Here is a 115343-nt window from a genome sequence, read left to right as displayed (position 1 = left end):
AAGGCGGCGAGGTCGGCGAAGACGTCGTCCACGGCGCCGCGGCTCGCGGCCACTTCCAGGGAGCGGATGCCGGGGATGTCGAGGAGGACTCCGCCGGAGGCGAGGAGGTGCAGGCGGCGGGTCGTGGTGGTGTGGCGGCCGCCGGCGCGGCCGACGGCGGTGACCGCCTCGTCGGTGCCTTCGAGGGCGTTGAGGAGTGAGGTCTTGCCGGCGCCGGAGGGGCCGAGCATCACGGTGGTGGTGCCGGGGCCGAGCCAGGTGCGCAGGGTGTCCAGGCCCTGGCCGGTCAGGACGCTGACGGGGAGGACGGGGACGCCGGGGCTGAGGAGTTCGGCGGCGGCGGTGTCGTCTGCGCCTTCGTCGTGGGTGCGGTCGGCTTTGGAGAGGACGAGGACGGGCTGGGCGCCGCTCTCCCAGCCCATGACGGAGAGCCGTTCGACCATTCTGGCGTTGAGGCCGGAGTCGAGCGGGACGACCATCAGGACGGTGTCGATGTTGGCGGCCATCACCTGGGGTCCGCTGCCGGCGGCGCCGGCCCGGGTGAGAACGGCGCGGCGGGGGGCGACGGCGTGGACGCGGCCGTCGGCGCCGAGTTCGACCCAGTCGCCGGCGACGGGGGTGGCGGGCAGGTGGGGCGCGGTGGTCGCGGAGTGGTGGACGAGGCGGCCGTCGGCGCCGGCGAGCATGACCTCGCAGATCGAGCCATGGTTGACGATCACGCGGGCGGGGGCGCCGTGCCCGTTCCGGTCGGCTTCGTCCGTGGGAGCTCCAACCGAGGCGTTCGAGGCCGGCCTGGGGGGTGAGCGTGTCAGTCATGGGTGTTTCCCTCGGTGATGAAGCCGGTCCAGGTGCGGCGCGGCCGGTCGCCCGCGGCGGGGTCGACGCGTTGGACGGAGTGCATGGTGCGGGCGCGGAAGACGACGAGGCGGTTGGGGCGGGGCAGGATCAGCGTGGGGTGGACCGGGGTGTGGAGGAGGGCGGCGCCGTGGGCGGCCTCGTCGCGGGACTCCTCGTCGATGAGGGCGAGGCCGCCGCCCCAGCTCGCGTCCCAGGTCTGGTGGGCGAAGTAGACGTAGGCGCCGATGCGGCCGGCGCCGGCGTCGTTGTGCCAGTTCAGCCGGGAGCCGGCGGGGTAGGTCCAGGCGCTGAGGGTGAGGGGCGAGGCCGTCGTCGCCGGTTCGGGCGCCGAGGACGTCCAGGTGCGCGGTGATCTGTTCCTTGACGGCGCGCTGGCAGCGCGGGGCGTCGGGGGCGGCGGTGAGGGGTTGTTTGTCCTCGCCGCCGCGGTAGGCGAAGCCGTCGTGGACGGGGTCGATGGTGGAGAGGACCGGCTTGGGGCGCAGGGCGGCGAAGGCGGCGGTGGTCTCCTCGAAGTCCGCCGGGGGCAGCAGGTCGTCGATGACGACGAATCGGTCGCCGCGGGAGTGGACGTGGGCGCGGGGGCCGCTGGCGGGCGCGTCGAGGACGGTGTCGAGGTTCATGCGGTCGCCTTCCTGCCGCGGCCGGCGAGGCGGGCGGCGGGGATGCCGAGGAGCACGAGGAGGAGGGAGAGCCCGAGGAAGACCACGTCGTAGTGGGCGGTGAAGAGGGCTCCGAGCAGCATGCCGATGGGGACGCCGATGGCGTTGACGAAGTTGTCGATGGAGCCGAGGCGCGAGAGGTAGCGCTCGGGGATCTCGCTCTGGTAGGCGGTGTCCCAGACGATGCCGCAAGCGGCGGTGGTCAGCGCGGACACCGCGAACGAGATCCCGATGACGGCCGTCGACAGGTGGTCGCGCATGGTCAGGGCGGTGAACTGCAGGACGGCGCCGAGGGCGACGACGACCGCGGCGGCCTTCCAGGGGTGCTGTTTCGCCGCCGAGATCACGGTGACGGATCCGAGCAGGGAGCCGACGGCGAGGCAGGTCGCGAGGACGGACCAGGCGCCGGGGCCGCCGAGGGATTCGACGGCGATGACGGGGCCGGCGACGGCGGTCAGCCCGATGCCGAGGGAGACGACGAACCACAGGGCCATGCCGACGCCGAACCAGGGGTACTGGGCCATGATCGCGAAGCCGGCGCGGAAGCGGGTGTCCCGGGACCTGGCGTCCTCGTCCCCGGCGTCCTCCGGGTCCTGGGGGGCGGCGGCCCGGGTCGGCGAGGCCGGGGGGGTGTGGATGCGGGCGGAGCGCAGCAACAGGGCGAGGTTGACGGCGAAGGAGGCGACGTCGATCCACAGGACCCAGCTGAAGCCGACGGTGCTCATCAGTACGCCGGCCAGGACGGGCCCGAGGAGGAAGGCGACGTCGGCGACGAGGGACAGGAGGCCGTTGGCGTCCTGCAGCCGCTCCTCGGGGACGAGTTCGGGTGTCAGGCCGATCTGGGCCGGGTTGTACAGGGCGGTGCCGACGCCGTAGAGGGCCGCGGACAGGCACAGGTGCCAGCTCTGTACGGGCAGCAGTCCGGCGAACAGCAGGGCCAGGGCGCCCTGGGCGACGATGCGCAGGACGTCCGCGCCGATCATGACCTTGATGCGGTCGTACCGGTCGGCGACGCGGCCGCCGGAGGCGACCATGAGGAACCGGGCGCCCCACAGGGAGAGCAGGACCCAGGTGATGCCCGAGGCGGAGCCGGACACCTGGTAGGCGGCCAGGGGCGAAGGCGACGGGGACCGCCGCGTCGCCGATCTTGGAGACCACGTTGCCCGCGAAGAACGTCGCGAAGCGCCGTTCCCGCAGGATCTCGGTCTTGTCCTTGAGCCGCATGGTGCTGGTCACGGTCACCCTTCGCAGATGAGGAAGTCGTTGCGCGCGCCGAAGCGGACCGGGGCGTGCAGGTCCGGGGCGGGCAGGTCGCTCTGGGCGACGAGGTCGGGCCAGCTGAGGGCGCCGCCGCCCGGGAGGAGGGAGACGGTGGCGGCCGGGCGCCCGTCGAGGCGGAAGCGGCGGCCCATGGTGATGACGACGAGGTGGTCGTCCGCGGTACGGACCTTCGGCGGGAAGCGGCTCGCCCAGCGGATCCGGGTGGAGTCGCCGACCTCGCCGGTCAGGGCGCTGCGCAGGGAGGCGCCGGCGCGGCGGTCGGGCCGCATGGCCAGTCGGGTGGCGAGCCACTCGCGGTCGGGGGCGGGGGCGCTGGTGCCGAGGAGTTCCTGGGCGGCGAGGGCCTCTTCGCGCAGGTCGGCGAAGGGCTCGTAGCCGATGGTGAGGTGGACCGTGAGCTCAGCCGGTGCCGGACACGCGGTGGGCGGTGTCGCGGGGTACGGAGAGGCAGGTGCCGGGCTCCAGGACGTGGTCCAGGCTGCCGGGGGCCGGGTCGCGGGAGCGGGCGCCGACGCGGGAATCGACCTGCCAGTGCTTGCGGCCCAGCAGTTGCAGGATCAGCGCGTCGTGGTCGTCCGAGTGGACGTCGAAGGCGGAGGTGTCGCCCGCGGTGATGTAGCAGTTGACCCAGGCGCGGGCGTGCAGCTGGTACTCGATGGCCTCGCACAGGAGCATCACGTGCTCGTCGAGGGCTTCGAGGTGGCTGATGACGAGGGTGGCGCCGCGCTCGATGGCGCTGTGCAGGTACGCGGGGACGAGCGCGGTGTGCAGGACCTCGCCGTCGCCGACGCGCGAGCGCATCCAGCGGCTGCGGTCGACCTGGCGGCCCGACTCGACGAGGCGGAAGTTGGTGGCGAGGGCCCCGGGGCGGGCGAGCGCGGACCAGACTCCGGCCAGCAGGGTCTCGGCGGGGGCGTCCGCCTGGCCGGCCGGTGAGTTCGCCGGCCCTGCGGGCGCCTCGTACAGGCGCACCCCGGAGGCCGGGGGGAGGGTGCCTGGCTCGCCGAGGGCGGTCAGCAGGCGCTGCGCGTAGGCGTAGGCGTCGAAGCCGGTCATGGCGCCGTCACCGCCCCCAGGGCGTGGAGCTTGCGGGCGAGCGTGGTGCGGGAGGCGTCGTCGAGGCCGTCCGGGAGCGCTTCGCCGAGTTCGGCGAGGGTGAACGGCCTCTCGGAGTGGGTGGCCCGCTCGACGGCGGTGAAGTCGAGGCCCTCGGGGACGGGCAGGGAGCGGCCGCGTACGAGGAGGGCCGGGCCGGAGCCGGTGCGGGTCGCGGCGACGACGCCGGGGTGGGCCCAGCGCAGCGGGGCTCCGTCGGCGGGGTCGTCGCCGGGCAGGGCCGCTGAGTGCGGGCGGCTCAGGTAGCCGGTGGTGCGCAGCCTGAGCTGGCCGAGGGTGAGTTCGTCGCGGACGCGGTCGGCGAGCGGGGCGTCGCAGCCGGCCGGCTGCTCGAAGAGGGCGTGGGCGCGGTCGGCGATCTCCTGGCCGGTGGGGTAGGCGGCGGGGGCGGGTCCGTTGCCCGCGGGGGCCGAGCGCCACAGTGCCTCGGTGATGAGGGGGCGGCTCTTCACCGGGTAGAGGGTGAGGCCGAGGAAAGCGGAGGGGCCGAGGTTGCGGAACACGTGGTACGTGTCCTTCGGTATGCACAGGAAATCGCCCGGCTGGAGCAGGTGGTGCTCGGCTGACGCGAGGTGCGGCTCGATGTCGAAGGTGATGTGCCCGAAGGACGGGCTCGGGGTGATCCCGGAGGCGTCGAAGGGGTTCTCCTGCCAGACCCATACTTCCTTGGGCGCGGGGCCGAGGTGGAAGATGAGCGAGGGTTCCGAGTCCTTGTGGATTCCGAACGGTGTCCAGCCGGAGTCGGCGACGAACGTGTACACATCGGTGCCGGAGGGGAGTTCGTGGATTCCCTCGGAGACGATTTCCCGTACGAGGGCGGCGACCCATTCGGCGAGCGGCAGGCTCCAGGAGGAGATGTCGTTGACGGCCAGGCACGCCTCGCGGCTGTCGGCGGTGCGGGCGCGCCAGGCGACGGCGCTCTCGTCCGGGGCGAGGGGTGAGTCGATGAACCGCTTGGTGAGCATGTAGTCGAAGGCGCCGGGCCGGAAAGCGCGCAGCCGCAGGTCGCCGGGGGCGCTGTGGGTGGCGGTGCGCAGGCTGTCGTCGATCAGCCGGCTGACGTGGCCGGGGTCGGTGACGAGCGCGGACAGGAAGGACGTGCCGGTGAAGTCCGGGGCCTGCGCGGCCGCGAACGCCTTCCACTTCTGTATGTCGATGGTCGTCGTCCGACTGGTCTGACTGCTCATCAAGGTCACCGATCCGGGAAATTCAGGGTAAATAGGCCTACGCGGCCGGTGTCTTTTCGGACGACCGGCCGCGTGACGAAGCTGGCCTCACGGGTGGCCGACGTCCTGGCGCGGGCCGAACTCGGCCTCGAAGTCGAAGTTGTCGAGTCTTCGAGGACGGTCTCCATGACCAGGTTCTTCTCGTTCTCCATGATGACCATTCCTTTGCGTGAGAGGTGCGCTGAGAGAAATTCAGCGGTGTTACCGAAGGGGGGCTTCAGCAAGACCTTCGAGCAGCTTTCGCTGCTTTCCGGTTCGTTCTGAAATCGATCTTGGCATGCCTGTCAGCCGGTTGTCATGCCTTTCTGCTGGCATGGAATTCCCCTGGCATTTTCGTGTCACGCGGGGCGGTCACAGCAGACCGCGCTGGGCGGCCTGGAGTCCGAGCTGGAAGCGGCTGTGCGCGCCGAAGCGCTCCGACAGGCCGGAGATCGTGCGGCGTTCGGCTGCGCGGGGAGATGCCGAGCTTGCGGGCGACCGCCTCGTCGGTGAGGCCGTCGGCCAGGAAGCGCAGCAGGGCGCGCTCCTGGGCCGAGTAGTCCGCGGCTTCCCCGGCCTCGTTCGCCGCCGCGGCGGGCGACGTGCCCTCGTCCCAGAGGTCGGAGAACGGGGCGTGCAGGCCGACCAGGGCACTGGGCTCCCGGATGAGGACCGCGCCCTGCCGGGTGGTGTGCGCGGACGTCGACAGGAGGGCGCTCTCCCCGTCGGCGATGCTCATGTGCAGGGGCAGCGAGGGCACGGTGCGGATCTCGGCTCCCGCCTGCGCCAGCCTGCGCATCGCGCGGCGGCGTTCGGGGGAGCCGGCCGTGCTGTCGAGGTGGAGCACCCGGACGCGGACGCCTTGGGCGATCCGGTCCTCGTACAGGGGGACGTCGAGCTCCCACGCGGCGTTCTCGCCGGTGCCGGTCGGGGCGAAGACGCGTAGGTCGGCGGCGGCGTGCAGGGTGAGGTGCTCCAGGCAGCGGCGGACCGCGTCGGGTCCGGTGAAGCGTTCCACCGCGCCGGTGGCGCTCTCCCTGCCCTGCGCGGTGTAGTCGGCGAGCAGGTCGGCGACCGCCGCGCGGGTGGCGTCCACTTCGAGCTGGGTGCGGCGCAGTTCCTCCTCGCGCCGGGCGAGGAGCGCCGCGAGGCCGGTCTGGGGCGGGACCGGGCGCAAGGTGGTGGGGCCGCGGGTGCCGTCGGAGCCGGCGTCGTCGTCGTCGGAGCCGGCGTCGGGCTCGGTGTCTGCCGCCGCGCGCAGCAGTGCGAGGTCCGCGAGCCGGTCCAGGGCGGTCAGGACGTCCGCTCTGGCCGCGCCCAGCGCCTCGGCGAGGGCGTCCACGCCCCAGGAGGGGTGTTCCAGCATGAGCCGGTAGACGGACTCCGTCCCGGCGTCCAGTCCCAGTACGCGCAGCATCAGTGTTCCCCCGAAGTGTCGTGCGAAGTGGTCGTGCTCCGGAAAGCCGCCGGGGTCACATCCGTGCCGTGGCACGGATGTGACGGCGCCGCGCCCTGGGGTCCGGCGGCCCGGCTACGGCATAGTCGGTGTGTGCACCTCGTCTCCTTCACCCTCACCAAGCCGCGCGGCGCTCCGGACGTGCCCGCGGACGCGTTGCTGCGTGCGCTGTGGGAGGCCTGCGGGAGCGACGACGGCGTGGAGCACCTGCGGGTGCACCCCGCGCGCTCCGGAGCGCGGGGGGTGGCCTTCCTGATCGCCCCGGACGCGGCGAGCGCGGTGGCCCGCTGCCGCGCCGTGTGCCGGCGGGCGCTGGCCCGCTCCGCCGAATTGCCCGGGTGGGAACTGGCGGGCCCCGGAGCGCCCTGAGCACCCTCGGAGATGCCTGCGACGCTTCGGTCAGCTGCCGAAGTCTCGCCGTCGGGCGAGGTGTCTCTTGCCACGCCCCCATTCTTGGAATAGTGGGCGGCCCGGCGCTTCTTCTCGAATGCGGAACTCGCCTCCGACCGAGCGCATTCGACAGCGCAATCTGGAAGTTGGCCGGTCCGTGCGGGCGTGTGGACGATGTGCGCAACCGTCAGCCCCGTCGACAGCCAAGGACGTCCACGTGCCGCGAGATCGAGATCAACAACGACCTTCCCGGTATCAGCGGCCTGATGGCCCAGCGCCCGGACACGGGGGCGGTGCTCTCTCAGCTGGCGGAGACCCTGCTGCGCAGCGGTGAGTCGCCGCTGACCCGCGGTGAGCGGGAGCTGATCGCCGCGTACGTCTCGGAGCTCAACTGCACCCGGTTCTGCTCCGCTTCGCACAGCGCCTTCGCGGCGGCCCAGCTGGACGGCGGCAAGGACCTGGTCGCGGCGGTCCTCGCCGACCCGGCGTCCGCGCCGGTCAGCCCGCTGCTGAAGACGCTGCTGGCGGTGGCTGCCGAGGTGCAGGCCGCGGCGCGCCCGGTCTCCGACGAGGCGATCGCGGCGGCCCGCGCCGCCGGGGCCGGTGACGCCGAGATCCACGACACGGTGCTGATCGCGGCCGCGTTCGCGATGTTCAACCGCTATGTGAACGGCCTGGCCACCGAGGTGCCCTCGGACCCGGCGTTCTACGACTTCGCCGCCGACCTGATCGTCAACCACGGGTACGGCGCCGCCGCCTGACGCCCGTCGTCCGTCCGACCAAGGAGGGTGTGACGTGGTGTGGTCCACGGCAGATGTACCCGATCAACGCGGCAGGACCGTGCTGATCACCGGCGCTTCCGGCGGTCTCGGCCTGGAAACGGCCCGGGTGCTCGCGGCCCGCGGAGCGCGGGTCGTCCTCGCCTGCCGCGACATCGAGCGCGGGATCGCGGCCGCGGCCCGCATCGGCGGCCTCGCGGAAGTGGTCCGGCTCGATCTGGCATCGCTGGCCTCCGTACGGGAGACGGCCGCGCAGGTACACAGCCGCGTTGACCGGCTGGACCTACTCGTGAACAACGCAGGCGTGATGTTCCCTCCGTACGCGCATACGCGGGACGGCTTCGAAGCGCATCTCGGCGTCAACCACCTCGGGCACTTTGCCCTGACCGGCCTGCTGTTGGGTCTCATGCGCGAGGTCCCCGGCTCGCGTGTGGTGACCGTGTCGAGCCTGGCGCACCGGCTGGCGCTGCGCGGGGCGCGACCGGAGGAGTCACACGCGACGGCGGGACATCGATCGGTCGTGGCGTACGGCCGCTCCAAGCTCGCGAATCTGATGTTCGCCCAGGAGTTGCAGCGTCGGCTGGCCGATTCCGGGGCAGAGACCGTCTCGGTGGCCGCGCACCCCGGCCTGTCCCCCACCGGTCTGTGGCACCGCGGCGCGCCGCCCTGGCTGAGGCCAGTGAGCTTGGCCGCCCTGCGGTGGCTGGCGCAGGACCCGGCCGGAGCGGCGCTTCCCTCACTGCGGGCCGCCACGGATCCGCTCGTCGACGGTGGCTCCTACCTCGGCCCGGTGGGGCTGGCGGAATGTAGTGGCGGGGCAGTGCCCGCGCGCTCCAGTCGGTCCGCGCGCGACGAGGTCGAGCAGATCCGGCTGTGGCAGCTTTCACAGGAGCTGACCGGGGTGCGTTTCGCATGGGGTGCCTCGCGGCGGCCTGCAGTGAAGGCGGTCCGGTGAGCTCGGTGACGGATGGATCGGGCATCGCGGCTGGGGTGGGGGTGGCGACCGACACCGACGGCGGGCGCTTTCGCACCGCCGCCGCGTGGGCATGGCTCTGGCGGAGCTTCGACATGTCGCTGCCGGACGTGGGCGGTGCCGCGTGGCAGACCGACGTCGCGACAGACTCGTCACCCGGTCCGCAGGCGAGGGACGCGGACGTGGCCAGGGCCGAGTCCGAGGGGTACACGCGTTACCTCGCGTACGGACCCTGGTAGGAATCCGGCCTCGCCGGTACGAGTGATCGGCGCGGCCACGACGGCACGGGAGACAACTTGTACATCGACGGCACGACTTCATCTTCGGGGCTTGCCCGGCTGATCGCGGGCCGGCTGGCCATGCCGCATGCCGACCTCGCCGAACCGGTTCCGGGGCTGTGTGCCCTGCTGGCAGCCAGGCCGTCGTCCGGGCTGGGCCTGAGCGAGCTCACCGAGCGACTGCTGCGGGGCGACTCCGCGCTCGGTGAGGACGAGCGGGAGCTGATAGCCGCCTACGTGGCGTACCTCGGCCAGGCTCCGCTCCGTGCGGGCGGGCGTCCCGGCACCGGCGTCGGCGCGCGCGTTGGTGACCGGATGCGCGCACTGTTGCCGATCGCGCGCAAGGTCCATGCCGACCCCCTGACCGTGACGACGCAGGACGTCGCCGACGCCCGGGCCGCGGGTGTGGACGACACTGCGATCCACGACACGGTGCTGATCAGCAGCGGTCATGTGCATGTTCCGCCGTTATGGGGAGGCACTCGGCGCCCTGCCGCCGCACGGAGCCACACCAGTACGTGCCGACGGGCAGGTTCCTCGCGACACAGGGTTGTCTGCTCCCGGCGGGCGGTTGACCACCTCAAGTCCGCACGAACGAAGAAACCGTGCAGGAGTGTTCGATGTCAAGATCGGCATTTGGAGATCTCCTCGGCCGGGGCCGGCTGCAGGATCGGTGACGGCCCTCATTCCCTTCCCCTTCCTGAACACGCGTTCCCCGGGCGACGGACGATCCTGGGCCACCGGCTCATGCCGACGGAGGGGAACACATGCTGAACAGACGACGCCTGCTGGCAGTGGGCGGTATTGCGACCGGTAGTGCGCTGCTGTGGCAGACGCGGGCTCTGACACGGGCCGAGGCGAGTGACGCGGTCCCGCCGTCCGGACAGGGACACTCCGCCCATCACGGCCATGCGGCGGGTGCGCTACCAGAGCCGACCGCGGGTACCGGTCCGCCGCCGGCCGTCACGCCGTTCTCCATGCGGCTCCCCATACCCCCAGTACTCAGGCCGGTGTCCACGCGCGGCGACGCCGATGTCTACGAGCTCCCGATGAAGCCCGCGAAGACCGAGATCTTCCCCGGGCACCCTGCCTCCGTACTGACGTTCGGCGGCCAATTCATCGGCCCCACCATCCGCGCCAAGGCCGGCCGTACGGTCAAGGTCAAATACATCAACCAGCTCGACCGAGCAGCAACGGTGCACCTGCACGGAGGGCATGTTCCGCCGGGCAGCGACGGCTACCCGATGGACCTGATCGATCCCGGCAAGTCCCGTCTCTTCGAGTACCCGAACCGGCAGCTGGGTTCGACGCTCTGGTACCACGACCACACCTGTTCCAAGGAAGCCGAGCACGTGTACCGCGGTCTGGCCGGGTTCTACCTGATCGAGGGGCCGGACGAGAGGGAGCTCGGTCTCCCCAATGGCGCGTACGACGTACCGATCATGATCCGTGACGGCCGCTTCGACGAGAACGGCGCCATGATCTTCGAGCCCAGTCCCATGCCCACCATGCTGCACGCCAACGGCCGGATCCAGCCCTACTTCCAGGTCGACGCGCGCAAGTACCGCTTCCGAATCCTGAACGCAACGCTGCACCGGATCATCGAGCTGGACCTGGGCGGGCAGGAGATGGTGCAGATCGCCTCGGACGTAGGACTGCTACCCGCGCCACTGTCCCGTACCAAAGTCATGGTCGTGCCCGGCGAGCGAGTCGAGATCACGTGTTGGACTTCTCACAGCAGAGCGTGGGGAGCAAGCTGGTCCTCACCGACGTCTACTCGGGCGCCAGCGAGCCGATCCTGCGCTTCGACGTGACGCGCCAGAGCAAGGACGCCAGCACCGTGCCGGCCCAGTTGCGCGCCCTCCCGGCGCTCCCGGAGGCGACGAACGTCCGAGACATGAAGCTCTCGTTCTCGCCCTCGGGCGAGGAGTTCGCGATCAACGACAAGACGTTCGACCCGAACCGCATCGACACCCAGATCAAGGAGGGCACCACCGAGATCTGGCGTATCACAAACGCGGATCCGGCGGAGACCCCCTTCGGCCCCGTCAACCACACCTTCCACATGCATCTCGTGCCCTTCCGGGTGCTGGACCGCGACGGCAAGCCGCCGCTGCCAGGTGAGAACGGCCTCAAAGACACGGTGCTGGTGCGGCCCGGCGAGACCGTCCGGGTCCAGGCCACCTTCAGCGGCTACCGCGGGCGCTACATGTACCACTGCCACCTCCAAGAGCACAGTGACATCGGCATGATGGCGCAGATGGAGATCGTCTAGTCGGCTCTCCGGTGACGGGCCGGGCGAATGCCCGGCCCGTCACCCACCCGTGCCTCTTCTTCTGGTGTGCTGAGTACGGTGCGAGCCGGTGTGGCCGCGCCGGAACCGCCCTAGCGTGGATCACCACAGCACTCCTCGGTGAAAGGCCTCCCGAATGACGCAGGTTGACCAGAGACCGGCCCAGGCGCCCAGCACGGTCGGCCCAGTCCGCGATCTCGGACTCATACCCGCGCGCCGCGCGTCGTTCTTCTTCAACGGCCACGCGCCGCGCCACCGGGCGCTGGTGCTTCTGGTCGGCGCCCTGTTCGGGTTCGCGCTGACCGTCGTGTGGTCGGCGCAGTTCGTCGACAAGACCATCGGCGACAACATCGCGGACACGCTGCTGGGGCACACGGCCAAGGGCGCTCCCATCGGTGGGGCCCTCGCCGGGGTCGCCTTCGCGCTCGCCACGGGTATCGCGGGCACCTTCACCGCGTGCAACATCGCCGTCTTCAGCGCGCTCGCACCGCTGGCCGGCGCGTCGGCCACCCGGCGCGGCCGGATGGCCGCCGCGCTGCGGCCGCTCGGCTTCCTGGCGGCCGGGGCCATCACGGTCTCGGCGCTGTACGGCGTCCTCGTCGCCCCGGTGGGCACCGGTATGCCGCAGTTCCAGGCGACCAGCGGTCCGGGCTTCGCGCCGCGCCGGTCGTGCAGGCGATGGTGGTGTACGGGGTGCTCGGCGTCGTCATGCTGTACCTCGGCCTGGCCTCGCTCGGCGCGGGGTCCGTGACCCGCTGGCCCGGCTGAGCGCGCGGTACCCGAACGCCCCGATGGTGCTGATGGGCGCGATGATCGGCGCGTTCCTGATCGGCCGCCCGTTCGCGCTGTTCCGCCAGCTGTTCATCGACGCGGCGAAGAGCCACAAGGTGCTGTACGGCGCGGCAGTGTTCAGCCTGCAGACCCTCGGCAACCTCGTCATCGTGGCGGTCCTGTTCCTGCTGGTCACTGCGGCCTTGCTGGGCGACCGGCTGCACCGCTGGATGACCGCGAAGCCGAGCCGGGCGTCGGCCGTGATGGCCGCCGCGTTCATCGCCGCGGGCGTGTTCATGATCCTTTACTGGGACGTGCGGATGCTCGCCCGCCGCGACCTGATCTGGTACCCGCTGGCGCCCTGGAGCGGCCAGGTGACCCCCGCAGGGGGGACAAGCGAAGGGGCCCGGACCCGCGCGAGCCGCGGTGCCGGGCCCTTGTCGTGGGCGATCAGGCAGGGGGGCCGGCGATGGCAGCGACGAGTTCGCCCGCCGCGTCCACCACGTCGAGGGCGGTCAGTTCGGGCTCGTCCAGCACCGGAACCAGGTCACCGAGGACGTGGGCGAACCGGCCGCCGTTGTCCTCGATCATCGTCAGGGAGCCCTCCCACAGGGCGGCCCGGATGCGGCCCGCAGTGAGCATTCCGTCCGCCGCGGTGGCGGTGATCAGCATGTCGGCGACGCGTCGCTCCAGAGGGGTGGGGAACCAGACCCCGGCGCGGAGGTCGGCCACGAGCTCCTGGACGCGGTGGCGAGCCCGGTCGGTCGCGACGGGCTCCAGGAAGAGGGTGGGTGCGGGCTGGACTGCGGTGATGGACAAAGGGGTTCCTCGGGTGGTGTGGGAGGGACGGGGGGGCCGGGGTGGCTTCCTGGCGCCGGGCCGAGCCGGCCCGGCGGCCCCTAGGAAAGGCCGGCGGCCGTGCGCAGGGCGGCGGCGCGGTCGGTGCGCTCCCAGGTGAAGTCGGCGAGTTCGCGGCCGAAGTGGCCGTAGGCGGCGGTCTGGGCGTAGATCGGGCGCAGCAGGTCCAGGTCGCGGATGATCGCGGCCGGGCGGAGGTCGAAGACCTGGCCGATGGCGTCCTCGATCTTCTGGACCTCGACCTTGGCGGTGCCGAAGGTCTCGACGAACAGGCCCACCGGCTCGGCCTTGCCGATCGCGTAGGCGACCTGGACCTCGCAGCGCGAGGCGAGACCGGCGGCGACCACGTTCTTGGCGACCCAGCGCATCGCGTAGGCGGCCGAGCGGTCCACCTTGGACGGGTCCTTGCCGGAGAAAGCGCCGCCACCGTGACGGGCCATGCCGCCGTAGGTGTCGATGATGATCTTGCGGCCGGTCAGACCCGCGTCGCCCATCGGGCCGCCGATCTCGAAACGCCCGGTCGGGTTGACGAGGAGGCGGTAGCCCTCGGTCTCCAGCTTGATGCCGTCCTCGACCAGCTGCGCCAGGACGTGCTCCACGACGAACTCACGGATGTCCGGAGCCAGCAGCGAGTCCAGATCGATGTCCGCCGCGTGCTGCGAGGACACGACGACCGTGTCGAGACGGACGGCCTTGTCACCGTCGTACTCGATGGTGACCTGCGTCTTGCCGTCGGGCCGCAGGTACGGGATCGTCCCGTTCTTGCGGACCTCGGACAGCCGGCGCGCGAGCCGGTGCGCGATGTGGATGGGCAGCGGCATCAGCTCGGGGGTCTCGTCGCACGCGTACCCGAACATCAGGCCCTGGTCGCCCGCGCCCTGCTTGTCGAGCTCGTCCTCATCGCCCTCGACCCGGGTCTCGTAGGCGGTGTCGACACCCTGCGCGATGTCCGGGGACTGCGCGCCGATGGACACCGACACGCCGCACGAGGCGCCGTCGAAGCCCTTCTTCGAGGAGTCGTAACCGATCTCCAGGATCTTGTCACGGACGAGCTGCGCGATCGGCGCGTACGCCGTCGTCGTCACCTCCCCCGAGATGTGCACGAGACCGGTCGTGATGAGGGTCTCCACGGCCACGCGAGAGGTCGGGTCCTCGGTGAGGAGCGCGTCGAGGATCGTGTCGCTGATCTGGTCAGCGATCTTGTCGGGGTGACCCTCGGTCACAGACTCGGAGGTGAAGAGTCGTTTCGTCATGTGGCGCATGTGATCTGCGGCTCCCCGTGGCTCGCAAGCTGACTTGGCCGAGTCGCCGTGATGCCCCCTGGCCGGTCCGCTCTTGGGCAGGTCAGGAGGCACCGCTCAGCAGCCCCTCGGCCTCGAAGCGACCAGCCTGGAGCTCCCGTGCCCGTAGCAGGGAGCGGTACAGCAGGATCGCGGCGAGGCCGGCGGTCCCGTACAGCAGGCTCATGCCGAGGGCGGGGACGAAGGCGCCGACGGTCACGCACAGGGCCGCGATGAGCAGTCCGGCGCGGGCGTTGAGGGCGTAGGCGGCCATGTACTTCGTACGGGCCTGGGCGGGCACCAGGTCGGCCAGCAGGGTCTGGCGGACGGGGATGCTGGCGATCTCACCGAGGGTCAGCAGCACGGCGGCGCCGATCAGCACCCAGGCGTCGTTGCTGACGGCCCAGACCATGTAGCCGGCGGTGAACGCGGCGATCCCGGCGTAGAGCCGGGTCCGCTCGGACGCCCGGCCGAGGAGGCTCTTCGCTGCCAGGACCAGGGGCCACCACGAGGGCGGCGTTGACGGCGCGCAGGATGCCGAGGATCGCGACGCCGTCGACCGCCGGCGCCCAGGAGCCGATGGTGGCGAGGGTCTGGCGCGGGAACTCGTCGGCGAGACGCACCGCGATGTAGTAGCCGATCTGCATCTCGACGGCGGCGATCAGGGCGGCCGCGGTCAGCTGCCGCAGGAAGAGCCGGTCGCGGCCGACCGCGAGGTAGCCGCGCAGCATCGCACGGGGGCCGGTCGCGACGTCCTTGCCGGTGGCGGGCGCGGTCTCGCTGATCCAGCGCCAGATCACGAGGGTGGTCAGCGCGCAGGCCGCGGCCGCGCCGGTGAGCAACTGCGTGAGAGTGCCCGTCGTAGAGAAGAAGCCGCCGATCAGGGCGCCGACGGTGAAGGCGACGTTGATCGACCAGTAGTTGATCGTGTAGACGAGAGGGCGGCTCTCGGGGAATGGAGAACGTCGACCATCATCGCGTCGGCGGCGGGGGTGGCCAGCTGCGCGGCGCAGGTGTTGGCGAGGAAGAGCAGGAACGTCGCCACGCCGGAGGACCACCAGGGGCGAGTTGGCGAGCGCGAGCAGCGCGAAGCAGACGGTCGCATCCGAGCTCACCGGCCACGAGCAGGGGCCGTCGCCCGTACACGTCGGCGAGGTGGCCGCCGATGAAGTTGCTCGCGATGCCTGCGGCGGCCACGGCGAGGGTCAGGGCGCCGGCCGTCGCCGCTCCGTAGAGCGCCGCCAGGTGGATGATCAGCAGGGGCATCAGCATGACGGAGAGCAGGCGCTGGACGAATCCGACGCAGATCCGCAGCCGGATGTTGGGGTGCAGGTCTCGGAAGTTCACTGCGAGCTCCGGGGGCCGGCCGGGCCGCGGTCGTCGGCGAGCCGGCCGCCCTTGCCCCAGTGGCCGAGCTCGACGTCCCGGACGATCACCGTGACGGACTCCCGCGGACAGCCGGACACGCGCGTGACGACGTCGGTGATGCCTGCCACCAGATCGCCGCGCGCGGCGCGGTCGTTGCCCTTCCACCAGTTGACGGTGATCACCGGCATATCGGCTTTCCTTTTCTCGGCGGGGCAGATTCCGGAGAATTTCCGGGAGGGCGGCAGAGTGATTCCAGGTATACCGAGGGGAACATGCCGGAGCTCTTTGGCCAAGAATCTCCGGTGTCGCGGGACCACTTGGCCAAGTTGCTCAAGTCGCGGCGCCTCGCGATGGCCTGTTGCCCCGTCAACCACCCCGTGGTTTGCTCGGTGCCGTCCTGTCCGGCCGGTCCCGTCCGTCCTGCTGGATCGTTTCTCCCGTGGCCGGGATTCGCGCTTTCAGCTCGTGGGGGGCACTGTGCGCCGGCCCGGGAGACACAAGCACTCCTGGCGATCTCGGAAGGAAACCGGTGTCCACGTTCGACATACGAAAGATCGGCGGCCGAATCGGCGCGGAGGTGACGGGCGTCGACCTTTCCGCCGGACTTTCGGATTCTGTTTTCGGGCAGATCAACGAGGCATTCCTTGAGCACAAGGTGCTCTTCTTCCGGAATCAGGACATCACCGACGAGCAGCAGCTCGCATTCGCCGGGCGGTTCGGTCCGCTCACGCGGAAACACCCGATGATGCGTGCCGTCGACACGGCTGCGCCGCACGTGCTCGCCGTGGACGGCGAGGACCAGCGCGCTCGATCACTAGCACACCGACATCAGCTTCACCACCGCCCCTTCGCTCGGTACGACGCTGCGCTCCGTGGTGCTCCCGCCGTACGGCGGCTGACACCCTAGTGGCCAACGCCGCCGCGGGGTACCGGGACCTGCCGGCCGAGCTGCGGAAGATCGCCGACCGGCTGTGGGCGGTGCACACCAACCACGCCGAGCAGCCGCGGCTGGGCACCGAGCGCGGTGACAAGGTCCGCGAGGCCTTCCTGTCCCGCCGGTTCGAGACCGCCCACCCCGTGGTGCGGGTGCACCCCGAGTCGGGGGAGCCGAGCCTGTTCCTGGGCGGCTTCGCCCAGTGGCTGGTGGGCATGGAGGTCCGCGAGTCCCGCCCGATCATCGACGTCCTGCAGTCGTACGTGCGCCGGCCGGAGAACACCGCGCGCTGGACCTGGCGCCCGGGAGACGTGCTGGTCTTCGACAACCGCAGCACGCAGCACTACGCCGTCAACGACTACGGCACCCACAAGCGGGTGCTGCACCGCGTCTCCGTCAACGGCGAGGTGCCCGTCGGCCTCGACGGGCGGCCGAGCTACGCCCTCAAGGAGGGCGAGTGAGCGCCCCCGGCCCGGCCGGCTTCGCCCGGCGGCTGCGCGGGCGCGAGCGGCTCGTCGGCTACTGGATCGCCTGTGACAACCCGGCCGGCACCGAACGCGTCGCCGGCCTCGGCTACGACTACATCGGCGTGGACGGGCAGCACGGCGTGATGCACCAGCCCGGCTGGCAGGCGGCCATGCTCGCGATCGACTCCCGGCGGCGGTCCGCCGGGATCATCCGCGTGCCGTCGGCCGACCCGGTCGCCATCGGGGTCGCGCTCGACACCGGGGCGCGCGGGGTCATCGTCCCGATGGTCGACACCGCCGAGCAGGCCCGCACGGCCGTACGGGCCTGCCGCCACCATCCGGCCGGGACCCGCAGCCTCGCCGGGCCGGTCCGCGCCGAGCTGCGGCTGGGCTCGGTGCCGGCCGACATCGACGACGAGATCGCCTGCGTCGTGATGATCGAGACGGCCGCCGCCCTGGAGAACCTCGACGCCATCTGTGCCACACCCGGTCTCGACGCCGTCTACGTCGGCCCGGCGGACCTGTCCGCCGCGCTCGGCGCCCGCTACTTCGGGGACCCCGCCGCGGCGGACGCCCTCGAAGCGGCACTGCGGCGCGTCACGGACACGGCGCGCGCGGCCACGATCGCCTGCGGCATCCACTGCCTGGACGGGGAGAGCGCCGCCAAGCGGCTGACGGAGGGCTTCACCTTCGCCACCGTCTCCAGTGACATCACCCACCTTCAGCAGGTCGCGGCGGCACACCTGGCCGCTGCCGCCGCCTGACCGGCCATGACACTTCTTGGGGGAGCAGTGACGACGCAGACCGAGCCGTGGTCCGCCACGGCGGCCGGCAGAGCGCGCCCGCCCGGTCGCTGGACGACCTGGTGGGCAACACCCCGCTGCTGGAGGTCGGCCTGCCGGGGCTGGCGGCCTCGGTGCGGCTGCTGGCCAAGCTGGAGATGTTCAACCCGCTGTTCAGCGTCAAGGACCGGGCCGCGCTCGCGATGCTGCGCGACGCCGAGGAGCGGGGGCTGCTGCCCCTGTCCGGCGGCACCGTCATCGAGTGCTCCTCCGGCAGCACCGGGATCTCGCTCGCGGCGCTGTGCGTCCGGCGCGGCCACCGCTGCGTCATCGTCATGCCCGACAACGCCACCGAGGAGCGCCGCCTCATCCTGGCGGCGCTGGGGGCCGAGGTGGTCCTCGTACCGCACCGGGACGGGCTGATGGCCGCCTGGGCGCACGCGGAGGAACTCCAGCGGGCCACATCCGGCTCGTGGGTGCCGCACCAGGACCGCAATCCGGCCAACGCGCGCGCCCACTACGACGGCACCGGCCCGGAGATCTGGGCCGCCACCGCGGGCGCGGTCGACGTGCTCGTGTGCGGGGTCGGCACCGGCGGCACCCTCAGCGGTACCGCCCGCTACCTCAAGGAACGCCGGGACGTGCACGTCGTCGCCGTCGAACCGGCGCGCTCCGCCGTCCTGTCCGGCGGCGAGGCGGGCCCGCACGGCATCCCGGGCATCGGGGCCGGCTACGTCTCGGACATCACCGACCTCACCCTCGTCGACGAGGTCGTCGCCGTGCCGGACGAGGCCGCGGCCACCACCGCCCGCGAGATCACCCGGGCCACCGGTCTGCCGGTCGGCGTCTCCTCGGGGGCCGCCGCCTGGGCCGCCCGCAGCGTCACGGCGGATCCACGCTGGGCGGGTGCGACGGTGGTCACGGTCTTCCCCGACAGCGGGGAGCGCTACCTGTCCATGGCACGCGGCTGACCCGTCGTCTCCTCACGGAAAGACAGGCAGCAGACATGTGCCGGATCTACGGCTACTTCAACGCGGTCGCCTCACCGCACGAGATGCGCACCGTGGCGGCCCTCCAGCACCACGGCGGCCCCGACGCAACCGGCATCCACCAGGCGGACGGCTGGGGGCTGGGCAACAACCGGCTCGCCGTCGTCGACCTTGACGGCGGCCGGCAGCCCTACGGCGAGGGCGGCCTGCTCCGGGTCGTCTTCAACGGCGAGATCTACAACCACGGGGCGCTGCGCCACCGCCTCGAAGCCCTCGGGCACACCTTCGACGACCACTGCGACGGCAACGTCATCCCGGCCCTGTACCTGGAGTACGGGGACGACTTCACCGAGCACCTCGACGGGATGTACTCGATCGCGCTGGTCGACCTGCGCGGGGAGCGGCCGCGGCTGCTGCTGGCCACCGACGGGATCGGCATGAAGCCGCTCTACTACCGGTGGGACGCGGCGGCCCGCTCGCTGCACTTCTCCTCCGAGATCCCGGCCCTGTTCGGCTTCGGCGGTGCCGTGGCGCGGGTGCGGGAGACGGCGCTCGACGCCTACCTGGCCACGCGGACGCCGTTCGGCGGGCAGACGATGTTCGAGGACGTCGAGGTGATGGCGCCGGCGACGACCCTGGTGTGCGTCCTGGGCGGTGTCCCGCGCAGCCGCCGCCGGCCCGTGGCGGACGTGCAGCGGCCGGGCCCCGGTGACGGGGCGGCGACCGCGGTGCGGGTCCGGCGCGCGCTGCGCGAGGAGGTCGGGCGGCTGCTGGTCGCCGACGTGCCCGTCGCGCTGATCACCTCCGGCGGGCTCGATTCCAGTCTGGTGACCGCGCTGGCGGCCGAGCACGGCCCGGTGCACTCCTTCAACATCGCCTACAAGGGCGACTGGCCCTTCGACGAACGGCATTTCGCCCGGCAGGCCGCCGAGCGCGCGCGGGCCGCGTACCACCAGGTGGAGATCGACCCGGCGGACTTCCCGGCGCTGCTGGAGCGGACCGTGTGGCATCTGGGCCAGCCCAACGCCGATCCCATCGCGCTCAGTACGTACGCCCTGTTCCAGGCGGTCCGCGCGGCCGGGTTCACCGTCGCGCTGACCGGTGACGCCGCCGACGAGGTGTTCGGCGGGTACGAGCGGATGCGGCACGCGGCGGAGACGGCCGCGGCCGGCGGCGACTGGGCGGCCGGCTACCTCGACGCGCTGTCGGCCGTCCCGGCCGCCGTGCGCCGGTCCCTGTACACCGACGACTTCCGCGACGCGCTGCGCGGGATCCCGGCGCTGCCGGCCGATGCGGAGCACGATCTGCGCCGCGGGCCGGGCACGGTGCTGGAGCGCGTCACCCGTTTCGAGCTGGGGTACCGGCTGCCCGCCTACCACCTGCGCCGGGTCGACCACTTGAGCATGGCCGGGTCGATCGAGGTGCGGCTGCCGTTCTGCCAGAGCTCCGTGGTGGACCTCGGCCGGTCGCTGCCCGACCGGCTGCGGCTGTATGACGGGCAGGTCAAGCGGACCCTGTACGCGGCGGCCGCGGGCCTGCTGCCCGACAGCGTGCTCACCCGTCCCAAGCAGCCGTTCACCCTTCCGATCACCGCGATGCTGCGCCCCGGGGCGCCGATGTGGTCCTACGCGCGGGACCTGCTCACCCCCGCCCGGCTCGACGCGGACGGCCGGCTCGACGCCGCCGCCGTCCAGGCGCTGTTCGCGGCCCAGGCCGAACGGCCCGGCGACGCCACGGCGCTGGCCCTGTGGTCGCTGCTCACGCACGAGGTGTGGCGCGAGCAGTTCCGGCCGGGCCTCGCCGGCGCGACGCCGTCGGCGGCCGCGCCGGCACCGGTGGCGGTGGCGGTGTGATCGGGCACCTGGCCTACGCCGCGGGCAGTCCCTGCCCGACGTTCGTCCTCGACGCGGGCCGACTGCCGCGCGAGGAGACGGCCCTGCTCGACCACCTGACCGAGGCCCGCCGCTATCTGGCGTCGGCCGGTGGCGCGCACGTCCTGAAGATCGCGCTGGTGGAGCCGTCGGCGCACCCGATGTTCGATCTCGACTACCGGTTCGTGCAGGCGCTGCCGGGTGCGCCCGACCGGTTCGACCTGCGGGGCTCCTGCGGCCACTCGATCCTGTCGGCGGTCGTCGCCGCGGCCCGGTCCGGGATGCTGGAGCGGCTCGTGCCGGGCGTACGGATCCGCGTGCACGTCCTGAACAACGGCGACGGCGTGGTCTGCGAGGTCGACCGGGTCGAGCGCGGCGAGGTCCGCTTCACGGTCACCTTCGTCCAGCCCCGGCCGGTGCCGTTCGCGCGGCTGCTGCCCACGGGTGCGCCGCGTACCGTGCTCGACGTGGCCGGGGAGCGCCACGAGGTGTCGATGGTGGCGAGCGCCAACACGTACGCCTTCCTCGACGCGCGGACCCTCGGTGTCCCGGACACCGCCGCCCTGTTCGGCGCCGGGAAGGATCTGCTGGCCCGTCTGGAGCTGATCCGCGGCGCCGCCGCCGGGCTGCTGGGGTGGCGTCCCGACGGGGCCTTCCCCAAGATCGCCGCGATCCTTCCGGGAGCGGACGGCGCCATCTCCGCGCGTGCGGTGACCGTGCCGGGCTGGCATCCGACGATCGCGCTGACCGGGGCCGTGTGCCTGGGTACGGCCGTGCGCGTGCCGGGGACGGTGCCCTGGCGCATCGCCCGTGAACTGGGCGCCGGGGATGGCCTGGTGGACATCGAGACCAGTGGCGCCCGCACGGCGGTCGCCGCCGTCACCGCGGTGCCCGGCGGGAGCGGGGAGGACGGCGAGCTGCTGTGGGCGAGCGTCGCGCACAAGCGCGTCACCTTCCTGGGCTCCTTCGTCCTGACACCCCTGAGTCATCTGCAATTCGAGGAGGTCGCCCAATGCCTGGCGCTGTCGGGAGCCGCATGAGGCCCCAGCTGGGACCCGAGCTGCGCGAGCGGCTGCACGCGTCCGCTCAGCGGGCCGCGACGGCCGGTGAGCCGGACCGTGAGGTGCTGTCGGCGCTGCGCGCCAGCGGGCTGCTGGCCACCGCCGTGCCCCGTGACCACGGGGGCGCGGGCGGCGACGCCGCCGACGTCAACCGGGTCGTCGCCGAGATCGCGGCCGCCAATCCGTCGGTGGCGATCATCGCGTTCCAGCACTTCGCGGTGAGCGCCCGGATCGCCGAGTGGGGTAGCGCGGAGCAGAAGGCGCGGCTGCTGCCGGGCCTGGCGGACGGCAGTGTGCTGGCCGCCTCGTCGTGGAGCGAGAACGGCGCCGGCGCGGCGAAGCAGAACCTGTCCAGTACGGGCGTGCGCCGCCCGGAGGGCGGCTGGGTGCTGAGCGGCGCCAAGACGTTCACGACGGGCGCCGCGGTCGCCGACCTGTACCTGGTGCTGGTGCGGACCGGTGCGGACGGGAGCGGCGGGGAGGCCGCGTACGGGGCCGCCGGGCAGACGTTCTTCCTGGTCGGGGCCGACAATCCCGGTCTCGTCCCGGACCTGGGCCTGGACCTGGCCGGGATGCGGGGCTCGGCGACGGGGCTGGTCACGCTCGACGGCTGTGTGGTGGCCGACGCGGACCGGCTCGGCCCCGAGGGGTATGCGGCCTCGATCATCGCGGGCGTCCGCGAGAGCGGGGCCTCGCTCGGCGCGGTCTCGGTCGGCATCGCCGAGGCGGCCTTCGACCTCGCCGTCTCGCACGCGCGCGGCCGCGGGCTGCTGGCCCTGCCGACGGTGCGCCACCGGCTCGTCGGTCTGGCGACCCGGCTGGAGGCGGCGCGCGCGACGGTGGAGCGGGCCGGCGCCCGCACCGCTCCCGATCCGGGGCTGGCCACCCTGCACAGCAAACTGCACGCCACCGCCGCCGCCGAGGAGATCTGCCTCGATGTCGCGCGGATGCTCGGCTCGACCGGGTACGGGGCGGGCGGCGGCGCGGACCGGCTGCTGGCGGACGCCCGCGGGGTGGGCCTGATGGGGCCGACCAACGACCTCTGCCGGGAGCTGGTGGCGCTGTCATGGACCGACTGAGCCCCGCCGCCGGATCGCCGGCCGCCGAACTCGTCGTCAGCGGCCGTCGGCTGGTGACGCCGGGGGGCGTGCGCCCCGGGCACCTGCTGATCCGGGGCGGCCGGATCACGGCGGTCGCGGACACCGACACGGCGCCCGCCGGAGCCGAGCGGATCGACGCGGGCGACCACTACGTCCTGCCCGGTCTCATCGACTCCCACGTGCACTTCCGCACCCCGGGCCTGACGTACAAGGAGGACTGGGAGCACGGCAGCCGCGCCGCCGTCCGTGGCGGGGTCACCACGGTGATGGACATGCCGAACACGGTGCCGCCGACGCTGACCGCCGAGGCGGTGCTGGCCAAGCGCGCCCTGGTGGCGGGCCATTCGCTCGTGGACCACGGCTTCCACATCGGCCTGGACCCGGACCGCCCCGAGCTCCTGGCGGACCTGGACCCGGCCGTCGCCACCAGCGCCAAGATCTTCATGGCGGGCCACCACACCGCGCCCACCGTGGTGCGCGAGCCCGCCCAGCTGGAGAAGGCCTTCGCCGCCGCCGCCGAGGGCGGTGTCCAGCTGGTCCTGCACGCCGAGGACGACGGGCTGTTCGCGCTGCTCGACGCCTGGTGGGGGGAGCCCGGCAGCTATCTGGAGTACGAGGCGCGCCGCCCGCGCACCGGGGGCATCGTGGCCGTCGCGAAGGTCATCGAGCTGGTGCGGCGGTACGGCACCCGGGCGCACATCCTGCACCTGTCCAGCGCGGAGGAGGCCGACCTGGTGTGCGCGGCCGGGGCCGCGGGGCTCCCGGTCACCTTCGAAGTCACCGGTCACCACCTGTCGTTCACCGACGAGGACACCCGGCGCCTGGGCGCCCGGACCCGGCTGTCGCCCTCGATCCGCGCCCGCGGCGACCAGGACCGGCTGTGGCAGGCGGTGTGGGCGGGCCAGGCCACCACGGTGGGCAGCGACCACGCCCCGCACACCGTCGCGGAGAAGACCCGGACACCCGCCCAGTCGCCGCCCGGGCTGCCCGGCGTCCAGGAGCTGGCCGTGGCCGTGTGGACCGGCATGCGCCGGCGCCGGCCGCAGGAGGACCCGGACACGGCGATCGCCCGCCTGGCGCACCACCTGGCCGCGGCGCCGGCGGCGCTGTTCCGGCTGCCCGGCAAGGGGCGTCTGGAGGCGGGCGCCGACGCCGATCTCGTCCTCTTCGCGCCCGACGAGCCCTGGATGTTCTCCGCGCACGACGTGGAGAGCAAGTGCGGCTGGTCCGCGTACGAGGGCTGGACGTTCACCGGCCGCGTCGAGCGCACGCTGCGCGCCGGCCGCACGGTGTGGAACCGGGCCGACGGGTCCTTCGGCAGGTACGACGGGCGCCCGCTGGGGGCCGCTGAAACGAACTACACGGCCGGTCCGGCCGGACAGGAGGTCTGATCCATGGTGAAACGACAGTCCGTGATGGTGGCGGGCGGCGGGATCGGCGGCCTGGCGACGGCCGCGGCCCTGGCGGGCCGCGGGTTCGACGTGACCGTAGTCGAACGGGCGAGCCGAATCGACTCCGGCGGCTCCGGCCTGGTGCTCTACCCAAACGGGGTGCGCGCCGCCGACGCGCTCGGAGGCAACATCGGCGCCCGCGTCCGTGCCGCAGGGCACGTCACCACCGCCGACGAGGTGCGGGTGCTGATGGACGCTTACGGCGCGGTCCTCGCCGAGGAAGCGATCGGTGCCGTCGGCCGGGAACAGGGCGCCCCGCAGATCCCCGTACTGCGCCGGCACCTGCACCGGGCGTTGCTCGACGAGGCGGTCACCGCCGGGGCGGCCGTACGCCTGGCCACCACCGTCGAGGACTACACCGCCCACGAGAACCACGTGGCCGTCCACCTCTCCGACGGCACCACGGCTGTCTGCGACGCCCTGGTCGGCGCCGACGGCATCAACTCGGCGGTGCGCCGACGCATGCTCGGGGACGGGCCGCCGCAGTACCGCGGCTACACCTCCGTGCGCGGCCGGACGTCCGGATCCGTCCTGGGGCAGCGCAGCCACGTGGTCAGCGGGCGCGGCATCCAGCTGTTCATCGCACCGGTCGGCGGAGACACGCTGTACTGGACCGCGAAGATCACTTCGCCGCCCGGGGTGTGGCCCGCCATGAGCCCCGCGGCCGCCCAACGCGCCCTGACCGAGTCTCTGGAGGGCTGGTACCCGCCGGTCGTCGCCCTCATCCGGGACGCCGACTCCGCCGACATCGTCGTCACTGACATCCACGACCGCGATCCGGTCGCCCGCTGGATCGACGGCCGGGTCGTCCTGCTCGGCGACGCCGCGCACCCGATGGTCCCGGCGCTCGGCCAGGGAGCCAACATGGCGCTGGAGGACGCGGCCGTGCTCGCGGAGGCCATGTCCGTCGAGGAGGACATCCCGGCCGCGTTCTCCGCGTACGTCCGCGAACGCATGGAACGCACGGCCGCGATCGTGCTCCAGTCGCGTCTCCAGGGATCCCTCGATCAGGGGGCGGGCAAAGCGGCCGAATCGGAACGCAACGCCCGGATGAAGGCCGCCGGACGCAAGGACGCGGGGGCCGGTGAGCTGGCCGCCCTGATCGGATGGCGGCCGCGGCACGAACGTCACCCGCTGCCCGGGACCGGAACAGCACATCACACTAAGGAGGCTGGCAGAGCCATGCAGGGCCCACACATCGTCCTGGTCAGTGGGTCGCTCCGCAACGGGTCGACATCCGACCAGGTTGCCGACTGGTGCGCGCGCGAGTGCACCGAACAGGGTGCGACCGTGCGCGTCTTCACCGGCGCGGAGATCGACTTCCCTGCGTACCGGCCGGGCCTGAGGGCGACGCACGAAGGCGTCGCGAACTTCCTGGACGAACTGCGCCGGGCCGACGGTGTCGTCCTGGTGTCCCCGACCTACCACGCCACCGTCTCGGGGCTGTTGAAGAACGCCTTGGATTTCGTCAACGACATCGAAGGGCCCGTCCCCTACCTGGAAGGCCGCGCCATCGGAACCGTCGCCGTCGGCGCGGCTGCCCAGGGCGCGGTTTCCACCCTGACCACGCTGCGCACCATCAGCCATGCGCTGCGCGGCTGGCCGACGCCGGTGGGGGCGGCGGTGGCCCAGGTTCCGGCGTCGCCGGCCGCAGGGGAACCGCTGTCGGCCGACGGCGAGCGGCTCGTGGAGGTCGTATCGCAGGTGATGTGGCTGGCCGGTGCACGAGCCGCCACCGGACGGCCGGCTCTCATGGGCGCGGCAGCCTGAACACCGTCCGCGAGCCCAGACGAACCACCGGAGCCTCGGTGAGCAACGCACCAGGAAAGAGAGAACACACATGTCGCAGTCCCACGAAGCCTTCCACGGGGAGCCCGGCCTTCTCGGTCCCGTGTGGCGTGACGCCAACGTCCGCTCCGGGCCGTCCCTGGACAGCCCTGTGGTGCGACTGCTTCTACCGGACACCACCGTCGCGTACGAGGCCGAGGGGTGGTCGCTGGGCGACGAGGTCGTCGAGGGAGAGCACACGGATGGTGTGATCACCAGCTCCGTGTGGTTCCGCTTGGCCATCGGAGGTTGGTCCAGTGCCGTCAACTTCGAGCCCCCGGCCGTAGCCGAGGTACTGGCGCGCTCCCGCGCAGACGTCTAAAGCCCGGGACACGGCGACGGTCCGGCCCCGACCCCCGCGAGGAGGGCCCGGGCCGGACCGTCGTCACACCGTCCGGGCGGTGTGCCGTGCTGGTGGTGTCCCGCTCCTGATGGTGTGCCCAGGTCAGCGGGAAACCGCTTAGCTGAAGGTGATCTGACGGCCGCCGCCCACACCGGCGTCGTCGCCCATGCCGACCTGGCAGGCGGAGACCTTGCAGTCGACCGTGCCGGCGGGGGTGCCCTGGGCGCCCTCGACGGCCGCGAAGGAGGAGTGGACCGTGATCTGTGTGGTCAGCTTGCCCTGTGCGTCCGCGGCGATGTTCACGACGCTGGTCGGGTCACAGCCGTACGTCCCCGACGTCACGAGCTCACACTGAGCCACGTGGTAAACGGCCCCCGGGGTCAGCCCGGTGCCGGTCACCGTCACGGTGGCGCCGTCGGACAGGCCCGTGGCGGGCGTCACCGTGACGACCGGCGAGGCGGCCATGGCCGCGGGCTGGAAGGCCACGGCCATGCCGGTGGCGATCGCCGCCGTGGCGCCGACGCGAGCGATGAGACCGAGCTTGTTCTTGACAGTCATGCAGATGCTCCAGATACCCAATGGGAACAGGCTGTTCCTGTTCCGTATTGCCGAAATCAAAGTTAGCGATCATGGAAGCGTTTCGGCATCTCCCAAGTTGCTCCACGCAACTGACTCATATCAGCCGTCCCGCTGACCGATTCCAGGCCAGGTAAGAGCAGTTCAGAAGATGCGCGGGGGTCCGCCCCTTGAAACGATCCGTGCAGGCGGAGGTACGTACGGACCCCCGCGAACCTGAGCGGGCATCGCCCGCCCGACGAGAAAGGAGTGCTGGAATGGCTACCGCACTCAGCACGGAGATCCAGCAGCGCATCGTCGCGGAGACCGGCTCCGCCGCTCCGAGCACCGACGACGCCGTGGCGTTCGAGGCCTGGCTGGACGGCGTCCAGGAGTCCCACTCGGACCTCTTCGCCGGTGTCGCCACCGAGATCGAGTCGCTCATGGGCAACAAGATGGCGTGAGTCTGTCGACTCACGTGTGATCCGGTCGGCCGACGCGCGGGGGTGCTTTCCCGCGGGTCGGCCGACGGTCGTCAGGGGAAACCCCGTCATGTGCGGGGGACACGCGGGGGCCGCGCCCCCGCGGCAGGACGCGTACGAGGGGAAGGAACCGGCCGTTGCGCTGGACCACGCTGCTGTTCGACGAGGCGGACCTGGACGAACTCTCGCGCTTGGACGCGGACGCCCTGCTCGGCGCCGCCGGCGACACGCTGGAGCGGCGCTTCGACCCCCGTGACCTCTACCGGCGCTGGGAGCGCCAGCACTGGCTGGCCTCCGACATCGGCCTCGAACGCGACCGCAAGCACTGGGACACCCTGCTGAGCCCGGGTGCCCGGGACAACCTCGCGTACTTCATCAAGAGCTTCCTGGTCGGGGAGTACACCGGACTCGACCTGATGAGCCCGATCCTGGCCGCCTGCCCCGACGAGGAGTACCTCGTCTACCTGGGGACGCAGGCCGCCGACGAGTCCCGGCACACGGTGTTCGTCAGCCAGGTCGCCGAGCAGGTCCTCGGGATGGACGCGTCGCTGCGCCGGCAGGTCATCGAGTCCTGGTCCGTCCTCACCCCCGCCCACCGGGCCGTGCACTCCCTGGAGAACGCGCTGCTGCGCGATCTCGCCGAATCCCCGCACGACTACGCGCAGTGGCTGCGCGCCGTCACGTTCTTCCACCTCGTCACCGAGGGCGTCCTCGCCCTTCACGGGCAGCGGGGCCTGGTCCGCGGCCTGCAGCGCGTCCCCCTGCTGCCCGGTCTGCGCGCGGGCTTCACCGCCATGACGCGCGACGAGTCGCGGCACGTCAGCTTCGGCCTGCACGCGCTGCGCCGCGGTGCCCGCGAAGGCTTCTCCGAGGCCGTCCACGACATGATCGAGACCGGGATGCCGCTCGCCGCCGTCGTCGGCGTCGCCCCCGTCGGTCCCGGCGCCGCGCCCGGGCGGGCCGCTGCCTCGGCCCGGTCCGCGAACGACCTGCTGGCCACGATCGCGGTGCGATTGCGCCAGCTCGATCTCCCACGCGACTTCGCCGAGCACGTACTCGGCAGGTGCAGGACGGCCCAGGAGGCCGTCCTGCACGTATCCACAGCGGCCACCGCCCAGGACAGGTAGGGGACATGGCGAACGAGACGGACAACAGCACGGCCACGCGCGGGGCCGGCGGGAAGTTCGCGGGTCTCCTGCGCAAACCCGCGGCCCTGCGCCTGGTCGGCTCGCTCTTCATCCTGGAGCTGGGTTCCGCGATGACGACGGTCGGCCTGCCGCTGCTGGTGATGCAGCGGTACGGACTCGGCCTGGAGGTCGGATTCACCCTGGCCGCCCGGTTCCTGCCGAACATCCTGCTGGGCGCCCTCGCCGGGCAGATCGTCGACCGTTACGACCCGCGCCGCGTGGCGATGTTCGCCGCGCTCGGCAGCGGCCTGGTCGTGGCGCTCTTCCCGCTGACCACCGCGATGTGGCAGATCCAGCTGCTGGCCCTCGCCATCGGCGTCGGCTACATGTTCAGTTTCCCCGCCACGATGGCGCTGCGCCCCCAGGTGATCCCCGAGGGCAGCGAACTGGAGGGCAACGGGCTGATCGTGACGGCCGAGCGCGTCCCGAAGCTCATCGGCCCGGCCCTCGCCGGGCCGATCGCGGCGGGCCTCGGCATCGGATGGCTCTTCTGCGCGGAGGCGGCCACCGCCGTCGCCGCGGCCGCCCTCCTGCTGCGCCTCCCACTGCTCGAACGGCCCGCCGCCGAGGCGCCGTCCGCGCCCGCCGCGCCCGCGGCCGGCGCCGGCCGCTCCGGCCCGGCCGGGCTGCGCTGGGTCGCCGCCTGGGCCCGCGCGCTGGCGGGGGGCGCCCGGGAGCTGGTGCACATGGTCAAGGACGACGGGCGGCTGTCCTCGCTGACCATCACCGCGTTCACGTACATGGTCGCGCTGGGCCTGGGCCGTACCTTCCTCGCGGCGTACTCGCTGGAGGAGTTCGAGGGCGTCCCGGCCATGCTGGGCTACCTGCTCGCCGCGATGGGACTCGGCGGCGCCTGCGGGGCGCTGCTCACGGCCCGCCTGCGCGGCTGGAACCAGGGCTGGGTGTACATCCTCGGCAACGCCCTCGAAGGCGTCTGCTGGATCGCCCTGATCTGGACCGGCAGCTGGGTCGTCGCGCTCGCCCTGCTCTTCGTCGCCGGCGTGTTCGAGTCGATCGCCTCGGTCGTGTACTTCGCGGAGGTGCAAAAGCGCCTCCCGACGCAGCTCACCGGCAAGTACTACGCCACGCTCGTCCCGCTCTCCGACGTCTTCCTCGTCGGGGGCACGGTGGCCGGCGGCCTGCTCGTCGGCGTGGCCGGGATCGGCTGGTCCGCCGCCCTCGTCGGCCTGGCGATGGCCGTGCCCGTGCTGCTGCTGGTCTCCCGGCTGGTCCCCGAGAAGCGGCTGCCCGCCGCTTCGGCCGCCCCCGCGGTCGCCGGCGGGGTGCTCTCGTGACACTCGCCCCCGCGACCCCGTTCCCCTACCTCGGCAAGGAGCTCGACGCCGTCGAGGACGTCAAGCACCCGCGCCTGTCCTGCTGGGTGCACTGCCTGCGCGACGCCCTGTACGCCACGGGTTTCCGCGACACGGCGCGGGCGCTGGCCCAGCCGGTGAACTTCGTCGTCGAACGCACCCCGGAGGGTGAGCTGCTCACCCTTTACGGGGGTCTGGACACCGATTACCACGCCCCGCGCTTCCAGCGGGGCGTCACCGCCCGCTGGGAGACCTCGCCGGACGATCCGGACCGGCCCGGCGCGGCGCTGGACCTCGTACGCCGCGAACTCGCCCGCGGCCATGCGGTGCCCGTCTCACCGCGGCTGGAGGGGATGCGCCACTCCGAGTTCTACCGCGTCCCCTTCTTCGGCTACCCGCACACCTTCCTCGTGCACCGGCTGGAGCCCGGCGTCGCGTACGTCGCCGACCGCAACACCCGCAAGTCCGCCGCCTTCGAGGACAACCGGGGCACCGTCCCGGCCGAGGAACTGCGCGCCGGCATGGCCGGGGCCCCGGTGCTGGTCTGGGACGCGCACGAGCCGCGCGCCGACTGGGAGAGCGAGCTCGGGCTGCTTCTGGACCGTTCCGTACGCCAGATGACCGAGCCCGGCGCGCCGCAGGCGGGACTCGCGGGGCTGCGGGCCCTGCCCGGGGTGCTCGATGAGCTCTCCGGTCTCCCGGGGCGTCGCAGGCTGCTCCAGATGCGGGTGTCGGGCCCGCTGCAGCGGCAGGTCTCGGGTGACCGGCACGTGCTCGCCCGGGTGCTGGCCGGGGACCGGCTGCTGCGCTCCGGCGGCCCGCGCACGGCGGCGCTGGCGGCGGAGACGGCCGTGCTGCTCCAGGCCTCCTCCGACGCGGTGCTCGACCTCGCCCGCGCCGTGTTCCTGCTCGGGGCCTCGTGGAGCGCCGAGACGCTGGAACTGTGCCGGCGGCGCGTCCGCGAGCTGTACGACGCGGACGCGCGCGCGGTGGAGGGCCTGGCGGGTCTGCGCCGGGGCGGGTCCGCGTTCTAGGCGAGGGCCGCCGCGTTGGAGAAGCCGCCCATGTAGTAGTCGACCGTGGCCCGCCCGGTGCACACGGACGGGACGCCCAGTTCCAGCAGCCGCTGGCAGAAGGCCATGTCCTCGGTGGTCTCCAGCACCCGCTGCCACAGCGTGAACTCGGTGGGGAACGGGATCCGGGCGTGCGTCTCGCGGCGCACCATCAGCTCGTTGGTGTCGACCCGGCTCAGCAGTTTCCCGTCGACGACGCGCATCACGTCGCGCACCACGTCCGACCCGGGCACGAACACGCCCTGGGCGCGCAGCGCCTCGTACGAGGGCGCCCGCCGCGCCGGAATCGGGTGCCAGGGGTCCTCGCCGTCGGGCACGAACGGGCCGCCGTCGGGGTTGCGCAGCCGGCGCCAGCTGTACGCGACGCCCGCCTCCGGTGCGGCCTCCAGGGCGTCCACCAGGCTGCGCAGGTGGTCGGGGTGATAGGCGTTGTCGTCGTCGAGGTGGGCGATGTACGCGCCGCGGGCCCGGGAGATCCCGAGGTTGCGCAGGTAGGACAGGCGGGCGGGCAGGTAGGGGGCGGGGATGGCGGGGTGGTCCTCGGGCGCCACGTGCGCGAACTCGGCGTGCGGGAACCGTTCGGCGAGCTCGCGCCGGTTGGTCTCCTCGGCCAGGAACGGGCAGTCGTCGCCGACGACGACGTGTTGGACGCGCACGCCCTCGGAGCGGGCCACCGAGGTCAGGGCCCGCTCGACCAGGGCCCGGGGGCGGCCCTTGGTCAGGGTGACGACGGTGACCAGGGGATCGGACATGGGGACTCCTTGTGGGCTGCTCAGCGGCCGGCGGCCGACAGGACGAGGGAGGCGTTGTTGCCGCTGAAGCCGAAGCTGTTGACCAGCACGTGCTCCGCGCGGACCGCCGCGGTGGACTCCCGTACGGTCACGACGCCGTCGGGGACCTCCAGGGGGGCGCGCAGACCGGGTGTGCCGGGCAGCCGCGCCTCGCGCAGGAAGCCGACGGCCGCCACCAGGGCGGGGAAGGCGGAGGCGTGCAGCAGGTGTCCGACGGCGCCCTTGTGGGAGCTGACGGGCACCGGGTGCGGGCCGAGTTCGCGGGCCAGCTCCCCGACGGCCTCGACCTCGGCGGCGTCGCCCTGGGCGGTGCCGGTGGCGTGGGCGTGGACGTAGTCGACGCGCCCGACGCCGGCGTCCTCCAGCGCGCCGCGCATGGCCGCCCGGATCGCGGCCGGCTCGGAGGCGACCGCCTGGGTGCTGTCGACCAGGCAGGCGGCTCCGGACAGCCAGGCCTTGGGGCGGTGGCCGCGGCGGTTCGCCCGGGCCGCGGTCTCCAGGACGAAGGCGCCGCCGCCCTCGCCGACGGTGATGCCGTCGCGGGTGGTGTCGAAGGGCCGGGCCCCGCCGGGGCTCAGGGTCCTGACGACGTCCATGCTGGCGTACTCGTACGGGTTGAGGGCGCTGGCGCCGACCACCAGCGCGGTGTCGCCGAGTCCGGACAGCAGCCAGTCCCGGGCGAAGGACGCGGCGAAGGCGGCGGAGGCGCAGGCGTGCGAGAGGTGGACGACGGCCGCCTGGTCGGGTGAGCTTCCCAGCGCGGCGAGGAGGGCGGCCGGGTCGGGCCCGGTGAACTCGCGGGCGGTGCCGTCGGCGGTGCCGGGGGCCTGGGAGACGAGGACGACGAGGGCGCCGGCCGGCAGTCCGGGCAGGGCGGCCGCGCGCAGCGCCTGGGCGGCGGCCGCCAGGGCCATCGCGTGCTTGCGCCGGCCCGGGGTGGTGCGGTCCGGGGCGGCGGGGAACGCCGAGGGGGGTACCGCGGCCACCGTGCGGCTGCGGAAATCGCCCTCGAAGGCGGTGAGTTCGCCGAAGGCCCGCTCGCCGCGGAGCAGGCCGCCCCAGAAGGCGTGCGGCCCGCTGCCCAGCGCGGTGATCAGGCCGGTGCCGGCCAGTGCCACGGCGTTCATGCGGCCTGCTCCCCCGCCGCCCAGGCCCGCAGCCGGACCCGGTCGTGCTTGCCGCTGCCGGTGCGCGGCAGCTCGGTGACGACGCGGACCGCGCGGGGCCGTACGTGCGGGGGCAGGCTGCGGCGGCACGCGGCGGCGACCCGGCCGGCCACCGCCGCCCGGTCGCCGTCCTCGCTCTCCACGAACGCCCATACGGTGTCGCCGCGATCGCCCCGGCGGATCCCGATGACCGCGGCGTCGACGACGCCGGCCGCGGCCCGTACGGCGTCCTCGACGACGGTGGGCGCCACCGTTTCCCCGTGCACGACGAGGACCTCCTTGATCCGGCCGGTGATACCGAGCACCCCGTCGGGCGAGACGGATCCGGTGTCGCCGGTGCGCAGCCAGCCGTCCTCGGTGAAGGCGGCCCGGGACAGGGCGCCGGAGGCCGGGTCGAGGTAGCCGAGCATCAGGGCGGGGCTGTCGATCTGGATCTCCCCGGCGGCGCCGGCCCGGCGGGCGCGGACGCCGTCCAGGAGCCGGCCGACCGTGCCCGGGTGCAGGTCGCCGGGGGCGTTCAGGGCGACGTTGGGGCCGGCTTCGCTCAGCCCGTAGCCGTCGTGCAGCGGCGCGCCGACGGCGGCGCGGAAGTCCTCGTACAGGGCGGGTGTCAGCACGTCGCCGCCGCAGCCGCGGATGCGCAGTTCGCGCAGCAGGCGGGCGGCCTCCGGGTCCTTGGCGGCCTCGGAGGCGAGCATCCGGTACATGGTGGGCACGCCGTCCAGCGAGGTGATCCGCTCGCGGGCCAGGAGCGTGAGGACGCGCCGCTGGTGGAAGCCGGATTCGGCGAACAGGTGTGCGCCGGTGGCGCGCCAGACCTGGAGGACGCTGAACCCGTAGGCGTGGCGCAGCGGCAGCGGGAGCAGCAGTCCGTCGGCGGCCGTGACCGCCATCCGGTCGGCGGTGGCCGTGCCCTGGTGGGCGAGGGCGGCGTGGGGGGCGGCGACGGCCTTGGGGTCGCCGGAGCTGCCGGAGGTCCAGAAGACGGCCGCGGTCCGGTCGGGGAGTTCCAGGGCGCCCTGCAGCGGGCCGGGCCCGACCACGGGCTCGCCGTCGCCTGCGGCGCGCACGACGGCGGCGGGTGCGATCCGGCGGACCGGCGCGGAGCCGTCGAGGAGCAGCGGGGCGCCGGTCTCGGCGGCGGCGAGCGCGGTGACGACCGCGGTCAGCGGGTGGTCGCAGGCCAGGGAGACGCCGCGGCCGGGGCGCGCCCCGGCCGTGTCGAGCGCGCGGGCGGTACGGGCGACCAGGCGGGCCAGCCGCGCGGGGTCGATGTGCTCGCCGTCGACGGTCAGCCGGGGCAGGGCGTGCGGTGCGGGCCCGCTCATGCCGCCGCCCCCTGGATGTCGCCGTGGGCGGTGGGGCTGCCGCCGAACAGGCCGCGCACGCCGACCGGGACGTCGTCGTCGCGGACGGGGACGGTGATCACGGCGGTGCGGCCCTCGGCGGTGACCTTGGCCGCCGTCTCCAGGGCGGCGGCGAGTTCGCCCTCGGTGGCGCAGCGGGCGGTCCAGCCGCCGCCGGCGCGGACGGCGGCCTCCGAGTGGGAGGGGGCGGTGAAGCGGGTCAGCGTGTCGGGTGCCCCCTCGTCGCCGCGGACGAAGCGCGGCCAGCCGTAACCGCCGTTGTCCAGGACCAGGGCGGTGATGCCGGCCCCGTGTTCGGCGGCCGTGGGCAGGGCGGCCAGGCTCATCTCGAAGGCGCCGTCGCCGCAGACGAGGACGGTGCGGCGGGTGGGGTCGGCCAGCGCGGCGCCGAGTGCGGCGGGCAGGCCGAAGCCGACCATGGTCTGCTCGCCGGGGGTGATGACGCGGGCCCGGTCGCTGACGGAGACGACCGGGTAGTGGTAGCCCCACATGTCGTGCAGGCCGTTCTCCTGGACGAGGGTGGCCTCGCGCGTGACGGACTCCTGGAGCAGGCGCAGCGCGGCCGGGGCGGTGAGCGGGGTGCCGGGGCCGCCGGGGCCGGGGCGGCTGCCGCCGGGTGCTTCGGAGCCGGCCGTCGTGCCGTACCGGGCGTGCAGGGCGGCCCGTACGGCGGCCACTTCGGCGCGGCGCCGGGCGCCTTCCTCCGTGGCGGCCGGCGGGGCCGCGGCCAGCGCGTCGGCGAGCTGGTCCGCCACGACGGCGGCGTCGCCGAGCAGCGCGACCTCGGGCTCCACAGCGGTCAGGAAGACGTCGGGGTCGATGTCGACGTGGATGAGCCGCTTGTCCTGGAGGCTGTCCCAGCCCATCCGGGCGGTCTCCTCCAGCCGGGAGCCCACCACCAGCACCACGTCCGCCTCGGCGAGGAGGGTGTCGGCGGGCGGTGTGGCGTAGAGGCCCACCAGCCCGCAGGCCAGGGGGTGTTCCTCGTCGAGGGTGCCGCGTCCGGCAGCGGTGGTGAACACCGGGGCGGCGAGCGTCTCGGCGAGCCGGCGTACGGCGGCGCCGGCGCCCGCCGGCTTGCAGCCGCCGCCCGCGACGACGAGCGGCAGCCGCGCGGTGGTGAGCAGCGCGACCGCGCGGTCCACGTCCTCGGCGGCCGCGCCGCCGCGGGTGCGGCGCACCGGGAGGGCGGGCGCCGTCTCGGGCGCCGGGGCGCGCAGCACCTCGTCGGCGATCTCCACCAGCACCACGCCGGGGCTGCCGTTGACGGCGAGGTGGACCGCCCGGCGCAGCGCCCAGGTCAGCTGGAGCGGGCTCTCCACCAGGAAGGTCCACTTGGCGAGCGGGCCGATGACGGCGGCTTGGTCGGTGTACTGGAAGCCGCCGCGGCCGATCCCGGCGACCGGCACCCGGGTGGTGACGACGACGACCGGGGCGCCAAGCGAGGAGGCCTCCAGCAGTCCGGTCAGGGTGTTGGTGAAACTGGGGCCGGAGTTGACGGCGAGCACCGCGGGGCGGCCGGTGACCGCCGCGTGGCCGATCGCGGCGCAGGCGCCGACGCGCTGGTCACGGACGCCGACGACCCGCAGTCCCGGGTGACCCCCGGCCGCGTCCATCAATCCGGGCTCGTCGGAGGGCAGGCCGAAGACGCTGTCGCACCCCGCGTCGGCGAGGGTGGCGGCGACGAGGTTCCAGGGGTGGTTCTCGGTGGTCACGGCTGCTCCAAGGCGGGTTCGTCGGAGGAAAGGGGTCAGGCGGCGCGGCCGGTGCGCGCGGGGAGGCGGTCCGCCCGGGCCCGCAGGTACTCCCGCACGATCGCGCTGCGCTCCCAGGTGGCGTCGTCCAGCCACGCGGGCCGGTCCATCACGGCGCGGGACGGCTCCGCCCCGGCCGGCCGCAGCCGGGTGGCCACGGCCGTGAAGGCGCCGGTGTCCGCGCGGCGCAGCACCTCGCAGACGTAGACGGTGCCCGCCCGTCCCGACGCGACGAGGCCGGTGGCGAGCCGCAGGGCGGCGCCGCCGTCCCCGGCCGGGTCGCCGAGCGCGTAGCCAGGGCCCCGCCAGCCGGTGGCGGCGATGAACCGCTGGAGGAGCCCGGAGGGTTCGAGGGCGACGGAGTCGGAGGGCCGCAGCCGCCGGTCCGGGTCGGCGCAGCGGGCGGCGAACTGGTCGGCGGCGTACACGCAGTAGTCGGTGGCGACGAGGATCACCGGCGCGTCGGGCACGTCGGCGGTGTAGTGGTCGGACAGCGCACCGCACACCGCGTCGACGGCCTCGGGGTCGGCGACCAGGCGGCGGGCTCCGGTGGCGGGGCGGGCCGGGGGGTCGCCGGCGGCCCGGCCCCGGATCGCCGGGGGGTCGAGCGCGACGCGCCCGCGGACGGCGGGAGGGTCAAGTACGAGGGTCACGAGCGGGCCCGGCGGCCGGCTTCGGCGGAGAGCAGCAGCGGCCGGGCGGTGACGGCGCCGCCGCGGCGGACGTGCCCGGCCCGGAGGCCGTAGCCGCCGAACGGCCGGTTGCCGTCCTCCACGTCGAAGGTGACGCGACCGTCGCAGACCACGCTGGTGCCGATGCGCGGGCCGCGCAGTCCGGGCTCGCCGAACACCTGGACGTACATGCCGCGCTCGGTCTCCTCGGGGGACCGCAGCCACTGCTCGATCCGGCGCGGGTCGTCGTACTCCATCGTCAGCACGACCGGGGAGAAGAACTCCGGCGGGTGGAAGCCGGGGCGCCACGGCAGGGTGAGCAGGGAGGGTTCCACGATGTTGCGGGCGAGGTCGGCGCGGCCGCCGCGGACGACGAACTCCTGGTGGCCGGCGAGGAACTCGGCCGCGCCCTCCACCGCGTCGGGGTAGACCAGCGGGGCGACGAGCGTGTCGGCCTCGCGCCGGTCGCCGACGCGGACGGCGGACAGGGCGTCGGCCAGGCGGGTGGTGAGCTCGCGGGCGACCGAGCGGTGTACGAAGACGATGTCGGTGCACAGGCAGTCCTGGCCCGAGTTGTAGAGGCGGGCGGCGAGCACGCTGCGGCAGGCCGTGTCGAGGTCCGCCTCGGGGCCCACGACCAGCGGGTTGGGGCCGGAGCCGAAGCCGAGGAACAGGGCGTCGTGCGGGATCCGCGCGGCCACCGTCCCGGCGTTGTCGGGCTGGCCGGTGAAGACGACGGCGTCGGAGTGCGCGCACGCGTCGAGGAACTCCCGCTGCGAGACGGGCGCCATCTCGAAGCGGCCGCCCACCGCCGCGCGCACGCGCGGCCCGATGATGTCGTGTACGGCCATGGCGGCGGGAGCCACGCGGGCCGAGGGGCGCAGCCGCACCTCGTCGGTGTAGAGCGAGGGGATGACGCCGAAGAGTACGTAGGAGTAGAGCAGGTTGTTCGACGGCAGGAAGGTGGCCAGCCGGCCGAGCTTTCCGGGGGAATTGCGCAGCAGTTCCCAGGGGGCGCCGGACAGGGCGCGCAGCGAACGGAAGAATTCGTCGACGGCGGCCTGCCGGGTGGCGACCCGGGTGAGCACGGAAAGCAATTCCTCCCGGTTCTCCAGAAGGGTTTCCACGAGGGCGGGGACGATGCGCTCCACCTCGGCGGGAACCAATCCCTCCGGGTGCGCCGGCGCCGTCGCGCCACCCTCGGCGAATACGGTCTCCGGCTCCACATCGATGACGGCGCTGTGCATGCGTGTACCCCCTTGCCCGTGCCCGTGACCTCGGGCCCAGGCAGGAGCCTGCCCTGGTGGCGGGCACCGGCGCATCTCACGGCGTGCTCTCTTCGCACGCCTTCGGGCGCCTTCGAGCCGATTCAGCATTCTCGGAGAATCTCCGCGGCGCGGCGACCCGTAGCATCCGGGACTACGTCTGCGGCACATCAGACCGATGCGCCGCCCGCCAAGGAGATGAGGAGATGCCGTGACGCCGGATGAATTCCGTTTCAGCGCATTCCTCTCCACGGTCGATCTGGAATCCGGAATCCTGCTCGCCAATGGCCCGCGCATGCAGCGCCTGGTGCTGGATTCCGCGTGGGCGCGGCCCGTGCGCGCGCTCCTGGGAACCTCTTTCACGGCCGCCGGGTTCGGCGCCCTGGCCCCGGACCCGGACGCCGCCGCGGACGTGCTGCGCGCGCTGCGCGACCGCGACCTGGTGGTGCGCGAGGGGACCGACGAGGAGGGCGGCCTGCGGGCGCTGCTCGCGGACCGGCCCGAGGCGGCGGGGCACGGAGCGGCCGGAACGGCGCGGGGCTCCTGGCCCACGACCCGGTACGGGCTGCCGCAGCACCTGTCCACCGCGCGGCCGCGGCCCGGCTCGTCCGGCGCCGCCGAGCCGCTGACGTACCTCCTGCTGGGCGGGTGCGTCACCCAGTTCACCGAGGAGCCGCTGGTCTCGCTGGGCCGGGAGCAGGGGCTCGACGTGCGGACCGAGCACCTCTGGCCGGGCTCCACCCGGGACATGTCCCGCGCGGTCGCGCGGGTGCGGCCCGACGTGACGGTCTACCAGGCCGGCGTCCAGCCCTTCCTGTCGGCCCTGTGGGACGGCGCGCACACCCAGGACTCCGAGGAGCGCGGGCGCACCCTGTCGCTGATGAAGAGCGCCCTGTCGATCAACATCACGGCCCTTGCCGACGCCCTCGACGGCAGGCTGGGCCTGGTCCACAACTTCGGGCCGCCGGCCCTGTCCCCGTTCGGACGCTTCGACTTCGCCGAGGAGTACGGCTTCCGGCGCGTCGTGGCGGAGCTCAACGCCCACGTGGACCACTGTGTACGGCGCCACCCGAACCTGATGGTGGTCGACGAGGAGCGGCTGGTGGCCCGGTACGGCGCCGCGACCCTCTTCGACGACCTCGTCTTCCCGTTCGGCCACCACGGCGGCTCACTGGACCCGGCCGACGAGCGTCCGCACCAGCTGCCCGCCCTCGGGGAGGCCCTGGCCGGCGAGTACCTGGCCTGCCACCGCGCGCACCGCGCCGCCGGCCAGATCAAGCTGGTCGTCACCGACCTCGACGGGACCCTGTGGCCCGGCATCGCCGCCGACGACGGCTTCGACTGGCTCGACGGAGACGCCACCAGCCGCTGGGTCCACGCGGGGCTGCACCAGGCGCTCTCCGTACTCGCCTCGCGCGGCGTGCTGCTCGCGACCTCCAGCAAGGGCGACGCCGAGGCGACGCTCGGCGCCTGGAAGGGCCACGGTGGCAGCGGCCGGCCGCTGCTGGGCCCCGACGACTTCGTGCTGCACAGCATCAACTGGCGTCCCAAATCGGCCGGCATCGCCGAGCTGTGCACCCGGCTGGGTTTCGCGCCCGAGCAGGTCCTGTTCCTCGACGACAACCCGGTGGAGCGGGCCGAGGTCGCCTCGGCGCTGCCCGGGCTGCGCATCGCCGAGGGGCCGGTGCACACCTTCCGCGAGCAGCTGCTTTCCAGCCCGGCCCTGGAATCGGGCCGGCGCACCCGGGAGGCGGCGCAGCGCACCCACACCACCCGGGCCATGCTGCGGCGCCAGGAGCTGGGCGCCACCATGGACCGCGAGGAGTTCCTGCGCTCCCTCGGGATCGGCCTGCGCGTGGCGCGGGCCGGCGAGGAGCACCTGGCCCGCGCGAGCGAACTGTTCAACCGGACCAACCAGTTCACCACGACGGCCTGGCGCACCACGCCCGAGGAGTTGCGGCGGCTGCTCGCGGCGCCGGACACCCGGTTGCACCTGGCCTTCGTCTCCGACCGGTTCGCCGACTACGGCCTGACCGGTGCCTGCCTGGTCCAGGGACGCACCGTGACGGCCTTCGTCCTCAGCTGCCGTGTGATCGGCCTCGACATCGCCGTGCCGTTCCTGGCCGCGGCGCTGCGCGACGGGGCGCTCCAGGACGGCCCGGACGGCCCCGGTCTCGCCGGGGTGCGCGGCCGTTTCGTACCCACCGACCGCAACACCCCGGCCCGGGAGCTGTTCCCGGACGCCGGTTTCGATCCGGGCGCGGACGGCGCGCCGGGCGAGTACGTCCTGACCGCCGGGAGCCGGCTCCCGGACCTGGCGGGCCTGCCCGTCGCGGTCACCTCGGGGCCCTAGTACAGGGCGCCCGGGAGCCGGGACCCGAGACAGCAGAACCGGATCGAACGATCCACACAAGAGGGGGAATCAACGTGCGAGCAGTGGTCACAGGCGGCGCCGGTTTCGTGGGATCGCACCTGTGCGAGCGGCTCCTGGCCGAGGGACAGGAGGTCGTCTGCGTGGACAACCTCTCCACCGGGCGGGCCGAGAACATCACCCACCTGCTGGACCACCCTGGATTCCGTTTCCTGCTCCTGGACGTCACCGAGGGCCTCGACGTGCCCGGCCGGGTCGACGCGGTCTACCACCTGGCGTCGCCCGCCTCTCCCGCCGACTACCTCCGGCTCCCGCTCGAAACCCTGCTCGTCGGCTCGTACGGCACCCGCAACGCGCTCGAACTCGCCCGGCGCCACGACGCGGGCTTCCTGCTGACCTCGACCTCCGAGGTGTACGGCAGCCCGGAAGTGCACCCCCAGCCCGAGAGCTACTGGGGCAACGTCAACCCGATCGGGCCGCGGTCCGTGTACGACGAGGCCAAGCGCTTCGGCGAGGCCATCACCATGGCCTACCGCCGCACCCACGGGGTGCGCACGACCATCGTGCGCCTCTTCAACACGTACGGTCCGCGGCTGCGGAGCGACGACGGCCGGGCGGTGCCCGCGTTCATCACCCAGGCCCTCGCGGGCCGGGCCCTGACGGTCACGGGCGACGGAAGCCAGACCCGTTCGCTGTGCTACGTCGACGACACGGTCGACGGCATCGTGCGGGCGCTGGCCTCGGGCCACTCCGGGCCGCTGAACCTCGGCAACCCCGTCGAGGTGACGATGCGCGAGCTCGCCCTGACCGTGCGCGGCCTGTGCGGGTCGAGCAGCGAACTCACCCTGATCCCGAGGCCGCAGGACGACCCGCAGCTGCGCCGGCCGGACATCACGGCCGCGGTGCGGGAGCTGGGCTGGGAGCCGCGCACCGCCTTGGACGAGGGCCTGCGGCGCACGATCGCCCACTTCCGGGAGGGCGCCTGCACCGGCCTGCCCGTACACCACGAGGAGGCCGCGCCGGCCCTGGCCTGACCGTCCGCGGGCCGCGCCCGACCGCGCACCGCCCGCACCGCCTCACAGCTCAACCCGGCTCACAGCTCAACCCGGCTCAGCTCACGCAGAGACCGACGGACCGGCGCCGCCGACCCGGCGCCGGCCCAGGACCCGACGCACCTGAAAGGGGGCACGAACAACGATGAACCTGCCCGACCACCTCACGCTGAAGAACCCCGCCGACGTCCCGCTGGACAGCCTGATCCGGTTCGTCCGCACCTACGAGGAGAACATCACCGGCGCGTCCACCTACAGCCGCGAGGACATCCTGCAGGAGACCGGGATACCCGGCTACCGGGACAACAGCTGGTGCCTGACGGACGCCGCCGACGAGGTGGTGGCCTGGGCCGCGCTGACGGTGCGGGGCGGCGACACGGTCGACGCCGCGCTCACGGCGCTGCCCGGCGAGCACGGCGAGGCCGCCGCCCGCTGCCTCCTGCACCGCCTGCTGAACCGGGCCGGTGAACTCGGGGAGGAGCAGGACACCCACTACGGCGTCAGTGTCCGCGGCGTGCTCAGCGGGGACACCGTGGTCCCGCGGGTCCTGGAGCGGGGCGGTTTCGTGCGCGGGGTGACGCTCGGCCAGTACTCCGTCGACCTGACGGAGCCGCCGCTGCCTCCCGCGCTGCCCGAGAACGGGCTGGTCCGGCCGGTCTCGTCGGACGCGGACGTGGAGGCCGTCCACGGCCTGCACCTGCGCAACCTCTCGAAGGGCCCCAAGACCCACAGCCCGGAGCTCTTCCGTACGCTGCTGAACCGCCTGCGCGCGGCCGGCGGCGTCGCCCTGGTGCTGGAAGTGGCCGGCCGGCCGGCCGGATACGTCCTCGCCCAGGCGGGCGACGGAGAGGGACGCGTCGTCGAGCTCGCGGTCGCTCCGGCGTCCCGGGGCCTGGGCATCGGGCTCGCCCTGACCACCGCGGCCCTCGCGGACCTGCGCGCCCTCGGCGCCGCCCGGGCCTGGATCACCATGGACACGGCGGAACTCCGCGACCAAGAGGGCCTGCACCGCGTCCTCGCCATCCAGGGCGAACGCGCGCTCACGCACTACGTCAAGCAGACCGCATGACACGAGCGGACCGCTGACAGGGGGCGGGACTCCCGACCGAGTCCTGTCCCCCACGTCCTCAGGAACGATAGCGATCCCCCTCTTTTTCCGGCAGCCAACGCCGGCCCCTCACTGCTTCTTCGTGAAGTCCCCCGCGTACGAGAGGAAGACGCCTGCCATGACGCACACCGGCGAGCCGAGGAAACGGCTGCTGATGGTGATGCCCTACAGCCAGTTCGTCCGCAAGGCCGCCGAGGCGGGCTTCGAGGTCTGGGCGATCTGGGACCCCTCCCTGCGCGAGCGGGCCTACCTCGACGAGGTCGCCGAGCACGCGCGCGAACTGCTGCTGACCGACTTCTCCGACGAGGCGGGCCTGCGCGCCCTGATCCGGGAGACCGCGCGCGCCCACGCCATCGACGTCGTCCTGCACCTGGGCGCCGAGGACAGCATGGCTCCGGCCGTCGCCGAGGCCGAGGCGCTGGGCCTGTCCCCCAACCCGGCGGCGGCCGTGGGGCTGCTCAACGACAAGGCCGCCATGCGGGAGCTGCTCGCCCGGCACGGGCTGTCCGCCGTCCGGTCCGAGCCGGCCGCGGACACCGCGGCCGTCGCGGCGGCCGCCGGGCGGCTGCCGCTGCCGGTCGTGGCCAAGCCGGCCCGGTCCTCGGGCAGCCGGGGGGTCGGCCTGATCCGCGACGGCGCGGACCTCCAGGAGTGGACGCGGCGCGTCGAGGAGGGCGGGGTGAGCGGCCCGTTCCTCGTCGAGGAGTACCTGGACGGGGCCGAGTACAGCGTCGAGACCCTCACGGCCGGCGGGGTGCACCACGTCATCGGCGTCACCGCCAAGCAGACCACCGGCGCACCCGGCTTCGTCGAGACGGCGCACGTCCATCCCGCCCCGCTGGACCCCGCCGACGAGCGCGCGATCCAGGCGGTGGTCACGGGCCTGCTCGACCTCGCCGGTCACGCCTTCGGGCCCGCGCACACCGAGGTGATCCTCACCGCCCGCGGCCCGCGGATCGTGGAGTCGCAGACGCGGCTGGGCGGCGACCGCATCCCGCTGCTGATCGAGACGGCCTCCGGCTACGACATCGAGGCCGCGATCTTCCGCACCCTGGCGGGCGAGCCCGTCGCCCCGCCCGTCCCCCAGCGGACGGCGTCCGTCGGGTTCTTCCTGCTGCCGCCGGGGCGCCTGGATGCCACCGGGGACCTCGACGCCATCCGGGCCCTGCCCTACGTCCGCGCGCTGCACTTCCCCTTCGAACCCGGGGCCGAACTGCCGCGCACCATCGACTCGTTCACCCGTCACGGCTACGTCGTCGTCGATGCCGGCTCGCCCGCCCAGGCCGCCGACCGGATCGCCGCCGTACGGGAACTCCTGCGCCCCGTCGTCCGCGAAGCGGCCGCCGCCTCCCCGAAGGGAACCCTCCGTTGAGCACTGCCCCCACCGTCCTGCTGATCGGCGGCGTCGACGCCCACCTGGAGCGCTTCGCCGCGCTCGGTGCGAAGGTCGTCCTGATCCAGCATCCTGACAAGGTCACCGCGTTCCAGGCCGACACCGCCGACGTGCTGCTCGTCGTCGACTACACCGACTGGGACACCGTGCTGCCGTTCGCCGAGGCGGCCCGCTCCGTGTACGGGGTCGACGCGGTCGTGTCGCTGACCGAGCCCGGCCTGAACCCGGCCAGCCGGCTCAGCGACCTGTTCGGCCTCTCCGACGGCCGCCGCTACGAGGTCAGCCGCCGGATGCGCGACAAGTGGCTGATGCGCCGCCACCTCGCCGAGCAGGGGCTGCCGGTCCCGCACGCCGCGCTGGTCGAGGGCCGCGCCTCGCTGGACGCCTTCGGGGAGCGGGCCGGGTACCCCTTCATCCTCAAGCCCCTCTCCACGACCGCCGGCTTCGGCCTGCTCCGCGCCGAGGACCCCGGCGACCTCGACCGGGTGTGGGCGCGCATCCAGGAGCTCGACGGCGGGCGCACCGACCGCGGCTCCACCATGTTCACCGTCGACGGATTCCTGATGGAGTCCTACATCGACGGTCCCGAGTTCAGCGTCGAGGCACTCAGCTTCGCCGGCCGCCACGTGGTGGTCGCCGTCACCGAGAAGCTCGTGGACGAGGCGCACTTCGCGGAGCTCGGCCACGCCGTGCCGGCCCGCCTGGACGAGGGCGACCGCGAGCGGCTGACCGGTGCGGTCGAGGCGTTCCTGACCGCCATGGGCGTCACCGACGGCCCCAGCCACACGGAGATCCGCCTCAGCGGGCGCGGTCCCGTGGTCATCGAGTCCCACAACCGGCTCGGCGGCGACCACATCGTCGAACTCGTCGAGGCCGCCTACGGAATCGACATGATCGCCTACGGGGCGGCCTGGCCGCTGGGTCTGACCGAGCCCCTCGACGCCTCCCCCTCGCCCCGGGCCGGCGCCGCGACCCGTTTCGTCCTGCGCGAGCCCGGCACCGTCACAGCCGTGTCCGGCGTGGCGGAGGTCGCGGCGCGGCCCGACGTGATCGCCGCCCAGGTGTCCGTGCGGCCCGGTGACACCGTCCGGCCGCTGCGCGACAACTGGGACCGGCTCGGCTGTGTCGTCGTACGCGCCGCGGACATCGACGGAGCCGTCGAGCTGTGCGAACACCTGACGCAGAGCGCCATCCGCATCGACGTCGAGCCGGCGGAGCCGTCCGCGGCGCGGCCCGTGGCCGCCTGAGCCACGGCGGCCCGCCGCCCGAACCGAGGAGTTGACCGTTGTCCGCACCGACCGCACCCACCTCACTTCTGCTCGTGCTGCGCGAGGACCTCGACGTCGTCCTCGCGCGGGACCCCTCCGTGGCCAGCCGCTGGGAGGCGCTGGGGCACTCCGGCCTGTCCGCCCTGTGGGCCCACCGGGTCGCGCACCGTCTCCACCGGGGCGGGATGCGGACCGCGGCCCGGACGATGGCGCGCGTCGCGCGCCGCCGTACGGGCGTCGAGATCCATCCCGGCGCGGTGCTGGGGCGCCGCGTGTTCATCGACCACGGCGCGGCCGTGGTCGTCGGCCAGACCGCCACCGTCGGCGACGACGTGACGATCTACCAGCAGGTCACGCTCGGGGCGGTGGGCTGGTGGGCCGACAACGCCCGTCCGCCGGGCGAGCGGCGCCACCCCGCGATCGGCAACGGCGTGGTCCTGGGGGCCAACGCCACCGTGCTCGGGCCCGTCACGGTCGGCGACCGGGCGCTGATCGGCGCCATGGCGACCGTCACCGAGGACATCGGGCCGGGCGCGCGGGTCTACGCTCCGCGATCCGTGGTCCTGCCCGCGCCCGGGGAGGCGCCGGCCGTCCCGGACGACGCCACCGCTCTCGATCCGGTACGTCTGCTCGCCTCGGCCGGCTCGTGGTGAGCCGGCCGGTGCGGCCCCCCGCGCCCGCACTCGTACCCCTCTCCGTATCCGTTCCCCGTACCGTCATCCCCGGAGGCCTTCTGTGACCACCGCCATCGCCCCGCCGGCGCGCAGGATCGCCGCCGGCCTGGAAGAACTCATCGGCAACACCCCCCTGGTCCGCATCTCAGTGGCGGACGCCGCGCCCGGTACCGAGGTGCTGGGCAAGCTGGAGTCCGCGAACCCGTTCGCCAGCAGCAAGGACCGGGCCGCCCTGGCCATGCTGCGGGGCGCCGAGCGGCGCGGCGACATCCGCCCCGGATCGACCGTGGTGGAGTCCACCTCGGGCAACACCGGCATCGCCCTGGCCGCGCTGTGCGCCGTACGGGGCTACCGCTGCGTCGTCGTGCTGCCCGACAGCGCGACGCCCGAGCGGATGGGGCTGCTGGCGGCCCTGGGCGCGGAGGTCGTCCAGACCCCGAGCGCCGAGCGGTTCGCCGGCGCCATCGCCAAGGCCGAGGAGATCCAGGCGGCCACGCCCGGGTCCTGGTACGTCCGCCAGCACGAGAACGACGACAACGTGCGCGCCCACTACGAGGCCACGGGCCCGGAGATCTGGCGCGACACCGCGGGCCGTGTCGACGTGCTCGTCGCGGGCGTGGGCACCGGGGGCACTCTGACGGGGGCCGGGCGCTATCTGCGCGAACGCAACCCGGACCTGGAGATCGTTGCCGTGGAGCCGGAGAACTCCCCCGTGCTCTCGCGCGGTTACGCGGGGACCCACCGCATCCCGGGCCTCAACGGCGGCTTCGTCTCCCCCACCACCGACGTCGCCCTCATCGACCGCGTCCTCACCTGCCCGGACGAGGCCGCGCTGGCCACGGCCCGCGCCCTCACCCGGGAGCAGGGCATCTTCGCGGGCGTCTCCTCCGGCGCCGCCGTCCACGGCGCCGCCGCCCTGGCCCGGCTGCCCGAGTACGCCGGCAAGACCATCGTCACGATCCTGCCCGACACCGGCGAGCGGTACGTGAGCATCTTCAACGAAGGAGTCTCCTCATGACCACCCTGATCCTGCACCGCGGCTCGCTGCGCGCCAACCCGTACGAGCGGTGGCTCGCCGACCACGACGAGAAGATCGTCCTGCTGGGCTCCGCGGAGCAGCTGGCCCTGTTCGGCGAGGAACTGCCCACCGGCGCCCCGTACCTGCACGCCGAGGTGCTGCCCGGCTACGACACGGGCGAGCGGGTGCTGGAGCGGGCCGCGGAGCTCGTCGAGGAGTTCGCCGTCACGGACGTCGTCGCCTGCCAGGAGTACGACATCCTGCGGGCGGCGCTGCTGCGGGAACGCTTCGGCCTGCCGGGGCAGCGGCCCGACTCCGCGGTCGTCTACCGCGACAAGTGGGAGATGAAGCGGGCGGCCGTGCGGGCGGGCATCCCGGTCGCCGACCACGTCCTGCTGCGGACCGGCGCCGACCTCGACGCGTTCGCGGAGCGGCACGGGCTGCCGGTCGTCGTGAAGCCGAGGCGCGGGGTGCTCTCCATCGGGGTGTCCATCCTGCGCACGGCCGCGGAACTGGCCGGCTGGCGGGCGGCGACGGAGCTGACCGGGGCCGACGGTGAGCCCGAGTGGCTGGCCGAGGCGTTCGTCGAGGGCTCCATGTGCCACGTCGACGGCACGGTGCTGGACGGGCGCATCGCGACGCTGTGGCCGTCGCAGTACCTGTACGCGCTGGCCGACTTCCGGGACCGGGGCGGCCGGGTGGACATCGCGCTCGACACCGCGGACCCGCTGGCGCGGCGTCTGGCCGCTTTCGGCGAGAAGGTGCTGGCCGCGTTCGGCGGGCCGGAGCACTTCGCGTTCCACATCGAGGTGTTCGTCACCGCCGACGGTGACCTGGTGCTGTGCGAGGCCGCCTCGCGGGCCGGCGGCGCCGGGGTGCGGGACGTCCAGCGGGCCCTGTTCGGCTTCGACCCGATGGAGTACCCGGTACGCCGCCAGCTCGGCCTGCCGGCGGAGCCCGGGCCGCGCCGGGACCCCGCGCTGATCGCGGGCCAGCTGCTGTTCACCAAGCGTCCGGGCGTCCTGCGCGCCCTGCCGGACCCGGCGCTGATGCCGGAGGGGGTCGTCAAGTACACGACGTACGCCGAGGTCGGCGAGACGGTCCCGGACGCCTCCCACTCGGGCGACTTCCTGGCCGCCTTCGTCATCACGGGCGCGGACCGCGCCGACTGCGAGTCCCGCATCCGCGCCGTGGAGACCTGGTTCAAGGACGGCCTCGACATCGGCTGAAGGGACATGGCGAAGTCACGCCCGACTCCGCCGCCAGATCCCTGCGTACCGGGATATTCCGCGATCTCCGCACTTCAGGAGAAGTGCGCGTTGGCGTCCGAACCAACAATGTGCGTGTGAAAATCGAAGCAGAAGCCACCGGCCGGCCGGGCGTGCCGTCGCACCGTGCGAGCACCTCCGTGTTCTCTCGGCGCGCGGGTTTCCTGGCCACCGGCAGCCTCGACCTTCCGCTGCTGCGGGCGGCCTGGCGGACGGCCGTGCGGGCGCACGGCGCCGGGGCGTGGGACGACGGCCAGGTCTGCTTCACCGATCTGATATCGCTCTCCGTAGCGGACCCCGAGCATCTTGCCACGCAGCTGTGCGATCGCTGGGCCGCCGACGCGGCTCCCCGTGGTTCGCGCCCGTTCGCCCGCCTTTGGGTGGCCCGCCTCAACACGTTCGACTACGCGCTGCACGTGGCCGTGGACCGCGTGGCCGACGAGGAGAGCTTCAGTACCCTGCTCGACCTCCTCACCCGGCTGTACGCGGCCGGTCCGGCCGCGCCCGGCTTCCCGGAGACCGGCGCCCCCGCGCCGGCAACGGCCGGATGTGACCCGGCCCCGCAGCGCTGGTACGAAGGGGCCGTCCTGCCCTTCTCCTGGGACGGTCTGCTCAGCACCGGCGTGAACGCGCTCGCCGGGACGGAAGGCGCCTCCCCGGCCGGTGTCGTGCTGGCTGGCCTGCGCGCGCTCCTGCTTCGCCACAGCGGTTACCTCGGATCCGGAACATTCCGCGAACTGCTGGCACGGATGCCGCGGCCGCCACACGGCCCGTGGAGCATTCCCCGCTGCGACGCGGTGTTCACCGACAGGTCCGCCACCCGCGCGTCTCTGTCGCTGGCGGGGATGCGCGTGGAACCGGTCGAGCCGACCACCGTCCGTGTGCCCACGTCCCTCTCCTTCGTCCTGGACGAGGCGGGTCCGCTGCTGGCCGGCCGCCTTGAACACCGGCCCTCCGTCTATGACGGCGGGGCTGCGGCGGGAGTGCTGGACCAGCTCCGCACCCTGCTCACGGCCGCCGTCACCGCTCCGGACACGGCGATCGTCAGCCTTCCGCCGGACAACCCCGAGCGCGCGGACGCCGAGCGCGCGGACGCGGGCCGGGTCTTCGCCCCGGGTGACGACGCGCGGCCGGTACACGTACGGGTCGCCCTTCATGCCGGAGGGAACGGTCCTGCGGTGGTCTGGGCCGGAGGGGCCACCGGCTACGGCGACCTGAACGCCCTGGCCACCCGCCTCACCGCCCGGCTCCTGGCCGCCGGTGTGCGACGGGGCGACCCGGTGGCGGTACGGATGGCGCCCGGGCCTCTCCGCCTCGCCGTCCTGCTCGGTGTCCTGGCCTCCGGCGCGCAGCTGTTGTGGCTCGCCCCGGGCTCCCCGGGAGACCGCGGACGGGCGATGCTGAGCACGCTGGTTCCCGTGTGCATGGTCGTCGACGGCGACCAGGAAGGTGACGAACTCGTCCGGTGGTACCGCGAGGAACTCGCCGGGCACGTCCTGGACGCCGCCGGGCCCCCAGCTGATCCCGGGCAGGCGCCGCCGCCCGCCGTAGGTCCCCGGGACGGGGCGTACGTGGCCTTCACATCCGGCTCGACCGGCAACCCCAAGGGCATACCCCAGTCCCACGCCGCACTCGCCCAGTTCGCCCACTGGATGGGCGGGCAGTTCGCCATGGGGCCGGGAGCCCGCGTGGCCCAATGGGTGGCCCCCGAGCACGATCCTGCGCTGGCCGAGGTCTGCGCGACGCTGGTCGCGGGCGGGACGCTGTACCCCATCCCCGATGCCGTGCGGGTCAACCCGGACAGGCTCGTGCCGTGGCTGGCCGAGCACCGGATCACCCACATCCAGACGGTGCCGAGCTTCGCCAGGGACCTCCTGGACGTCATCACGGACACGGCGGCCTCGGAGCGGCTCGGTGCGCTGAGCCACGTCCTGCTGATGGGCGAGGCCCTCCCGGCTGAACTCGTCGCCGGCCTGGGCACGGCGCTGCCCGGCGCCCGGGTCTTCAATCTGTACGGCCCCACCGAGACCGTCGCCGCGACGTGGCACGAGGTCACCGGTTCGCGCTCGGGCCCCGTGCCGATCGGCCGGGCGATCCCGGGCCGGCAGGTGCTGGTGCTGGACGGGGACGACCTGACCTGCCCGGTCGGCGTCACGGGCAACATCGTCGTGCGCTCCCCCTACGTGACCCCCGGATACCTCGGCAGCACGGACCGTACGGCCTTCCGCCCGGTGGACTGGCTGGACACCCCCGGCGAGAGCACCGGCTGGTACCGCACCGGAGATCTGGCACGCCGACTGCCCGACGGAACCATGGAGTTCCGCGGACGCGAGGACTTCCAGATCAAACTCTCCGGCAACCGGATCGAGCTGACGGAGATAGAAGCGTCTCTGGCCTCCCACCACTCCGTACTCGAGTGTGCAGTCGTGGCGCGGAGGCACGGATCCGCACCGATCCGGCAGCTGTCCGTGCACGTCGTCCCCAAGCGGGGCACGGACGGCCTGCCCCTGGCCACGGCACCCGAATGGCGGGCCCATCTGCGGCGCCACTTCGGCGCGCTGAATCTGCCGGCGACCTTTCACGAGGTCCCGGGACGTCTGCCGCGCAACGCGGCGGGCAAGGTCGACCGCGCCCGCCTGCGCTGACCTGCCCCGGGCCCGTACCGACACCACCTGCCCCTATCCCGAATCCACTTGGAGTGAGTACTTTGACCGCAGTCGAGACTTCTGCCGTTCCGGTCGCCTTCGACGGTGAGACCTTGACCATCGAGAGCGTGCGCAAGGTTGCCGAGGAAGGCGTGCAGGCCAAGATCACCGGCGACACGCTCGCCAAGGCCCGCAAGAGCCGCGAGATCTTCGAGGGCATCGCCGAGCAGAACATCCCGATCTACGGGGTGACCACGGGCTACGGCGAAATGATCTACATGCAGGTGGACAAGTCCAAGGAAACGGAGCTTCAGACCAACCTGGTCCGTAGCCACAGCGCGGGCGTGGGGCCGATGTTCGCCGAGGACGAGGCACGCGCCATCGTCGCGGCCCGTCTCAACACGCTCGCCAAGGGTTACTCGGCCGTCCGTCCCGAGATCATCGAGCGCCTGGCTCTCTACCTGAACCTGGGCATCACTCCCGCGATCCCGGAGATCGGCTCCCTGGGCGCCAGCGGCGACCTCGCACCGCTCTCCCACGTGGCGAGCACGCTGATCGGCGAGGGCTATGTCCTGCGCGACGGAAAGCGCGTCCAGACCAAGAAGGTCCTCGACGAGCACGGCATCGAGCCCCTCCAGCTCCGCTTCAAGGAGGGGCTGGCTCTGATCAACGGCACCTCTGCCATGACCGGACTCGGCTCGCTCGTCGTGGGCCGCGCCCTCACACAGGCGCGTCAGGCCGAGATCGTGACGGCCCTGCTGATCGAGACGCTGCGCGGTTCCACCAGCCCCTTCCTGGCGGAGGGCCACGACATCGCGCGCCCGCACGAGGGGCAGATCGACACCGCCGCCAACATGCGCGCCCTGATGAACGGCAGCCGCCTCACCGTCGAGCATGCGGACCTGCGCCGTGAGCTGCAGGACAGCAAGGACACCGACAAGGACGTCCAGCGCTCGGAGATCTACCTGCAGAAGGCGTACTCCCTGCGCGCCATCCCGCAGGTCGTCGGCGCGGTGCGCGACACCCTCTATCACGCGGTGCGCAAGCTGGAGATCGAGCTCAACTCCGCGAACGACAACCCCCTGTTCTTCGAGGGCCAGGAGATCTTCCACGGAGCGAACTTCCACGGCCAGCCGATCGCGTTCGCCATGGACTTCGTCACCATCGCCCTGACACAGCTCGGCGTCCTGGCCGAGCGCCAGGTCAACCGCGTCCTCAACCGCCACCTGAGCTACGGCCTCCCCGAGTTCCTCGTCGCCGCCGACCCCGGCCTGCACAGCGGCTTCGCCGGTGCCCAGTACCCGGCCACCGCCCTCGTCGCCGAGAACCGCACGATCGGCCCGGCCAGCACCCAGAGCGTCCCGTCCAACGGTGACAACCAAGACGTCGTCAGCATGGGCCTGATCGCCGCCCGCAACGCCCGTCGTGTGCTCGACAACAACAACAAGATCCTGGCCGTCGAGTTCCTCGCCGCCGCCCAGGCCGTCGACATCTCGGGCCGCTACGAGGGCCTGAGCCCCGCGGCGAAGACCACGTACGACGCCGTGCGTGCGCTGGTACCGACGCTGGGTACGGACCGGTACATGGCGGACGACATCGAACTGATCGCCGCCGCTCTCTCGCGCGGCGAGTTCCTTGAGGCCCTCCACCGCAACACGGACCTCGAACTGCGCTGACCCCGCTGCCGCGACCCGTACGGCCGGCTTCCCCGCCGATGGCCGGGAAGCCGGCCGTACGGCCGAAGGCCCGCGGCACGGCACAGCGCCACGGCAACACGGCCCGTACAAGGCGGCCGGCACGCACCGCACTCCTCGCCCGAAAGGACGCGCCACCCATGACTCTCCGACCGGTCGGCCCGACGACCGACGCCTCGCTGACGGCCCTGCTCCAGAACTCGCCGGACCGCATCGACGAGGAGTTCCTGCGCCTGACAGGCGAACTGTGGAAGGACGGTGAAGCCACCGAGGAGGCCCTGCCGGCCATATCTGCATTGTCCGCCGCCCTGGAGCACGCCGACGAGCACCGCCAGGGCTATCTCGCGCTGCTGCTCGGCCTGCTCTGCGAGACCGAGCACATCGCTGCCGACCGTCCCATCACCACGGCGGTCCGGGCCGGCCTCGACCGCTATCTTCCGCTGCTCACCGGGTCGGCCCCCGGCGGTCCGCTCCAGCTGGCCGCCGCGTACCTGCTCTCGCACCTGGCCGACGACGCGGAGCCGATCCTGGCTGCCGTCGCGGAGACCGATCTGACCCCGGACGACCGTACCCGCCTGGAACGCTGCCTCCAGCGACTGGACCCGCAGAACGCGGTCCTGGGTCGGGTATGGCCCTCACCGTACGAGTGGCAGCTCAGCGCCGACGAAGTGGCATTCGACCAGAGCTGGATCCAGAACCTGAGCCCGCAGGCGCTGGCGGCGACCTGGGCCAGCGACACGCGGTCGGTCTTCGCCTACACCGGTGCGAAGGCCCTGTGGGCCCTGCGCAACGGAACGCCGACCGTGGTCCACGACACCAGCGTCCACGCAGGTGTCCGCCCGGCCGAGCCCCCGGCGCCCCGCATCGAGGAGTTCAGCCGGTTCTCGGACGTCCTGCGCTGCCCGGGGTGCCACGCCGACCTGGCGTTCGGCTCCGAAGGCGCGGCGTGCACCGCCTGCGAGCGCACCTACCCGCTGCCCTACGGCGTCCTCGACCTCTCAGCGGGCGCCGGGGACAACCACGGGGAGGCGGACGTGCTGCAGAACGCCGCCGCCATGCAGGGCATCGGATTCCACTACGAGAACGTGCTGCGGCCGGCCTTCCTCAGGGTCATGGGCCAGAACTGGGGCGGGGCGGTCACTCCGGCGGACGAAGACGCGTACCTGGCCGAACACCTGGGTGGCGCGGGCGGTCCGGTCCTGGACGTCGCCGCCGGCGCGGGCCGCTGGACGGCGGTCGTGGCCGAGTCCGCGGGTGCCGCGAACGTGCTCGCGCTCGACCTCATCGCTCCCATGCTGGCGGGACTGCGAGCCCGGCTGCCCGAGATCGCCACGCTGCGTGCAAGTGCCCTCGCGCTGCCCGTCGCGGACGCCTCCCTCGCGGCCGTCAACTGCTGGAACGCCCTTCAGGCACTTCCCGACGCACAGGCGGCACTCGAAGAGATCGGCCGCGCCCTGCGCCCGGGCGGACGGCTGACGCTGTTGACGTTCCGCTGGGGTTGCGACCCGGTCTATCGCTACTTCCAGGGCTCCCACGCGTTCCCGGGGAGCCCGGACGGCATCAAGCTGTTCGAGGTCGAGCAGATCCGGACCTGGCTGAATGGGGCCGGCCTTTCCGTCGTCTCGGAATCCGGTCCCGGCAGTTTTGTGCTCATCACCGCGGAGAAGCGGGCTTGAAGTCCCCGGTGTGCGGAGGGCCGTATCTTCATCCGCCCGCCGCACACCGGGTCCGCCTTAGTCAGCAACATTGAAGATGGAGCGGCAGCTGCTGCGGTGCAAGGATTCCTTCGGCCCCATCAGGTGACCGATATCAGGAGAATTCCATGAAGACCATCGAGGCACCGACGCGCGAGGAACTCGTCCGCCGCGCGACGGACCTGATTCCGCTGCTGAAGAAGAACGCCCTTTCCGGCGAGGAGAACCGGCGTCTTCCCCAGGAGACGGTCGATGCCCTCGCCGAGGCCGGAATCTTCAAGATGCGCGTTCCGCACCGCTTCGGCGGCTACGAGTCGGACATGCGCACCGTCGTCGACACGCTTGCCGAGATCGCCCGCGGCGACGGCTCGGCCGCCTGGGTCGCCTCCGTGTACGCCATCAGCTCGTGGATGGTGGGCCTGTTCCCCGACGAGGTCCAGGACGAGATCTTCTCGACCCCCGACGTGCGGATCAGCGGCATCCTCAGCCCGTCGGCCATGGCCCACCCGGTTCCCGGCGGGGTCGTCGTGAACGGCAAGTGGTCGTTCAACAGCGGCGTCCAGGACAGCCACTGGAACACCAACGCCGCGCTCCTGATCGGCGAGGACGGCCAGCCGCAGCCCGTGATGCTCGCCATCCCGGTCGCGGAGCTGACCGTCGTGGACGACTGGCACACCGCCGGCCTGCGCGGTTCGGGCAGCGTCACCACGATCGCCGAGAACCTCTTCGTACCGGAGCAGCGCGTCCTGCCGATGGTTCCCGTGCTCCAGGGCCAGCACCGCTCCGTGCTGAACGCCGGCTCCCCGCTGTACAGCGCGCCGTTCATGCCGACCGCCTGCGCCACCATCGCCGCGCCCGCGCTGGGCCTGGCCCAGGCGGCCAAGGACGCCTTCCTCGACCGTCTGCCGGGCAGGAAGATCACCTACACCTCGTACGAGAGCCAGCAGGAAGCGCCGCTGACGCACCTTCAGGTCGCCGAGGCCACCGTGAAGATCGACGAGGCCGGGTTCCACGCCTACCGCGCGGCCGACATGGTCGATGCCAAGGGAGCCGCCGGTGAGGAGTGGACGCTTGAGGAGCGGGCGCGGATCCGCCTCGACCTCGGCGCGGTCACTCAGCGCGCCAAGGAAGCCGTCGACATCCTCAACACCGCGAGCGGCGGTTCCTCGGTCTACGCCGAGGTGCCGATCCAGCGCATCGAACGCGATGTCCAGACGCTGAACCTGCACGCGATCCTCCACCCCAACACCAACCTTGAGCTGTACGGCCGGATCCTGTGCGGCCTGGAGCCGAACACCGTCTACCTGTAAGCACACCGAAAAACTGTGGAGGACTTCCTGATGGACCGATGCCCTGTCGCCCTGGACCCCGCGGGCAGCGACATACACGCCGAGGGCTCCCGTATTCGCGAACAGGGACCGGTGGCCCGGATCGAGCTGCCCGGCGGCGTACTGGCGTGGTCGGTCACCGACCACGCCGTCGCCCGGGAAGTCCTCAGCGACCACCGCTTCTCCAAAGACGGCCGTCGGCACTTCGACGCCTACGTCAACGGTGAGGTCGGCGAGGACTTCCCGCTGATCGGGTGGGTCCTCATGGAGAACATGACCACCGCATACGGCGCGGACCACACCCGGCTGCGCAAACCGTGCGCGCACGCGTTCACGCCGCGCCGGGTGGAGGCGCTGCGCCCTGCGGTGGAGGCGATCACCGCCGAGCTTCTCGACGCACTGGCGGCCGTCCCGGCCGGCCAGGCCGTCGACCTCAAGAGCCTCTTCGCCCACCCGCTGCCGGCGAGGGCCATCTGCGACCTGTTCGGAGTTCCGGCGGATGCACGCGCCGACATGCTCCGGGGCGGTGAGGTCAACGTCGACACGAGCATCTCGCCGGAGGAGGCCGCGGCCAACGTCGAGCGCTGGCACCAGGAGATGCTCGACTTCGTCGAGTCCAAGCGTCGGACGCCTGGCGACGACCTGACCAGCGACCTGGTGGCGGCGCAGCGCGAGGACAGCTCCCTGCTCTCCGACGACGAGCTGGTGGGCACACTGCACATCATGCTGGCCACCGGCACCGAACCCGTCAAGAACCTCATCGCCAACGCCGTGCTCGCGCTCCTGACCCACCCGGAGCAGCTGGAGCTGGTCCGCACCGGGCAGGCCACGTGGCAGGACGTCATCGAGGAGACGCTGCGGGTCGAGGCACCGGTGGCGCACCTGCCGTTCCGCTTCGCCGTCGAGGACGTCGAGATCGGGGGGGTCACCATTGCCAAGGGTGAGCCCCTGCTGGTCAATTACGCGGCAATCGGCCGCGACCCGGAGGTCCACGGAGAGGACGCGGACCGCTTCGACATCACCCGTGCCACCAAGGAGAACCTCTCCTTCGGCCACGCCATCTACCGGTGCATCGGTCAGCCCCTGGCGCTGCTGGAGGCCGAGGTCGCGCTGTCCGCCCTGTTCGAGCGCTTCCCGCACCTGAGCCTGGCGGTGCCGGCCGAGGAAATCGGTCCGCAGGGCACGTTCATCATGAACGGCGTCGCCGAGCTGCCCGTGCTGCTCGACGCACGGCCCACCGCGATGAAGGCGGCCGTCGTGGCGGAGGCCGGCGCGGAGTGGGAGCTGCGCGACATCCCGGTCCCGCAGCCCGGTCCCGGCCAGGTCCTGATCCGGGTGCGCGCGTCGGGCATCTGCCACAACGACCTGTGGCTGACCGACGGCCACTTCCCCTTCCCCCAGTTCGACCCCGTCGTGGTCGGACACGAGGCGGCCGGAGACGTGGTCGCGGTGGGACCGGGCGTCACCCACCGCAAGGCGGGCGACCGGGTCGGCGCCACATGGGTGCAGGGCACGTGCGGCAGCTGCGACTACTGCGAGCTCGGCCTTCCGCTGACTGGGCAGTCCGGCATGAACTGCGCCGCGCCGGTCATGAGCGGTCTGACCGTGCCGGGCCACCACGCCGAGTACATCGCGGTACTCGCCGACTCCACGGTGCTGCTGCCCGATGCTGTCGGCTACGAGCAGGCCGCCCCGATGCTCTGTGCCGGCTACACCTCCTGGAGCGCGCTGCGCGCCGCCGACCCCAAGCCGCACGAGCGGGTGGCCGTCCTCGGCATCGGCGGCCTGGGCCACCTGGCACTTCAGTTCTCCCGCGCCTGCGGCTTCGACACCGTGGCCATCACCCGCTCCCCCGACAAGCACGAACTGGCCCGCGAGCTGGGTGCCTCCGTCGTCGTCGCGGATGGCGAGCAGCTGCGCGCCGCGGGCGGTGCCGACGTCATCCTCGTCACGGGGACGTCGTACGAGGCGGCCACCGATGCGCTCAAGGGTCTGCGGCCCAACGGCCGGCTGGTGCTGGCGACCATCGACCCGGAGGGCTCGTTCACGATCGCCCCCGACAGCCCTGTGTGGGCCCAGCGCCAGCAGATCATCGGCGCCACCCACAACGGTCTGGAGTACCTGGCCGAGGCGCTTGAACTGGTGGCGGACGGCAAGGTCGAGCCGATCATCGAAGTCTTCCCCAAGGAGCGGATCGCCGAGGCCGTCGCGCTGGCCGCCAAGGGCGACATCCGCTTCCGTGCCGTCGTCACATACTGACCCCGCCGGCAGCCGAAAGCAGGAGAGATGAGCACCCGAACAGCGGAGGCGATCACCGGCGGCGAGCGGTGGGACCAGTCCTCGCCGGTCTCCGACGTCTTCAACGACGGCCAGGCGCACCTGTCGTACTGGTACGGCCCCGACGATGCGACCCCAATGGCCGAGGCCTCCCGCCGGCTGACCCGCAAGGTGGCGGACGTCCTAGGCGTGCGCAGGGGCGACCGGCTCCTGGACGCCGGCTGCGGCCCCGGCGGCCCCTCGCTCCAGATGGCCGAGGAGACCGGGGCCACGGTCACCGGTGTCACCATCAGCCGGTTCGAGGCCGACGCCGGTACGCGCAAGGCCGCCGAGCGTGGCCTGTCCGGCGTCGCGTCCTTCGAACACGGCGACTACGCCCGCCTCGGCCACCACCCGGACGGCTCGTTCGACGCCGTCATGGCCATGGAGTCACTCCAGTACGCCCCGGACCTGTCGGAGGCGCTGGCCGAACTGTTCCGCATCCTGCGGGCCGGCGGGGCACTGACCATGACCGACTACACGCTGGCACCGGGTGTGGGCCGAGACGAGCGCGACCAGCTCGCCGACCGGCTCGCCCTGCCGCACCTCCAGCCCGTCGAGGGCTGGCTGGAAGCCCTGGAGGCGGCCGGCTTCGCCGTCGAGGAGTACACGCAGTGCGGTCCCCGCGTCTTCGGGCTGGGACCGAAGTACGTCGAGGCCGCCGAGCAGACCCGGCACAAACTCGCCGCAGCGTTTGGGGAGGAGGCGGTCTCGGGCCTCAAGGACGCGATGGCCGACTTCTTCAGCCCGGGCGCGGAGCGGATCGCGTACAGCATCGTCACCGTGCGCAAGCCGCGGAATTGACTCGCCGGCGTCACACACGTGAGGGCCCCGCCGCTACCAGCGGCGGGGCCCTCACGTGTGTGCGGTACCGGCGGTGCTAGACGACAGCGCCCGCCTCGTGAATGACCTCGCGGACCTCGACCGCGGTGAGCTTCGCGTCAGGAATCAGCGCCGCGAGCTCGACGGCCCGCTCCTTGGAGGGGACGTCCACGACGTAGTAGCCGCAGAGGAAGGACTCGTGCGGAACGTAGGGGCCCTGCGCGGTCTCGACGGCGCCGTTCCTGACCTTCACCGTGACGGTGTTGACCGGGAAGTCGAGGGCCTTGGTGACGACCATCTCACCGCTCTCGCGGATCACCTCCTGAAAGGTGTCGTGGCCGTCGAACACCTCTTGCTGCCGCTCGGCGGCAAGCGACTCCCACAGGGCCGGGTCCATGTGCATGATGAGCAGGTACTTCACGTGTCGTCACTCCTGGTGGGGCGGATTCGCAGGTCGGTCAGTGTGGTGTCGGGGGCCGCGAGCAGTTCTGCGAGCACCCCTCGGAAGCCGGCCACCAGACGGTGGACCGTGCTCTCGTCGTAGAGGTTGGTGCTGTATCCGAGTTCGCCGATGAGGTCTCCGGACGCGTCGACCTCCAGGCACAGCAGCAGGCCGTCCGGGATGTCGGAGCCGACGGACTGGGACAGGACCTTGCGGCGGATCGCCGAGTACTCCAGCGGTCCCACGGCTTCGCGGTCCATCGTGAACGGTGTCTGGATGACCTGGAACACGCAGGAGGCGAGGCCGTCGACGGCGACACGCTCCATCAGCGCCGGGGCCTCTTCGAGCACGTGCGCCAGCGGGATCTCCCGCGTGTAGGCCTCCAGGCAGGTGGCGCGCGTGCGCTGCACCACGTCACGGAAGGTGGCACAGCCGGCGAGGTCGGTGCGCAGCGGAAGGAAGTTGAAGAACGATCCGACCGCTTCCTGGAATCGTGCCTGGCTGCGGCCGGGCGTGAAGGTCGGAACGACGATGTCGTTCTCGCCCGTCTCTCCCTGGAGGAAGACGTTGAAGGCGGCCAGCAGGACGATGAATGCCGAGCTGCGGGTGCCTATGGCGATCTCCGCCGTCGCGGAGCACAGGTCGGGGCCGTACGAGAAGCGGTGCCACGCGGTGGAGAAGACGGGTTCGCGGGAGCGCAGACGGTCGGAGGGCAGGGCCAGCGCCCGGGCCCCGTCGAGCCGGCTGCGCCAGAAGGCACGGGCCGGGCGCCCGGCTTCCAGCGCCTCGTCGGTGCGCTGCCACTGGGCGTACTCGCGGTACTGGGGTGCCTCGGGCAAGGCCGGACCGGGGAAACCGGCGCGCGCGGCGTAGAACGCGGCGAGGTCGCGGAGGATGACCTGCATGGACCAGGCGTCGACCGCAGTGTGGTGCGCAATCAGCGCCAGGACCGCGTCGTCTTCGTCGAACCGTCCCAGGACCGCGCGCAGCAGCGGGAGCCGGCGCACGCTGATGGTGTCCGCGGCGATCTCGTTGAGGAGTTCCTCGGCGAGGAGATCGCGCTCGTGCGAGTCCACCGGGTCGGTGGCGGGCAGTTCCCGCACCTCCAGGGGCACCGCACGGGGTTCGAGGATCCTCTGATGGCCCTGTGCCCCGTCACGGACGACCGTGGTCCGTAGTGCCTCGTGGCGCACCACCACGTCGTCGAGCGCGGCCTGGAGCACGGCGGGGTCGATGCGGCCCCGGATCCGCCAGCCGTCGACTATGTGGAACCGCGGCCCAAACGGGCCCATGTCGTCGCCCTTGTCCCACAGGCACAGGAACTGCTGCTGGACCGAGAGTGGGACCACGGGGGCCTGGGTCACGCTCACGCGGCGTGGCTCGCGCCGTCGTCGGCCGCGGCCGCGGCCGCGGCCGCCACGGTGCGCACGAACGTGTCCCGGTCCGGATCGTCGAACAGGACGCTGATGTCGAACTCGATCCCGAGCTCCGACTCCAGGCGCGCCACGATCCGCATGGCCGACACCGACTGTCCCGACAAGGCGAAGAACGAGTGTCCTTCCTCGCCAAAACCGGGCTTGAGCACCTCGGTCCAGATCTGCGCGGCACTCTGCTCGACACGGTTCGTCACGGGTTCTTCTCCTCAGCCATTGAGCGTTTGATTTCTGATCTTCCGCAGGTCGTCGAAGGAGTCGAGGTCCGGAACGGTCCAGCCATTCAGGTCGTACTCGGACAGGCACTCGTCGACGAAGCCCTTGTACTGGTCCAGCTGGCCGCTGACCGTCTGGGCGAACAGCATCTCCACGCGGGTGTTCTCGTGGTTCCCAGCGTAGTTACGCTCGTAAAGCTCGTGACGGCCGCCGAATTCGGTGCCCACGGCGTCCCACAGGAGCTTCATGAGCTTGACCCGCCCGACGGCGTCCGTACCGCCCGAACCGCGGACGTACTTGTCCAGATACGGACGGATCTGCGGATTAGCGAAGTCGTCGGCGCTGGAATTGACGTAGATGAGGCCGCTGGCCACGTCCTGCTGGATGATCTCCTTGATCCGCGGGTAGCCGATCTGCATGAACCAGCGGTAGGCCATCCCGTACTGGGGGTTGGGCAGCAGCGCGCCGTTCTTCCACTCGACGGGATTGCGGGCCGCCGCGTCCGACAGCCCCCAGAACAGGTTCCGCCAGGCCAGCACCTCGCCGAGCCGGCTCTGCACGCCCCGAAAGTCGCTGGTGCCGGTGATCTCCAGGGCCTTGGCCAGCAGACCGGCCAGGAATTCCAGCTTCACCGCGAGCCGGGTGCACCCGTGGAAGGTGAACCGCTCGGGGAATCCGGACTTGGCGGTGAACATCTGGACCTTGCCGAGGTCCCCGTAGATGAAGACGTTCTCCCAGGGGATGAGGACCTTGTCCATCACGAGGATGGTGTCGTTCTCGTCCAGGCGCGAGCTGAGCGGGTAGTCGAAGGGGCTGCCCATCATGGCGGCGTTCGCGGCGTAGGAGGGGCGGCAGATGAGCTTGAGCCCCGGTGCGTCCATCGGAACGGTCGCCACCAGCGCGAACTCGCGTTCCTTCACGGGAAGCCCGTAATGCGCGATGAAGTTGTAGTGGGTCAACGCGGAGCCGGTCGCCACGACCTTGGCCCCGCTGACCACGAGGCCCGCGTCCGTCTCCTTCTCCACGTGGACGAAGACGTCCTTGACCTGGTCCGGCGGGAGGCTGCGGTCGACGGGCGGGTGCACGATGGCGTGGTTCCAGTACAGGACCTTCTCCTGCGATTCCCGGTACCAGTGGCGCGCGTTGTCCGCGAAGGGTCCGTAGAAGTCCGCGTTGGCACCGAGGGTACCCAGGAAGGAAGCCTTGTAATCGGGGCTGCGACCCATCCACCCGTAGCTGAGCCGGGACCATTCGGCGATGGCCTGCTGATCCGCCACGAGATCCTCGACCGAACGCGGCGTCGTGAAGAAGCGGTGGGTGAAGCCATCGCTCCCGGTGTCCGTCGCGGTCGTGAGGACCTTTTGCTTCTCCGGATCGTGGAGGGCGTCGTAGAGCCGCGCCGTCATGCGGATCGGATTGCGGAAGGCGGGATGCGAAGTGACGTCCTTTACCCGGTCCCCGTATATGTAGACCTCACGGCTGTCGCGGAGGCTCTCCACATATTCGTCACCGGTGAACGGACGTGTTTTCCGCCGCTCTTCACCCATGGTCTTCCTCTCCTCGCCCAGGGCAACGAGTCTGTCATCCGGTCCGCCACACGGCCTTCTCCCAGATTGCCGCTTTGAGAGCACTCCAGAAGATGCGGGGGCATCCTCGGCTGCCGAGAATGGGCCCCAATGTCTTTCGCTGGTGCGCGCGACCGGAGGCCGAAACCCATGACCGACGAGGTCGTCCTTGATGTCTGGCTCAACGACTACCCGGTCGTGCCCCTGTTCCTGAGCGAGACGAGAAGCCTGGCCGAAGAGTTCGGCCGGACGCACCCCGGCGTCAGGGTGGAGGTCCGGGGGATCGACCACCTTCGCCTGCCGGAGGAGGTGGCCCGTGCGGCCGCCGGGGGGAAGCCGCCTGCGATCGTCCAGAGCTTCTACACGTCGACGCGGCTGGCCGGCGACCTTCGGGCCGCGGACGGATCCCCGCTGTTCACCTCCGTCGAGAAGGCCATCGCGGGCCGCGACGAGATCCTGGACGTGCCGGTACGACTGGACGACCTGGTGACGGCCGCGCGCGACTACTACACGCTGGGCGACGAGGGGCTGTTCGCCCTGCCCCCACTGACCTCGACCACGCTGCTCTACGCCAACACCACGCTGCTGGAGGCGGCCGGGTTGAGCGAGGTCCCGACGACCTGGGCGGGCATCACCGCCGCGTGTGAGGCCGTCGCCGCCCTGGAGGGCGGCCCGGCGCACGGGATCACGTGGCCCAACCACGGCTGGATGTTCCAGCAGGCGGTCGCCCAGCAGGGCGGACTGCTCGCCTCCCCCGGAAACGGCCGCTCGGAGCGCGCCGCCGCCGTCGAGCTGGACTCGCCGGCCGTACTGTCATTCGTCCGCTGGTGGCGCGAGCTCCACGCGGCGGGCCACTACCTCTACACGGGCCTGCGATCTGCCGGCGACGACACCTATCCGGCGTGGGAGCGCAACTACCGTGCCTTCGCCGGGCAGCAGGTGGCGTTCGTACTCAGCACCTCGGTGGAGGCCGACCGCATGGTCCAGGCCGGCCGGGACGGCGGATTCCGCGTCGAGGCGGTTCCGATGCCACGCCCCGAGGCCGTCCCCTACGCGGGAAACGTGATCGGCGGCGACTCGCTGTGGCTGACCGCAGGACTGGAACCGGCGGAGCAGGACGCCGCACTGGCCTTCCTCCTCACCTTCCTGACGCCCGAGAACTCGGCCGCGCGGCACAAGACGAGCGGTTTCATCCCGGTCACCCGGTCCGCGCACGCCCTCCTGGAGAAAGAGGGCTGGTTCGAGGAGAACCCCCACCACCAGGTGGCTCTCGACCAGCTCGACGCGGGCGACCGCTCGCTCGCCTCGCGCGGCGCTCTGCTCGGTGACTTCGTATCGGTGCAGGACGCCATGACCGCGGCGATGCACGACGTGCTCGTCTCGGGTGCCGACCCGGCCGTGCGCTTCGCGCGGGCGACGGCCGAAGCGCAGGACCTGCTCGACGACTACAACGCACACTGCCTCGGCCTGGTGCCCGGACCGCGTGGGCCTCACCGGTTCCGGGTCGGCTGACCGGCCGGCCCTTCATCCGCTCCGTACCCCGCCAGATCCTTCAGGAGGAATCCGTGGCACAGAACCTGCAGGTCGCCGAAGTTCCGGCGAGACCCACCGACGCCGCCCCGGCAGAGCCGGCCGCCCGCGCGCCGCAGCGGGGCACGGGCGCCGTTCCCGGCACCGGGACCACTCCCCCGTGGTGGCGCCAGGCATGGGTGATCCCGCTGGCCGTGGTCGTGTTCGCCTTCCTCATGTTCGTGTGGCCGCCCTACCTGGGACTCGACCCCAAGGCATCGCTGATACCGATCCGCCCCGACTCCCCGGCCCACTACCCGATGCTCGTCGCGCACATCGCGACCGGCACCATCGCCCTGCTGACGGTCGTCCTCCAGTTGTGGCCGTGGGTGCGCCGCAAGCACCCGAGGGTCCACCGGTGGGTGGGGCGCACGTACGTCTTCGCCGGTGTCCTCCCCTCCGCCGTGCTCGCGTTCCTCATCACCCCGCTGTCGGCGGGGCCCTCCGTAGGCACCACGCTGGGCGGGATCCTGTGGCTGGTCTCGACCGCCATGGGCACCTGGCGCGCGCTCCAGGGCAACGTCCGCTCGCACCGTCAGTGGATGCTCTACAGCTTCGCGTTCGCCATCAACATCGTGTGGGGTCGCGTGTTCGTGGTCCTGCTCCTGTCCCTCGGTGTGCAGGACCAGGCGGTGTGGGGGCAGATCACCGGTACGGCGCCGTGGCTGGGATGGGTGATCAACCTCTTCCTCGTCCAGTGGTGGCTGAACCGGACCGCCTCCCGGCCCGTCAGCGAGCTCATCTGACACCGCGTCCGTACCTGCTGTACGACCCCGACAAGAAGAAGGACGCATTGTGAGCGCACTCCTGCAGAACAAGGTCGTCGTGGTGTCCGGCGTGGGCCCGGGCCTCGGCCGGGCTCTCGCCCTGCGCGCCGCGCGCAACGGCGCGGACGTCGTCCTCGCGGCCCGGACCGAGTCGGTCCTCGCGGAGACGGCCGCCGAGGTCGAGGCGGCCGGCCGGCGTGCGCTGGCGGTGCCCACCGACATCACGGACGAGGCAGCCGCCCAGGCACTGGTCAAGACCGCCGTCGAGACCTTCGGCCGGGTGGACGGACTGGTCAACAATGCCTTCGCCGTACCGCCGATGGTCCCGCTGGCCGAGGTGGCGATCGAGGACGTGCGGGCCGGCTTCGAGACCAACGTGTACGCCGCCCTCCGCCTCACCCGCCTGTTCGCTCCCGCGCTCAGCGAGAGCAAGGGATCGGTCGCGATGATCAACTCGGTGGCCATCCGCCACTCCAAGCCCCTGTTCGGCACCTACAAGATGGCGAAGGCCAGTCTGCTGGCTCTCGCGCAGAGCCTGGCGAGCGAGCTGGGCCCGCAGGGCATCCGGGTCAACACCGTGGCCCCCGGCTACATCTGGGCGCCCGCCCTCCAGGGCTATTTCGCCTACCTTGCGGGTGAGCGGGGCGTCCCGGAGCAGCAGGTCTACGACGAGGTCGCCGCCGGGCTCGACCTGCGCCGCCTGCCCGAACCGGAGGAGATCGCCGACAGCGTGCTCTTCCTGCTGTCCGACCTGTCCCGGGCCGTCACCGGGCAGTGCCTGGACGTCAACGCCGGTGAATACCACCACTGAGGCGGCACGGGCCGCCGGGCCCAACCCCGCATTCTGAAAGACGCGTCGGTGCTCCGCCGCGTGCCAGGCTGAGGCCGCGCCCCGGCCGCTTCGATCCCCACAGGAGACTCCATGAATTCCGCTGCGGCAACCGCCTTGGCCGAGAGCGTCTCGGGCGCCGTCGTGCTGCCCGGAGACGGTGACTACGAGCAGGTCCGCAACGTCTTCTCGCACCAGGGCCAGCCCGAGCTCGTCGTCCGCTGCCTCAGCACCAGCGACGTCCAGCAGGCCGTCCGTTTCGCGCGTGAACAGCAGCTCAGGATCTCCGTGCGCAGCGGTGGTCACAGCAACGCCGGACTCAGCACGGACGAGGGCGGCATCGTCATCGACCTGTCCCTGCTGAACGGGATAGAACTGCTGGACTCCGAGAACCACCTCGTCCGGGTCGGCCCCGGTGCGACGTGGAGCGACGTCGCCGATCGCCTCCAGGAACACGGTCTGGCGTTCTCCTCCGGTGACACCACCAGCGTGGGCGTGGGCGGGCTGCTGCTCGGCGGCGGCATCGGCTGGCTTGTCCGCAGCAGCGGGCTGGCCCTCGACAACGTCGTCGCGGCCGAGGTCGTCACGGCCGACGGACGCGTGCTGTGGGCGAGCGCCGAGGACAACAGCGACCTCTTCTGGGCTCTGCGCGGAGGCGGCGGCAATTTCGGAATCGTGACCTCCTTCGAAATCACTGCCCGGCCCTGTGGCCTCGTCCACTTCGGCAGCATCAGCTACCCGGCCACGGAGGCGGCACAGGTCGTCAAGGGGTGGGCCCGCTACCTGCGCACCGCGCCCGACGAGCTGACGTCGCACGTCGCGCTGTTCCCCTCCTTCGGCGGCGACCCGGCTCCGGTGACGCTGCTCGTCTGCTACGCCGGCGACGACGCGGCTGCGGCGGACGCCGCGATCGCCCCGCTCCTGGAGCTCGGCACGGTCGAGAGCAAGGACGTCAACCTCGTGCCGTACCCGTCGGTGCTGGAGGTTCCGGGCGAGCTGCCGGGTGACTGGCAGCCCACCGTCCGCAACCGCTTCGTGCACACCGCCGACGACGAGTTCGTCGACACACTGCTCGACGGCGCCGCGTCCTTCGGCACGCTCTTCGTGGAGCTGCGCAGCCTCGGCGGCGCAGTCGGCCGCGTTCCCGCGCAGGCCACAGCGTTCGCCCACCGTGACGCCGAGCTGATGGTCAACACCGCCAAGCTGGGCACGCGCGAGGAGAACCTTGACGCCGGGGCGGCGCTCACCCGGTTCTGGGAGTCCCTGGCCCCGTACACGCGCGGCGCCTACAGCAACTTCCTGAGCGACCTCGACGCGGACGACCTGGCCGCGGTCTACCCGCCGCAGACTTACGCGCGCCTCCAAACGGTCAAGGACACGTACGACCCGGAGAACCTCTTCTCCCGCAACGTCAACGTCGCACCGTCGAACCGGGACTGACCAGCCGGCTCCGAAGGGACCCCCAAACAATGAGCACCGCAACCCTCCCCGCCGGCGTCGCCGCAGTGGCGCCGCCGGAGCCGGACCTCACCCCCGCCGAGGTCGTCGAGCGGGCCGAGACCCTCGCCCGCACGCTCGTCGCCCGTCAGGCCGAGACCGAGGAACGCACCTACTACGCGGCGGACACGCACGCGGAGTTCGCCCGGGCCGGCCTCTACCGGATCCTGGTCCCGCGCCGTTACGGCGGGTACGAGTTCGGTGTCGAAACGTTCATGCGCGTCGCCCAGGCGCTGGCGCGGGGCTGCCCCTCCACTGGCTGGATGTACACCCTTGGCGCCGCCCACGCGCTGGCGGTCGCCACCCTCTTCGGCGAGGACGCACAGGCCGAGATCTTCGCCGGCGGCGACTTCATCAGCCCGGCGACCATCACGCCCGTGGGCCGTGCCCGGCGGGACGCCGACGGCGGCTGGATCATCGACGGGACCTTCCCCTACTGCTCGGGCGCTCCGTACGCGACCCACTTCATCGGCCACACGACCGTGGAGAGCGAGGACGGCGGCGAACCGCAGCTGCTGCTGTTCATCGCGCCCCGCAGCGAGTGGACGCTGGTGGACGACTGGGGCCGCCAGCTCGGTCTCAAGGGCAGCGGCTCGCACAGCATCACGTTCGAAGGCGGCCGGATTCCGGCCCACTTCGCCTTCGAGGGCAGGCACCTCAGCGAGGTCGACGTCACCGCGGGCACTCCCGGACGCGACCTGCACGGCAACCCCGAGTACGGCGGCGGCCCGCTGAGCTCGATGCTGCTCGAGTCCGCTTCGCTCGCGGTTGGCATGGCACAGGGCGCGCTGGACGCGTACGAGGACCTGATGCGCACCCGCACGACCATCTTCACCCAGGTGGTCCGGGCCGAGGACCCCGACTACCAGCTCTGGTACGGGCAGGCCGCCGGAATGATCGCGACCGCCGATGCCGCCGTGCGCGAGGCGGCCCGTCAGTGGAGCCTGACCTGCGCCCGGGGCCCCGAGGCGTTCACCCGCGAAGAGGACCTGCGCCTGGCCACCATCTGCCGTGAGGTGGTGAAGCTGGCCTGGCACGCGGTGGAGGGCCACCTCTTCCCCACCGCGGGATCCGCCTCGGTGCGCGCCGGTGAGCGCATCGAGCGCGTCTGGCGGGACATGTCGACCCTGCACAGCCACGCGGGAATCGGCGTACTGCTGCCGAGCGTGGCCACCCGTGAGTACTCCCGCGTGCGGTTCGGCGTGGCGCAGGAAACCCACGCATGACCGCGGCCACCGGGGACCGGCTCGTACTCGCCCGGCCGGGTAGCCCCGAGTACGACGTCGCCACACAGGTGTTCAACGAGGCGGCTCCGGCGCGTCCGGCTGCCGCCGTGACCGCGCGCAGCGTCGGCGACGTGCAGGCCGCCGTCGCACAGGCCACGCGTCTGGGCCTGCCGGTGCGCGTCCACGCCACCGGGCACTCCGCGGGCGCCGCCGGGTCAATGGACGGCAGCCTGCTCGTGCGCACCCGGCTGTCCGGCGGCGTCGTGGTCGACCCGGAGCGCCGGGTGGCCCGGGTCCCCGCCGGCAGCACCTGGTCCGAGGTCGTCGCGGCGGCCGCGCAGCACGGGCTGGCGGCACCGCACGGCACCTCACCCTCCGTGGGGGTCACCGGATACCTGCTGCGGGGCGGCGTGAGTTTCTACAGCCGTCGGATCGGGCTGGCCTCCAACAGCGTCGTCGCCATCGAGCTCGTCACGGCCGACGGCGAGCTGCGCCGGGTGGACGCCTCCCACGACCCCGAGCTGTTCTGGGCACTGCGCGGCGGGGGCGGAGGCTTCGGCATCGTGACCGCGGTGGAGTTCCGGCTCTTCCCCGCGGCCGCCGTCGTCACGGGAGCCGCGCTCTGGTCTGGGCGGTACGCCGAGCGGTTGCTGGACCTGTGGCGCACCTGGGCTCAAGGAGCCCCCCGTGAGGCCGGGACCTCGTTCCGGATCATGAACCTGCCTGCGATCCCGGAGATCCCCGCGGAGCTCACGGCCGGCCCCGTCGTCTGTGTCGCCGGTGCCGTCCTCGCGCCCGGCGAGGCCGATGAGGCGGCTGCCCTGCGGTACGCCGAGGACCTGCTCGGCCCCCTGCGCGAGTGCGCCCGCCCCCTTGAGGACACGTGGCGGCCCGGCGGACCCACCGATGTCCCCCTGGCCCACATGGACCCGCCCGGTCCCGTCAATGTCCTGGGCGACCACATGCTCCTCACCGAGCTGGGTGACACCGGGGCCGCCGCGTTCCTCCGAGCGGCCGGGCCCGGGTCGCGATCGCCGCTGGTGGCCGCCGAACTGCGCCAGCTCGGCGGCGCCCTGGCCGAGCCTGACCCGACGGGCGGCGCGCTGAACCACCTCGGCGCCGCGTACGCCTACATGGGCGCCGGTCTGCCAGAACTGCAGCCCGCTGAGCGGATCCTCGGCCACTTGGCCGGCCTGCGCAGCGCACTCGGCCCATGGGACACCGGCCGGACCGCGCCCACCTTCGTGGAGGGCGCCGGTCAGCCCCAGGGCCACCTCGACTACGGCGATCTCGCCACCGTCGGCCGCATCCGCGACCGCGTCGACCCCACCTGCCTGTTCCGGGAGGACGTCATGCCCCACCCGACGGGAGCGGGATCCCGGTGAGCGCAACGACCGTGGCCGCCGCGCCGCCCATGACGTACGGGTCCTACCTCGCCCTGGACAAGATCCTCGATGCGCAGGATCCACGCACCGACGCGCACGAAGAGCTGCTCTTCATCATCGTCCACCAGGCGCACGAGCTGTGGTTCAAGCAGATTCTCGCCGAGTTCGCACTGCTGCGCCGCTCCCTGGTCGACGGGGACACCGCGCGCGCCCAGCACGCACTGCACCGAGCGGCAGTGATCCTGCGCGTGGTGATCGGACACCTCGATGTCCTGGAGACGATGACACCCGGGCAGTTCAGCGCGTTCCGTCACGCGCTGGACGGCAGCGGGTTCCAGTCGGCTCAGTTCCGTGAGATCGAAGCCGCTCTGGGCCGACGCGACGACGAGGTCTTGAGGCGCTACCCGCCGGGCAGCGAACGCGCGCGGCTCGAAATCGCGATGAACACCCCGTCGGTGTTCGACAGCTACCTCTCCTATCTGGTCCTGAACGGCTACCGGATCCCGCCGGAGGTGCGAGACCGGGACGTCTCGAAGCCGCTTGAGGAGAGCGAGGGACTGGAGGCGGCGCTGCGCGCGGTCTACGAGGAGAACGGCCTGGCCGCGCGGCTCGCGGAAGGCCTGCTCGACATCGACCAGCTGCTGCAGGAATGGCGCTATCGGCACGTGACGATGGTGACGCGAACCATCGGGGGGAAGGCCGGCACCGGGGGCACCTCGGGAGCCGCCTACCTGCGCGCCGGTCTCTTCAATCCCATGTTTCCCTACTTGTGGACGGTACGGAACTGAAGCGCGCGCCCGAACGGGCGCGAGTGACAGTCCGGGGAGCGCCGGTCCCGCAAAGGAGAACCAGGGCCTGCCGCGCGTCCACACCCCCACCGTACCGAGCCCTGGTCAACCCTCCCGGCAAGGAAGACACATGAGCGACATTCAGAAGCAGGTCCAGGAAACCCTCGACGCACTGGTCGACTCGGGGGCCGAGCTCGGCCTCCAGGCTGCCGTATACGTGGACGGCGAACTGGTCGTCGACGCGGTGGCGGGCGTCGCCGACCCGGCGGACGGCCGGCCGGTCGAGTCGGACACCCCGTTCTACAGCGCTTCGACGGCCAAGGGTGTGACGGCGACGGTCGTCCATGTGCTCGTCGAGCGCGGCCTGTTCAGCTACGACACCCCGATCGCCGAGCTGTGGCCGGAGTTCGCGGTCCACGGCAAGGCCGGTGCCACCGTGCGCCACGCTCTCACTCACACGGCGGGCGTGCCTGGCATGCCCGCCGACGTGACCCACGAGGACCTCACCGACTGGGACAAGATGACGGCGGCGGTGGCCGGCGCCGAGCCGTGGTGGGAGCCCGGCACGCAGACCGGTTACCACGCCTTCACCTACGGCTGGTTGCTGGGCGAGATCGTCCGTCGCTCGACGGGCAAGCCGATCTCGCAGGTGCTGCGCGAGGACGTCGCCGGTCCGCTCGGTGTGGCCGAGGAACTCTTCTTCGGTGTCCCGGAGTCCGCCTTGGGACGTGTGGCCAGGCTGGAGGACGCGCCGATGGACCCGAACGCCTTCGGAGCCTTCCCCGAGGACTTCCCGCTGTTCAAGGCATCTCCGCCGCAGGTGATGCCGAACGCCGGGTACGGGAACCGGTCGGACATCCTCACGGCTGACATCCCGGCCGGCGGCACCATGTCGGCGCGCGCCGTCGCGCGGATGTACGCCGCCCTGCTCGGCGAGGTCGACGGGGTCCGCCTGGTCTCCGAAGAGCGGTTGCGCGAGATCTCCTCCGTGGCGTTCGAAGGCGTAGACCAGGTGTTCGGCATGCCCACGGTCTGGGGCCTCGGCTACAGCCTCGGCCGCCCGGGCCTGGACCCGAAGGACTCTCTCGACGTCTTCGGCGCGGTCGGCATGGGCGGCAGCGCAGGCTACGCCGACACCACCACGAAGGTCGCGTTCGCCCTGACCAAGAACCGTTTCAACCCGGCGGACGCCAGTGCCGTCGAGCAGGTCGGCGCGATCGTCGCGTCGGCCGTCTCCGCGGGCTGAGCCGCAGCCGGACGAGTAGAGGAAGTGTCATGAAGGACATGCCCATGACGTCGACGGGCCTTCGGGCCGGCCGACGCGAGTGGATCGGCCTCGCGGTCCTGGCGCTGCCGACCCTGCTGATCGCCCTCGACATAGGTGTGCTCTTCCTGGCACTGCCTCACCTGACGGAAGACCTCGGCACGAGCGCCACCGAGCAGCTGTGGATCACTGACATCTACGGGTTCATGCTCGCCGGCTTCCTCATCACCATGGGGAAGCTGGGTGACCGCATCGGCCGCCGCAGGCTGCTGATGATCGGTGGGGCGGCCTTCGGCATCGCCTCGGTCGTGGCCGCGTACGCGGGCACTCCGTGGATGCTGATCGCCGCCCGCGCGCTGCTCGGCATCGCCGGCGCGACGCTCAACCCCTCGACGCTGGCACTGATCAGCAACATGTTCCGTGACGACCGGCAGCGGGGCCTGGCCATCTCGCTGTGGGCGGCCTGCCAGTTCGGCGGAGCGGCTCTGGGGCCGGCCATCGGCGGACTGATGCTCAAGCACTTCTGGTGGGGCTCGGTCTTCCTGCTGGGCGTACCGGTGATGCTGGTCCTCCTCGTGGCCGCGCCGCGACTCCTGCCGGAGTACCGCAACGAGCGGGCCTCGGAGCTGGACCTGGTGAGCGTGGCGCTGTCGCTGTCGGCCCTGCTGCCCATCGTCTACGGCATCAAGGAGCTGGCCGCCGGCGACGCCGAAACGCCCACGGTGGCGCTGCTCGCGCTGGCCGTGGGCGCGGCGAGCGCACTCGCCTTCGTCCGCCGCCAGCGCCGCATCGACGACCCCTTGGTCGACTTGCGCCTGTTCGGGCGTCCGGCGTTCAGCATCGCGCTCGCAGCCATGGCCCTGGCCTCCGGCTCCTTCGCCGGCACCTCGTTCCTGACGAGCCAGTACATCCAGAGCGTGGCGGGACTCACCCCGGCCGAGGCCGGCCTGTGGCAGGCCCCGACGGGCGGTGGCATCGCGGCTGGCGTTCTGATGGCCCCCCTGTTCGTCCGATGGGTCAAGCCCCTCACCGCCATGGTCGGCGGGCTGGCCGTGTCCACGGCCGGACTACTGGTCCTCGCCCTGGTCGGCAGCGGGTCGGGGGTGGCCGTCGTCGTGGTGGGCGTCGCTCTGGTCGCCTTCGGTGTCGGTCCCCTGTTCGGTCTGGGCACCGGGCTGGTGGTCGGCTCCGTGCCCGTCGAGAAGGCCGGTTCGGCGGCCTCGCTGTCCGAGAGCAGCAATGTCCTCGGCTCGACGCTGGGCCTGGCCCTGCTGGGCACGGTGGGTACCGCCGTCTACCGCGACCTCATGTCCGCCGACCTCCCGGACGGGCTGACCTCCCACGCCGCCGACACCGCCCGGGAGACGCTGGCCGGCGCCGCCGTGGCCGCCGACACCCTGCCCGGCCTGACGGGACAATCGCTGCTGGACACGGCACGCGACGCCTTCACCAGCGGGCTCAACACGGTGGCCGGCGTCTCGGCCGCCATCGTGGCCACACTCGCCGTCCTGCTCGGGACAACGCTGCGCGAGCGCCGCGCCCCACAAGCCAAGGCCGGACCCGACACAGCCGTCACCGCCACCGACGCGGAAACCACCCGGGCCTGACACCGACCGCCGGTCACACAAGGGGGGTACGGCTACTGTCGTACCCCCCGTGGCGTTGTCCACGTCCTCCCGTTTGCACACCGCATTTCAAGAGATGCACCGTGTTGGGGCGCCGAGTGACGATCTCTGGCAAGAGGTGCCGGGAGACGGACACACGGCGCCGACAGACTGACAGGGGCGCGCGATGGCGGGGACACTCAGGAACGAAGGCAGGCCCCCGGCCCAGCCGGGCACCGCACCTGGTGTCGCCCTCGTCCGGCCGCCCGCCCGGTCCTTCACCGAGACCCTCACGACTGCCCGGAGGGAAGGACGCGCGGCGCTGATCGTCGACGTGAAGTGCCGCTCCCCCCGCGACGGAGAGTTGATACCCGACGCCGGGCTTGAGAACTACGTGCGGGAGCTGCTCGACGCGGGGGTGGACGCGCTCGCCACGGTCACCGAGCCCGTGTACTTCGGCGGGAGCCTTGGCACCGCCCGCCGCATCCGCGCCCTCTCCGGAGTTCCGCTGATGCGCAAGGAATTCTTCACCTCCGTCGGCCAGATCGACGAATCGCATGCCCTGGGCTTCGACGCCGTCCATCTGACCCTGCGGACCATCGGCGACATCGGTCTCGTCACCGAGATGCAAGCCCGCGCCGTGGCGTTGGGCATCGAGCCCGTCATCGGGGTGCACACGCACGAGGAGGCGGAGCAAGCTGTCGCCCTCGGCGCCCGGGTGGTGGGCCTGAACAACCGGGACATCAGAGCCCTGGAGCTCGACGAGGGCACGGTCAGCCACAGCGAGTCGGTCACCGCGCTGCTACCGCCCGAGATCCTCGTCATCTCGGAGAGCGGCCTGCACACACCCGAGGACGTGGCACGAGCGGCACAGGCCGGCGCGGACGCCGTGCTGATCGGCACCGCCGTGGCCAAGAACCCCCATCCCGCCGCGTTCCTGCGGGCCCTGGAAGGGGCGGCATGGCGGCGGTAGACCGACTGGCCGTCCAGCTGCGGACCGCCGGCGCCGAGGACCGTGCCCTGCTGGTCCTTTACCTGACGTACGCGCCCGACTGCTCTCCCGTCGAACTCGCCCTGGCCGCTATCGAAGCGGGCGCCGACATCCTCGAACTGGGCATCCCGACGCCCTCGGCACGCCCGCGCGGTGCGGAGATGCGCGGCTCGTACGAGCGGGCGCGGGGCTCCTCGACGGAAGAGGCGTGGGAAGTGTTCCACCAGGTGCGCGAGGCTGCGCCCCAAACCCCGCTTCTCCCCCTCGTGTACCCCGAGACCGTCGCCGACCTGGGCTGGGACGCGATGCTGAACGAGGCTGCCGCGGCCGGCGCCGACGGCGTGGTGCTCACCCGGCCCTGGCACGACGACGGCTTGGAGAAGGTCGCCTCGTCCGGGCTGAGCGCCGTGCCGGTGATCCCCGTTTCCGCCGGCCCGGCCGAGGTGGCCCGGGCTGAGGCCTCCGCCGCGCACCTGACCTATCGGGCGCTGCTGGACCGTACCGGCGACCAGCTGGAGCTCGGCAGCGCGCAGCGGCTTGCGCGGGGGCTCGCCTCGACCGCCACCAAACCGTTTCTCGTGGGTTTCGGCGTCAGCTCCGCGCGGGAGGTCTCGGCCCTGGCACCGCATGCGGCCGGAGTGGTGGTCGGCAGCGAACTGATCAGAGTGATACGGACGTCCGCCGTCGGCGACCGGCCGAAGGCACTGGCCGCCGCGGTGCGCTCCTGGAAGAGCGCCGCCGGGGCACCCCGGGCGAAGGAGTTGTGACCGACATGCGAGTGGACATCATCGGCGGCGGCCCCGGCGGGCTCCTGACCGCTGTCCTCCTGCGCCGCCTCGGCGTCGCCGACGACGTGCGGGTGTTCGAGCGGCACGAGGCCGACACGACGTACGGCTGGGGTGTCGTGTTCCCCGAGGGGGCGCTGGACCAACTGGCGAAGGCGGCCCCCGACATCCACGCGGCGGTCGTCGCAGCCGGTACCACGTGGACGCATGTCGACGTACGGCACCAGGGGTTCAGGCGCCGGGTCAACGGGAATCGCTTCCACGGGATCGCCCGCGCCACCCTGCTCGGCATCCTGCAGCGTGCTGCCGCCGAGGCGGGAGCCCGGCTGACGTTCGGGCACGCGGTCGAGAGCCTCGACGCTCACGAGGGGGCCGACTTGATCGTGGGCGCCGACGGGGTGCGCTCCGTCGTTCGGGAAGCGCACCGGGACCGCTTCCTGCCTGAGGTCAAGGAGTCGGAGTTCGTCTACGCGTGGTTCGGCACCGAGCGGGTCTTCGACGACTTCACCTACGTCTTCCGTGACACGCCCTGGGGCATCTTCCGGGCCTACGTCTACCCGTCCGGCCAGCCGTGGAGCTCGCTGATCGTCCACGCGTCGCCCGAGGCGTGGGAGAAGTCGGGACTGTCCGGCATGGACGAGGCGGCGTCGGCCCGTCTGTGCGAGCAGATCTTCGCGCAGGACCTGGAGGGAGCGCCGATCCTGTCGAAGGGCTCTCCGTGGATGCGCTTCCCCCACCTGAGCTGCGCGACGTGGCACCACGACAACATCGTGCTGATCGGCGACGCCGCCCACACGGCGCACTGGTCGATCGGATCCGGTACCCGGCTCGCCGTCGAGGACGCCATCGTCCTCGCCGGAGAACTGGCCACGCGTCAGGACACGCTCACCGGCGCGCTCGCGCGGTTCGAGGAGGTCCGTCGGCCGCAGGTGCGGAAGTTCCAGACGGCCGCACGTCGTTCCGAGCGGTACTTCGAGAAGATGCCGCGCTATCTCAACTTCGAGCCGGACCAGTTCGCCTACCAGCTGACGGCCCGCTCCTGGAAGATCACCCACTCGGACATCGCACGCCGAGACCCGGAGTTCATCGCGCGATACGACGGCTGGTTCCACAGCCGGGCAGCGGGAACCCCGGTCGAGGTGGCCCCGTCGCCAGCCTTCGCCCCGCTGCGTGTGGGCCCCCTCGTGCTGCCCAACCGCATCGTCAGCCTGACCGGCGCCCGAGGTGCCGGCCTGTCGCTCGTCACCGCCTCGGACCTCCACAACCTCCCCGCCGCGCCGGATGGTGGCAACCCGGCCGGTCTGCGCGTGCCCGTTTTGGACGGGCCGGAGGAGTACTCCGGCCTCGCCGAGCGGGCCCTGGCCGCGGGGTACGCCATGGTCGTGATGGACCTCGGCCATGACACGGAGGCCGGACTGACCGCTCTGAAGGGGCTGCGCGGGCACTGGCCCGCGGACCGCCCCGTGGCGGTCGCGCTGCCCGCGCCGCGCGCGACCGACGACGCCGGCGAGGCGCTCGACGCCGCCGAACTGGTGGAGCTCGCCGGCCGGCTGGCCACAGCGGGATCCGACGCACTGCTCGTGGACGGGGTCCCGCTCGCGGACGCCCTCCGCAACGAAGCCCGCATCACGGTTCTGGTAGACGCCGCCTCCCGCAGCCGTGACGACGTCGACACGGTCGTCGCGGCGGGATGGGCGGACGCCTGTGTGCTGCATCCGATGGCTCCCAAGCTGGTGGAGAGGGAAAGTGGAGTACTGGAACAAGAAGACTGAGACGATGCCGCGCCAGGACCTGTTGGCCTGGCAGTGGCGCAAACTCAGCCGAGCCCTGGATCACGCCCGGGAGAACTCGCCCTTCTGGGCCGAGCGCCTGCCGGCCGACATCACGTCGCAGGAGGAGTACTTCGAGCGCGTCCCGCTGCTCTACAAGGCCGACATCACCGCGGCCCAGCAGCTGGCCCCGCCCTACGGCACGCTGCCTTCCGTCGATCCCTCACTGGCCATCCGCCACCATCAGACGAGCGGGACCAGCGGCGCCCCGCCGGTGCGCACCTTCGACACGGCGCGTGACTGGACGTGGGGTGCGGACATGTGGTGCACCGCCCTGTACGGAATGGGTGCGCGCCCCCAGCACCGGGCGATGCTCGCCTTCGGCTACGGCCTGTTCATCGGCTTCTGGGGAATGCACTACGGGCTGGAGCGGCTGGGCGCCACCGTGGTGCCCACCGGCTCCATGGACTCCAAGAGCAGGATCAGGCTGCTCATCGAACAGCAGATCGAGTTCCTCGCCTGCACGCCGACCTACGCCCTGCGTCTGATCGAGACCGCCCGGGACATGGGCATCGACCTCGCCCGCGAAGCCAACGTCAAGGTACTGGTGGCGGCGGCCGAACCCCGTCCGGAGAAGACGGACCGGGCCATCGCGCGGGCTTTCGGATCGCCGGTCTACAACGTCGCGGGCATGACCGAGCTCGGCACTCTGAACATGTTCGAGTGTCCGGCCCGTCCCGGCGCCAACCACATCCTCGAAACCGGGGTGATCGAAGAGGTCCTGCACCCCGAGACGAAGCGGCCCGTCGCCTACGGCGAGCAGGGCGTCCGCGTGATGACGGGCCTCGGCCGGGAAGGCATCCAGATCTTCCGCTACTGGACCGACGACCTGGTGGTAAAGCGGCCCTGGCACGAATGCGGCTGCGGCCGGACGTGGGACTGGTTCGACCGAGGCATCCTCGGACGCACCGACGAGATGCGCAAGATCCGCGGTGTCTCCATCACCCCCGTGATGGTGGAGGACATCATGCGCGGCTTCGGCGAGATCAGCGAGTTCCAGACGGCGCTGCGCACGGACCGCGGGCTGGACACCGTCGTCATCCAGGTGGAGCCCCGCGATGTCCCGGGCCTCGACACCACCGCGCTCGGCGCGCGCATCAGCGCCGAGATGAAGGAGCAGATCGGTCTCCGGCCCGAGGTCGAACTGGTGGCTCCCGGCAGTCTCCCCCGATTCGAAGTGAAGGCGAAGAGGTTCCGCGATGAACGGGCAAGCTGAACTGACCGCGTGGCAGGAGCAGGAGCTCAAAGACTCCTACGCACGACTGCTCCGGCTGGCCGACACGGTTGAGGTCCCGGGTGTGCTCGCTGCGGTGCGGTCCGCTCTCGCCGAACTCCACGCGGCGTTGGAGGGCCAGGCTCTGGAGTTCGCGTTCCACTCCCGCGACTGGGCCTGACCCACCGCTCGGGTCCCCGAACCCGAGCGGTGACAGCCCGCGCGCAGGGCGGCGTCCCCCGCCCTGCTTCCGCCTGCCCTCAACTCCCCAGAACAGCAAGCCAGAAGGTGCGCGGCCTCCCTGCCCGACGGGAGGATCACCGTGACTCGATCAGGTGGCTTGATTCATTCACGAGGGAGTGCCAACTGTGGCAACACGCACTACGGGCAGGGCGGGCACGGGCCCCGTCGAGAAGGCGAGAGTTCCCGCGCTCGATGGCCTTCGAGGACTGTGCGCACTCGCCGTCCTCATCTTCCATGTGTCCTACAGCGCCGGGGTGATGCACCACTTCGCCGACCCCCGGGACAATGTCTGGGGCCACCTCACCGCGGGCATGGGCGTTTTCCTGCCTCCGTTCTTCATCCTCTCAGGGCTCATGCTGTACCTGCCGTTCGCCCGCCGGACGATGTCGGGCGAGGCGGCGAAGCAGCCCGTGCTGCCCTTCCTGTGGCGCCGCGTCCTGCGCATCGTCCCCGCGTTCTGGCTGGTGACGGTCGTCGCGATCCTGACCCTGAACTTCGACAAGATCGACAGCGCCTGGTACGTCCTGCGTCCGCTGCTGATGGTCCACTTCTTTGTACGGACCGAGTGGATCGTCGGCCTCGAACCCACCTGGACCGTGCCCGCCGAGATGGTGTTCTACCTCTCGCTTCCGGCCGTCGCCTGGGTGGTCCACAAGATCGCGCGAGGTGTCGCCGACCCGGCGCGGCGGATGCGCCGCATGCTGCTGCCCATCGGTGCCCTGGTGCTGGTCGGTGCCGCCTGGACCGCGTACTGCTTCCTGCCGTCAATGACCGCGGACGTGTGGTACCTGAACTTCTTCCCGTTCGGCTACATCGGTTTCTTCGCCGGCGGCATGGGCCTGGCCGTGCTCACCGCGTACAGCGAGGTGACAGGCCGCGTCCCCGCGCTCTACCGCGCGGCGGCGAAGCGGCCGCTGGCCTTCTGGGCCGCGGCCGTGGTCGCGTACGCCCTCAACGTCCCGCAGCCGTTCGGCAACCCGGGCATGGGTGACTGGGGCGCCCTGACCCAGCAGATGGTCATGCACGTGCTGTTCTTCGCCTTCGCCATGCTGCTGGTCATCCCCGTCGTGGCTCCGGGCGCGCAGTCCAGGACGATCGACGCGGTCGTCAGCAACCGTCCGATGGTCTTCCTCGGCCGCATCTCGTACGGCATCTACCTGTGGCACGTCTTCTTCGTCTACGTGATCCTCCAGGACGGCAGCATCTTCGGGAAGACCGCTGTCCCGGACGGCATGATCCGCGGACAGGTCGGCTTCTGGCCCATGTTCGCCTTCTCGCTGGCGGCCTCCGTGGTCGCGGCGCTCGTGAGCCACTACGCCCTTGAGCAGCCCCTCAGCCGCAAGCTGCGCAGGATCTTCGACAAGCCCGCCGCGGCTCCGGCCCCTGCGGCCCCGGCCTCGGTCGACACGAAGGACCGCGAGGCCCTGACCAAGGTCTGACGCCCCGGGCCACAACGGGCGACGGGAACGCTGATGCCGGACGACGTAGTCGTCCGGCATCACGCGTTGGAGCCTCGGATCCTCCCGGCGGAGCTCAGCCCAGACGGCGCATGGCCGACCGCTCCACGAGTACGTAGACCAGGCGGGCGAGGACGACCGTCAGGGCCAGGGTGGCCACGTGGTAGAGGATCCCCGCCGCTGTCCCCCACGCCGGGGCGCCGAGGAGCGGGTGCAGATTCATCAGGACGAGCAGGTTGAGCAGGAAGACGGCGTACGACGCCTCGCCGAGCCACTGCATCGGGCGGCCGGCCATCCACGTGCTGCGGCCCTCGATGTCGCGCCGGGCCACCGCCGCGATCAGCACCGCGAGCGGAGCGACGTAGAGCGCCGCGAATCCGAAGACGACCGGGGCGTACAGCGATACCGCGTACGCCGCGCCGACGAGAACCGTCGCGGGCAGCACACCGATCCGCAACTTCCAGCGGCCCTCCATCACGAGCCGGGCGGTCAGCATGCCGGCGACGAACTCCAGCGCGCGCACGGGCGGGCAGAAGTATCCGGTCCACAACTGCTCCCAGGAGACCCCGGGAACCATCATGTTCGGGGGTCCGTCGAGCGTGACGGAGGTGACGGCCGGGACGGCCAGCGCCGCCAGGACCACGGCCGCGGTCCACGCCCACAGCCGCTCCGGCCGGATTGCGCGAACGAGCCGGACGAGGAGGGGGAAGGCCGCGTAGAAGGCCAGCTCGACCGAGAGGGACCAGGTGACGCCGTTGACCGAGTAGACGATGAAGTCACTGTCCGGCAGCCACGCCTGGACGAGCAGGAAGTTCGCCGTCGCCTCCAGCGGCTTGAGCGGCATGCCGCTGAGCGGCAGCAGGGCCAATGCCAGGACGAAGACCACGGCGTGGCTCGGGAAGATCTTGAAGAACCTCCGGCGCCAGAACCGGGGGGCCTTCTCGTCCGCGCGTGCGGCCCAGGTCAGCACGAATCCGCTGAGGACGAAGAAGAACGAGACGCCGAGGTTGCCGGCCTTGCCCGCGAGGAAGGCGTAGTGCTGGGAGAACGAGGCGTCCGCGAAAACAGGGACGTACGTGGCGTGGTACACGAAGACCAGCAGGGCGGCGAAGAAACGCAGACCGGTGAGGCCGGGCAGGCGCGCGGCCCGACGGGCCGCCGTGGCGGAGGCCGCCTGCGGCGCGACGGCCGCCGCAGCGGGGCCCGAGCGTCTGTCGCTGAGGGTGGTTGACACGGGAAGTCTCCTAGGAAAGCGGCCGAGGGCGGCCGGGCGTCGTCGCGCTCGGCCGCCCTCGGCTCATGGGGGGGGGATTCGTTCGGTCTGTGGGTCAGCCGACGGAACGGGCGAAGGTGCGGACGTCCTCGACGAGCAATCCCGGCTGCTCCATCGCGGCGAAGTGGCCGCCCTTGTCGAATTCGCTCCAGTGGGTCAGCGACGGCAGCAGCGGGTCGGCCCACCGGCGGATCGGCAGCGCCGCGTCCTCGGGGAAGACCGCGACGCCGACGGGCATCTCCAGCGGCCACGGGCCGCCCCAGGTCTTCACGAAGGCCTCGTCACCGTGCGCCGACTCGTAGTACAGCTGGGCGCTGGAGCCCGCGGTCGCCGTGAACCAGTAGATCGAGACGTTGGTCAGCAGGTGGTCACGGCTGACGGCATCCTCGGGAACCTTGTCCGAGGCCGTCCACTCCTTGAACTTCTCGGCGATCCAGGCGAGCTGCCCCACCGGGGAGTCCGTCAGACCGTACGAGAGGGTCTGCGGCCGGGTGGACTGGATCCGCTGCCAGCCCATGCCGTCCTGCTGGAAGCGGCCCGCGAACTCCAGCCGGGCCAAGTCGGTCGCGTCCAGGTCCGCGAAGGCTTCGGGGGCCTGGGGCGGGAAGGTCACGAACATGTTCACGTGGACGCCGGCCACGTGTTCCGGATCGGCCAGGCCCAGTTCGAGGGAGATCGCCATGCCCCAGTCGCCGCCCTGCACGAAGTACCGGTCGTAGCCGAGGCGGCTCATCAGCTCGGCCCATGCCCGTGCCACCCGCTTGGTGTCCCAGCCGGCCTGGCCGGTCGGGCCCGAGAAGCCGTAGCCCGGGATGGAGGGGATGACGACGTGGAAGGCGTCCGCGGGGTCGCCTCCATGAGCGGCGGGGTCGGTCAGCGGACCGATCACGTCGAGGAATTCCGCCACTGAACCCGGCCAGCCGTGGGTGATGATCAGTGGACGGGCGGTCGGCACCGGGGAGGTGACGTGCAGGAAGTGGACATCGGTCCCGTCGATCTCCGTGATGAACTGCGGGTACTGGTTGAGCCGGGCCTCAGCGGCCCGCCAGTCGAAGCCTGAGCGCCAGTACTCGGCCAGTTCCTTGAGGTAGCCCGCGGGAATGCCGCGGGACCAGCCCTGGTCCGGGATCTCGTCCTCGGCCCAGCGGGTACGGGCGAGGCGATCCTGCAGGTCGTCGAGGTCGGCCTGCGGTATGTCAATACGGAAGGGACGCATGGGAGGAAAGCCTCTCGTTGTACCCGGGCGGCGCCGGCAGGGCGGCCCGGGTGGGCATCAGGAGTGGGTGACGGGAACGCGGTTCTGGCCCTTGGCCGGTGCCTTGGCCGGGGGCCGGGGCACGACGGCCCTGCCGGACCGGGCGGCGCGCGAGACCCGCAGCACCCGCAGCATCGTGCGGGGGCGCATCAGTGCCGGCGGCGGGTCGATCAGCCCCGCCACGCGGATGAAGGCCTCGCTGAGCGCGGGGTCGTACACGGCGGCGCTCTGCAGTCTGGCCACGTAGGCGTTGGCGAGCCTGACCTTGAGCGGGCGGCGGCCCGGCACACCGGCGTAGCCGAGGTCCGACCCCGCAGCGAGCTCCCATGGAGCCCTGATCCTGGCGGCGATGTCCTTGTAGAAGGCGGTGGCCCGGACCGGTCCGCGCTGCAGGTGGCGCCGGAGCTCCAGCGACTCCATCGCGGCGACCGTCATGCCCTGCGCGTAGATCGGGTTGAAGCTGCACACGGCGTCGCCCATGACGAGGAACCCGTCCGGGAACCGCTGGAGACGCTCGAAATGGCGCCAGACGCTTGCCGGGTAGCGGTGCATTACCGGGTCGTCCAGCGGCTCCGCGTCCACGATCGCGTCGTGGATGTCCGGAATGGGAAGCGAGCGCGCGAAAGCGAGGAATCCCTCGGGGTCCGTGGGCGGGTGGTCCCCGAGAATGCCGGTCAGGGAGAGCTCGAAGCGGTTCCCCTCGCCCGGCAGGCGGTAGAAGAAGCCGCCGCGCGGATGGTCCGGCGTCGCGGCCGGGATGATCGCCTGGTCGTCACCGAGAGGGTCGGTGTCCAGCCGGTAGTGTCGCGTCGTGTATGCGAGGTCGATCTCGACGCGCTCCTCCTCGGGGCGCGCGTAACCGAGCTCCTCCAGCCAGACCGGGGCGCGGGACCCCCGTCCCGTGGTGTCGACGACCAGGTCGGCCCGGAGCGTGCGCGGCGTGCTGCCGCTCTCGCGCGCCTGGACCACCGCTCCCGTAACCCGTGCGCGGTCGTCCGTCGTGTCCAGCCCGAGGATGTCGTGCTCGTCAAGGAACGTGACGTTGGAGAGCGCCCGCACGCGTCGGCGCACGTGCTGCTCCAGCACCGGGCGGGTGGCGGGCATCGCGATCAGCCCGGTCGGGCCTGGAGCCATGCGCTCCCCGTTGAAGTACCAGCGTATGTCGCCGCCGAAGTCGCCGGGTTCGACGCCCGCTGTCCTCAGCTCTTCGGTGAGCCCGGGGAACTGCTGCTCCAGGATCTGCTGGCCCCGGGCGACCAGCCCGTGGGCATGACGGCCCTGCGGCACCCCGCGGCGGGGGGTGGACGTGTCCGCCAGCCGGTCCCGGTCGACCAGCAGGACCTCTGCATAGGTTTCGGAGAGTACTCGGGCGGCGAGAAGCCCCGCCATGCTGCCGCCGAGCACCACTGCCCGGCCTCCGGCCGTCTTGCCCACTGTGTTCACCTCTTCGCGGATGGCGTCGGTCAGGGAGTGTGGCGCGGGGTGTTCTGGTAGGCGGCGATGAGCCACTGGCCGTCCTTCTTGGTCAGGACCCAGATGGCCCGTACGGCGCGCTGGGCGGCGACCTCGGACTCACCGGGGGCGAGGACGCCGCCCTGGGTGATCACGACCACGTTCTCGGGGGAGAGGAACTTCACGGTCAGCGGGGTGCCGGTGACGCGGGTGCCCTTGTACGGTCCGGCGAACGCCTGCGTCATGAAGGCCGTGATCCGGTCCCGGCCGGTCTCGTGGACACCGGGCAGGACCATGGTGCCGTCCTCGGTGAACACCTCGCCGAAGGCGGTGGCGTCCTGCGCGGCCCAGGCCTCGATGATGCGCTGCGGCACCGCGGCTACGGCGGCGGCGTCTTCGGCCAGGGCGGCGGGGGCGGTGGTCGTGGTGGTGGTCATGCTGGTGATCTCCCTGTGTCGGGTCTGAAGTGGATGTGTGAGGTGCGCGTCAGGAAGGCAGCTCGATCGAGAGCCCGTGACGGAAGGTGTTCCGCGGGTCGTAGGCCTTCTTGACCTGCTGCAGGCGGGGGTAGTTGTCCTTGTAGTACAAGGTCTGCCAGCCGGTATCGGAGGTGTTCCAGGCCGGGTCGGCGAGGTCCACGTCGGGATAGCTGATGTAGGAGCCGTCGTTGACGTCGTCCGGCTTCGGGACTCCGCCGGTCTCGGCGTAAACGTCGCGGTAGAAGGCCCGTACCCAGGAGGTGTGCTTGTCGTCCTCGGCAGGGTCCGTCCAGGCACCGGCCGAGTAGGACGCCTTGAGGACGGAGTCTCGCTGGGGCACGGCCGTGGCGTCGGAGGCGACTGCGTTCACCTGCCCGCCGAATCCGGTCAGCACGAGGCAGGCCATGGGGTTGTCGTATCCGATGTCCGTCAGATGACGGTGCACGGCGACGAGCTGGCGCTCGGTGAAACCGCGGCGCAGGTACCCGGCCTTGTTCTTGTAACGGCCGCGGGGGTCGCTGGGCCAGCTGTAGGAGGGCATCCAGGTGTCTATCCAGGACACGACCCGCTCCTCGACGGACACCGGTTGCACGTCGGTGCCGGAGGTGATGGCGGCCAGGTGGGCGGCCATCAGTTCCGCGGCGCCGGGCACGTCCTCGTCGATGACCGTGTTCAGGAAGAACACGCCGGCGGAGCGGTGGAGGACGATGAAGTTGCTCCAGATGTGGCGGCCCGGAGAGTCGGGTGCGCTGTTCTCCTCGTGCCAGGCGGTGTAGTTGGACAGGATCCGGATGAATGCCTTCTCACCGAGGGAATCCCACGACCAGGTGACATCGGCGCGGCGGATCCGCCGGGGCGCGCGCGGCAACGCCTGCTCGGGAGCGGCCGGGACGCCACCCGGGCTGCGCAGCCAGTACCGGGTGACGACACCGAAGTTGCCGCCGCCCCCACCGGTGTGGGCCCACCACAGGTCGTGGTGCGGGTCCTTCCTCTCGCGGGTCGCCACGATGGTCCTCACGCGGCCGGAGTCATCGACCGTCACGACCTCGACGGCGTACAGGTGGTCGACCACGAGTCCGTCGCGGCGCGAGAGGTGGCCGTAGCCGCCACCCGCGATGTGGCCGCCGACGCCGACCTCGAAGCAGGTGCCGGCCGGGATGGTGACGCCCCAGCCGTCGTACAGCTCCTGGTAGACGCGGTCCAGGGTCGCACCGCCCTCGACGGCGAAAGCGCCCATGTCCGCGTCGTACGAGACGGCGGACATCGGCGAGAGGTCGAGCAGCACCCGGATGTCGGGGGACGCGGTGAAGTCCTCGAAGCAGTGCCCACCGCTGCGGACCGCCGTCCGCAGGCCGCCGTCCACCGCTTCCTGGAGAGCGGCCGCCACCTCGTCGGCGCTGCGGACGAGCCTCACGCAGTCGGGCCGGCCGGTGAACCGGTGGTTGTAACCCTCCACCAGCCCCGGATAGCGGGCGTCGCCCGGGGTGATGGTCACCCCGCGGCTGTCATCGGACATGGCTGGCTCCTCCTGCGGCGGTCGTGCCTAGAAGGTCACACCCACCGGGGGGCGGCCACATCTCTCAATTTGCGGTGTTGGCCGGATCTCGGCTGAAGCCGGCCTTGATCAGCTCGCCAGCTGTCGCGCCAGCGCGCGTTCCCCCGCGGTCAGGGGCCGCTCGGGGCAGAGCCGTTCGGGGTGACCCGGTCCGGGGCCCGTGAGGGGCGCCACCGGGGCCGTCGGCAGGACGGGGCCGATCAGCAGCCAGCCGTACGCCGCCAGAACGTCGAAGGCGGGACGCAGGAGGAGGTGGGGGGTTCGGGGCATGGGATCCGGTTCTCTCAGTGGGGGACGGTACCCTCCGACCGTCACGCCGGGTCGGGCCGCGGCGCATCCTCGGTCGTGCTGTGCCCGGGCACCCCCGCCACCGCCCGATGTCCACGCGCTCCCAGCTCCAGCAGTGCGGCGAGCTCGACGGGAGCGGTCTCCGCGCCCTCGTGCAGGATGCGGGCCACCGCCGCGATGCGGTCGGCGATCCGGTCGAGGGCGTCGGCGACGGGGCCCGCGTTGTGTGTCAGCAGGTCGCTGCCGGTGGCCGGATCCGCGCCGGCCGCCCGGATGCCCGTCAACAGCTCCGGCCCGACGAGGGCCGACAGGTCGGCTCCCGCGTCGGCGAACTCCGCCGCGACGGCCGCCTGGCTCAGGTACGGAGCGTGCGAGACGACGGCGACGGCCCGGTCGTGAGCGTCGGGGGCCATGTCCCGGCGGACCGCGCCGCACAGCTCTATCAGGGCGCCAACGGTGTCGAGCGCCCAGTCGGGGGTGCTCTCATAGGGGCACAGGATCCAGGGACGTCCGTCAAACCGGCCGGCGTCGGCGCCGTTCCTGCCCGGCGCGTCGGAGTCTGCCATCGGGTGGCCGGGCACGTACCCCTTGAGATCGCATCCGCGCAGCTCCGCGTCGGCGCTCACGATGTCCTTCGTGCCCGCCGTGTCGGTGTAGACGTGGCCCATGCCCCTGGCCTGCGCCGTGTGCAGGATGTCGACGACGGACGACGGAGGGGTGGCGACGACGACCAGGTCTGCCGGCGGGCGGGCGGGGGACCAGGGACGCCCACCGCCGAGGGCCGCAGCCTCGGCCGTGGCCCGCGGATCCCGGTCGATCAGGGCGACGTCGACACCCGCCGCGGTGAGGGCGAGGGCCACTGAGGTCCCGGTGGCACCGCAGCCGATGATGACGGCGGTGCGCAGCGTGGTGTCGGTCATGGGGACTCCTGGTGAGGCGATGAGGGCGGGACGGCTGGTGGGCTTCGGGCGGCGGGCGGCGCGGCGGTCACGTGCGGCTCAGTGGTCGCAGTCCTGGTGGGCGAACTGGCCTGCGACGCGGCCTTCGCCGGCCGGACCGCGGTAGGCCTGGGCGATGTCCAGCCAGCGGTCCGCCTCCTCGCCGGTGGCGACGAGGGCGAGGTCGTCGCGGTGCCGGCGGCGGGTGACCAGCAGGCAGAAGTCCTCGGCCGGACCGGTGACCTTGTTCGCGGCGTCCTCGGGACCGAAGGCCCACACCTCACCGGCCGGCGAGGTGACCTCGATGCGGAACGGCTCGGCCGGCGGCGTCAGGCCGCGCGAGAGGTAGCCGAAGTCCCGGGTGAGGAAGGCGAAGAGGACCAAGTGGCGCAGCCGGTCGGTCGCTTCCCGGCGGACGCCGAGCGCGTCGGCTATGTCCTGGCCGTGGCCGAAGAGCTCCATGATTCCGGCGGAGGCCAGAACCGTGGGCGGCAGCGGGTTGACGAGCCAGGGGACGACCTGGCCCTCGGGGACGGCCGCCAGGGCGTCGACGGAGGACTGGCCCAGGGCGCGGAAGCGGGCCAGGAGCTGGGCGGGCGGGAACTGGTTGAACTGCTGGAGGGCGGAGTTGACCGCGCCGTCGAAGTCGTCGGAAGCGCCGGAAGCGATCTTCGCGAAGGCCTCGCCGTCGGAGGCGGCGGTGCCGGCCAGGTGGAAGATGAAGGTCAGGTGGGCGATCTGGTCGGCGATGCTCCAGCCGGTCGCCGGGGTCGGGGTGGCCCAGGCAGCCTCGTCCAGGCCCTCGACGAGGCGTGCGGTCTCCTCGATGTCGGTGGCCAGGTCCTTCAGTACGTCGTTGAGCGTGCTCATGGTGGTGTCTCCTTGATACGGGTGGTTGTGGGTGTTGCGGGGGTGCCGCCGGTCAGCGGGCGGCGCGGGCAGTGGGAAGGCCGGGGACCGGAAACCGGGCACCGATCCCGACGGCGGCGGTCAGCGCCGCCCACGAGGCGAGTTCGATCAGTTCGCGGTCACCGGCGTGCACGGCGCGGAAGGCTTCGATGTCCGCGTCGGTGACCTGATACGGAGCGAGGGCGATGAGCAACGCCAGCCGGGCGGCGGGCCGCTGCTCGTCGATCAGGCCTTCGAGCGCGACGTCGAGCCAGACCCGGCTGGGACCGGGGGCGACGCCGTCGTGGACGGAGAGTTCGGCGTGCAGCCGGTCACGTACGGGCTCGGGGATCCAGCTTTCGGCGCGGGCGTCGAGGGCGGCGATGGACCGGGCCAGCGCTCCGGCGACGTGAGTGTTGCCCTCGGCCCAGGCCAGGGAACGCGGCAGCGGAGCCGTCGGCAGCAGGTCGAGTGACGCGCCGGGCGTGACGGTCGTGCCCGCGTCGGGCCGCATGGCCCGGGCGACCATCCGCATGACCGGGCCCCGCCCGGCACGGGGGGCCGCGTCGGGGACGGGCGAGTCGGGGAGGAAGAGGCGGACCATCCGGTTGAGGTAGTGGAAGGTCACGGCGACGCCGTAGATCTCAGGCGCCTCGGCCGCGGTCGCGGGCAGCGTGCTCTGGCCTGCGGCGACGTTCGCGCTGGCACGGGCCCAGTCGCACAGTGCCCGGTGCGCCTCGGTGTCCGCGTCGGTGTCGGTGAGCGTCTGCAGCTTGGCCTGGTGGACCTCGACACAGTACGAGCACTCGTTGGCCTGCGAGACCCCGGTGGCCACGGCCTCCTTGGCCGCGCGTCCCACGAGCCCCTCGACGAGGAGGGTCTCGCGCAGCAGCGTCCAGGAGGCCGCGAGCGCCTCGGGCGCCGGCGAATGCAGGGCCAGCGGCGGAGCGACGACTCCGAGCTCCCTGCGAGCCTGGCCGTAGACCTCGGCCAACAGCCCATCGGCGTCGGCGGGCCGGACGGCCGCGATGTGCTGGATCTGCTGGAGGGAACCCTTCAGGATTCCTCGTACGAGCGGTCTCACCGCCGCCTCCTCACTCATTGGTTGTGTGAAGCAACTCGCTGATAGAAAAAATAGGGTCTTCTGAAGCAACTCACTGGTCGGCGAAGAGCCGGCTCAAGCGGTCACACGAGGGCGGGCTGCTTGTGCAGCAGCGGCAGGACGGCCTTGCGTCCGCTCTTGTAACCGGTCGGGGACGGGGCCCCGTAGGTCACCGCGACACCCCTGCGCTGGGCCGCCGCGACGATGGCCGGCACCGCGCGCTCGGCGATCGCCGCGATGGTCATCGCCGGGTTGACGGTGAGCGCGCCGGGGACGGCGGAGCCGTCGGTGACGAAGATGCCGGAGTGGCCGCGCAGTTCGTTGGTGTCGTCCAGCGCCGAGGTGCGGGGGTCGTCGCCCATCCGTACGGAGGCCAGTGGGTGCACCGTGTAGGCGCCGACGAGGTCGTTGGTCCACGGCATCACCTTGGCGAGGCCGTCCTTCTCCATGATCTCCTTCACCTCGGCGTCGGACTGGTTCCAGCCGTGCCAGGTGTTCTCCGTCGGCTTGTAGGAGAGGTTGCCGCGGCCGAGCATCTGCTGGGAGATGCGCATCGCGTTCCCGGTGGCCGGCGGCGGCCCGAAGACGCCCTCGTTGTCGTCCTCGGTCATCGAGAAGATGGTGAGCCAGGACTTCCAGTTCTTGAGGATCTCCTTCTTCTCCTTGCCGAACCAGGTCGGGCCCGAGGCGTCGGGCACCTGGGCGAGGATCGTGCCCAGGCCCGGCGGGAAGTAGAGCTGCTCAAGGGAGTAGCGGGAGTACTCGGGCAGGGAGCCGTCGAGCTTGTCCCAGCTGGCGACGGTCGGGCCCTTGCCGATCGCGTTGGCGCCGTAGGGCAGCTGGCCGTCGCCGCGGCTCAGGCCGAGGATCTCGGCGACCTTGTCCTCGTTGAGGATCGCGGTGTTGAGGCGCTCGCCGTTGCCGGAGAAGTAGCGGCCGACGGCGTGCGGCATCGTGCCGAGGTGCGCCTCGCTGCGCTGGAGGATGACGGGGGTCGCGGCGGCGCCGGCCGCCATCACGACGATCTTGGCCTCGATCACGCCGGAGCCGTTCTGGAGGCGGTAGTCCTCGTCGTGCACGATGTTGTAGTGGACCCGGTAGTCGCCCTCGGGGGTCCGCTCCAGGTACTGCACCTCGTGCAGCGGGCGGATCTCGGCGCCGTGGGCGAGCGCGGCCGGGAGGTAGTTGACGGTGAGCGACTGCTTCGCCTCGAAGCGGCATCCCGCCATCATGAAGTTGCAGTTCGTGCACTTGGAGTTGTCGATCGCCACGGCCAGCGGGTTGGCGGTGCGTCCCGAGTGGTTGCACGCGGCGGCCCACAGGCCTCCGGCGTAGGAGACGTCGCTCCACTCCTGCTTGCTGACGGAGAGGGACTCCTCGATCCGGTCGTACCAGGGGTCGAGGGTCTCGCGGCTGACGGCCTTCGGCCACATCCGGCGGCCGATGCTGCCCTTGCGGTCGAAGACGAACTTGGGGGCCCGCGGCATGGCCGCGAAGTAGACGACGCTGCCGCCGCCGACGCAGTTGCCGCCCAGGACGCTCATCCCGTCGCCGACCACGAAGTCGAAGGCCCGCGTGTAGGAGGAGCCGAGCTTGTAGTCGTGCTCGAAGTCCTTGCTCTCCAGCCAGGGCCCGCGCTCCAGCACGGTGACCTTCGCGCCGCCGGCGGCGAGGTGGTAGGCGGCGATGGCGCCACCGAAGCCGCTCCCGATGACCAGGACGTCCGTCTTCTCGATGGTGCTGCTCATGCTGGGCTCCCGGAGAGGGTGGTGGCGGGGTGGAGGTCGGCGAGCTGTCGGCCGTAGCCGAAGTCCTGGAACCGCCAGAGGCCGTCGGCGTCGGGCTTGGTGATGCCCATGGCTTCGAGGCCCGGGTGGCCGTCCTCGATGGCCTGCGCGGTGTGCAGGTGCGCCGCCGAGTCGAAGGCCATGTTGCAGAAGAGGGAGAGCAGGACCCAGAAGTCCTTCTCCGGGTGGCCCGGGGTGGTCAGCTCCTGGATCAGCGCCACCCGGTCCTCGTAGGCGAGGGCCACGAAGGGCGGCACCGCCCCGTCGAGGGTCAGGCCCGCGTCCGCCGCGTAGGTCCCGGCGTGGCCGTTGACCAGGTTCGCCAGGTCCTCCAGGCCGTCGTGGATGCCGGTGGCGTCCCAGCGCAGCAGCTCCAGGGCGCCGGCGGCGACCGCTCCGCCGCCGGTGGCGACTCCGGCCACGGCCCGGTCGGCGGGCCAACGCTTCTCACCCGGAACGATCGTGTCCGCGTAGGCCTCCAGCGTGAGGGTCTCGTCGCCTCCGACATCGACCCTTCGTTCCTCTCTTTCCCGCACTCCCAGCAATTCGTCCTCCGCTGCCCTGATTTGGGTGTTCCTGCTGTCGTGAGAACAACGTAGAACTGCACAGTCTTTTCAAGCAACCAATCACCTCCGTTCATCGGGCGGAGTGAGTCCTTTCAGTGAACTAGCCAGAGTTGCCGCATCACCGAAAGAGCACGCAGAAAAAAAGAGGTCGTTCAGTAGGCTTCCCACGGACGTGTTCCCTCCCTGGGGTTTTCCGCAGCCGCGCGGGGCTTCCACGGGCAGCACGGCGCAACCGGCGGGCCGGAAATCTTGAGGGGGAGTTGGAGATGACCGAAACGACCCCGGCGTATCGCACGTTCACGCTCCGCATCGACACACTGAAATCGGCGGATTCTCCCCGGCTGAACGGCACCGACGATGAACACGTCGCGCGGCTCGCGGAGATTTTCCCGTCTCTTCCGCCCGTCCTGGTGCACCGCTCCACTCTCCGCGTCATCGACGGGATGCACCGGGTGGCCGCCGCACGCCTGCTCGGCCTGGAATCGATCGAGGCCCTCTACTTCGACGGCACGACGGACGAAGTGTTCCTGCGCTCGGTTTCCGTCAACGTCGCCAACGGGCTGCCGCTGACCCTCGCCGACCGCAAGGCCGCCGTCACCCGCATCCTCGGCGCCTACCCCGACCGCTCGGACCGGGCCATCGCGGCCCACACCGGCCTCGACGCCAAGACGGTCTCGGCCATCCGCCGGAGTTCAACCGCGGATTCTCCACAGTCGAACATCCGCGTGGGCAGTGACGGCCGCGCCCATCCACTGGACCGCACCTCCGAGCGGCTGCGCGCCGCGGAACTCATCGCCAGCCGCCCCGAACTGCCGTTGCGCACCATCGCCAAGGAGACCGGCCTCTCCCTGGGGACGGCCCACGACGTCCGCCGCCGTGTCATGAGCGGCGAGGCGCCGGTCCCGCCGGGCCGCCGGAGCGGCCGGCGCGCCGATCCCGCCACGACCCCGGAACAGCCCGCCGCGGACAGCCGGACGCCCGCCGCCTCGACGGCCGGTCCGCTCCCCGGCCCGGTACCGGCCGTTCCCGCCCAGCTCATGTCCGGCCGCAGCCGCACCTCGCTGGAGACGCTGCGCCGGCTCGCCACCGATCCGTCCCTGCGCCACTCCGAATCCGGCCGGCAGTTCCTGCGCTGGCTCCACACGCACTTCGTGGTCGACGACGCCTGGCGGCAGCAGGCCGATGCCGTGCCGCCCCATTGCACGGACGCGGTCGCGGAACTGGCCATCCAGTGTTCCAACAGCTGGAAAAGGTTCGCCGAAGAACTGTCCCGGCGACGAATTTCGGGCGGAGCACCGGCCTCCGCCCGATGCGCTCCTTCCACTTCTCGGATTTGAGCATGATTCATACAACAGGGGAGACACGGTGACCATCACTGCCATCGAGGCCGCGGTCCTCCGGGTGATCAATGACATGCACGCGAATCTCGGTCAGGAGTTGACAATCGACGACATGGCCAGGACCGCCATGTTCAGTAAATTCCATTTCACCCGGGTATTCCGCGATGTGACCGGTACGTCTCCCGGACGATTCCTCTCCGCGCTAAGGCTCCAGGAGGCGAAGCGCCTCCTCATCGAAACCGAATTCAGCGTCGCGGACATCAGCAGCCAGGTCGGCTACAGCAGCGTCGGCACATTCAGCTCGCGTTTCAAGTCCTGTGTCGGCGCATCGCCCAGCATGTACCGGCAATTGGATGGCTTCGTCCCTGAGGTCGGGCCCGGCCCGCTGCCCGTCCCCGCCTCCCCCACCCCCCGCAACACACTGCGCGGTCGCATCCAACTGCCGGAGGAGCGCGCCCCCGGCTACTGCTTCGTGGGGCTCTTCCCGACTCCCGTGCCCCAGGGCCAGCCGGTGCGCTGCTCGGTGCTGGAGGGGCCCGGAGCCTTCGAGCTGCGCGACGTACCGGCGGGCACCTGGCACGTCCTGGTGCACTCCGTCCCCTACGGCCTTGAGAACCAGCCGTCGGGCACCGGTGACGAAGTCACCGTCTCCGTCGGCCGCTACGGTCCGGTCACCGCGCACGCCGACACCCTGCTGATGCCCGCCGAGATCACCTTGCGCCCCCTGGACGCCCTCGACCCGCCCGTTCTGATGGCTCTGCTGGATCTGCGCACCACCGCCCTGCAGGCCGTCGCGAGCTGACCTCGGGGCGCACGCAGAAGAGGCCGGCCGCGGCGGATGCCGCGGCCGGCCTCTTCTGCGTGCGCCTACGCGTTCTCAGTCCGCCGAGCGGACCGTCATCGGGAGCCCCCCACGCATCCGCAGGGACATCATCGGCTCGGCGACCCCTTCGTGACCCGGCACCACGTCCAGATCCAGGTCCCGGGTGAGCAGCGCGGTCACGAACACCGCCTCCATCATCCCGAGGTTGCTGCCGATGCAGAACCGCGGTCCCGCGCCGAAGGGGATGTACGCGTACCGGGGCCGCTTGGCGACCCGTGACGGCTCGAAGCGGCTCGGGTCGAAGCGCTCCGGGTCCTCCCACAGGTCCGGGTGGCGGTGCAGGGTGTACGGGCACACCAGGACGTCCGCCTTGGCGGGTACGGAGAACCCCCCGACCTCGTCGGCCCGCTGGGCGATCCGCGGCAGGATCCACACCGGCGGGTACAGCCGCATGGCCTCCTGGACGACCTGCATCGTGTACGAAAGCTTGTGCAGGTCGTCGACCTCGGGCAGCCGCCCGCCGGCCAGCATGGCGCGGGCCTCCTCGCGCACCAGGTCCCGTACGTGCGGGTGGCGGGCGAGCAGCAGCAGGGTCCAGCCCAGCGTGCTCGCGGTCGTCTCGTGCCCGGCGAGCAGCAGGGTGACGAGTTCGTCCTGAAGGCGCTTGCGGCCGAGGGCCGGGTCGCTCTCCTTGCGGGCGGCGAGGATCATCCGGGAGAAGGCGTCGTCGGCGCCGTCGCCGTCGGACATCCGGGCGCTGCGGTCGGCGACGAGCACGTCGACGGTGGCCGTCAGCTCGGTGCGGGCCCGGCGGAAGTTGCGCTGGGTCGCGAAGGGCAGCCAGGTCGGCATCAGGCCCTGGGTGACCATGTCGAACATGGCCTGGTCCTGCACGGCCTCGAAGGCGTGCGCGATCCCGTCGTGCCCGTCCATGGAAGTGTCCATCAGGGTCCGGCCGAGCACCCCGAGGGTGAGCCCGGTGACCTCGTGGAGCACGTCGACCGCTCCCCCGCCGGCCCGTAGCCGCAGCAGGTCGAGCAGGCGTCCGGACTCCTCGGCCACGACGCCCGCCTGCGCGGCGATCCGGCCCGGCTTGAACGCGGGCTGGACGTTGCGGCGCTGGGCCTTCCACAGGTCGCCCTCGCTGGTGAGGAGGCCGTCGCCGAGCACCTTGCGGGACTCCACGAGCCCGATGCCCTTGTGGTAGTTGGCCGCGTTGTCGGCCAGGACGTGCTTGGCGTAGTCGGGGCGGTTGAAGATGTACATCTTCTTCGGGCCCATCGACACGCGTACGGCGTCGGAGAGGTCCGCCGCATCGCGCATCATCGCGAGCCGGTCGACGGCCAGCTTGCGCAGCAGCCCGGGCAGCTGCCAGAAGGGCGGACCGGGCGGGTGGACGCTCATCACGCCCTCCCCCGCCGCGGGGGGACGAGGTCCCGGAACGCACCCCGGTGGAAGACCAGCGGCTCGCCGTCCGGGAAGTCGTCCATGGCGAGCAGCTCCCCCAGGTAGAGCGTGTGGTCGCCCGCGTCGTACGTACGCCATTTCGCGCACTCGAAGTGCGCCGCCGCCCCCGCGATCAGGGGGGCGTCGGCGGCGTGGCCGGGCAGCCAGTCGACGGCGTCGAACTGGCCCGCGCCCATGGGCCGCGAGCGGTCGGCGAAGTGCCGGGCCACGCTCTCCTGGCTGGCTCCGAGCACCGAGACCGAGAAGGTGGTTGCCTCCGCGAGACGGCGGTGCATGACCGCCTCCTTCCCGACGCTGATCAGGATCAGGGCCGGGTCCAGGGAGACCGAGGTGAAGGAGTTGGCGGTCATGCCCCGCGGGGAGGCTCCGCCCACCGTCACCACGGTCACCCCGGTGGCGAAGGCCCCGAAGGCCCGACGCAGCCGCGCGGGGTCGCCGGTGGCGAGGTCCCGCGGCGGCGCGGCGGTCAGGGTGCTCATGCGGCCCGCCCCGACAGGGCGCGGCCGGCGGCCGAGTACGGCTCCAGGGCGCGCGCCAGTCCCTCGGGGATGAGGGAGGGCACGGTGTTGGTGTTCGGGCCGCGCATGCACGCGATCCGCTGCCGGCCGCGGGCGATCAGCACCTCGGCCCCGTCGGTCACCTTGACGTAGTCGAAGGTGAACTCCAGCTGGGTCTGGCCCAGCTCCGACAGCCGCATCCGGATGGACAGCTCGTCGAAGGCGGTGATCTCGGCGAAGAACTCGCAGTCCACCTTCAGCGTGAACAGCTTGAGGTCGTCCTGCACCTCGGCCAGCACGTCCGGCGCCTTCTGCTGCAGGAACAGCTCGCGGCACCGGCCCTGCCAGCGCAGGTAGTTCACGTAGTACACGTTGCCGACCAGGTTGGTCTCCTCGAAACCGACCAGGTGCCGCATCTCGAAATAGTCTTCCGCCATGATCTAGGACCGCCCTTCGATGTGATCCGGTGCATGCGTGAGGAAGGCGAAGACGGCGGGCTCCAGGGCGTCGCGCAGCCCGGTGACGAAGGTCGCGATCCGCAGGTCGCCGGCGGCGAAGACCACCCAGGCGTCCTTGCGGCGCGGCAGCACCGTCAGCGGCGCGCCCGCCATGATCCCGGCCTTCTTCAGGCATTCCACGGCGCTCCACACCCGCGTGGCCGCGGTGTCGGGCGCCTCGCCCGTCTCCTTGGCGACCAGCTGCGCGACGGGCGCGTGCTCGGCGAGCAGCCCGTGCCATTCGGCGGTCGGCCGCATGCTGACCGCCTCGATGTCGCAGGCCACCTCGGTGTCGGAGACGGCGCTGACGGTGACGCCCAGCCCGTGGGCCGCCGACATCGACACGTGCCGGCTCGCGCCGATCTCCGGTCTGCCGTCGGGACGGTGGTGGACCGTCACCGGGCTGCCCATCGCCCGTGCCGCCGCGTCCGCGGTGAAGCCGCGGCGCTGCGAGATCGAACCGGCCGGCGCGTCGCCGTGCGGTTCGACGGCGACCGCGATGCGGGCGCCGAGCACGTCCTCCAGGCTGCGCTCCAGGTACGGGCCGAGCAGCGGGGTGACCCAGGGGCCGGACCCGTCCGTCTTGCGCACCGCGTGCAGGGTCAGGCCCTCCCAGCGCTCGACGACGGTGCCGTCCTCGGTGCGGACCGCGATGTCGTACACGTACGTGTCGCCGTCGCGGCTGCGCTCGACTGCGGTGTACCGCAGCCGGTCCGGTACGTGGTCTCCGGTGCCCAGCGGGTGGATCCGCTCGACGCCCGACGGCAGCAGGGTCGCGTCGGGGACGCACACCTGGTTGCCGTGCATGAGGGAGTCGCGCATGCCCGGGTCGGCGAGGAGCAGTCCGCCCGGCAGGAAGCCGGCGAACCAGCCGTCCGGCTCGCGCTCCACGGCGACGTCGGCGTCGACGTGCCGGGCGGCGGCGCGGTGGAAGCGCCGCAGCCGCTGGAAGCGGGCGCCCTGGAAGAGGATGCCGCCGTACAGGTCGTTCGCCGGGTCCAGCGGGACCACCGGGGTGTCCGCGGGGACCTGGAGCGGCGGGCCGTCCGGGACCGGGACCCCGGAGTAGACCAGGCGGGCCCGGAAGTGCTCGGCGACGAAGCCGGTGTCCTCGGCGTGGATGGCGACGTCGACGGTGTCGGCGCCGGTGACGGTGGCGGCGACGCGGATGCGCATGCTGCCGTTCGGGGGGACGACGATGGGCCGCAGGAAGCGCGCGCCCTCGATGACCGGAGTGGTGCTGCGGCCGGTGGCGGCGGCGCCGACCTGGACCATCGCCTCCATGCCGAGCACCGCCGGCATCAGCAGGTTCCCGTCGAGGAGGTGGTCGGCCAGGTAGGGGTCGGTGCCGGCGTTCAGCTCGACCTCGGTGACCAGTTCGACGCCGTGGTAGCGGATCAGCGGGTTGCCGGTGAACCGCAGCAGCGGCAGCGGGGGCAGGTCGCGGCGTACCGTGTCGATGCCCTCCGTACGGCCGCTGATGACGGTGACGACGGGGGCGTCCGGGTCGGAGATCAGGCGCAGCAGGATCTCCACGCCCTGGTCCGGGGAGACCGGGGTGATGCCCTCGCGGGCGAGGGACTCGACGACGGAGAGCTTCTCGCCCATGCCGACGCCGGACCACACCGACCATTCCATGCACCGGGCGCGGACCTGCGGGTGGGTACGGGCGACGTCCTCGGTGAGGTCGGCCAGCCACTCGTTGGCGGTGGCGTAGTGGCCCTCGCCGCGCAGGCCGGCCCGTCCGATGATGCTGCCGAAGGTGACCAGCAGCTTCAGCTCGCCGGCGCCCACCGCGTCGAGGACGTGGCGCAGGCCGTCGACCTTGGGGGCGAACGTCTTGCGGAAGTCCGCCGGTTCGAGCTGGGTCAGCGGCCGGGGCTCGTTGCGCCCGGCGCCGTGCAGCAGACCGGTGATCTTGCCCAGTTCCCGCTCCAGCTCGGCGACGGCCGCGCCGACCTGCTCCGGGACGGTGACGTCGGCGCGCGCGTAGTGCACGGTGACGCCGCTGTCGGCCATCCGGGCGAGGTTCTCGGCGAGTTCCCGGTCCGCCTGCGGGTCGGAGCGGCCCAGTACGGCCAGCTTCGCTCCGGTCTCCAGGGCCACGGCGAGGGCGCACTCCGCGGAGATGCCCTTGCCGCCGCCCGTCACGAGCAGGACGTCGGAGGCGTCGAGCGGGGCGTCGGAGCGCAGCGGCTCCACGGGCAGCGCCCGCAGGGTCGGTACGCGGCGCACGCCGGCCTCGTCGTAGTGGACCTCGGCGAACCGCGTGGTCGCCGCGACCTCGGCCACGACCCGTCGTACCGCGTCGTCCGTCACCGGGGTGTGGACGATGGTGGTGCGCAGGTGCGGCGCCTCCTGGTACAGGGTCTTGGCCAGCCCGGCCGCGCCGCGGCCGTCCTGGACCAGGACGAACCGCTGTCCGGAGCCGCCCGCGAGGGCCTTGCGGGCCGCTTCGAGGACGTGGTCGGTCTGCTCCTGGGCGGAGCCCTTGGGCAGGACGGCCAGGACGCCGGAGCCCACCTTGGCGTGGGCGAGCGCCGCCTTGAGCTCCGCGCCGAACGCGGAGCCCGCCGGGGCGAACAGGTCCCAGTCGCCGTCGCTCTCCTCGGCGCCGGCGCGGGGCCGGGCCACCTCGTCGAGGTCCACGGAGAAGGGCCGGGACCAGGCCGCGGAGCCCGTGACCACCGGGGCGGTGGCCTCGTCGGGCGCCGCGCCGCCGGTGCTGACCAGCGTGTCGAGGGCCTCGGCCAGTTCGCCCAGGGTGGCGGTGGCGAAGTTGGTCGGCACCTGGGCGGCGGCGATCCCGAGGCGGGACGCCGCCTGGTTGACGATCTGTCCGACGGTGATCGAGCTCATGTGCAGGTCGTCCAGGAGCCGGGTCCCGGGCTCCACCAGCTCTGCGGGGAGCTCGGCGCGCTCGGCGACCAGGGCGACCAGGACGTCGAGCGCCGCGGCGCCCTCGGCCGCCGCGTCCTCGGCGCCGGCGGCCTGACCGGCGGGGGCCTGGGCCGCCGCCTCGGGCGCCGCCTGCGCCTTGGCCTTCTTCTTGGTGCGGACCCGCGCGGGCCGCGCGGGGGCGGCGGCCGCGGGGAGCGGCCGGGCCGCCGGCGCGTCGTCCTGCGGCACCTCCTCGCAGGGGCTGGCCAGGAAGGAGAAGCGCTGTCCGACCTCCAGCGGCCGGATCAGCCGGTCCTGGAAGAGCCGTTCGAGGGCGAGCGGCGCGCCCGCGACGAACGCGGCGCCGGCCACCTGGAGGACGGCCCGCAGCGATTCGTCGTCGGTGTTCAGCGCGACGGCCGGGATCCCGGTCGCCGCCCGGGCCAGGCCGCTGAGCACGCGGCCCGGACCCACCTCGACGAACAGGTCGACGTCGGCGGCGGCCGCCCGGACCGCCTGGGTGAAGCGGACGGGGTCGGTGATCTGCCGCCGCAGCAGCTCGGGCACGTCGGTGTCGAGGGCGAGTTCGGCCCCGGTGACGGTGGAGAGGACCCGGCCGGAGACGGGGGCGAACGCCGAGCCGTCGAGCCAGGCGCCGAACGAGGCGGCGGCGGGTGCGACGAGCGGCGAGTGGAAGGCGTGCGAGACGGCGAGGCGGGTGCAGCCCAGCTCGGCGCGCCCGGCCCGGCGCTGGACCTCCTCGATCGCGTCGACGGGGCCGGCGACGACCGTCTGTTCGGGACCGTTGTAGCCGGCGATGACGACGGGCAGGCCCTCGATGAGCTGCTCGGCCCGCTCCGGCGCGGCGGCGAGCGAGGCCATCGTGCCGCAGTCGCCGTGCTCGGCCATGGCCCGGCCGCGCACCCGCGCGGCCTCCAGCAGCGTCTCCTCGTCGATCGCCCCGGCCCAGTGCAGGGCGGAGAGCTCGCCGAGGCTGTGGCCGACCGCGACGGACGCCTCCAGCCGCAGGGAGTCCAGGACGCGCAGGCCCGCGGCCGAGCCGGTGGCGATGCGCGGCTGCGCCACGTCGGTGGCGACCATGTCGCCGGACGTCGGCAGCCCCGCCCGGTCGAAGACCTCGGCGGCCTCGGGGAAGCGGCGGCGCAGCGCGCCCCCGCCGGTGCCCTGGCCCGAGCCCTGGCCCGGGAAGAGGAAGCCGATGCGGCCGGGGCCGGTGGCCTTGCCGAGGTGGCTTCGGCCGTCGGCGGCGGTGTGCTCGCTCTCGCCGGTCTCCAGGAGCCCGGCGAGGTGGCGCAGCCGGCGTTCGGCGTCCTCCGGGGAGGAGACGATGACGGCGGCGCGGTGGGGCAGTCCGCGCAGTTCGCGCTGGAGCGTAGCGGCCAGGTCCGAGACCTGGCCGTACGAGACCTGCTCGACGAAGTCGGCGACCTCGGTGATCCGGGCGCGCAGCTCGCGGGGCGACTCGGCGTCCAGCAGCAGCAGTTCGGCGTCCTGCAGCGAGTGGGCGAGGGCCGCGCCCCGGCCGCGGCCCGGGGCGCGCCGCCGGGTGGCGGGCTCGTCGAGGACGACGTGCGTGTTGATGCCGCCGAAGCCCATGGCGGTGATGCCGGCGCGGCGGGGCGTGCCCTGGGGCCAGGCCTCGGCCTTGCGCAGCGCCTTGAGGTTGGCGTCGGCGGCGGTGAGCAGCTCGTGCGGATCGACGGTGCCGATGGCCGGGGGCAGGGTCTGGTTGTCGACGGCCATGGCCGCCTTGATCAGGCCCGCCACGCCGGCGGCGGCCTTGGTGTGGCCGATCATGCCCTTGATGGAGGTGATGGCGGCGACGGGGGCGTCCGGGTCGGCCGCGGCCCGCGCGCCCATGAGGGCGGTGAGCTCGGTGGCGTCGCCGACGGCCGTTCCGGTGCCGTGGCCTTCGAAGAGGGCGACCGTGTCGATGCCGAACCCGGCGCGGTCGTAGGCGCGCTTGAGGGCCAGCTGATAGCCGCTGACCTCGGGGCGGGTGATGCCGCCCTGGCCGTCGGAGGAGACGCCCCAGCCCGCGATCGTCGCGTAGATGCGGTGGTTGCCCGCGAGGGCGTCCTCCTCGCGCATCATGACGATCATTCCGCAGCCCTCGCCGGGCCAGAAGCCGTTGGAGCCGCGGTCGTAGAGCTTCATCTCGCCCTTGGCGAGGGCGCCCGTCTTGGCGAATCCGATGATCTCGAACGGGTCGATGGACAGGTCCACGCCGCCCGCGACGGCGACGTCGATGTCGCCGTTGACGAGCGAGGTGCCGGCGGTGGTGACCGACAGCAGTGAGGAGGAGCACGCGCCGTCGACGGTGTAGCCGCCGCCGCCCAGGTCGAACTGGTTGCAGATCCGGCCGGCGATCGTGTTGGCGAGGCCGCCGGCGAGGGTGTCCTCGTTGATGTCCGGGAACGGCTGCTTGTAGGCGGCCTCCACGTCGTCGAGGAACTCGTCGACGCGGTCCTCGTCCCAGTCCGGCTGGTCGCCGAGGGCCTCGGCCATCACGCGCCGTACGTACGGCCAGCGCAGCCGCATCACGTTGGCGCGGGAGAACTCGCCGGTGAGGGTGTTGCCGACGACCACGCCGGTGCGTTCGCGGGGCAGGCCCTCGCCGCCCGGGAATCCGGCGTCGGCGAGCGCGCGCCCGGCGGTGTCCAGGGCGAGCCAGTGCGTGAGGTCGGTGGAGCGGTAGGTGCCGCCGGAGATCTTGTGGGCGATGCGGTCGAACTCGTAGCCCTCCAGCACCGCGGCGTTGCGGGCGTAGAAGGTGTCCGGGACGGTGGGATCGGCGTCCCAGTAGTCGTCCAGGTTCATCCGGACGCTGGGCAGGCGGCGGAAGGCACGGCGTCCCGCGACGGCGTTCTCCCACAGCTCACCGGGGCTGGTGGCGTCGGGATAGCGGCAGGCCATCCCGACGATGGCGATTCTGGTCATACGGCGACCGCGATCTTCTGCGTGACGGCCTCGCCGCCGGCGGGGCAGGCGCAGGCGCCGGCCGGGCAGGAGCAGGCGGAATCCGCGGCGCAGCCGCAGGCGCCGGCCGGGCAGCCGTTCGGGCAGACCTGGGCGACGAGGGTGTCGGCGGGGCAGGCGCAGGCGCCGGCGGGGCAGCCGTTCGGGCAGCTCTCGGCGCCGGCGACGGACTGCTCCAGGGCGGCCATGGCTGCGGCCTCGGCGGCGCGGCGCTTGGTGACCACGTCGGCGGTCCACAGGAAGGCGCCGCGGATGGCGCAGACGAGGGCGGTGGCGAAGAAGATGCCGTACACGACGTGCAGGGCGGTCAGGACGCCGTACATGGTGGCGACGCCGCCGCCGAAGGCGATCTGGCCCCACTTGGAGGAGGGCGTCGTACCCGGGTCGGTGATCATGTAGTTCGTGAAGAGCACGAACGCCACGCCGGTCATCATCGCGAGGGCCGCGGGGATGGAGGTGTCGAAGATCAGACCGCGGACGATCGCCTGGAGGGCGTAGCCGCCGACCCAGGCCAGGATGAGCCACATGCGCTCGGTGAGCTTCGCGTTGAGCAGCGTGCCGAGCGAGATGATGATCGCCGGGACCAGCCAGTCGAAGCCGCCGTCGAGGTACTCGGTGAAGTGGTACGGGGGCGCGATCGAGGCCCACGGGAAGAGCACCAGGATGACCGCGATGCCGAAGTTCGACGGGTTCATGAAGTGCCGCATACGGCCCTTGACCGGGGCGCGCAGCACCCACTTGGTGCCGACGGCGACGATGACGCCGAAGACCATGACCCAGACGCGGTCGTTGACGTAGGTCAGCATGTTCACCGCGAGGGCGGTGATGTGGGCCGGGAAGAGGAACTCCACCAGGCCCTTGAAGCCGCCGCCGCGGAAACGCGGCTCGCGCTTCTCGGAGCGGGCGCCGAGCACCTCCAGCACGATTTCGAGCGTGTACGAGGTGGCCAGCGCGATGAACGGCCAGGTCCAGGGCTGTTCGAAGCCGAGCACCGTGTAGCCGAAGACGTTGAGCACGGAAATCGAGATCGCGAACCGGCGCAGTGCGGTGGTGACCTTCGGATTGTGGCGTGGCGGGGTCTTCTGCTCGGACATGGTCACTTCTCCTTCGCCTGGGTTCCGAGCTGGACGCCGTGCCAGCCGGGCGTCAGCTTCAGCTGCTCTTCGTGGACGGTCCCGCTGCGGTCGCGCCACGTGATCATGGCCGGGAGCGGTCCCTTGACGCCCTTGCCCAGGCCGATGTGCACGTCGGTGCTGCGCTTGCCGGAGTGGCCGCCGCCGCCGTCCACACGGGCGATGCGCTTGGTGCCGTCGGGCAGTTCGACGCAGACCTCGGCGCCGACGGCGGGCGAGCCGTCCTCGCGTTCGAGCTTGAGGCCGAGGTACGAGCCGGTGTTCTCGGCGACGTTCCGGTAGAAGATCGGCTCGCCCCACTGGCGGGCGACCGCCAGGTCGAGGCGGCCGTCACCGTCGACGTCGGCGGTGGACAGGCCACGGGTCGGGATGGGCTCGGCGATGCCGAGGGACGGGGAGAGGTTCACGTACTTGCCGTTGTCGCCCTTGGCGAAGAAGCGCATGGTCTGGCTGCCGGCGAGGTCGTCGCCGTGCCGGACGTTGGGCCACCACAGCGGGTTGGAGGTCAGGGCGTCGTTGGCCGTGGCCAGCTCCTGGAGCTGGGGCCAGCGGTTGGTCTTGCCCTTGACGAAGCCGAGCGCCTGGGTGATCTCCAGGTTGCCGTCGTTGTTGAAGTCGCCGGTCTTCACGTCCCAGCCCCAGCCGGACCACGCGACGCCCAGATCGGCGCTCTTGTCCTTGAACGGCGCCTCGCCGTCCTTGAAGCGGCCCTGCACCTCGGCCTTGCTGTTGGCCTGGTCGATGAAGGCGAAGTTCGACTCCTGGATGCCGAACGACGTGGTGATGTTGCTGACGAACATGTCGTACAGGCCGTCGTTGTCCAGGTCACCGAAGTCGACGCCCATGCCCTTGAAGGAGCTGCGTCCCAGCTCCTTGGACTTCGGGACGGTGCCGCTGTGGACCTGCTTGACCTCGGCGAACTCGATCTTGCCGGGGGTGGACTTGTTGTACAGCAGCCCGGAGGTGCCGAAGTCGTGGGCGAGGAAGAGCTCCGGCAGGTGGTCGCCGTCGAGGTCCGCCGCCGACGCGCCGAGCGACCAACCCTTGTTCAGGCTCTGCGGGATGGCGTCGTCGGTCTTCTCGTAGCCGTCCTTGGTCCAGCGGAAGAAGTGGCCGCCGCCGCCGTTCTGGGCGTGGGAGAGGGATTCGTTCATCACCACGCCGCCGTCCTTGGACGGGTCCAGGACGGGGCTGTCGGGGAAGTAGTTGCCGATGTAGATGTCGTCGTGGCCGTCACCGTCGAAGTCGGCGACCGCCGCGGCGTTGCTGTTCCACAGCGGGCCGGTGTACTTCTTGCCCGGCTTGCCGGGCAGCAGCTCGGTGGGCTCGAAGGAGGCGGCCGTCAGCGGCTTCCCCTTCTCCCCCTTGTTGGTGAAGATGACCGGCGTACGGCCCCAGTAGTAGACGAGGACGTCGATCCTGCCGTCCTCGTTGTAGTCGCCGGGGACACAGCCCATCGGGGCCAGGGTGTCGCTGCTCGGCAGCGATCCCAGTTCGAGCGCGAAGGGCTGGTACGGGACCGGCGTGCGGTTCGGTGCCGGCGTGATGACCGCCTGGTCGATCTTCGGGTCGTTGACGCACAGGTCGTTGGGCAGACCGTCGCCGTCGAGGTCGTTCATGGCGATGCCGGCGCCGACCGAGGAGACCCACCCCTCGATGTGCCGGTACGCCTTGTTGACCTGTCGGAATTCCTGCTTCTTGTACCCGGCGGGCATGGCGATGGACATCGGCTCGAAGCCGAACTCCTTGGCCACGGCCGAAATCTCAGCGGCGGAGGACTCGGGCAGCCGGACCGCGTAGAACGTGCTCACCATGAGGGCAAGAGCGACAATTCCCGGCGAATTCCTACGCAGCCAGTTCTTTTTGTCCGTCACAGGTCGGCACCTTTCCGGGAGAGCGAGAGAGAAGCGAGTTCGGCGGCGACGTCGAGCCGCCAGGTCTCATAGGCCGGCGAATTCTCGGGGCCGGCCGCGGCGGGCCTGAGGTCGGTGCACACCCGGGCCGCCTGCTCGGCCGTCGCGTTGCACAGGACGCGGGCCGCGAGGTGGGTGTGGTCGATGATCGTGCCGGCCTTGATGCGGGCCTCGATGGCGAAGGCCGAGCCCTGGGCGAGGGAGAAGCGGTGCTCCCCGGCGCCCTCGGCGAACCGGGTCAGCTCCTCCTCCGTCACGCCGCCCGCGTACGTCGAGGCCAGTCCCGCGCCCGCGTACAGGTCGCTGTGGCGGCTCTCGGGGTACGAGCGGATCAGCTCGGTGACGACGTCGGGGTCGGTGCCGCCGACGAACCACAGCGCACGACCGATCCCCTGGTCAATGGCGTTGGGGGTGTAGTCGTTGTGTCCGCCGTTCCAGCGGAAGGAGTGCCGCGCGTGCGGGTCGCGCACGTAGGAGTCGGTGCGGAAGTACGCCTGGTGGAAGCCGTACCCGTCCAGAGCCAGCCAGCGCAGCAGCGGGTCCGTCTTGCGGATGTCCGGCCACAGGATCCGCGGCAGGCGGGCCATCGCCCAGCCGACTCCGACGTAGATCATGTAGTCGTGGTCACGGCCCTTGCCGGCCAGCAGGCCGGAGAGCCGGCCGCTGTGCCCCGGCAGCGAGTCGTACACCGCGGCGCCCATGCCGGCGCCCTCGTACGCGAATCCGCGCATGTCCAGCGGGACGGTCTCCAGCATTTCCTCGGCCTCGGCGGCGGAGCCCGCCTCGACGGCGTATGCATATCCCCGGAGAAAAATCTCGCCGATGTTCTCAAGTCGCGCCTTGGCTTCCTCGTTCTTCACGTGGAAACCGCGCACCTCCATTGTCGTCTCGGAGGTGGGAGGTGTGAGAACTCGGCGCCGGATCGCGCCAAAGAATGTGGACACCGGATTGAACCGCCCCTCTTGGATCCCTGGATTTCCCGCAGCGAATCGAATCTATCCAGAGGCCCAGGAGGGTCGTCTACTTCCCGTGTGCTCAAACAGCGTGCGCGAGGAGCTGCTCGCGGACCCCCTTGCGCCACACCTCGTAGGCCGGCCCCACTTCGGGGTCCGCCTCGGTGGCGGCGCAGTCGTCCGCGAGGCGCGCGACGGCGTCGACCTCAAGCCCGGTGAACGCGTGGACGGCCGTTCGGGTGTGCTCGGGGACGAAGCCGGCGTGGTGGCGGGCCTTCGCGGCGAACACCGAGCCCTGACCGAGGTGGTCGCGGCTCTCGCCCGCCTCCTCCACCAGCGTGGCCAGCTCCGCGGCGGTGGCGCCCCCGGCGAAGGTCGCGGCCAGGCCCACCCCGCTCCACAGGTCGGGGCGGCGGTCGCCCGCGAACCTGCGCACGGCGGCGCTGACCTGCGCGGTGTGACCGCCGTTGATGAACCACAGCGCCCGCCCGATGCCCTGGTCGACGGCGCGCTGGAAGTAGTCGGCGTCGCCTTCCCAGGCGTACGGGGTGTCCAGGCGCTGCTCGTCGACCCAGCGGGCGGTGTCGAAGTAGGCCCGGTCGAAGCCGTAGCCGTCCACGGCGAGCCAGCTCATCGCCGGGTAGTACTCGGGGCCGTCCAGGTCGGGTACGAGCTTCTTCCACAGCGGCCGCGGCAGCCGGGCCATGGCGAAGCCGATGCCGATGTAGTTCAGGAAGATGTGCGGCTTGCCCCCGCCCTGGAGCAGGTCACGCGTGCGGTGGCCCTGCGGCCCCATGACGTCGCGGATGGCGCAGGCCATCGTGGCGCCCTCGTAGGCGAAGCCCTTGACCTCCGGCTCGACCATGGACAGGCGGCGCTCGGTGGTCGCGAGGTCGCGGTCCTCGATGCCCCACTCGAATCCGCAGACCACCGCCTGCGGTACGGCCTCCAGCTTGCGGGTCCGCGCCGACGGTTCCACGGGGAATCCGCGTCCGGCGAAGCTCACTTCGGCCAGTGACGGTGCCATGGCCAGCCTGCGCAGCGCTCCCAGTACGGGTGCCATCACGCCTCCTCGTGCGGCCGCCCTGTCGGCGGCGGAGGGCCCCATCGTGGGAAACCTCGCGCGAGGTGGCATCTCCTCGTGTGCGCAACCGTGTTCAGCGGATGCTGCGGACGTCCACTTCCTCGTCGTGCACCTGGCGGCCGCAGCCGGAGCAGTGCAGTTCGACGTGGAGCGGGCCGTCGCAGCCGATGTGCTCGGCGCGGCGGGGCGGGCCGAGCTCCTGCGGCAGGTTCCGGTCGCCCCACTGCATCAGCGCGATGACGGCCCGGGTCAGGTCGCGGCCGGTGGGGGTGAGCCGGTACTCGTAGCGCACGGGCCGCTCCTGGTACGGGACCCGCTCCATGATCCCGTGTTCGACCAGCCGGGCCAGCCGGTTGGTCAGGACGTTCCGGGCGATCTGCAGGCTGCCGAGGAACCCGTCGAAGCGCTTGGTGCCGAGCAGGGCCGAACGGATGATCAAGAGCGTCCAGCGTTCGCCGATGACCTCCAGCGACCGGGCGAGGTTGCAGTCCTGCCCCTCGTACGTGTGTCTCAGCATTCGCTCACTCTAGGTGCGGGACGAGTCTCTTCAAAGGACCGATGTGGCGAAGCCGCCGTCGGTTCCGGCCCGCGGCGCGCGCCCGGGACGCCGCGCGGCGTCCCGGCGTCCCGTCCGTATCGTCGTTCCGTGACGTGTCGCCGGCGCCGTCCTACGCGGCCGCGAGCATCGGCTCCGGGGTCCTGACGGGACGGCGGTCGAGGCGGCTGTAGGCGTAGGCGGCGGACACCAGCGTCATGTGGTGGTGCCAGCCCGGGTAGGAGCGGCCTTCGAAGTCGACGAGCCCGAAGTCCTCCGCCATCTCTCGCACCGCCTCCGTCGCGCGGGGCAGCAACCGGGTCAGCGCCAGCACCGACTCCATCCGGGCGTGCATCAGGCTGGTCAGCCACAGCTGGACCGGGCGGCGGCCGTCCTCGGGCCGGACGGCGAAGAGCCGGTAGGTGCGGTACGTCTGGGCGCCGGCGGTACCCGGCTCCGGCAGGCGCACGTAGCTCGTCATGACCGTCGTGTGCCGGCCCCGGCCGTCGAGCGGGGCCACCGTCTCCATCCGGGTCAGCATGCCCGCGTCGAACTCGAACAGGCTGCCGGCGGACACCGCCATGGCCGGACCCTCGGGACCGCCCGCCTGCGGCCGCTGGACCCTCAGGTGGCGCCCCACCATGACCTGCATGCCGCTGGGGACGGCGACGACGAAGTCACGCCCGCGCAGGGCGAGTCCGCGCACCAGCGCCGCCGTGCCCGTGGCCGATTCCAGGTCGCACACCACCGGGAGCGGCGCCGTGCCGCTGGCGGCCACGAGGGAGTCGACCAGGTCGAGGGCGTGCTGCTCGACCGTCCTCGACACGGCCTCGTCGGGAATGCGGGTGCGCTGGCGGCGCTCCGGGTCCTTGGACCAGGAGCCGGGAAGCATCAGGCGCCAGTCGACGGGCACCGCCTTGTCGGCCGACGCCAGGAACGCCCCCACGCCCAGCTGGCAGGTGACCGACCGTCCGGTCGCGGGAACGTAGCGCCGGTGCACCCCACAGGAGTGCTCGCCCCGCTTGCGCAGCACCGCCTGCCCGACCACCCACGCCTGCGGGGTCATCTCCTGCTCCGCCCACCGGCTCAGCTCCGCGCGGACCGGGTTCCAGTCCCACGGGCTCGCGTTCACGAACTGGTGCAGCGACTGGGACGCGGTCGGCGAATCGGATATCTGCGCGGCCAGCCGGCGGACCGTCTTCTTGCCCGGCGTGGTGAGCAGGCCCTCCACGTAGGCCTGGGCCCAGCGCCGCTGGTCGGTCCGCGGCAGGCCTTCGAAGACCCGGTCCGCGAACACCGGAACCGAGGCTCGATTGCTCGTCAAAACATGCGTGACCATGGCGTGTTCCCTCCCCTGTATCGGCCCGCGGCTGCTGACCACGCTAGAATAATAGCGAACACCCTCTTTTTTTTGCGACTCAGGAGAGTTGCCTGATGCACTTCGCCAAGTCGGGCTCCGACAGGCACCCGCGGCAAGCTTCCGCACCGGTCCGTGACCGCCACTCCCCGCAGCACCTCGCCGCGCGCCGGAGCGCCGTCAAAGCTGTCCTGGAAGCCCCGGAGCCCGCTCCGGGCAATCCACGACATCTTCAGCAAGTCGGACTTGCGGAACGTGTTCGCGGGCCTGGAAGGTGGTCCCCTCATCTCCACATGGGCTCGATCCGGGACAACCCGGCGGCGAGCCGTCGGCCCGGCACCCCCTACCTCGCTGCCCCAGCGGCTCGGAACGCTCCTGAGGAGGCAGCGTGGTGAAGCAGGAGCGGGCCTTGCGCACGCGCATCGCCCTGATCAGAGCGGCTGCCTCTGAGTTCGACACCGCCGGCTACGACGGCACCTCGCTCTCCCGGATCAGCGGCGCGGCCGGCATGTCCATCGGGGCGGTCACCTTCCACTTCCCGTCCAAGACGGAGCTGGCCGACGCGGTCCAGGAGGAAGGCCGGGCCGTGACGGAGGCGGCGCTGAGCAGCAGGTCCGCCGAGAACCTGCCGGCTCTGCGCATGGTCGTCGACCTCACCCTGGAACTGGCCCGTCTCATGGACGAGGAGCCCGCGGTGCGCGCGGCCATCCGGCTGTCCCGGGAACGGCCGGGCACGGGCTCCTGGTCGGACGTCTGGCTGCCGGCCGTACGGGAGTTGCTGGACCGTGCGTACGAATCCGGCCAACTTCGCGAGAACGCGCTCCCGGCGGACGTCACGACCCTCGTCGAGTACCTGACGAGCGGGGCCGAGGCGTACATGCGCAGCCGGATCGGCACGGAAGCGGAATTCGAGAGCGCGGTCGCCCAGCTCAAGCGCGTATGGCATCTGGCGCTGGCCGGGGTGTCCGCGGACGGCTCCCCCGGGGCGACCCCGCTACCCGGCCCGCGCGCTACGCGGGACAGCTGAACCCCGGCTCGCCCGGCCCTCGCCGTCACGCGGGGGCCGCGAGCCGGGACCGGTACCAGGACGCCGAACCGGCCAGCCTCTGCAGCGGGCCAGGTCCCGGCGGACAGCCGGCGGCGGTCCACACCTCGCGGCTGTCGTACCAGTGGTCCCGGGCGACGAGGGCGAACTGGCGCTCGCTCACCCGCGTCGGCCGCGCGCGCAGCCGCTCCAGGCACTCCTCCCACGACAGCTCCCGCGACACCGCGGGAAGGACCCCGTGGTGGGCGAGGGCGCCGAGCAGCTCGCCGGTGCTCACCGGGTCGGGGTGGCTGGCGTGCCACACCCGGCCCGTGAGCGCGCCGCCGAGCCCCAGGCGGGCGATGAGGCGGGCGAGGTCGTCGACCGCCACGACGGAGAGCATCCCGCGTCCGCCGTCCCACAACGCCGGTACGGCGTCGAGGAGTTCGGCCAGCACAGGCACGACCCAGCGGTCTCCCCGCCCCAGCACCAGACCCGGGCGCAGCACGGCCGCCCCGGCCGCCAGGGCGTACGCCTCCCCGGCGAGCCGGGTACGGCTCGCCGGGGAGGCGGGCGCCCGGACAGCGCCGTCGACGGCGATGCCCCGGTGGGGGCCCGGCCCGTAGACGGCCGTCGTCGACAGATGGACGATCCGTCGCACCCCGGCCCGGAGCGCCTCGTCCATCAGGGCCGCGGTCCCGTCGACGTTGACGGCCGCACACCGTGCCTCGTCGGGTCCGATCAGCGCGGCGAGGTGCAGCAGCACGTCCGCGTTTTCGCACACCCCGCGCAGCGTGCCCGGCTCGGCGAGGTCGGCGGGTACCCATTCGTCCACGGCGTCCGCCGCCTCCTCGGGCATCCGCCGGCCCACCACGCGCAGGTGCGCGGGCCCACCGGTGCCGGGGGTCTCCCGGTACCCGGCGAGCTCGCGCAGCACGGTCGCTCCGATGAAGCCCGTCGCGCCGGTGAGCACCACGCGTAACGGCCTCATGCGGCCAGTCTTCGCGCGCCCCTGGGCATCGCGACCCCTGCCAGCGCCTTCGGGGTGGCGATCCCCGGAAGCACGTAGCGCCACATCGAGACGAGGCGATCGGCGAGGTCCACCCGTCCGCTGGCGATGTTCGAGAACACCTGGGTACCGCTGTACGCGCCGACGAGCACGTTGGCGCATTCCCGCTCGTCGACCTCGGGAAGCAGCTGGCCGAGCTCACGTGCCTCGCACAGGTGCGTGTACAGCTGCTCGACCCACTCCTGGTAGGCCGTGTCGTCCCGCACGCCGAAGTCGCCCTGCTCGACGGCGAGTCTGACGCTCGCCCGGAACAACACATTGGTCTGCAGCTCGTGGGCGATGAAGAAGGTGAGGTCCACCAGCCGCTGCAACCCGGCGCCGCCGTCGGGGAAGTGCACGAACTCCTGCTGGTGCTGCAGGACGGCCAGCGCGAGCCCTCTCTTCGACTTGAAGTGGAAGTACATCCCACCCTGGGTCACGTCCGCGCGTTGCATGATCTTGCTGATGCTGGCACCGCTGTACCCGCACTCGTCGAAGACTTCAGCAGCGGCGAAAAGGATCGCTTCCCGCGTCTTCACCGCCCGTTCTTGCTTCGGTTCGGCCATCGGGGTTCTCGGTCTCTCTCGACAAAAAAAACGAACACCCTTATTTTACAGGTCTGCCCCTCGAACCGGTAGGACCGAGGGGACCACATACGCATGCTCCAGGGGGGAGAGGTATGTCCATCACGACGGAACGGCCCGAAATCGCAGGTAGGTCGCTGACCACGACCGTGGCCAGGGAGTACGTTCACCGGGCGGCCCTGTCGGAAGTGTTCCTGACCGGATGGGAGAAGGTGGGCACCGACGCGTTCACCGTCACCGCCCAGTGGCCGCGCAGTCACAGCTTCTACACGTCCGAGCAGGGGATCCACGACCCGCTCATGCTGTGCGAGACGCTCCGCCAGTGCGGGCTGCTGCTGACGCACGTGGGGTACCAGGTGCCGTTCGACCACTCGATCAGCTGGTCCCGCCTGCAGTACGCCGTCAACCCGCAGGCGCTGCGCATCGAGCACACCCCTGCCGAGATCGAACTGCATGTGACCTGTTCGGACGTCCGCTACCGCCACTCCCAGGCGGTCACCATGACGATGCACATCGAGGCGGTCCGCAACGGCACGCTGCTCGCCGCGGCCAGCATCGGCTTCTGCGGCCACTCCCCCGCCATGTACCAGCGACTGAGATCCGGCCGGAACGTCGCGCAGACGTTCAAGAACGTGCCGACGCCCCCCGCCGCGGTCTCGCGGTACGCGGTCGGCCGCAGTCGTACCCAGGACATCGTGCTGGCACCCACCTCGGAGCGGTGGCGCTGGCAGTTGCGCGTGGACACCAACCACCCGGTCCTCTTCGACCACCCGCTCGACCACGTCCCGGGGATGCTCCTCCTGGAGTCCGTACGGCAGGCCGGCCACGCTCTGCAGCCGTCCTGGAGCCCGATGATCCCGACATCGATGGACGTCAGCTTCAACCGCTACGTCGAGTTCGACGACGCCTGCTGGATCGAAGCGGAACCGCTGGCCGGCGAGGTGTCCGCCGCACGCCGTACCGTACGCGTCAACGCCCTCCAGGGCGGCGCCTTCGCCTTCACCGCCTGCGCGGAGATGACGGACGTGAGCTCTATCTGATCCGGACGCGAGATGCTGCCGTCGGCAGCCGTCCACCGGGCTCCACCGAGCCAAGTCGCCGATCCCGGTGTGCCACCACCGGGAACCCGACGTCATTCGATCGCCCGTCGAGCGCCAACTCGGCGGGCGAATCACACGTTGCGGGTGCCACCCCGAACGCTCGTTACAGGTTCTGCCAGAACCAACAGCCCGAATGAAGGGCTTCGCCATGCCTCAACCGCACGGAGATTTCCATATCATGGACCAAAACCCGGGGCTTTTCCAGTACTCCCTTCACAAAGGTTGTCCGGAAAAGGACTCCACGTCCGCCGCTTCGTCTGAGCCGATTCAACTGGGCACCCCCGAGGCCGACTTGGCGCCGCGCTTCCGCCGACGCGTCAAGGTGCCCATGCGCCTCGTGGAGTCGGCGTACTACTCGGACGCCACGCTCAGCGTGTACATGAAGATCAAAGCGCTGGGGCAGCGCCCCGAGGGTTGCACCGCGGGCGTCGCCACCCTCGCCTCGTACCTCGGACTGTCCGTCTCGACGGTCGAGCGGGCCATGGCCCAGCTGCGGTCCGACACCGCCCCGGACGGCATCGTGGAACTGCCCGAAAACCGGCGCCGCTCACTGCCCGGCGGCCGCGGCACCACGGCGCTGCGCCGGGTCCGCCCCATGACCGCCACCGAGCGTTTCATCTGGCTCCCGGTGCACGCCAGCGAGTCCCTCCCGCCCCGCCTGCTCAGGGCGTACGCGGTGATCTCCCATGCCGTGGTCCAGCGGATCCCGCTCTCCGAAGGCGACCTCGCCCGCCTCCTGCGCCACCACACGGGCCACCGCGCCGGGTACCCGATCACGGTGGAGGCCGCAGGGCGGATCATCGACCGGCTGGCCGCCTCGGGCTGGCTCACGGTCGAGCGGAGGGCGGGCGTCCGTGGCCGGCACCTCTTCCTCGTGCACAGCTCCTCGGCCGGTCCCGACGCCCCGCCGACGGCCATTCCCACACCTGCCACTGATGACGGGTCAGGTCCGGACGCTCATGCCGGATCGCTCGCGTACAAGGAAGACCCCAAGACTGACCGACCCGATGACGAGCGCGCGCTCGTCCCACCCGCCGCAGGCGAACTTCCGGAAGGTAGGGAAACCGATCGGTCTCCCGCTCGCCCGCCGGCCGCGGTGCGCCGGGCGCAAGTCGCGCTGCGCGCGGGCCACAAGATCCCCTCTCCCCCGAACCGCACCGACAGCGCCCGGCCCGCCGCCCCCGCGGACAAGAGACCCCAGCTGACCTTCAGCCCCCGCATCGACAGGGTCTTGGACCCCGTCCGCATGCTGCTCGGCGGCGTGAACCGCTACGTGCTGCGCCGCATCGGCCGCGAGATCGGCCACCAGCTCGACAACGGGACGAACATCGACCGGCTGCGGGGCCGCCTCACCGCCCGCCTCGCCGGCACGTTCATCGACGAGATCCGCGACCCAGGCCGCTGGCTCCTCGGCGTGGCACTCCCCCGCTGGGGCTGCGCGAACCCCGACTGCGAGAGCGGCGTCCTGTGGTCGACCGGCGAAGAGTGCCGGGCATGCCGGGAGTTCCGCGCCGACCGCCGGTCCGGGCGTACGGGCACCGGCGCCCCCGCTGCCGCACTGCACTGCTGCCCCGTCTGCGAGCGGCCGCTGCGCCCCGGGCAGTCCGGCGAGTGCGCGCAGTGCTCCCAGTGCCCCACGGCGCTCCCGCCCGAGCCCTGGGTGGCACAGCCCTGCCCGGGACGGCGAGGGGCGCACTGCGGACGCCCCGCGCCGAGCGGCCTGTGCTGGCGCTGCCGTACGGAAGAACTCGCCGCGCGGGAGCTCGTACCGGCGGCCCCGGAGGCGGACCCCCTGCCCGCACTCCCGCTCATGTCGTCAGCCGGTACCCGCCCCTGGGCGAGTACCGGCTGACGTGAGCGGGGTCCGCGGAGGGACGGGACGGCCGCGCCTAGGTCGCGCGTCCTGCCCCAACGAGTTCGGCGGCGGGGGAAGCGGCGGTGGCATTGGTGGTGTGGCAGGTGGGGCACGGCTCACCGGGTGCGGCGGTCTCGCCGTCACCGGGGGTCTGGGCGCGCTCGTCGCCCGTTCGCTCGCCGAAGCCGGCCTTGACGCTCCGCTTCTCCCGCCACAGGTGGTACAGCGACAGCGCGAGGATGCCCGTACCGATGAGGTTGGCGACGAAGTGCCACCACACGCGGTAGGTGGTCAGCGCGGGGCCCGGGTCGATCGTGCCGAACCAGGTGGAGAGGCCGATCGCACGCTTGGCGCCGAGGGCGACGGAAGCGGTCAGGACGACGTGCTCCAGGCCGTGGATGCCCTGCATCCAGACGCCCATCTTGGCCCACTTGCGCGACTGGAGCTGCCCGGCGACGCGCTTGGTGATCAGCACGATGCCGACCAGGCCGGCGAGGAAGATGAAGTTGCCGGTGAGGTGGAGGATCTCCATGCCCAGCGAGGGCTTGGTCGTGTCCACCTGGCCCATGCCGCGCGACAGGCTGTTGGCCCACGGGGTCATCCAGGCGGGCGAGGTCGGGTGGGCGATCCAGTACACGGCCTGCGACACGTGCTCCTGGAAGTGGCCGATCTGCCCGATCACCCCGAGGCCGATCAGACCCACGGAGGTCTTGTAGAGCCACGGCTTGACGGGACCGCGGTTGGCGTACGCGAGGACGCCCACCGCCAACCACATGGAGACGGCCCACAGGATGAACAGCACCGCGGTCACGGTGTCCAGGGTGGACACGGGCCCGCCCATGCCTGCCATTCCGGGCATGCCAGGCATGCCGGGAGGATGGTTCATTCTGGCTCCTCAG

Annotated in this window: 100 protein-coding genes and 5 pseudogenes; 57 read left to right on the top strand and 48 right to left on the bottom strand. The window is 71.9% G+C overall.

The genetic code is table 11. From position 1 onward, the window contains the following. Nucleotides 1–5: 5 nt before the first annotated feature. The 6 genes and pseudogenes from rsgA to EES41_RS40920 all read right to left on the bottom strand — a co-directional run. Nucleotides 6–686, bottom strand: a pseudogene (rsgA, locus tag EES41_RS40945) (GTPase RsgA); the annotation flags it as partial. A 122-nt stretch (nucleotides 687–808) separates the two neighbouring features. Further along, nucleotides 809–1135: pseudogene (locus EES41_RS44370) on the bottom strand (2OG-Fe(II) oxygenase); the annotation flags it as partial. A 342-nt stretch (nucleotides 1136–1477) separates the two neighbouring features. After that, entirely contained in the window at nucleotides 1478–2617 is a 1140-nt protein-coding gene (locus tag EES41_RS40935) for an MFS transporter (RefSeq protein ID WP_164496256.1), read from the bottom strand. A gap of 141 nt (nucleotides 2618–2758) precedes the next feature. After that, nucleotides 2759–3070 (bottom strand): hypothetical protein, encoded by a 312-nt coding sequence (locus tag EES41_RS40930; RefSeq protein WP_123083576.1) that lies wholly within the window; start codon nucleotides 3068–3070, stop codon nucleotides 2759–2761. 130 nt (nucleotides 3071–3200) lie between these two features. Continuing rightward, nucleotides 3201–3857 (bottom strand): cupin domain-containing protein, encoded by a 657-nt coding sequence (locus tag EES41_RS40925; protein WP_123083575.1) that lies wholly within the window; start codon nucleotides 3855–3857, stop codon nucleotides 3201–3203. Beyond that, nucleotides 3854–5104 carry a hypothetical protein gene (locus EES41_RS40920; RefSeq protein ID WP_123083574.1) on the bottom strand — a complete coding sequence of 417 codons (1251 nt, stop codon included), beginning with the start codon at nucleotides 5102–5104 and terminating at the stop codon, nucleotides 3854–3856. The genes EES41_RS40925 and EES41_RS40920 overlap by 4 nt, the downstream gene beginning before the upstream one ends. A gap of 72 nt (nucleotides 5105–5176) precedes the next feature. On the opposite strand from EES41_RS40920, the gene EES41_RS40915 reads away from it, so the two are divergent. Continuing rightward, nucleotides 5177–5407: a hypothetical protein gene (locus EES41_RS40915; RefSeq protein ID WP_164496255.1), complete on the top strand. Its 231-nt coding sequence runs from the start codon at nucleotides 5177–5179 to the stop codon at nucleotides 5405–5407. A 31-nt stretch (nucleotides 5408–5438) separates the two neighbouring features. Here EES41_RS40915 and EES41_RS44010 read toward each other — a convergent pair whose 3' ends face one another. After that, complete coding sequence (locus EES41_RS44010) at nucleotides 5439–6539, bottom strand: hypothetical protein (RefSeq protein WP_123083572.1); 1101 nt, start codon at nucleotides 6537–6539, stop codon at nucleotides 5439–5441. Between the two features lie 132 nt (nucleotides 6540–6671). On the opposite strand from EES41_RS44010, the gene EES41_RS42020 reads away from it, so the two are divergent. The 8 genes and pseudogenes from EES41_RS42020 to EES41_RS40875 form a co-directional block, all read left to right on the top strand. Beyond that, a complete protein-coding gene (locus tag EES41_RS42020) occupies nucleotides 6672–6947 on the top strand; it encodes a hypothetical protein (protein ID WP_037796772.1) in 276 nt (91 codons plus the stop codon). A 287-nt stretch (nucleotides 6948–7234) separates the two neighbouring features. Next, entirely contained in the window at nucleotides 7235–7729 is a 495-nt protein-coding gene (locus EES41_RS40900; protein ID WP_123083570.1) for a carboxymuconolactone decarboxylase family protein, read from the top strand. 34 nt (nucleotides 7730–7763) lie between these two features. After that, a complete protein-coding gene (locus tag EES41_RS40895; protein WP_123083569.1) occupies nucleotides 7764–8702 on the top strand; it encodes an oxidoreductase in 939 nt (312 codons plus the stop codon). 5 nt (nucleotides 8703–8707) lie between these two features. Next, nucleotides 8708–8959 (top strand): hypothetical protein, encoded by a 252-nt coding sequence (locus EES41_RS40890; protein ID WP_216827333.1) that lies wholly within the window; start codon nucleotides 8708–8710, stop codon nucleotides 8957–8959. 57 nt (nucleotides 8960–9016) lie between these two features. Then, nucleotides 9017–9772: a hypothetical protein gene (locus EES41_RS42015; protein ID WP_164496254.1), complete on the top strand. Its 756-nt coding sequence runs from the start codon at nucleotides 9017–9019 to the stop codon at nucleotides 9770–9772. A 275-nt stretch (nucleotides 9773–10047) separates the two neighbouring features. After that, entirely contained in the window at nucleotides 10048–10812 is a 765-nt protein-coding gene (locus EES41_RS43705) for a multicopper oxidase family protein (protein WP_254211974.1), read from the top strand. Beyond that, nucleotides 10743–11273, top strand: a complete 531-nt coding sequence (locus tag EES41_RS43700; RefSeq protein ID WP_254211973.1) for a multicopper oxidase family protein — start codon at nucleotides 10743–10745, stop codon at nucleotides 11271–11273. Before EES41_RS43705 ends, EES41_RS43700 begins: the two co-directional genes overlap by 70 nt. 154 nt (nucleotides 11274–11427) lie before the next feature. Beyond that, nucleotides 11428–12427, top strand: a pseudogene (locus EES41_RS40875) (hypothetical protein); the annotation flags it as partial. 85 nt (nucleotides 12428–12512) lie between these two features. On the opposite strand, the gene EES41_RS40870 reads toward EES41_RS40875, so the two are convergent. The 6 genes from EES41_RS40870 to EES41_RS40855 form a co-directional block, all read right to left on the bottom strand. After that, nucleotides 12513–12881, bottom strand: coding sequence for a hypothetical protein (locus EES41_RS40870; protein WP_123083567.1), 369 nt, complete (start codon nucleotides 12879–12881; stop codon nucleotides 12513–12515). An 80-nt stretch (nucleotides 12882–12961) separates the two neighbouring features. Continuing rightward, nucleotides 12962–14173: a methionine adenosyltransferase gene (gene metK / locus EES41_RS40865; RefSeq protein ID WP_123083596.1), complete on the bottom strand. Its 1212-nt coding sequence runs from the start codon at nucleotides 14171–14173 to the stop codon at nucleotides 12962–12964. Nucleotides 14174–14264: 91 nt separating this feature from the next. Continuing rightward, the gene (locus EES41_RS43695) at nucleotides 14265–14612 is read right to left on the bottom strand and encodes a hypothetical protein (RefSeq protein ID WP_254211971.1); all 348 of its coding nucleotides are present in this window, start codon (nucleotides 14610–14612) and stop codon (nucleotides 14265–14267) included. Next, nucleotides 14545–15042 carry a hypothetical protein gene (locus EES41_RS43690; RefSeq protein WP_254211969.1) on the bottom strand — a complete coding sequence of 166 codons (498 nt, stop codon included), beginning with the start codon at nucleotides 15040–15042 and terminating at the stop codon, nucleotides 14545–14547. Before EES41_RS43690 ends, EES41_RS43695 begins: the two co-directional genes overlap by 68 nt. Nucleotides 15043–15172: 130 nt before the next feature. Further along, entirely contained in the window at nucleotides 15173–15547 is a 375-nt protein-coding gene (locus tag EES41_RS43685) for a hypothetical protein (protein ID WP_254211967.1), read from the bottom strand. Beyond that, nucleotides 15544–15756 carry a 4-oxalocrotonate tautomerase family protein gene (locus tag EES41_RS40855; RefSeq protein ID WP_008744129.1) on the bottom strand — a complete coding sequence of 71 codons (213 nt, stop codon included), beginning with the start codon at nucleotides 15754–15756 and terminating at the stop codon, nucleotides 15544–15546. The genes EES41_RS43685 and EES41_RS40855 overlap by 4 nt, the downstream gene beginning before the upstream one ends. A gap of 341 nt (nucleotides 15757–16097) precedes the next feature. Between EES41_RS40855 and EES41_RS40850 the strand changes: the two are divergent. The 9 genes and pseudogenes from EES41_RS40850 (at nucleotide 16098) to EES41_RS40810 (ending at nucleotide 26372) form a co-directional block, all read left to right on the top strand. Next, nucleotides 16098–16963 (top strand): annotated as a pseudogene (locus EES41_RS40850) (TauD/TfdA dioxygenase family protein). Continuing rightward, complete coding sequence (locus EES41_RS40845) at nucleotides 16960–17733, top strand: HpcH/HpaI aldolase/citrate lyase family protein (protein ID WP_123083566.1); 774 nt, start codon at nucleotides 16960–16962, stop codon at nucleotides 17731–17733. Before EES41_RS40850 ends, EES41_RS40845 begins: the two are co-directional and overlap by 4 nt. A 47-nt stretch (nucleotides 17734–17780) precedes the next feature. Then, on the top strand, nucleotides 17781–18722 hold the full coding sequence (locus EES41_RS40840) for a PLP-dependent cysteine synthase family protein (RefSeq protein ID WP_123083565.1): 942 nt from the start codon (nucleotides 17781–17783) through the stop codon (nucleotides 18720–18722). A 35-nt stretch (nucleotides 18723–18757) separates the two neighbouring features. Further along, nucleotides 18758–20593, top strand: coding sequence for an asparagine synthase (glutamine-hydrolyzing) (gene asnB / locus EES41_RS40835; RefSeq protein ID WP_037796764.1), 1836 nt, complete (start codon nucleotides 18758–18760; stop codon nucleotides 20591–20593). Beyond that, nucleotides 20590–21651, top strand: coding sequence for a PrpF domain-containing protein (locus EES41_RS40830; protein WP_123083595.1), 1062 nt, complete (start codon nucleotides 20590–20592; stop codon nucleotides 21649–21651). The genes asnB and EES41_RS40830 overlap by 4 nt, the downstream gene beginning before the upstream one ends. Further along, a complete protein-coding gene (locus EES41_RS40825; protein WP_123083564.1) occupies nucleotides 21648–22751 on the top strand; it encodes an acyl-CoA dehydrogenase family protein in 1104 nt (367 codons plus the stop codon). Before EES41_RS40830 ends, EES41_RS40825 begins: the two co-directional genes overlap by 4 nt. Further along, on the top strand, nucleotides 22739–24163 hold the full coding sequence (locus tag EES41_RS40820; RefSeq protein WP_123083563.1) for a dihydroorotase family protein: 1425 nt from the start codon (nucleotides 22739–22741) through the stop codon (nucleotides 24161–24163). The genes EES41_RS40825 and EES41_RS40820 overlap by 13 nt, the downstream gene beginning before the upstream one ends. Before the next feature lie 3 nt (nucleotides 24164–24166). After that, a complete protein-coding gene (locus EES41_RS40815) occupies nucleotides 24167–25993 on the top strand; it encodes an NAD(P)H-dependent oxidoreductase (RefSeq protein WP_123083562.1) in 1827 nt (608 codons plus the stop codon). A 70-nt stretch (nucleotides 25994–26063) separates the two neighbouring features. Beyond that, nucleotides 26064–26372: a hypothetical protein gene (locus tag EES41_RS40810; protein ID WP_123083561.1), complete on the top strand. Its 309-nt coding sequence runs from the start codon at nucleotides 26064–26066 to the stop codon at nucleotides 26370–26372. 138 nt (nucleotides 26373–26510) lie between these two features. Here the strand turns inward: EES41_RS40810 and EES41_RS40805 are convergent, their stop codons facing one another. Next, a complete protein-coding gene (locus EES41_RS40805) occupies nucleotides 26511–26951 on the bottom strand; it encodes an enediyne antibiotic chromoprotein (RefSeq protein WP_123083560.1) in 441 nt (146 codons plus the stop codon). A 275-nt stretch (nucleotides 26952–27226) separates the two neighbouring features. Between EES41_RS40805 and EES41_RS40800 the strand changes: the two genes are divergently transcribed. From EES41_RS40800 to EES41_RS40785, 4 genes are all read left to right on the top strand, one after another. Beyond that, on the top strand, nucleotides 27227–27412 hold the full coding sequence (locus EES41_RS40800) for a hypothetical protein (RefSeq protein ID WP_037796758.1): 186 nt from the start codon (nucleotides 27227–27229) through the stop codon (nucleotides 27410–27412). 155 nt (nucleotides 27413–27567) lie between these two features. Beyond that, nucleotides 27568–28557 (top strand): ribonucleotide-diphosphate reductase subunit beta, encoded by a 990-nt coding sequence (locus tag EES41_RS40795; RefSeq protein WP_123083559.1) that lies wholly within the window; start codon nucleotides 27568–27570, stop codon nucleotides 28555–28557. Nucleotides 28558–28562: 5 nt separating this feature from the next. Further along, on the top strand, nucleotides 28563–29912 hold the full coding sequence (locus EES41_RS40790) for an MFS transporter (protein WP_073776279.1): 1350 nt from the start codon (nucleotides 28563–28565) through the stop codon (nucleotides 29910–29912). Further along, nucleotides 29909–30964 (top strand): hypothetical protein, encoded by a 1056-nt coding sequence (locus tag EES41_RS40785; protein ID WP_037796754.1) that lies wholly within the window; start codon nucleotides 29909–29911, stop codon nucleotides 30962–30964. The genes EES41_RS40790 and EES41_RS40785 overlap by 4 nt, the downstream gene beginning before the upstream one ends. Here EES41_RS40785 and EES41_RS40780 read toward each other — a convergent pair. Genes EES41_RS40780 through EES41_RS40755 form a run of 6 tightly spaced genes read right to left on the bottom strand, consistent with a single transcriptional unit; the run spans nucleotide 30961 to nucleotide 37999 of the window. Continuing rightward, on the bottom strand, nucleotides 30961–31755 hold the full coding sequence (locus EES41_RS40780; RefSeq protein WP_123083558.1) for a glycosyltransferase family A protein: 795 nt from the start codon (nucleotides 31753–31755) through the stop codon (nucleotides 30961–30963). The genes EES41_RS40785 and EES41_RS40780 overlap by 4 nt on opposite strands. Before the next feature lie 20 nt (nucleotides 31756–31775). Next, the gene (locus tag EES41_RS40775) at nucleotides 31776–32921 is read right to left on the bottom strand and encodes a beta-ketoacyl synthase N-terminal-like domain-containing protein (RefSeq protein WP_123083557.1); all 1146 of its coding nucleotides are present in this window, start codon (nucleotides 32919–32921) and stop codon (nucleotides 31776–31778) included. Further along, entirely contained in the window at nucleotides 32918–34288 is a 1371-nt protein-coding gene (locus EES41_RS40770) for a class I adenylate-forming enzyme family protein (protein WP_073797101.1), read from the bottom strand. Before EES41_RS40770 ends, EES41_RS40775 begins: the two co-directional genes overlap by 4 nt. Then, nucleotides 34285–36042, bottom strand: a complete 1758-nt coding sequence (locus EES41_RS40765) for a thiamine pyrophosphate-binding protein (protein WP_123083556.1) — start codon at nucleotides 36040–36042, stop codon at nucleotides 34285–34287. Before EES41_RS40765 ends, EES41_RS40770 begins: the two co-directional genes overlap by 4 nt. 35 nt (nucleotides 36043–36077) lie before the next feature. Beyond that, a complete protein-coding gene (locus EES41_RS40760) occupies nucleotides 36078–36734 on the bottom strand; it encodes a hypothetical protein (protein WP_123083555.1) in 657 nt (218 codons plus the stop codon). Continuing rightward, nucleotides 36731–37999 (bottom strand): aldehyde dehydrogenase family protein, encoded by a 1269-nt coding sequence (locus EES41_RS40755; protein ID WP_073797099.1) that lies wholly within the window; start codon nucleotides 37997–37999, stop codon nucleotides 36731–36733. Before EES41_RS40755 ends, EES41_RS40760 begins: the two co-directional genes overlap by 4 nt. A 229-nt stretch (nucleotides 38000–38228) precedes the next feature. Here EES41_RS40755 and EES41_RS40750 point away from each other — a divergent pair, with 229 nt between their 5' ends. From EES41_RS40750 to EES41_RS40685, 15 genes and pseudogenes are all read left to right on the top strand, one after another. Then, complete coding sequence (locus EES41_RS40750) at nucleotides 38229–40370, top strand: HAD-IIIC family phosphatase (protein ID WP_123083554.1); 2142 nt, start codon at nucleotides 38229–38231, stop codon at nucleotides 40368–40370. A gap of 74 nt (nucleotides 40371–40444) precedes the next feature. After that, nucleotides 40445–41422 (top strand): UDP-glucuronic acid decarboxylase family protein, encoded by a 978-nt coding sequence (locus tag EES41_RS40745; RefSeq protein ID WP_123083553.1) that lies wholly within the window; start codon nucleotides 40445–40447, stop codon nucleotides 41420–41422. A gap of 163 nt (nucleotides 41423–41585) precedes the next feature. Beyond that, nucleotides 41586–42509 carry a GNAT family N-acetyltransferase gene (locus EES41_RS40740; RefSeq protein ID WP_123083552.1) on the top strand — a complete coding sequence of 308 codons (924 nt, stop codon included), beginning with the start codon at nucleotides 41586–41588 and terminating at the stop codon, nucleotides 42507–42509. Between the two features lie 157 nt (nucleotides 42510–42666). After that, nucleotides 42667–43920 carry an ATP-grasp domain-containing protein gene (locus EES41_RS40735; RefSeq protein WP_123083551.1) on the top strand — a complete coding sequence of 418 codons (1254 nt, stop codon included), beginning with the start codon at nucleotides 42667–42669 and terminating at the stop codon, nucleotides 43918–43920. Further along, entirely contained in the window at nucleotides 43917–45188 is a 1272-nt protein-coding gene (locus EES41_RS40730; RefSeq protein ID WP_123083550.1) for an ATP-grasp domain-containing protein, read from the top strand. The genes EES41_RS40735 and EES41_RS40730 overlap by 4 nt, the downstream gene beginning before the upstream one ends. 38 nt (nucleotides 45189–45226) lie before the next feature. Continuing rightward, nucleotides 45227–45862, top strand: coding sequence for a serine O-acetyltransferase (locus tag EES41_RS40725; protein ID WP_123083549.1), 636 nt, complete (start codon nucleotides 45227–45229; stop codon nucleotides 45860–45862). Nucleotides 45863–45944: 82 nt separating this feature from the next. Continuing rightward, nucleotides 45945–46901, top strand: coding sequence for a PLP-dependent cysteine synthase family protein (locus EES41_RS40720; protein WP_073797093.1), 957 nt, complete (start codon nucleotides 45945–45947; stop codon nucleotides 46899–46901). Beyond that, nucleotides 46898–48130: a NikS protein gene (locus EES41_RS40715; RefSeq protein WP_123083548.1), complete on the top strand. Its 1233-nt coding sequence runs from the start codon at nucleotides 46898–46900 to the stop codon at nucleotides 48128–48130. Before EES41_RS40720 ends, EES41_RS40715 begins: the two co-directional genes overlap by 4 nt. Nucleotides 48131–48246: 116 nt before the next feature. Continuing rightward, complete coding sequence (locus tag EES41_RS40710; RefSeq protein ID WP_241197464.1) at nucleotides 48247–50814, top strand: amino acid adenylation domain-containing protein; 2568 nt, start codon at nucleotides 48247–48249, stop codon at nucleotides 50812–50814. 62 nt (nucleotides 50815–50876) lie between these two features. Beyond that, entirely contained in the window at nucleotides 50877–52490 is a 1614-nt protein-coding gene (gene cmdF, locus EES41_RS40705; protein ID WP_123083547.1) for a tyrosine 2,3-aminomutase, read from the top strand. 158 nt (nucleotides 52491–52648) lie between these two features. After that, complete coding sequence (locus EES41_RS40700) at nucleotides 52649–54184, top strand: class I SAM-dependent methyltransferase (RefSeq protein WP_123083546.1); 1536 nt, start codon at nucleotides 52649–52651, stop codon at nucleotides 54182–54184. Nucleotides 54185–54330: 146 nt separating this feature from the next. Further along, on the top strand, nucleotides 54331–55512 hold the full coding sequence (locus EES41_RS40695) for an acyl-CoA dehydrogenase family protein (RefSeq protein WP_123083545.1): 1182 nt from the start codon (nucleotides 54331–54333) through the stop codon (nucleotides 55510–55512). Nucleotides 55513–55539: 27 nt separating this feature from the next. Then, nucleotides 55540–56754: pseudogene (locus EES41_RS44365) on the top strand (cytochrome P450); the annotation flags it as partial. An 18-nt stretch (nucleotides 56755–56772) separates the two neighbouring features. Next, nucleotides 56773–57789 (top strand): alcohol dehydrogenase catalytic domain-containing protein, encoded by a 1017-nt coding sequence (locus EES41_RS43675; protein WP_254211981.1) that lies wholly within the window; start codon nucleotides 56773–56775, stop codon nucleotides 57787–57789. Nucleotides 57790–57816: 27 nt separating this feature from the next. Next, nucleotides 57817–58650: a cyclopropane-fatty-acyl-phospholipid synthase family protein gene (locus tag EES41_RS40685; RefSeq protein WP_123083544.1), complete on the top strand. Its 834-nt coding sequence runs from the start codon at nucleotides 57817–57819 to the stop codon at nucleotides 58648–58650. A 76-nt stretch (nucleotides 58651–58726) separates the two neighbouring features. On the opposite strand, the gene EES41_RS40680 is transcribed toward EES41_RS40685, so the two are convergent. The 4 genes from EES41_RS40680 to EES41_RS40665 are packed head-to-tail and all read right to left on the bottom strand — an operon-like array spanning nucleotide 58727 to nucleotide 62306. After that, nucleotides 58727–59089: a YciI family protein gene (locus tag EES41_RS40680; RefSeq protein ID WP_123083543.1), complete on the bottom strand. Its 363-nt coding sequence runs from the start codon at nucleotides 59087–59089 to the stop codon at nucleotides 58727–58729. Beyond that, nucleotides 59086–60480, bottom strand: coding sequence for a condensation domain-containing protein (locus EES41_RS40675; RefSeq protein WP_241197462.1), 1395 nt, complete (start codon nucleotides 60478–60480; stop codon nucleotides 59086–59088). Before EES41_RS40675 ends, EES41_RS40680 begins: the two co-directional genes overlap by 4 nt. Further along, a complete protein-coding gene (locus tag EES41_RS40670; protein ID WP_123083542.1) occupies nucleotides 60477–60740 on the bottom strand; it encodes a phosphopantetheine-binding protein in 264 nt (87 codons plus the stop codon). The genes EES41_RS40675 and EES41_RS40670 overlap by 4 nt, the downstream gene beginning before the upstream one ends. Before the next feature lie 12 nt (nucleotides 60741–60752). Continuing rightward, nucleotides 60753–62306, bottom strand: coding sequence for a 4-hydroxyphenylacetate 3-hydroxylase N-terminal domain-containing protein (locus EES41_RS40665; protein ID WP_123083541.1), 1554 nt, complete (start codon nucleotides 62304–62306; stop codon nucleotides 60753–60755). Between the two features lie 168 nt (nucleotides 62307–62474). Here EES41_RS40665 and EES41_RS40660 point away from each other — a divergent pair, with 168 nt between their 5' ends. The 15 genes from EES41_RS40660 to EES41_RS40590 all read left to right on the top strand — a co-directional run bounded on the left by EES41_RS40660 (nucleotide 62475) and on the right by EES41_RS40590 (nucleotide 79753). After that, the gene (locus EES41_RS40660; protein ID WP_123083540.1) at nucleotides 62475–63836 is read left to right on the top strand and encodes an extracellular solute-binding protein; all 1362 of its coding nucleotides are present in this window, start codon (nucleotides 62475–62477) and stop codon (nucleotides 63834–63836) included. Nucleotides 63837–63889: 53 nt separating this feature from the next. Continuing rightward, nucleotides 63890–64639, top strand: coding sequence for a DUF2306 domain-containing protein (locus EES41_RS40655; protein ID WP_241197461.1), 750 nt, complete (start codon nucleotides 63890–63892; stop codon nucleotides 64637–64639). A 49-nt stretch (nucleotides 64640–64688) separates the two neighbouring features. Next, complete coding sequence (locus EES41_RS40650) at nucleotides 64689–65471, top strand: SDR family oxidoreductase (RefSeq protein ID WP_123083539.1); 783 nt, start codon at nucleotides 64689–64691, stop codon at nucleotides 65469–65471. A 111-nt stretch (nucleotides 65472–65582) separates the two neighbouring features. Then, nucleotides 65583–66929, top strand: a complete 1347-nt coding sequence (locus EES41_RS40645) for an FAD-binding oxidoreductase (RefSeq protein WP_123083538.1) — start codon at nucleotides 65583–65585, stop codon at nucleotides 66927–66929. A gap of 29 nt (nucleotides 66930–66958) precedes the next feature. Continuing rightward, nucleotides 66959–68212: an acyl-CoA dehydrogenase family protein gene (locus tag EES41_RS40640; RefSeq protein WP_123083537.1), complete on the top strand. Its 1254-nt coding sequence runs from the start codon at nucleotides 66959–66961 to the stop codon at nucleotides 68210–68212. Continuing rightward, a complete protein-coding gene (locus tag EES41_RS40635; protein ID WP_123083536.1) occupies nucleotides 68209–69597 on the top strand; it encodes an FAD-binding oxidoreductase in 1389 nt (462 codons plus the stop codon). Before EES41_RS40640 ends, EES41_RS40635 begins: the two co-directional genes overlap by 4 nt. A 29-nt stretch (nucleotides 69598–69626) precedes the next feature. Further along, a complete protein-coding gene (locus EES41_RS40630; RefSeq protein ID WP_123083591.1) occupies nucleotides 69627–70385 on the top strand; it encodes a tryptophan 2,3-dioxygenase in 759 nt (252 codons plus the stop codon). Between the two features lie 130 nt (nucleotides 70386–70515). Further along, the gene (locus tag EES41_RS40625; RefSeq protein ID WP_123083535.1) at nucleotides 70516–71631 is read left to right on the top strand and encodes a serine hydrolase domain-containing protein; all 1116 of its coding nucleotides are present in this window, start codon (nucleotides 70516–70518) and stop codon (nucleotides 71629–71631) included. A 29-nt stretch (nucleotides 71632–71660) separates the two neighbouring features. Next, complete coding sequence (locus EES41_RS40620; RefSeq protein ID WP_123083534.1) at nucleotides 71661–73256, top strand: MFS transporter; 1596 nt, start codon at nucleotides 71661–71663, stop codon at nucleotides 73254–73256. Between the two features lie 184 nt (nucleotides 73257–73440). Continuing rightward, on the top strand, nucleotides 73441–74226 hold the full coding sequence (locus EES41_RS40615) for an indole-3-glycerol-phosphate synthase (protein WP_123083533.1): 786 nt from the start codon (nucleotides 73441–73443) through the stop codon (nucleotides 74224–74226). Further along, the gene (locus EES41_RS40610; RefSeq protein ID WP_123083532.1) at nucleotides 74214–75011 is read left to right on the top strand and encodes a tryptophan synthase subunit alpha; all 798 of its coding nucleotides are present in this window, start codon (nucleotides 74214–74216) and stop codon (nucleotides 75009–75011) included. Before EES41_RS40615 ends, EES41_RS40610 begins: the two co-directional genes overlap by 13 nt. A 5-nt stretch (nucleotides 75012–75016) precedes the next feature. Beyond that, complete coding sequence (locus EES41_RS40605; RefSeq protein WP_254211980.1) at nucleotides 75017–76801, top strand: FAD-dependent monooxygenase; 1785 nt, start codon at nucleotides 75017–75019, stop codon at nucleotides 76799–76801. Next, on the top strand, nucleotides 76776–78074 hold the full coding sequence (locus tag EES41_RS40600; protein WP_123083530.1) for a phenylacetate--CoA ligase family protein: 1299 nt from the start codon (nucleotides 76776–76778) through the stop codon (nucleotides 78072–78074). The genes EES41_RS40605 and EES41_RS40600 overlap by 26 nt, the downstream gene beginning before the upstream one ends. Next, nucleotides 78058–78252, top strand: a complete 195-nt coding sequence (locus tag EES41_RS40595; protein ID WP_123083529.1) for a DUF6052 family protein — start codon at nucleotides 78058–78060, stop codon at nucleotides 78250–78252. The genes EES41_RS40600 and EES41_RS40595 overlap by 17 nt, the downstream gene beginning before the upstream one ends. Nucleotides 78253–78439: 187 nt before the next feature. Further along, entirely contained in the window at nucleotides 78440–79753 is a 1314-nt protein-coding gene (locus EES41_RS40590) for an acyltransferase (protein ID WP_123083528.1), read from the top strand. A gap of 94 nt (nucleotides 79754–79847) precedes the next feature. Here the strand turns inward: EES41_RS40590 and EES41_RS40585 are convergent, their stop codons facing one another. From EES41_RS40585 to EES41_RS40535, 11 genes are all read right to left on the bottom strand, one after another. After that, nucleotides 79848–81005 (bottom strand): acyltransferase, encoded by a 1158-nt coding sequence (locus EES41_RS40585; protein WP_123083527.1) that lies wholly within the window; start codon nucleotides 81003–81005, stop codon nucleotides 79848–79850. 94 nt (nucleotides 81006–81099) lie between these two features. Continuing rightward, nucleotides 81100–82260 carry an epoxide hydrolase family protein gene (locus EES41_RS40580; protein ID WP_123083526.1) on the bottom strand — a complete coding sequence of 387 codons (1161 nt, stop codon included), beginning with the start codon at nucleotides 82258–82260 and terminating at the stop codon, nucleotides 81100–81102. 57 nt (nucleotides 82261–82317) lie between these two features. Next, a complete protein-coding gene (locus tag EES41_RS40575) occupies nucleotides 82318–83733 on the bottom strand; it encodes an NAD(P)/FAD-dependent oxidoreductase (protein WP_123083525.1) in 1416 nt (471 codons plus the stop codon). Nucleotides 83734–83762: 29 nt separating this feature from the next. After that, nucleotides 83763–84188, bottom strand: a complete 426-nt coding sequence (locus EES41_RS40570; protein ID WP_123083524.1) for an SgcJ/EcaC family oxidoreductase — start codon at nucleotides 84186–84188, stop codon at nucleotides 83763–83765. Nucleotides 84189–84237: 49 nt separating this feature from the next. Next, nucleotides 84238–85746: an FAD-binding oxidoreductase gene (locus EES41_RS40565; protein WP_123083523.1), complete on the bottom strand. Its 1509-nt coding sequence runs from the start codon at nucleotides 85744–85746 to the stop codon at nucleotides 84238–84240. 108 nt (nucleotides 85747–85854) lie between these two features. Next, nucleotides 85855–86055 (bottom strand): DUF6059 family protein, encoded by a 201-nt coding sequence (locus EES41_RS40560; protein WP_123083522.1) that lies wholly within the window; start codon nucleotides 86053–86055, stop codon nucleotides 85855–85857. A 41-nt stretch (nucleotides 86056–86096) separates the two neighbouring features. After that, the gene (locus EES41_RS40555) at nucleotides 86097–86993 is read right to left on the bottom strand and encodes a prephenate dehydrogenase/arogenate dehydrogenase family protein (RefSeq protein WP_123083521.1); all 897 of its coding nucleotides are present in this window, start codon (nucleotides 86991–86993) and stop codon (nucleotides 86097–86099) included. Nucleotides 86994–87071: 78 nt separating this feature from the next. After that, nucleotides 87072–87881 carry a TIGR03084 family metal-binding protein gene (locus tag EES41_RS40550; protein WP_123083520.1) on the bottom strand — a complete coding sequence of 270 codons (810 nt, stop codon included), beginning with the start codon at nucleotides 87879–87881 and terminating at the stop codon, nucleotides 87072–87074. 52 nt (nucleotides 87882–87933) lie between these two features. Beyond that, nucleotides 87934–88983 carry a carboxymuconolactone decarboxylase family protein gene (locus EES41_RS40545; RefSeq protein ID WP_123083519.1) on the bottom strand — a complete coding sequence of 350 codons (1050 nt, stop codon included), beginning with the start codon at nucleotides 88981–88983 and terminating at the stop codon, nucleotides 87934–87936. Between the two features lie 101 nt (nucleotides 88984–89084). Continuing rightward, nucleotides 89085–90749: an FAD-dependent oxidoreductase gene (locus EES41_RS40540; RefSeq protein ID WP_123083518.1), complete on the bottom strand. Its 1665-nt coding sequence runs from the start codon at nucleotides 90747–90749 to the stop codon at nucleotides 89085–89087. Further along, complete coding sequence (locus EES41_RS40535) at nucleotides 90746–91324, bottom strand: DUF5987 family protein (protein ID WP_123083517.1); 579 nt, start codon at nucleotides 91322–91324, stop codon at nucleotides 90746–90748. The genes EES41_RS40540 and EES41_RS40535 overlap by 4 nt, the downstream gene beginning before the upstream one ends. Before the next feature lie 296 nt (nucleotides 91325–91620). Here EES41_RS40535 and EES41_RS40530 point away from each other — a divergent pair, with 296 nt between their 5' ends. Beyond that, the gene (locus EES41_RS40530) at nucleotides 91621–92691 is read left to right on the top strand and encodes a ParB/RepB/Spo0J family partition protein (RefSeq protein ID WP_123083516.1); all 1071 of its coding nucleotides are present in this window, start codon (nucleotides 91621–91623) and stop codon (nucleotides 92689–92691) included. A 28-nt stretch (nucleotides 92692–92719) separates the two neighbouring features. Next, nucleotides 92720–93496, top strand: coding sequence for a helix-turn-helix domain-containing protein (locus tag EES41_RS40525; RefSeq protein WP_123083515.1), 777 nt, complete (start codon nucleotides 92720–92722; stop codon nucleotides 93494–93496). Between the two features lie 75 nt (nucleotides 93497–93571). Here the strand turns inward: EES41_RS40525 and EES41_RS40520 are convergent, their stop codons facing one another. From EES41_RS40520 to EES41_RS40475, 10 genes are all read right to left on the bottom strand, one after another. Continuing rightward, nucleotides 93572–94921 (bottom strand): cytochrome P450, encoded by a 1350-nt coding sequence (locus EES41_RS40520; protein WP_123083514.1) that lies wholly within the window; start codon nucleotides 94919–94921, stop codon nucleotides 93572–93574. Then, complete coding sequence (locus tag EES41_RS40515) at nucleotides 94921–95463, bottom strand: flavin reductase family protein (protein WP_123083513.1); 543 nt, start codon at nucleotides 95461–95463, stop codon at nucleotides 94921–94923. Before EES41_RS40515 ends, EES41_RS40520 begins: the two co-directional genes overlap by 1 nt. Then, nucleotides 95460–95918, bottom strand: coding sequence for a thioesterase family protein (locus EES41_RS40510; protein WP_008742083.1), 459 nt, complete (start codon nucleotides 95916–95918; stop codon nucleotides 95460–95462). Before EES41_RS40510 ends, EES41_RS40515 begins: the two co-directional genes overlap by 4 nt. Before the next feature lie 3 nt (nucleotides 95919–95921). Beyond that, the gene (locus EES41_RS40505) at nucleotides 95922–101819 is read right to left on the bottom strand and encodes a type I polyketide synthase (RefSeq protein ID WP_123083512.1); all 5898 of its coding nucleotides are present in this window, start codon (nucleotides 101817–101819) and stop codon (nucleotides 95922–95924) included. After that, nucleotides 101816–102952, bottom strand: a complete 1137-nt coding sequence (locus tag EES41_RS40500; RefSeq protein WP_008742086.1) for an RnfABCDGE type electron transport complex subunit D — start codon at nucleotides 102950–102952, stop codon at nucleotides 101816–101818. The genes EES41_RS40505 and EES41_RS40500 overlap by 4 nt, the downstream gene beginning before the upstream one ends. A 2-nt stretch (nucleotides 102953–102954) precedes the next feature. Next, complete coding sequence (locus EES41_RS40495) at nucleotides 102955–104805, bottom strand: CRTAC1 family protein (protein ID WP_037793737.1); 1851 nt, start codon at nucleotides 104803–104805, stop codon at nucleotides 102955–102957. A gap of 56 nt (nucleotides 104806–104861) precedes the next feature. Continuing rightward, nucleotides 104862–105848 (bottom strand): DUF1702 family protein, encoded by a 987-nt coding sequence (locus EES41_RS40490; RefSeq protein WP_008742088.1) that lies wholly within the window; start codon nucleotides 105846–105848, stop codon nucleotides 104862–104864. A gap of 91 nt (nucleotides 105849–105939) precedes the next feature. Continuing rightward, nucleotides 105940–106920 carry a DUF1702 family protein gene (locus EES41_RS40485; protein WP_008742089.1) on the bottom strand — a complete coding sequence of 327 codons (981 nt, stop codon included), beginning with the start codon at nucleotides 106918–106920 and terminating at the stop codon, nucleotides 105940–105942. A 94-nt stretch (nucleotides 106921–107014) separates the two neighbouring features. After that, a complete protein-coding gene (locus EES41_RS40480) occupies nucleotides 107015–107458 on the bottom strand; it encodes a helix-turn-helix domain-containing protein (RefSeq protein WP_008742090.1) in 444 nt (147 codons plus the stop codon). 151 nt (nucleotides 107459–107609) lie between these two features. Next, nucleotides 107610–108815: a transposase gene (locus tag EES41_RS40475; protein ID WP_008742091.1), complete on the bottom strand. Its 1206-nt coding sequence runs from the start codon at nucleotides 108813–108815 to the stop codon at nucleotides 107610–107612. A 406-nt stretch (nucleotides 108816–109221) separates the two neighbouring features. Here EES41_RS40475 and EES41_RS40470 point away from each other — a divergent pair, with 406 nt between their 5' ends. After that, nucleotides 109222–109860 (top strand): TetR/AcrR family transcriptional regulator, encoded by a 639-nt coding sequence (locus EES41_RS40470; protein ID WP_047961334.1) that lies wholly within the window; start codon nucleotides 109222–109224, stop codon nucleotides 109858–109860. A 25-nt stretch (nucleotides 109861–109885) separates the two neighbouring features. Here EES41_RS40470 and EES41_RS40465 read toward each other — a convergent pair whose 3' ends face one another. Both EES41_RS40465 and EES41_RS40460 read right to left on the bottom strand, forming a co-directional pair. Continuing rightward, complete coding sequence (locus EES41_RS40465; protein ID WP_123083511.1) at nucleotides 109886–110848, bottom strand: NAD(P)-dependent oxidoreductase; 963 nt, start codon at nucleotides 110846–110848, stop codon at nucleotides 109886–109888. Next, nucleotides 110845–111471, bottom strand: a complete 627-nt coding sequence (locus tag EES41_RS40460) for a ScbR family autoregulator-binding transcription factor (RefSeq protein ID WP_123083510.1) — start codon at nucleotides 111469–111471, stop codon at nucleotides 110845–110847. The genes EES41_RS40465 and EES41_RS40460 overlap by 4 nt, the downstream gene beginning before the upstream one ends. 113 nt (nucleotides 111472–111584) lie before the next feature. Here EES41_RS40460 and EES41_RS40455 point away from each other — a divergent pair, with 113 nt between their 5' ends. Beyond that, entirely contained in the window at nucleotides 111585–112529 is a 945-nt protein-coding gene (locus EES41_RS40455) for a ScbA/BarX family gamma-butyrolactone biosynthesis protein (RefSeq protein WP_008742096.1), read from the top strand. 388 nt (nucleotides 112530–112917) lie between these two features. Beyond that, the gene (locus tag EES41_RS40450) at nucleotides 112918–114441 is read left to right on the top strand and encodes a helix-turn-helix domain-containing protein (RefSeq protein WP_254211965.1); all 1524 of its coding nucleotides are present in this window, start codon (nucleotides 112918–112920) and stop codon (nucleotides 114439–114441) included. 37 nt (nucleotides 114442–114478) lie between these two features. On the opposite strand, the gene EES41_RS40445 is transcribed toward EES41_RS40450, so the two are convergent. Beyond that, nucleotides 114479–115303, bottom strand: coding sequence for a DUF6008 family protein (locus EES41_RS40445; RefSeq protein ID WP_123083508.1), 825 nt, complete (start codon nucleotides 115301–115303; stop codon nucleotides 114479–114481). Nucleotides 115304–115343 lie beyond the last annotated feature (40 nt).

This window comes from Streptomyces sp. ADI95-16 (assembly GCF_003721495.1).
Lineage (GTDB): Bacteria > Actinomycetota > Actinomycetes > Streptomycetales > Streptomycetaceae > Streptomyces > Streptomyces goshikiensis.
Note: the sequence above shows the minus strand (reverse complement) of the source record. Positions and strands in the feature narration are given on the sequence as shown.

Excerpts from the sequence above, each read along its gene's own strand:
- EES41_RS40930 (WP_123083576.1), bottom strand. The coding sequence starts at position 3,070 with ATGCGGCCCGACCGCCGCGCCGGCGCCTCCCTGCGCAGCGCCCTGACC.
- EES41_RS40925 (WP_123083575.1), bottom strand. The coding sequence starts at position 3,857 with ATGACCGGCTTCGACGCCTACGCCTACGCGCAGCGCCTGCTGACCGCC.
- EES41_RS40920 (WP_123083574.1), bottom strand. The coding sequence starts at position 5,104 with ATGAGCAGTCAGACCAGTCGGACGACGACCATCGACATACAGAAGTGG.
- EES41_RS44010 (WP_123083572.1), bottom strand. The coding sequence starts at position 6,539 with ATGCTGCGCGTACTGGGACTGGACGCCGGGACGGAGTCCGTCTACCGG.
- EES41_RS40900 (WP_123083570.1), top strand. The coding sequence starts at position 7,235 with ATGGCCCAGCGCCCGGACACGGGGGCGGTGCTCTCTCAGCTGGCGGAG.
- EES41_RS43705 (WP_254211974.1), top strand. The coding sequence starts at position 10,048 with ATGAAGCCCGCGAAGACCGAGATCTTCCCCGGGCACCCTGCCTCCGTA.
- metK (WP_123083596.1), bottom strand. The coding sequence starts at position 14,173 with ATGACGAAACGACTCTTCACCTCCGAGTCTGTGACCGAGGGTCACCCC.
- EES41_RS43695 (WP_254211971.1), bottom strand. The coding sequence starts at position 14,612 with ATGGTCTGGGCCGTCAGCAACGACGCCTGGGTGCTGATCGGCGCCGCC.
- EES41_RS40855 (WP_008744129.1), bottom strand. The coding sequence starts at position 15,756 with ATGCCGGTGATCACCGTCAACTGGTGGAAGGGCAACGACCGCGCCGCG.
- asnB (WP_037796764.1), top strand. The coding sequence starts at position 18,758 with ATGTGCCGGATCTACGGCTACTTCAACGCGGTCGCCTCACCGCACGAG.
- EES41_RS40825 (WP_123083564.1), top strand. The coding sequence starts at position 21,648 with ATGAGGCCCCAGCTGGGACCCGAGCTGCGCGAGCGGCTGCACGCGTCC.
- EES41_RS40820 (WP_123083563.1), top strand. The coding sequence starts at position 22,739 with ATGGACCGACTGAGCCCCGCCGCCGGATCGCCGGCCGCCGAACTCGTC.
- EES41_RS40815 (WP_123083562.1), top strand. The coding sequence starts at position 24,167 with ATGGTGAAACGACAGTCCGTGATGGTGGCGGGCGGCGGGATCGGCGGC.
- EES41_RS40810 (WP_123083561.1), top strand. The coding sequence starts at position 26,064 with ATGTCGCAGTCCCACGAAGCCTTCCACGGGGAGCCCGGCCTTCTCGGT.
- EES41_RS40805 (WP_123083560.1), bottom strand. The coding sequence starts at position 26,951 with ATGACTGTCAAGAACAAGCTCGGTCTCATCGCTCGCGTCGGCGCCACG.
- EES41_RS40800 (WP_037796758.1), top strand. The coding sequence starts at position 27,227 with ATGGCTACCGCACTCAGCACGGAGATCCAGCAGCGCATCGTCGCGGAG.
- EES41_RS40790 (WP_073776279.1), top strand. The coding sequence starts at position 28,563 with ATGGCGAACGAGACGGACAACAGCACGGCCACGCGCGGGGCCGGCGGG.
- EES41_RS40780 (WP_123083558.1), bottom strand. The coding sequence starts at position 31,755 with ATGTCCGATCCCCTGGTCACCGTCGTCACCCTGACCAAGGGCCGCCCC.
- EES41_RS40775 (WP_123083557.1), bottom strand. The coding sequence starts at position 32,921 with ATGAACGCCGTGGCACTGGCCGGCACCGGCCTGATCACCGCGCTGGGC.
- EES41_RS40770 (WP_073797101.1), bottom strand. The coding sequence starts at position 34,288 with ATGAGCGGGCCCGCACCGCACGCCCTGCCCCGGCTGACCGTCGACGGC.
- EES41_RS40755 (WP_073797099.1), bottom strand. The coding sequence starts at position 37,999 with ATGCACAGCGCCGTCATCGATGTGGAGCCGGAGACCGTATTCGCCGAG.
- EES41_RS40740 (WP_123083552.1), top strand. The coding sequence starts at position 41,586 with ATGAACCTGCCCGACCACCTCACGCTGAAGAACCCCGCCGACGTCCCG.
- EES41_RS40735 (WP_123083551.1), top strand. The coding sequence starts at position 42,667 with ATGACGCACACCGGCGAGCCGAGGAAACGGCTGCTGATGGTGATGCCC.
- EES41_RS40715 (WP_123083548.1), top strand. The coding sequence starts at position 46,898 with ATGACCACCCTGATCCTGCACCGCGGCTCGCTGCGCGCCAACCCGTAC.
- EES41_RS40700 (WP_123083546.1), top strand. The coding sequence starts at position 52,649 with ATGACTCTCCGACCGGTCGGCCCGACGACCGACGCCTCGCTGACGGCC.
- EES41_RS40695 (WP_123083545.1), top strand. The coding sequence starts at position 54,331 with ATGAAGACCATCGAGGCACCGACGCGCGAGGAACTCGTCCGCCGCGCG.
- EES41_RS43675 (WP_254211981.1), top strand. The coding sequence starts at position 56,773 with ATGAAGGCGGCCGTCGTGGCGGAGGCCGGCGCGGAGTGGGAGCTGCGC.
- EES41_RS40685 (WP_123083544.1), top strand. The coding sequence starts at position 57,817 with ATGAGCACCCGAACAGCGGAGGCGATCACCGGCGGCGAGCGGTGGGAC.
- EES41_RS40665 (WP_123083541.1), bottom strand. The coding sequence starts at position 62,306 with ATGGGTGAAGAGCGGCGGAAAACACGTCCGTTCACCGGTGACGAATAT.
- EES41_RS40660 (WP_123083540.1), top strand. The coding sequence starts at position 62,475 with ATGACCGACGAGGTCGTCCTTGATGTCTGGCTCAACGACTACCCGGTC.
- EES41_RS40645 (WP_123083538.1), top strand. The coding sequence starts at position 65,583 with ATGAATTCCGCTGCGGCAACCGCCTTGGCCGAGAGCGTCTCGGGCGCC.
- EES41_RS40640 (WP_123083537.1), top strand. The coding sequence starts at position 66,959 with ATGAGCACCGCAACCCTCCCCGCCGGCGTCGCCGCAGTGGCGCCGCCG.
- EES41_RS40635 (WP_123083536.1), top strand. The coding sequence starts at position 68,209 with ATGACCGCGGCCACCGGGGACCGGCTCGTACTCGCCCGGCCGGGTAGC.
- EES41_RS40630 (WP_123083591.1), top strand. The coding sequence starts at position 69,627 with ATGACGTACGGGTCCTACCTCGCCCTGGACAAGATCCTCGATGCGCAG.
- EES41_RS40625 (WP_123083535.1), top strand. The coding sequence starts at position 70,516 with ATGAGCGACATTCAGAAGCAGGTCCAGGAAACCCTCGACGCACTGGTC.
- EES41_RS40620 (WP_123083534.1), top strand. The coding sequence starts at position 71,661 with ATGAAGGACATGCCCATGACGTCGACGGGCCTTCGGGCCGGCCGACGC.
- EES41_RS40615 (WP_123083533.1), top strand. The coding sequence starts at position 73,441 with ATGGCGGGGACACTCAGGAACGAAGGCAGGCCCCCGGCCCAGCCGGGC.
- EES41_RS40610 (WP_123083532.1), top strand. The coding sequence starts at position 74,214 with ATGGCGGCGGTAGACCGACTGGCCGTCCAGCTGCGGACCGCCGGCGCC.
- EES41_RS40605 (WP_254211980.1), top strand. The coding sequence starts at position 75,017 with ATGCGAGTGGACATCATCGGCGGCGGCCCCGGCGGGCTCCTGACCGCT.
- EES41_RS40595 (WP_123083529.1), top strand. The coding sequence starts at position 78,058 with ATGAACGGGCAAGCTGAACTGACCGCGTGGCAGGAGCAGGAGCTCAAA.
- EES41_RS40580 (WP_123083526.1), bottom strand. The coding sequence starts at position 82,260 with ATGCGTCCCTTCCGTATTGACATACCGCAGGCCGACCTCGACGACCTG.
- EES41_RS40570 (WP_123083524.1), bottom strand. The coding sequence starts at position 84,188 with ATGACCACCACCACGACCACCGCCCCCGCCGCCCTGGCCGAAGACGCC.
- EES41_RS40565 (WP_123083523.1), bottom strand. The coding sequence starts at position 85,746 with ATGTCCGATGACAGCCGCGGGGTGACCATCACCCCGGGCGACGCCCGC.
- EES41_RS40560 (WP_123083522.1), bottom strand. The coding sequence starts at position 86,055 with ATGCCCCGAACCCCCCACCTCCTCCTGCGTCCCGCCTTCGACGTTCTG.
- EES41_RS40555 (WP_123083521.1), bottom strand. The coding sequence starts at position 86,993 with ATGACCGACACCACGCTGCGCACCGCCGTCATCATCGGCTGCGGTGCC.
- EES41_RS40550 (WP_123083520.1), bottom strand. The coding sequence starts at position 87,881 with ATGAGCACGCTCAACGACGTACTGAAGGACCTGGCCACCGACATCGAG.
- EES41_RS40540 (WP_123083518.1), bottom strand. The coding sequence starts at position 90,749 with ATGAGCAGCACCATCGAGAAGACGGACGTCCTGGTCATCGGGAGCGGC.
- EES41_RS40530 (WP_123083516.1), top strand. The coding sequence starts at position 91,621 with ATGACCGAAACGACCCCGGCGTATCGCACGTTCACGCTCCGCATCGAC.
- EES41_RS40520 (WP_123083514.1), bottom strand. The coding sequence starts at position 94,921 with ATGAGCGTCCACCCGCCCGGTCCGCCCTTCTGGCAGCTGCCCGGGCTG.
- EES41_RS40515 (WP_123083513.1), bottom strand. The coding sequence starts at position 95,463 with ATGAGCACCCTGACCGCCGCGCCGCCGCGGGACCTCGCCACCGGCGAC.
- EES41_RS40510 (WP_008742083.1), bottom strand. The coding sequence starts at position 95,918 with ATGGCGGAAGACTATTTCGAGATGCGGCACCTGGTCGGTTTCGAGGAG.
- EES41_RS40505 (WP_123083512.1), bottom strand. The coding sequence starts at position 101,819 with ATGACCAGAATCGCCATCGTCGGGATGGCCTGCCGCTATCCCGACGCC.
- EES41_RS40500 (WP_008742086.1), bottom strand. The coding sequence starts at position 102,952 with ATGTCCGAGCAGAAGACCCCGCCACGCCACAATCCGAAGGTCACCACC.
- EES41_RS40495 (WP_037793737.1), bottom strand. The coding sequence starts at position 104,805 with ATGGTGAGCACGTTCTACGCGGTCCGGCTGCCCGAGTCCTCCGCCGCT.
- EES41_RS40485 (WP_008742089.1), bottom strand. The coding sequence starts at position 106,920 with ATGGCACCCGTACTGGGAGCGCTGCGCAGGCTGGCCATGGCACCGTCA.
- EES41_RS40480 (WP_008742090.1), bottom strand. The coding sequence starts at position 107,458 with ATGCTGAGACACACGTACGAGGGGCAGGACTGCAACCTCGCCCGGTCG.
- EES41_RS40475 (WP_008742091.1), bottom strand. The coding sequence starts at position 108,815 with ATGGTCACGCATGTTTTGACGAGCAATCGAGCCTCGGTTCCGGTGTTC.
- EES41_RS40465 (WP_123083511.1), bottom strand. The coding sequence starts at position 110,848 with ATGAGGCCGTTACGCGTGGTGCTCACCGGCGCGACGGGCTTCATCGGA.
- EES41_RS40460 (WP_123083510.1), bottom strand. The coding sequence starts at position 111,471 with ATGGCCGAACCGAAGCAAGAACGGGCGGTGAAGACGCGGGAAGCGATC.
- EES41_RS40455 (WP_008742096.1), top strand. The coding sequence starts at position 111,585 with ATGTCCATCACGACGGAACGGCCCGAAATCGCAGGTAGGTCGCTGACC.
- EES41_RS40450 (WP_254211965.1), top strand. The coding sequence starts at position 112,918 with ATGCGCCTCGTGGAGTCGGCGTACTACTCGGACGCCACGCTCAGCGTG.
- EES41_RS40445 (WP_123083508.1), bottom strand. The coding sequence starts at position 115,303 with ATGCCCGGAATGGCAGGCATGGGCGGGCCCGTGTCCACCCTGGACACC.